105 protein-coding genes, 5 tRNA genes, 1 other RNA gene, 5 pseudogenes and 1 other annotated feature (1 of these 117 running past the window's edge) are annotated in these 115,343 nt (G+C 52.6%); of the genes and pseudogenes, 62 read left to right on the top strand and 54 right to left on the bottom strand.

Annotated elements, in window-relative coordinates; translation table 11 throughout:
- The 13 genes from recX to HMPREF3143_RS22675 all read left to right on the top strand — a co-directional run.
- Positions 1-28, top strand: partial view of a recombination regulator RecX gene (gene recX / locus HMPREF3143_RS22735; protein WP_021241953.1) — the 3' end only. Its footprint begins 473 nt before the window's first position; the window shows 28 of its 501 coding nt (coding positions 474-501); its start codon lies off the left edge, out of view; it ends in the stop codon at positions 26-28.
- Between the two features lie 131 nt (positions 29-159).
- Positions 160-2,787, top strand: coding sequence for an alanine--tRNA ligase (alaS, locus tag HMPREF3143_RS22730; protein WP_070534328.1), 2,628 nt, complete (start codon positions 160-162; stop codon positions 2,785-2,787).
- A 241-nt stretch (positions 2,788-3,028) separates the two neighbouring features.
- On the top strand, positions 3,029-3,214 hold the full coding sequence (gene csrA / locus HMPREF3143_RS22725) for a carbon storage regulator CsrA (RefSeq protein ID WP_000906486.1): 186 nt from the start codon (positions 3,029-3,031) through the stop codon (positions 3,212-3,214).
- A gap of 342 nt (positions 3,215-3,556) precedes the next feature.
- Positions 3,557-3,649 (top strand) — tRNA-Ser (locus HMPREF3143_RS22720).
- 4 nt (positions 3,650-3,653) lie between these two features.
- A tRNA-Arg gene (locus HMPREF3143_RS22715) sits at positions 3,654-3,730 on the top strand.
- A gap of 64 nt (positions 3,731-3,794) precedes the next feature.
- Positions 3,795-3,871 (top strand) — tRNA-Arg (locus HMPREF3143_RS22710).
- Positions 3,872-3,900: 29 nt separating this feature from the next.
- Positions 3,901-3,977, top strand: a tRNA-Arg gene (locus HMPREF3143_RS22705).
- A 64-nt stretch (positions 3,978-4,041) separates the two neighbouring features.
- Positions 4,042-4,118, top strand: a tRNA-Arg gene (locus HMPREF3143_RS22700).
- Positions 4,119-4,243: 125 nt separating this feature from the next.
- On the top strand, positions 4,244-4,810 hold the full coding sequence (yqaB, locus tag HMPREF3143_RS22695) for a fructose-1-phosphate/6-phosphogluconate phosphatase (RefSeq protein WP_059359425.1): 567 nt from the start codon (positions 4,244-4,246) through the stop codon (positions 4,808-4,810).
- Positions 4,807-5,235, top strand: a complete 429-nt coding sequence (locus HMPREF3143_RS22690; RefSeq protein ID WP_021241956.1) for a YqaA family protein — start codon at positions 4,807-4,809, stop codon at positions 5,233-5,235. The genes yqaB and HMPREF3143_RS22690 overlap by 4 nt, the downstream gene beginning before the upstream one ends.
- Before the next feature lie 83 nt (positions 5,236-5,318).
- Positions 5,319-6,863, top strand: a complete 1,545-nt coding sequence (gshA, locus tag HMPREF3143_RS22685) for a glutamate--cysteine ligase (RefSeq protein ID WP_008499540.1) — start codon at positions 5,319-5,321, stop codon at positions 6,861-6,863.
- Between the two features lie 153 nt (positions 6,864-7,016).
- Positions 7,017-7,532, top strand: coding sequence for an S-ribosylhomocysteine lyase (gene luxS / locus HMPREF3143_RS22680; RefSeq protein ID WP_008499539.1), 516 nt, complete (start codon positions 7,017-7,019; stop codon positions 7,530-7,532).
- 64 nt (positions 7,533-7,596) lie between these two features.
- The gene (locus HMPREF3143_RS22675; protein WP_039025240.1) at positions 7,597-8,361 is read left to right on the top strand and encodes an AraC family transcriptional regulator; all 765 of its coding nucleotides are present in this window, start codon (positions 7,597-7,599) and stop codon (positions 8,359-8,361) included.
- On the opposite strand, the gene leuA is transcribed toward HMPREF3143_RS22675, so the two are convergent.
- The 13 genes from leuA to HMPREF3143_RS22610 all read right to left on the bottom strand — a co-directional run bounded on the left by leuA (position 8,348) and on the right by HMPREF3143_RS22610 (position 23,173).
- Positions 8,348-10,003, bottom strand: a complete 1,656-nt coding sequence (gene leuA / locus HMPREF3143_RS22670) for a 2-isopropylmalate synthase (RefSeq protein ID WP_070534327.1) — start codon at positions 10,001-10,003, stop codon at positions 8,348-8,350. The two genes, HMPREF3143_RS22675 and leuA, sit on opposite strands and share 14 nt — an antisense overlap.
- 195 nt (positions 10,004-10,198) lie before the next feature.
- On the bottom strand, positions 10,199-11,746 hold the full coding sequence (gene emrB, locus HMPREF3143_RS22665; RefSeq protein ID WP_008502580.1) for a multidrug efflux MFS transporter permease subunit EmrB: 1,548 nt from the start codon (positions 11,744-11,746) through the stop codon (positions 10,199-10,201).
- A gap of 16 nt (positions 11,747-11,762) precedes the next feature.
- Positions 11,763-12,935 carry a multidrug efflux MFS transporter periplasmic adaptor subunit EmrA gene (emrA, locus tag HMPREF3143_RS22660; protein WP_021241959.1) on the bottom strand — a complete coding sequence of 391 codons (1,173 nt, stop codon included), beginning with the start codon at positions 12,933-12,935 and terminating at the stop codon, positions 11,763-11,765.
- Between the two features lie 126 nt (positions 12,936-13,061).
- Entirely contained in the window at positions 13,062-13,592 is a 531-nt protein-coding gene (gene mprA, locus HMPREF3143_RS22655; protein WP_008502578.1) for a transcriptional repressor MprA, read from the bottom strand.
- A 314-nt stretch (positions 13,593-13,906) separates the two neighbouring features.
- A complete protein-coding gene (locus HMPREF3143_RS22650; RefSeq protein ID WP_008502577.1) occupies positions 13,907-15,091 on the bottom strand; it encodes an MFS transporter in 1,185 nt (394 codons plus the stop codon).
- 184 nt (positions 15,092-15,275) lie between these two features.
- On the bottom strand, positions 15,276-16,271 hold the full coding sequence (gene proX / locus HMPREF3143_RS22645; protein ID WP_045417596.1) for a glycine betaine/L-proline ABC transporter substrate-binding protein ProX: 996 nt from the start codon (positions 16,269-16,271) through the stop codon (positions 15,276-15,278).
- 9 nt (positions 16,272-16,280) lie between these two features.
- Entirely contained in the window at positions 16,281-17,345 is a 1,065-nt protein-coding gene (proW, locus tag HMPREF3143_RS22640) for a glycine betaine/L-proline ABC transporter permease ProW (protein ID WP_070534326.1), read from the bottom strand.
- Positions 17,338-18,540 (bottom strand): glycine betaine/L-proline ABC transporter ATP-binding protein ProV, encoded by a 1,203-nt coding sequence (gene proV / locus HMPREF3143_RS22635; RefSeq protein ID WP_008502574.1) that lies wholly within the window; start codon positions 18,538-18,540, stop codon positions 17,338-17,340. Before proV ends, proW begins: the two co-directional genes overlap by 8 nt.
- A gap of 330 nt (positions 18,541-18,870) precedes the next feature.
- Positions 18,871-19,830: a class 1b ribonucleoside-diphosphate reductase subunit beta gene (nrdF, locus tag HMPREF3143_RS22630; RefSeq protein WP_070534325.1), complete on the bottom strand. Its 960-nt coding sequence runs from the start codon at positions 19,828-19,830 to the stop codon at positions 18,871-18,873.
- Between the two features lie 9 nt (positions 19,831-19,839).
- A complete protein-coding gene (nrdE, locus tag HMPREF3143_RS22625) occupies positions 19,840-21,984 on the bottom strand; it encodes a class 1b ribonucleoside-diphosphate reductase subunit alpha (protein ID WP_070534324.1) in 2,145 nt (714 codons plus the stop codon).
- Positions 21,957-22,367, bottom strand: a complete 411-nt coding sequence (gene nrdI / locus HMPREF3143_RS22620) for a class Ib ribonucleoside-diphosphate reductase assembly flavoprotein NrdI (protein ID WP_045353541.1) — start codon at positions 22,365-22,367, stop codon at positions 21,957-21,959. Before nrdI ends, nrdE begins: the two co-directional genes overlap by 28 nt.
- On the bottom strand, positions 22,364-22,603 hold the full coding sequence (gene nrdH / locus HMPREF3143_RS22615) for a glutaredoxin-like protein NrdH (protein ID WP_008502570.1): 240 nt from the start codon (positions 22,601-22,603) through the stop codon (positions 22,364-22,366). Before nrdH ends, nrdI begins: the two co-directional genes overlap by 4 nt.
- Before the next feature lie 243 nt (positions 22,604-22,846).
- The gene (locus HMPREF3143_RS22610) at positions 22,847-23,173 is read right to left on the bottom strand and encodes an ElaB/YgaM/YqjD family protein (protein ID WP_008502569.1); all 327 of its coding nucleotides are present in this window, start codon (positions 23,171-23,173) and stop codon (positions 22,847-22,849) included.
- A 160-nt stretch (positions 23,174-23,333) separates the two neighbouring features.
- Here HMPREF3143_RS22610 and HMPREF3143_RS22605 point away from each other — a divergent pair, with 160 nt between their 5' ends.
- Positions 23,334-23,678 carry a DUF2002 family protein gene (locus tag HMPREF3143_RS22605; RefSeq protein ID WP_008502568.1) on the top strand — a complete coding sequence of 115 codons (345 nt, stop codon included), beginning with the start codon at positions 23,334-23,336 and terminating at the stop codon, positions 23,676-23,678.
- A gap of 32 nt (positions 23,679-23,710) precedes the next feature.
- Here the strand turns inward: HMPREF3143_RS22605 and alaE are convergent, their stop codons facing one another.
- Positions 23,711-24,160, bottom strand: coding sequence for an L-alanine exporter AlaE (alaE, locus tag HMPREF3143_RS22600; RefSeq protein ID WP_008502567.1), 450 nt, complete (start codon positions 24,158-24,160; stop codon positions 23,711-23,713).
- Between the two features lie 493 nt (positions 24,161-24,653).
- Here alaE and stpA point away from each other — a divergent pair, with 493 nt between their 5' ends.
- On the top strand, positions 24,654-25,058 hold the full coding sequence (gene stpA / locus HMPREF3143_RS22595) for a DNA-binding protein StpA (protein WP_008502566.1): 405 nt from the start codon (positions 24,654-24,656) through the stop codon (positions 25,056-25,058).
- Between the two features lie 38 nt (positions 25,059-25,096).
- Here stpA and HMPREF3143_RS22590 read toward each other — a convergent pair whose 3' ends face one another.
- From HMPREF3143_RS22590 to HMPREF3143_RS22580, 3 genes are all read right to left on the bottom strand, one after another.
- On the bottom strand, positions 25,097-25,276 hold the full coding sequence (locus HMPREF3143_RS22590; protein WP_008502565.1) for a hypothetical protein: 180 nt from the start codon (positions 25,274-25,276) through the stop codon (positions 25,097-25,099).
- Between the two features lie 79 nt (positions 25,277-25,355).
- Positions 25,356-25,877, bottom strand: a complete 522-nt coding sequence (locus HMPREF3143_RS22585) for a rhodanese family protein (RefSeq protein ID WP_070534323.1) — start codon at positions 25,875-25,877, stop codon at positions 25,356-25,358.
- Positions 25,878-25,886: 9 nt separating this feature from the next.
- Positions 25,887-26,186 (bottom strand): ArsR/SmtB family transcription factor, encoded by a 300-nt coding sequence (locus HMPREF3143_RS22580; RefSeq protein ID WP_070534322.1) that lies wholly within the window; start codon positions 26,184-26,186, stop codon positions 25,887-25,889.
- A 181-nt stretch (positions 26,187-26,367) separates the two neighbouring features.
- On the opposite strand from HMPREF3143_RS22580, the gene HMPREF3143_RS22575 reads away from it, so the two are divergent.
- Positions 26,368-26,526: a YqaE/Pmp3 family membrane protein gene (locus tag HMPREF3143_RS22575; RefSeq protein WP_008502562.1), complete on the top strand. Its 159-nt coding sequence runs from the start codon at positions 26,368-26,370 to the stop codon at positions 26,524-26,526.
- Here the strand turns inward: HMPREF3143_RS22575 and HMPREF3143_RS22570 are convergent.
- A complete protein-coding gene (locus tag HMPREF3143_RS22570; RefSeq protein ID WP_008502561.1) occupies positions 26,523-27,452 on the bottom strand; it encodes a LysR substrate-binding domain-containing protein in 930 nt (309 codons plus the stop codon). The genes HMPREF3143_RS22575 and HMPREF3143_RS22570 overlap by 4 nt on opposite strands.
- 319 nt (positions 27,453-27,771) lie before the next feature.
- On the opposite strand from HMPREF3143_RS22570, the gene HMPREF3143_RS22565 reads away from it, so the two are divergent.
- The 7 genes and pseudogenes from HMPREF3143_RS22565 to HMPREF3143_RS22535 all read left to right on the top strand — a co-directional run bounded on the left by HMPREF3143_RS22565 (position 27,772) and on the right by HMPREF3143_RS22535 (position 36,201).
- Complete coding sequence (locus HMPREF3143_RS22565) at positions 27,772-28,377, top strand: ankyrin repeat domain-containing protein (protein ID WP_008502560.1); 606 nt, start codon at positions 27,772-27,774, stop codon at positions 28,375-28,377.
- A 108-nt stretch (positions 28,378-28,485) separates the two neighbouring features.
- On the top strand, positions 28,486-30,027 hold the full coding sequence (gene fdrA, locus HMPREF3143_RS22560) for an acyl-CoA synthetase FdrA (RefSeq protein ID WP_070534321.1): 1,542 nt from the start codon (positions 28,486-28,488) through the stop codon (positions 30,025-30,027).
- Positions 30,027-31,442 (top strand): YlbE family protein, encoded by a 1,416-nt coding sequence (locus tag HMPREF3143_RS22555; protein ID WP_070534320.1) that lies wholly within the window; start codon positions 30,027-30,029, stop codon positions 31,440-31,442. Before fdrA ends, HMPREF3143_RS22555 begins: the two co-directional genes overlap by 1 nt.
- Positions 31,443-31,453: 11 nt before the next feature.
- Positions 31,454-33,006 (top strand): annotated as a pseudogene (locus HMPREF3143_RS22550) (xanthine permease).
- Positions 33,003-33,959, top strand: coding sequence for a carbamate kinase family protein (locus HMPREF3143_RS22545; protein ID WP_032675377.1), 957 nt, complete (start codon positions 33,003-33,005; stop codon positions 33,957-33,959). The pseudogene HMPREF3143_RS22550 and the gene HMPREF3143_RS22545 overlap by 4 nt, the downstream one beginning before the upstream one ends.
- 1 nt (position 33,960) lies before the next feature.
- Entirely contained in the window at positions 33,961-35,340 is a 1,380-nt protein-coding gene (locus tag HMPREF3143_RS22540; RefSeq protein ID WP_070534319.1) for an amidohydrolase family protein, read from the top strand.
- Positions 35,341-35,466: 126 nt separating this feature from the next.
- Positions 35,467-36,201, top strand: coding sequence for a class I SAM-dependent methyltransferase (locus tag HMPREF3143_RS22535; protein WP_044597758.1), 735 nt, complete (start codon positions 35,467-35,469; stop codon positions 36,199-36,201).
- Here the strand turns inward: HMPREF3143_RS22535 and HMPREF3143_RS22530 are convergent.
- Positions 36,195-36,797 (bottom strand): short chain dehydrogenase, encoded by a 603-nt coding sequence (locus tag HMPREF3143_RS22530; protein WP_008502553.1) that lies wholly within the window; start codon positions 36,795-36,797, stop codon positions 36,195-36,197. The genes HMPREF3143_RS22535 and HMPREF3143_RS22530 overlap by 7 nt on opposite strands.
- Before the next feature lie 97 nt (positions 36,798-36,894).
- Here HMPREF3143_RS22530 and HMPREF3143_RS22525 point away from each other — a divergent pair, with 97 nt between their 5' ends.
- The 3 genes from HMPREF3143_RS22525 to HMPREF3143_RS22515 all read left to right on the top strand — a co-directional run bounded on the left by HMPREF3143_RS22525 (position 36,895) and on the right by HMPREF3143_RS22515 (position 39,579).
- Entirely contained in the window at positions 36,895-37,782 is an 888-nt protein-coding gene (locus HMPREF3143_RS22525) for a LysR family transcriptional regulator (protein WP_070534318.1), read from the top strand.
- 20 nt (positions 37,783-37,802) lie between these two features.
- Positions 37,803-38,984, top strand: a complete 1,182-nt coding sequence (locus tag HMPREF3143_RS22520) for an aminotransferase-like domain-containing protein (RefSeq protein WP_032653109.1) — start codon at positions 37,803-37,805, stop codon at positions 38,982-38,984.
- 85 nt (positions 38,985-39,069) lie between these two features.
- Positions 39,070-39,579, top strand: a complete 510-nt coding sequence (locus HMPREF3143_RS22515) for a DUF6622 family protein (protein ID WP_023294387.1) — start codon at positions 39,070-39,072, stop codon at positions 39,577-39,579.
- Between the two features lie 83 nt (positions 39,580-39,662).
- On the opposite strand, the gene HMPREF3143_RS22510 is transcribed toward HMPREF3143_RS22515, so the two are convergent.
- The 4 genes and pseudogenes from HMPREF3143_RS22510 to HMPREF3143_RS22495 form a co-directional block, all read right to left on the bottom strand.
- Positions 39,663-40,832 (bottom strand): beta-barrel domain-containing protein, encoded by a 1,170-nt coding sequence (locus HMPREF3143_RS22510; protein WP_085930317.1) that lies wholly within the window; start codon positions 40,830-40,832, stop codon positions 39,663-39,665.
- A 10-nt stretch (positions 40,833-40,842) separates the two neighbouring features.
- Positions 40,843-43,041: pseudogene (locus HMPREF3143_RS22505) on the bottom strand (type I secretion system permease/ATPase).
- Positions 43,038-44,441: a TolC family outer membrane protein gene (locus HMPREF3143_RS22500; protein ID WP_070534317.1), complete on the bottom strand. Its 1,404-nt coding sequence runs from the start codon at positions 44,439-44,441 to the stop codon at positions 43,038-43,040. Before HMPREF3143_RS22500 ends, HMPREF3143_RS22505 begins: the two are co-directional and overlap by 4 nt.
- Before the next feature lie 80 nt (positions 44,442-44,521).
- Entirely contained in the window at positions 44,522-54,586 is a 10,065-nt protein-coding gene (locus tag HMPREF3143_RS22495; protein WP_070534316.1) for a BapA/Bap/LapF family large adhesin, read from the bottom strand.
- A gap of 761 nt (positions 54,587-55,347) precedes the next feature.
- Here HMPREF3143_RS22495 and HMPREF3143_RS22490 point away from each other — a divergent pair.
- From HMPREF3143_RS22490 to HMPREF3143_RS22480, 3 genes are read left to right on the top strand one after another with little or no spacing between them, the layout of a single operon-like run.
- Positions 55,348-55,875, top strand: coding sequence for a tetratricopeptide repeat protein (locus HMPREF3143_RS22490; protein ID WP_032675369.1), 528 nt, complete (start codon positions 55,348-55,350; stop codon positions 55,873-55,875).
- Positions 55,856-56,413, top strand: a complete 558-nt coding sequence (locus HMPREF3143_RS22485) for an RNA polymerase sigma factor (RefSeq protein ID WP_039024819.1) — start codon at positions 55,856-55,858, stop codon at positions 56,411-56,413. Before HMPREF3143_RS22490 ends, HMPREF3143_RS22485 begins: the two co-directional genes overlap by 20 nt.
- Positions 56,410-57,201 (top strand): anti-sigma factor family protein, encoded by a 792-nt coding sequence (locus HMPREF3143_RS22480; RefSeq protein WP_070534315.1) that lies wholly within the window; start codon positions 56,410-56,412, stop codon positions 57,199-57,201. Before HMPREF3143_RS22485 ends, HMPREF3143_RS22480 begins: the two co-directional genes overlap by 4 nt.
- Here the strand turns inward: HMPREF3143_RS22480 and HMPREF3143_RS22475 are convergent.
- Together HMPREF3143_RS22475 and HMPREF3143_RS22470 are read right to left on the bottom strand one after the other, a co-directional pair.
- Positions 57,193-57,753, bottom strand: a complete 561-nt coding sequence (locus HMPREF3143_RS22475; protein WP_070534314.1) for a YceI family protein — start codon at positions 57,751-57,753, stop codon at positions 57,193-57,195. The two genes, HMPREF3143_RS22480 and HMPREF3143_RS22475, sit on opposite strands and share 9 nt — an antisense overlap.
- A 105-nt stretch (positions 57,754-57,858) precedes the next feature.
- Positions 57,859-58,215, bottom strand: a complete 357-nt coding sequence (locus HMPREF3143_RS22470) for a hypothetical protein (RefSeq protein ID WP_008502540.1) — start codon at positions 58,213-58,215, stop codon at positions 57,859-57,861.
- Positions 58,216-58,601: 386 nt separating this feature from the next.
- Here HMPREF3143_RS22470 and HMPREF3143_RS25330 point away from each other — a divergent pair.
- The 6 genes and pseudogenes from HMPREF3143_RS25330 to HMPREF3143_RS22445 form a co-directional block, all read left to right on the top strand.
- Positions 58,602-58,799: pseudogene (locus HMPREF3143_RS25330) on the top strand (nucleotidyltransferase domain-containing protein); the annotation flags it as partial.
- A 158-nt stretch (positions 58,800-58,957) separates the two neighbouring features.
- Positions 58,958-59,734, top strand: coding sequence for an isocitrate lyase/PEP mutase family protein (locus tag HMPREF3143_RS22460; protein WP_070534313.1), 777 nt, complete (start codon positions 58,958-58,960; stop codon positions 59,732-59,734).
- Entirely contained in the window at positions 59,718-60,764 is a 1,047-nt protein-coding gene (locus HMPREF3143_RS22455) for a bifunctional transcriptional activator/DNA repair enzyme AdaA (RefSeq protein WP_070534312.1), read from the top strand. Before HMPREF3143_RS22460 ends, HMPREF3143_RS22455 begins: the two co-directional genes overlap by 17 nt.
- A gap of 524 nt (positions 60,765-61,288) precedes the next feature.
- Positions 61,289-61,516 carry a DUF1272 domain-containing protein gene (locus HMPREF3143_RS25325; protein ID WP_072050366.1) on the top strand — a complete coding sequence of 76 codons (228 nt, stop codon included), beginning with the start codon at positions 61,289-61,291 and terminating at the stop codon, positions 61,514-61,516.
- 299 nt (positions 61,517-61,815) lie between these two features.
- Positions 61,816-62,901 carry an AAA family ATPase gene (locus HMPREF3143_RS22450; RefSeq protein WP_070534311.1) on the top strand — a complete coding sequence of 362 codons (1,086 nt, stop codon included), beginning with the start codon at positions 61,816-61,818 and terminating at the stop codon, positions 62,899-62,901.
- Positions 62,894-63,577 carry an HNH endonuclease gene (locus tag HMPREF3143_RS22445; RefSeq protein WP_070534310.1) on the top strand — a complete coding sequence of 228 codons (684 nt, stop codon included), beginning with the start codon at positions 62,894-62,896 and terminating at the stop codon, positions 63,575-63,577. Before HMPREF3143_RS22450 ends, HMPREF3143_RS22445 begins: the two co-directional genes overlap by 8 nt.
- 150 nt (positions 63,578-63,727) lie before the next feature.
- Here the strand turns inward: HMPREF3143_RS22445 and HMPREF3143_RS22440 are convergent.
- Both HMPREF3143_RS22440 and HMPREF3143_RS22435 read right to left on the bottom strand, forming a co-directional pair.
- Positions 63,728-64,129 (bottom strand): annotated as a pseudogene (locus HMPREF3143_RS22440) (hypothetical protein); the annotation flags it as partial.
- A gap of 35 nt (positions 64,130-64,164) precedes the next feature.
- On the bottom strand, positions 64,165-64,380 hold the full coding sequence (locus HMPREF3143_RS22435; RefSeq protein WP_070534308.1) for an AlpA family phage regulatory protein: 216 nt from the start codon (positions 64,378-64,380) through the stop codon (positions 64,165-64,167).
- Positions 64,381-64,910: 530 nt separating this feature from the next.
- On the opposite strand from HMPREF3143_RS22435, the gene HMPREF3143_RS22430 reads away from it, so the two are divergent.
- From HMPREF3143_RS22430 to HMPREF3143_RS22420, 3 genes are read left to right on the top strand one after another with little or no spacing between them, the layout of a single operon-like run.
- Positions 64,911-65,585, top strand: coding sequence for an AAA family ATPase (locus HMPREF3143_RS22430; RefSeq protein WP_070534307.1), 675 nt, complete (start codon positions 64,911-64,913; stop codon positions 65,583-65,585).
- Between the two features lie 26 nt (positions 65,586-65,611).
- Entirely contained in the window at positions 65,612-67,072 is a 1,461-nt protein-coding gene (locus HMPREF3143_RS22425) for an ATP-dependent nuclease (protein WP_175441133.1), read from the top strand.
- The gene (locus tag HMPREF3143_RS22420) at positions 67,062-69,098 is read left to right on the top strand and encodes a UvrD-helicase domain-containing protein (RefSeq protein WP_070534305.1); all 2,037 of its coding nucleotides are present in this window, start codon (positions 67,062-67,064) and stop codon (positions 69,096-69,098) included. The genes HMPREF3143_RS22425 and HMPREF3143_RS22420 overlap by 11 nt, the downstream gene beginning before the upstream one ends.
- 236 nt (positions 69,099-69,334) lie before the next feature.
- Here HMPREF3143_RS22420 and HMPREF3143_RS22415 read toward each other — a convergent pair whose 3' ends face one another.
- A complete protein-coding gene (locus HMPREF3143_RS22415) occupies positions 69,335-69,973 on the bottom strand; it encodes a hypothetical protein (RefSeq protein ID WP_049133507.1) in 639 nt (212 codons plus the stop codon).
- A gap of 1 nt (position 69,974) precedes the next feature.
- A pseudogene (locus tag HMPREF3143_RS22410) lies at positions 69,975-71,223 on the bottom strand (integrase domain-containing protein).
- 461 nt (positions 71,224-71,684) lie between these two features.
- On the opposite strand from HMPREF3143_RS22410, the gene HMPREF3143_RS22405 reads away from it, so the two are divergent.
- The 8 genes from HMPREF3143_RS22405 (at position 71,685) to HMPREF3143_RS22380 (ending at position 78,929) form a co-directional block, all read left to right on the top strand.
- Positions 71,685-72,530, top strand: coding sequence for a DUF6387 family protein (locus tag HMPREF3143_RS22405; protein ID WP_042193606.1), 846 nt, complete (start codon positions 71,685-71,687; stop codon positions 72,528-72,530).
- A 277-nt stretch (positions 72,531-72,807) separates the two neighbouring features.
- Complete coding sequence (locus HMPREF3143_RS25320; protein WP_042193603.1) at positions 72,808-73,014, top strand: helix-turn-helix transcriptional regulator; 207 nt, start codon at positions 72,808-72,810, stop codon at positions 73,012-73,014.
- A 20-nt stretch (positions 73,015-73,034) separates the two neighbouring features.
- On the top strand, positions 73,035-73,334 hold the full coding sequence (locus HMPREF3143_RS22400) for a hypothetical protein (RefSeq protein WP_042193601.1): 300 nt from the start codon (positions 73,035-73,037) through the stop codon (positions 73,332-73,334).
- A 295-nt stretch (positions 73,335-73,629) separates the two neighbouring features.
- Entirely contained in the window at positions 73,630-74,832 is a 1,203-nt protein-coding gene (locus tag HMPREF3143_RS22395; RefSeq protein ID WP_070534304.1) for a tyrosine-type recombinase/integrase, read from the top strand.
- A complete protein-coding gene (locus tag HMPREF3143_RS25315; RefSeq protein WP_042193595.1) occupies positions 74,825-76,135 on the top strand; it encodes a tyrosine-type recombinase/integrase in 1,311 nt (436 codons plus the stop codon). Before HMPREF3143_RS22395 ends, HMPREF3143_RS25315 begins: the two co-directional genes overlap by 8 nt.
- The gene (locus HMPREF3143_RS22390) at positions 76,132-78,006 is read left to right on the top strand and encodes a DNA-binding protein (protein ID WP_042193592.1); all 1,875 of its coding nucleotides are present in this window, start codon (positions 76,132-76,134) and stop codon (positions 78,004-78,006) included. Before HMPREF3143_RS25315 ends, HMPREF3143_RS22390 begins: the two co-directional genes overlap by 4 nt.
- Before the next feature lie 14 nt (positions 78,007-78,020).
- Entirely contained in the window at positions 78,021-78,407 is a 387-nt protein-coding gene (locus HMPREF3143_RS22385; RefSeq protein ID WP_042193589.1) for a hypothetical protein, read from the top strand.
- 96 nt (positions 78,408-78,503) lie between these two features.
- On the top strand, positions 78,504-78,929 hold the full coding sequence (locus tag HMPREF3143_RS22380) for a hypothetical protein (protein WP_042193586.1): 426 nt from the start codon (positions 78,504-78,506) through the stop codon (positions 78,927-78,929).
- A 52-nt stretch (positions 78,930-78,981) separates the two neighbouring features.
- Here the strand turns inward: HMPREF3143_RS22380 and HMPREF3143_RS25310 are convergent, their stop codons facing one another.
- The 12 genes from HMPREF3143_RS25310 to smpB all read right to left on the bottom strand — a co-directional run bounded on the left by HMPREF3143_RS25310 (position 78,982) and on the right by smpB (position 89,205).
- Positions 78,982-79,296, bottom strand: a complete 315-nt coding sequence (locus HMPREF3143_RS25310) for a hypothetical protein (protein ID WP_042193583.1) — start codon at positions 79,294-79,296, stop codon at positions 78,982-78,984.
- Positions 79,297-79,315: 19 nt separating this feature from the next.
- Positions 79,316-79,702, bottom strand: a complete 387-nt coding sequence (locus tag HMPREF3143_RS22375) for a hypothetical protein (protein ID WP_023339480.1) — start codon at positions 79,700-79,702, stop codon at positions 79,316-79,318.
- A 531-nt stretch (positions 79,703-80,233) separates the two neighbouring features.
- Positions 80,234-81,385, bottom strand: a complete 1,152-nt coding sequence (locus HMPREF3143_RS22370; protein ID WP_042193578.1) for a relaxase/mobilization nuclease domain-containing protein — start codon at positions 81,383-81,385, stop codon at positions 80,234-80,236.
- An 8-nt stretch (positions 81,386-81,393) separates the two neighbouring features.
- Positions 81,394-81,777, bottom strand: coding sequence for a hypothetical protein (locus tag HMPREF3143_RS25300; protein WP_000516220.1), 384 nt, complete (start codon positions 81,775-81,777; stop codon positions 81,394-81,396).
- Between the two features lie 431 nt (positions 81,778-82,208).
- Positions 82,209-82,625, bottom strand: a complete 417-nt coding sequence (locus tag HMPREF3143_RS22365) for a hypothetical protein (protein WP_126546651.1) — start codon at positions 82,623-82,625, stop codon at positions 82,209-82,211.
- 150 nt (positions 82,626-82,775) lie between these two features.
- Entirely contained in the window at positions 82,776-83,273 is a 498-nt protein-coding gene (locus HMPREF3143_RS22360) for a Mov34/MPN/PAD-1 family protein (RefSeq protein WP_042193573.1), read from the bottom strand.
- Entirely contained in the window at positions 83,266-85,140 is a 1,875-nt protein-coding gene (locus tag HMPREF3143_RS22355) for a ThiF family adenylyltransferase (RefSeq protein WP_042193569.1), read from the bottom strand. The genes HMPREF3143_RS22360 and HMPREF3143_RS22355 overlap by 8 nt, the downstream gene beginning before the upstream one ends.
- A complete protein-coding gene (locus HMPREF3143_RS22350) occupies positions 85,133-86,287 on the bottom strand; it encodes a ComEC/Rec2 family competence protein (RefSeq protein ID WP_057057019.1) in 1,155 nt (384 codons plus the stop codon). Before HMPREF3143_RS22350 ends, HMPREF3143_RS22355 begins: the two co-directional genes overlap by 8 nt.
- 16 nt (positions 86,288-86,303) lie before the next feature.
- Positions 86,304-86,774, bottom strand: a complete 471-nt coding sequence (locus tag HMPREF3143_RS22345; protein ID WP_042193563.1) for a hypothetical protein — start codon at positions 86,772-86,774, stop codon at positions 86,304-86,306.
- Between the two features lie 100 nt (positions 86,775-86,874).
- On the bottom strand, positions 86,875-88,104 hold the full coding sequence (locus tag HMPREF3143_RS22340; RefSeq protein WP_042193617.1) for an integrase domain-containing protein: 1,230 nt from the start codon (positions 88,102-88,104) through the stop codon (positions 86,875-86,877).
- A 165-nt stretch (positions 88,105-88,269) separates the two neighbouring features.
- Positions 88,270-88,633, bottom strand: a transfer-messenger RNA (tmRNA) gene (ssrA, locus tag HMPREF3143_RS22335).
- 89 nt (positions 88,634-88,722) lie between these two features.
- Entirely contained in the window at positions 88,723-89,205 is a 483-nt protein-coding gene (smpB, locus tag HMPREF3143_RS22330; RefSeq protein ID WP_008502505.1) for an SsrA-binding protein SmpB, read from the bottom strand.
- A gap of 156 nt (positions 89,206-89,361) precedes the next feature.
- On the opposite strand from smpB, the gene HMPREF3143_RS22325 reads away from it, so the two are divergent.
- Together HMPREF3143_RS22325 and HMPREF3143_RS22320 are read left to right on the top strand one after the other, a co-directional pair.
- A complete protein-coding gene (locus HMPREF3143_RS22325; RefSeq protein ID WP_014832955.1) occupies positions 89,362-89,799 on the top strand; it encodes a type II toxin-antitoxin system RatA family toxin in 438 nt (145 codons plus the stop codon).
- Positions 89,789-90,076, top strand: coding sequence for an RnfH family protein (locus HMPREF3143_RS22320; protein ID WP_070534303.1), 288 nt, complete (start codon positions 89,789-89,791; stop codon positions 90,074-90,076). The genes HMPREF3143_RS22325 and HMPREF3143_RS22320 overlap by 11 nt, the downstream gene beginning before the upstream one ends.
- 108 nt (positions 90,077-90,184) lie before the next feature.
- On the opposite strand, the gene bamE is transcribed toward HMPREF3143_RS22320, so the two are convergent.
- The 3 genes from bamE to nadK form a co-directional block, all read right to left on the bottom strand.
- Complete coding sequence (bamE, locus tag HMPREF3143_RS22315; protein ID WP_008502502.1) at positions 90,185-90,523, bottom strand: outer membrane protein assembly factor BamE; 339 nt, start codon at positions 90,521-90,523, stop codon at positions 90,185-90,187.
- Between the two features lie 138 nt (positions 90,524-90,661).
- Positions 90,662-92,323, bottom strand: coding sequence for a DNA repair protein RecN (gene recN / locus HMPREF3143_RS22310; protein WP_044597776.1), 1,662 nt, complete (start codon positions 92,321-92,323; stop codon positions 90,662-90,664).
- 85 nt (positions 92,324-92,408) lie between these two features.
- On the bottom strand, positions 92,409-93,287 hold the full coding sequence (gene nadK / locus HMPREF3143_RS22305; protein WP_008502500.1) for an NAD(+) kinase: 879 nt from the start codon (positions 93,285-93,287) through the stop codon (positions 92,409-92,411).
- Positions 93,288-93,409: 122 nt separating this feature from the next.
- Between nadK and grpE the strand changes: the two genes are divergently transcribed.
- Positions 93,410-94,003 carry a nucleotide exchange factor GrpE gene (gene grpE, locus HMPREF3143_RS22295; RefSeq protein WP_008502499.1) on the top strand — a complete coding sequence of 198 codons (594 nt, stop codon included), beginning with the start codon at positions 93,410-93,412 and terminating at the stop codon, positions 94,001-94,003.
- Positions 94,004-94,055: 52 nt separating this feature from the next.
- Here the strand turns inward: grpE and HMPREF3143_RS22290 are convergent, their stop codons facing one another.
- Together HMPREF3143_RS22290 and HMPREF3143_RS22285 are read right to left on the bottom strand one after the other, a co-directional pair.
- Positions 94,056-95,342, bottom strand: coding sequence for an HlyC/CorC family transporter (locus HMPREF3143_RS22290; protein ID WP_025759264.1), 1,287 nt, complete (start codon positions 95,340-95,342; stop codon positions 94,056-94,058).
- An 18-nt stretch (positions 95,343-95,360) separates the two neighbouring features.
- Positions 95,361-96,152 (bottom strand): cytochrome C assembly family protein, encoded by a 792-nt coding sequence (locus HMPREF3143_RS22285; RefSeq protein ID WP_032623031.1) that lies wholly within the window; start codon positions 96,150-96,152, stop codon positions 95,361-95,363.
- Between the two features lie 166 nt (positions 96,153-96,318).
- On the opposite strand from HMPREF3143_RS22285, the gene ffh reads away from it, so the two are divergent.
- The 7 genes from ffh to HMPREF3143_RS22250 all read left to right on the top strand — a co-directional run bounded on the left by ffh (position 96,319) and on the right by HMPREF3143_RS22250 (position 101,735).
- Positions 96,319-97,680, top strand: coding sequence for a signal recognition particle protein (ffh, locus tag HMPREF3143_RS22280; RefSeq protein WP_014884878.1), 1,362 nt, complete (start codon positions 96,319-96,321; stop codon positions 97,678-97,680).
- Between the two features lie 116 nt (positions 97,681-97,796).
- Entirely contained in the window at positions 97,797-98,045 is a 249-nt protein-coding gene (rpsP, locus tag HMPREF3143_RS22275; RefSeq protein ID WP_003863133.1) for a 30S ribosomal protein S16, read from the top strand.
- A gap of 15 nt (positions 98,046-98,060) precedes the next feature.
- Positions 98,061-98,600: a ribosome maturation factor RimM gene (gene rimM / locus HMPREF3143_RS22270; RefSeq protein ID WP_021241995.1), complete on the top strand. Its 540-nt coding sequence runs from the start codon at positions 98,061-98,063 to the stop codon at positions 98,598-98,600.
- A gap of 31 nt (positions 98,601-98,631) precedes the next feature.
- Positions 98,632-99,399 carry a tRNA (guanosine(37)-N1)-methyltransferase TrmD gene (gene trmD, locus HMPREF3143_RS22265; RefSeq protein ID WP_008502493.1) on the top strand — a complete coding sequence of 256 codons (768 nt, stop codon included), beginning with the start codon at positions 98,632-98,634 and terminating at the stop codon, positions 99,397-99,399.
- Between the two features lie 43 nt (positions 99,400-99,442).
- Complete coding sequence (gene rplS / locus HMPREF3143_RS22260; RefSeq protein WP_002914145.1) at positions 99,443-99,790, top strand: 50S ribosomal protein L19; 348 nt, start codon at positions 99,443-99,445, stop codon at positions 99,788-99,790.
- A gap of 132 nt (positions 99,791-99,922) precedes the next feature.
- Positions 99,923-100,327, top strand: coding sequence for a DUF2946 domain-containing protein (locus HMPREF3143_RS22255; RefSeq protein ID WP_008502480.1), 405 nt, complete (start codon positions 99,923-99,925; stop codon positions 100,325-100,327).
- Positions 100,328-100,364: 37 nt separating this feature from the next.
- A complete protein-coding gene (locus HMPREF3143_RS22250) occupies positions 100,365-101,735 on the top strand; it encodes a PepSY-associated TM helix domain-containing protein (protein ID WP_070534302.1) in 1,371 nt (456 codons plus the stop codon).
- A 2-nt stretch (positions 101,736-101,737) separates the two neighbouring features.
- Here the strand turns inward: HMPREF3143_RS22250 and HMPREF3143_RS22245 are convergent, their stop codons facing one another.
- From HMPREF3143_RS22245 to HMPREF3143_RS22230, 4 genes are all read right to left on the bottom strand, one after another.
- Positions 101,738-102,223, bottom strand: coding sequence for an OmpA family protein (locus HMPREF3143_RS22245; RefSeq protein WP_044597778.1), 486 nt, complete (start codon positions 102,221-102,223; stop codon positions 101,738-101,740).
- Positions 102,224-102,235: 12 nt separating this feature from the next.
- A complete protein-coding gene (gene dgcN / locus HMPREF3143_RS22240; protein ID WP_021241998.1) occupies positions 102,236-103,456 on the bottom strand; it encodes a diguanylate cyclase DgcN/YfiN in 1,221 nt (406 codons plus the stop codon).
- Complete coding sequence (locus HMPREF3143_RS22235; protein WP_023294343.1) at positions 103,449-103,937, bottom strand: regulatory sequestration protein YfiR; 489 nt, start codon at positions 103,935-103,937, stop codon at positions 103,449-103,451. The genes dgcN and HMPREF3143_RS22235 overlap by 8 nt, the downstream gene beginning before the upstream one ends.
- Positions 103,938-104,138: 201 nt before the next feature.
- Complete coding sequence (locus tag HMPREF3143_RS22230) at positions 104,139-104,513, bottom strand: DUF2799 domain-containing protein (RefSeq protein ID WP_008502475.1); 375 nt, start codon at positions 104,511-104,513, stop codon at positions 104,139-104,141.
- 214 nt (positions 104,514-104,727) lie between these two features.
- Here HMPREF3143_RS22230 and aroF point away from each other — a divergent pair, with 214 nt between their 5' ends.
- Genes aroF through HMPREF3143_RS22215 form a run of 3 tightly spaced genes read left to right on the top strand, consistent with a single transcriptional unit; the run spans position 104,728 to position 107,863 of the window.
- Complete coding sequence (aroF, locus tag HMPREF3143_RS22225; RefSeq protein WP_070534301.1) at positions 104,728-105,798, top strand: 3-deoxy-7-phosphoheptulonate synthase AroF; 1,071 nt, start codon at positions 104,728-104,730, stop codon at positions 105,796-105,798.
- A 10-nt stretch (positions 105,799-105,808) separates the two neighbouring features.
- Positions 105,809-106,930, top strand: coding sequence for a bifunctional chorismate mutase/prephenate dehydrogenase (tyrA, locus tag HMPREF3143_RS22220; protein WP_070534300.1), 1,122 nt, complete (start codon positions 105,809-105,811; stop codon positions 106,928-106,930).
- A gap of 60 nt (positions 106,931-106,990) precedes the next feature.
- The gene (locus HMPREF3143_RS22215) at positions 106,991-107,863 is read left to right on the top strand and encodes an SMP-30/gluconolactonase/LRE family protein (RefSeq protein ID WP_008502472.1); all 873 of its coding nucleotides are present in this window, start codon (positions 106,991-106,993) and stop codon (positions 107,861-107,863) included.
- Here HMPREF3143_RS22215 and pheA read toward each other — a convergent pair.
- From pheA to bamD, 4 genes are all read right to left on the bottom strand, one after another.
- Positions 107,860-109,020 (bottom strand): bifunctional chorismate mutase/prephenate dehydratase, encoded by a 1,161-nt coding sequence (gene pheA / locus HMPREF3143_RS22210; RefSeq protein WP_021242003.1) that lies wholly within the window; start codon positions 109,018-109,020, stop codon positions 107,860-107,862. The two genes, HMPREF3143_RS22215 and pheA, sit on opposite strands and share 4 nt — an antisense overlap.
- Positions 109,021-109,050: 30 nt before the next feature.
- Positions 109,051-109,176: a sequence feature (Phe leader region), on the bottom strand.
- Positions 109,128-109,175 carry a pheA operon leader peptide PheL gene (gene pheL, locus HMPREF3143_RS25845; RefSeq protein ID WP_100249759.1) on the bottom strand — a complete coding sequence of 16 codons (48 nt, stop codon included), beginning with the start codon at positions 109,173-109,175 and terminating at the stop codon, positions 109,128-109,130. Its footprint overlaps the feature before it by 48 nt.
- Positions 109,177-109,279: 103 nt before the next feature.
- A complete protein-coding gene (gene raiA, locus HMPREF3143_RS22205; RefSeq protein WP_003863162.1) occupies positions 109,280-109,621 on the bottom strand; it encodes a ribosome-associated translation inhibitor RaiA in 342 nt (113 codons plus the stop codon).
- Positions 109,622-109,889: 268 nt separating this feature from the next.
- Positions 109,890-110,627 (bottom strand): outer membrane protein assembly factor BamD, encoded by a 738-nt coding sequence (gene bamD, locus HMPREF3143_RS22200; RefSeq protein WP_008502469.1) that lies wholly within the window; start codon positions 110,625-110,627, stop codon positions 109,890-109,892.
- A 131-nt stretch (positions 110,628-110,758) separates the two neighbouring features.
- Here bamD and rluD point away from each other — a divergent pair, with 131 nt between their 5' ends.
- The 3 genes from rluD (at position 110,759) to clpB (ending at position 115,170) form a co-directional block, all read left to right on the top strand.
- A complete protein-coding gene (rluD, locus tag HMPREF3143_RS22195) occupies positions 110,759-111,739 on the top strand; it encodes a 23S rRNA pseudouridine(1911/1915/1917) synthase RluD (RefSeq protein ID WP_008502468.1) in 981 nt (326 codons plus the stop codon).
- On the top strand, positions 111,736-112,467 hold the full coding sequence (gene yfiH / locus HMPREF3143_RS22190) for a purine nucleoside phosphorylase YfiH (RefSeq protein ID WP_063418439.1): 732 nt from the start codon (positions 111,736-111,738) through the stop codon (positions 112,465-112,467). Before rluD ends, yfiH begins: the two co-directional genes overlap by 4 nt.
- Before the next feature lie 129 nt (positions 112,468-112,596).
- The gene (gene clpB / locus HMPREF3143_RS22185) at positions 112,597-115,170 is read left to right on the top strand and encodes an ATP-dependent chaperone ClpB (protein ID WP_008502466.1); all 2,574 of its coding nucleotides are present in this window, start codon (positions 112,597-112,599) and stop codon (positions 115,168-115,170) included.
- Positions 115,171-115,343 lie beyond the last annotated feature (173 nt).

Below are 115,343 nucleotides of genomic sequence, written 5' to 3'. Positions count from 1 at the left end.
GGATATCTGGCGTAATTTTGCCGATTGAACGCATGCGGGATTTTACTTCCCACTAAAGAAAACTTATCTTATTCCCACTTTTTCCAGTAGCTGGTCTGTCCAACGGTTTACCGATACAGGCTGGCTACGACATTTCGTTAGCTTGATTTCAGGATAATTATGAGCAAGAGCACCGCTGAGATCCGTCAGGCGTTTCTCGATTTTTTCCATAGTAAGGGACACCAGGTTGTTGCCAGCAGCTCCCTGGTACCGAACAACGATCCGACTCTGCTGTTTACCAACGCCGGGATGAACCAGTTCAAGGATGTGTTCCTTGGTCTCGACAAGCGTAATTATTCCCGCGCCACAACCTCACAGCGTTGCGTGCGTGCGGGCGGTAAACACAACGACCTGGAAAACGTCGGTTACACCGCGCGTCACCACACCTTCTTCGAAATGCTGGGTAACTTCAGCTTCGGCGACTACTTCAAACACGATGCCATCCAGTATGCGTGGGAACTGCTGACCGGTGAAAACTGGTTCAACCTGCCGAAAGAGCGTCTGTGGGTTACCGTCTATGAAACCGATGACGAAGCCTACGAAATCTGGGAAAAAGAGGTCGGTATCCCGCGCGAGCGTATTATTCGCATCGGTGATAACAAAGGCGCGCCATACGCGTCTGACAACTTCTGGCAGATGGGTGACACCGGTCCTTGCGGTCCGTGCACCGAGATCTTCTACGATCACGGCGACCACATCTGGGGTGGCCCTCCAGGCAGCCCGGAAGAAGACGGCGATCGCTACATTGAGATCTGGAATATCGTCTTCATGCAGTTCAACCGTCAGGCCGACGGTACCATGGAGCCGCTGCCGAAGCCGTCCGTTGATACCGGTATGGGTCTGGAGCGTATTGCCGCGGTACTGCAGCACGTTAACTCCAACTATGAGATTGACCTGTTCAGCACTCTGATCAAAGCCGTTGCGGAAGTGACCGGCGCGACCGACCTGAACAACAAATCGCTGCGCGTTATCGCAGACCACATTCGTTCCTGCGCGTTCCTGATTGCCGACGGCGTTATCCCGTCGAATGAAAACCGTGGCTACGTGCTGCGTCGTATCATTCGTCGTGCTATTCGTCACGGCAACATGCTGGGCGCGAAGGACACCTTCTTCTATAAACTCGTTGGGCCACTGATTGGCGTGATGGGGTCAGCGGGTGACGAGCTGAAACGCCAGCAGGCGCAGGTTGAGCAAGTTCTGAAAACCGAAGAAGAGCAGTTTGCCCGTACGCTGGAGCGCGGTCTGGCGCTGCTGGACGAAGAGCTGGCGAAGCTTAAGGGCGACACCCTGGACGGCGAAACCGCTTTCCGCCTGTACGACACCTACGGCTTCCCGGTTGACCTGACGGCGGACGTTTGCCGCGAGCGTAACATTAAAGTTGACGAAGCGGGCTTCGAAGCCGCGATGGAAGAGCAGCGCCGTCGTGCGCGCGAGTCCAGCGGTTTCGGTGCAGACTATAACGCGATGATCCGCGTTGATAGCGCGTCTGAATTCAAAGGTTATGAGGCGCTGGAACTGACCGGCAAAGTGACCGCCCTGTTTGTTGACGGCAAAGCCGTGGACAGCATCAGCGCAGGTCAGGAAGCCGTAGTCATTCTGGACAAAACGCCGTTCTACGCCGAATCCGGCGGCCAGGTTGGCGATAAAGGCGAACTGAAGGGCAATGGTTTCAGCTTCAGCGTGACCGACACCCAGAAATACGGTCAGGCGATTGGTCACCAGGGCAAACTGGTTTCCGGTTCTCTGAAAGTGGGCGAGGGCGTCCAGGCTAACGTTGATGAAGCTCGCCGCGCGCGCATTCGTCTGAACCACTCTGCAACCCACCTGATGCACGCTGCCCTGCGCGACGTACTCGGTACCCACGTTGCACAGAAAGGTTCTCTGGTTAACGACAAAGTGCTGCGCTTCGACTTCTCGCATTTTGAAGCGATGAAGCCGTCTGAAATCCGCGCGGTGGAAGATCTGGTGAACGCGCAGATCCGTCGTAACCTGCCAATCGAGACCCACATCATGGATCTCGAAGACGCGAAGAAAAAAGGTGCGATGGCGCTGTTTGGCGAGAAATATGACGAACGTGTTCGCGTGCTGAGCATGGGCGACTTCTCTACCGAACTGTGCGGCGGTACACACGCCTCGCGCACCGGTGACATCGGCCTGTTCCGCATCGTTTCCGAGTCGGGAACGGCGGCAGGCGTGCGTCGTATTGAAGCGGTGACCGGTGAAGGCGCGATTGCCAGCCTGCATGCGCAGAGCGATCAGCTGCACGACATCGCGCAGCTGCTGAAAGGCGATAGCCAGAACCTGGGCGAGAAAGTGCGCGTTGCGCTGGATCGCACGCGTCAGCTGGAAAAAGAGCTGCAGCAGCTGAAAGAGCAGGCTGCGGCGCAGGAGAGTGCAAACCTCTCCAGCAAGGCTGTAGACATTAAGGGCGTCAAACTGCTGGTCAGCGATCTGGCGGGCGTTGAGCCTAAGATGCTGCGTACTATGGTCGACGATCTCAAGAACCAGCTTGGTTCTACCGTTATCGTGCTGGCGACAGTGGCAGATGGTAAGGTTTCTCTGATTGCGGGCGTCTCTAAGGATGTGACTGACCGCGTAAAAGCAGGGGAACTGATTGGCATGGTCGCTCAGCAGGTGGGCGGCAAGGGTGGCGGTCGTCCGGACATGGCGCAAGCCGGTGGTACGGATGCGGCGGCACTTCCTGCGGCATTAGCCAGCGTTGAAAGCTGGGTAAGCGCGAAACTGTAATAACTACAAAGCACAAGCAGACGCCATAGCGGTAACGTTATGGCGTCTTGTTCACTGTGCTATCGATAACGATAAAGTCAGGTTGAGTTTGTGTATATCGGCTAAACTTACGTTTAACAGAATGTGATGCCGTGACTGCTTACACTTTACGTGTTTGTCATCGCTTACTTTTTGGCGTTATATGATGGATAATGCCGGGATACAAGAGACCCGACTCTTTTAATCTTTCAAGGAGCAAAGAATGCTGATTCTGACTCGTCGAGTTGGTGAGACCCTCATGATTGGGGATGAGGTCACCGTGACAGTTTTAGGGGTAAAGGGTAACCAGGTACGTATTGGTGTTAACGCTCCTAAAGAAGTATCTGTCCACCGTGAAGAGATCTACCAGCGTATCCAGGCTGAAAAATCCCAGCAGTCCAGTTACTGATATTGTCGCGTCTCGCTGTCGGGCGAGACGCAACCCTCCCGCTATTTTTCCTGCTCAAAGTTACCGTTTAATTTCAATCGCTCTCTTTTTGACCACTCCGCTACCCTTATCTCGTCCCAACACTGTCCTTTCCGCATCAGTTTTCTGTGAAGATGCCTGCAAAATCCGCTTATAAAACACCCTCTTTGCGGCTTTTACATGCGAATTGCGTGTGATTTGTGCAAACGATAAAAGCTTTTGGAAAATTGTTTGACTTATAAGTCCCAGAAAGTAATATATGCGCCACGCAGCGACGAGAAGCTCTTAACGAGTTGTTCGAAGCACTCGAAAGAGGCGTTGTGTGGTGAGGTGGCCGAGAGGCTGAAGGCGCTCCCCTGCTAAGGGAGTATGCGGTCAAAAGCTGCATCCGGGGTTCGAATCCCCGCCTCACCGCCATTTTGCATCCGTAGCTCAGCTGGATAGAGTACTCGGCTACGAACCGAGCGGTCGGAGGTTCGAATCCTCCCGGATGCACCATCTATTACTTCATATTGCTTTAGAAGTGATATGAACATCGAGCAGTACAGTAGTAAATCCCGATGCATCCGTAGCTCAGCTGGATAGAGTACTCGGCTACGAACCGAGCGGTCGGAGGTTCGAATCCTCCCGGATGCACCATTTACTATTTCTGAAAGCAGTACCCTGATGCATCCGTAGCTCAGCTGGATAGAGTACTCGGCTACGAACCGAGCGGTCGGAGGTTCGAATCCTCCCGGATGCACCATCTATTACTTCATATTGCTTTAGAAGTGATATGAACATCGAGCAGTACAGTAGTAAATCCCGATGCATCCGTAGCTCAGCTGGATAGAGTACTCGGCTACGAACCGAGCGGTCGGAGGTTCGAATCCTCCCGGATGCACCATCTCTTCTGCCTTTCCCTTCGATGTTTAGTTCTTAATCACTCTCGTTGTTATCATTTCGCAATCAGCGACAAAAACCACCATTTACGATAAAGTAATGCTTTGTTAATCGGTTAGCGAGAGCACGATGTACGCACAGTATGACGGTTTGATCTTCGATATGGATGGTACCCTCCTGGACACCGAACCCACGCATCGTCAAGCCTGGACCGACGTCCTGGGCCGCTACGGCATGCGTTTCGACCTTCAGGCGATGATCGCCCTCAACGGCTCCCCCACCTGGCGTATTGCGCAGGCCGTGATTGAACTGAATCAGGCCGATCTCGACCCGCACCTGCTCGCGCGCGAAAAAACCGATGCGGTAAAAGCCATGCTTTTAGATACCGTACATCCTCTGCCGCTGATTGATGTGGTAAAAGAGTGGCACGGGCGTCGCCCGATGTCGGTGGGGACGGGCAGCGAAAGCGCGATTGCAGAAGCCTTGCTCAATCATCTTGGCCTGCGCCACTATTTTTCTGCCGTGGTCGCCGCCGATCATGTTAAACGTCACAAGCCCGCACCGGACACCTTCCTGCTTTGCGCAGAATTAATGGGCGTCCCGGCGGCAAAGTGCGTCGTGTTTGAAGATGCCGATTTTGGGATCCAGGCCGCGCGTGATGCCGGAATGGATGCGGTGGATGTACGCTTACTGTGAGTGACGCGCTGTCACTTGCCTCATTATTCGCCAGCAGTTTTCTCAGCGCCACGCTGTTACCGGGCAATTCGGAAGTGGTGCTGGTGGCGATGCTGTTGTCCGGCGTGAGTCAGCCCTGGCTGCTTGTAGTAATAGCAACAATGGGTAATAGCCTTGGAGGGCTGACTAACGTTATTCTTGGGCGTTTCTTTCCGCTGCGTGAAAAATCGCGCTGGCAGGAAAAGGCAGTCGGCTGGCTAAAACGCTATGGCGCTGCCACGCTGTTATTAAGCTGGATGCCTGTAATAGGCGATTTACTGTGTCTGCTGGCGGGATGGATGCGCATCTCCTGGGGACCGGTGCTCTTTTTTTTGTGCCTTGGCAAGGCGTTGCGCTATGTTCTCGTGGCGTGGGCAACACTACAGGGTATGACGTGGTGGCACTAATTGGTGGAATGAATACGCGACCTTCAATCGTCAACCATTACAATTATGCTGAGTAACATTACTTTGACAGGCGGGAGGTCAATTTGATCCCGGACGTATCTCAGGCGCTGGCCTGGCTGGAAAACCACCCTCAGGCATTGAAGGGTATTCAGCGTGGTCTTGAGCGTGAAACGCTGCGCGTTAACGCGGACGGCAGTTTAGCGACGACGGGTCACCCGAAGGCGTTAGGCTCGGCGCTGACACATAAATGGATCACAACCGATTTCGCTGAAGCGCTGCTGGAGTTCATCACCCCAGTAGAGGGTGATATTGATCATATGCTGACGATTATGCGCGATATCCATCGCTACACCGCGCGCAATCTCGGCGATGAGCGTATGTGGCCCCTCAGCATGCCGTGCTATATCGAGCAGGGGCAGGAGATTGAGCTGGCGCAGTACGGCACGTCAAATATCGGCAGGCTGAAAACGCTCTACCGTGAGGGGCTGAAGAACCGCTACGGCGCGTTGATGCAGACCATCTCTGGCGTGCACTACAACTTCTCGCTGCCAATGGCGTTCTGGCAGGCGAAATGCGGTGAAACGGATAAAGACGCCATCTCTGCAGGCTACTTCCGCCTGATCCGCAACTACTACCGTTTCGGCTGGGTGATCCCGTATCTGTTTGGTGCCTCCCCGGCGATCTGTTCTTCGTTCCTGCAGGGGAAACCGACCACGCTGCCGTTCGAGAAGACCGACTGCGGAATGTACTATCTCCCGTACGCCACCTCTCTGCGTCTGAGCGATCTCGGCTATACCAATAAATCGCAAAGCAATCTCGGTATTACGTTTAACGAATTGCACGAATATGTGGCAGGATTGAAGCGGGCGATCAAAACCCCGTCGGAAGAGTACGAAAAAATCGGCCTCGAAAAAGACGGTAAGCGTCTGCAGATCAACAGCAATGTCCTGCAGATTGAAAACGAGCTGTATGCGCCAATTCGTCCTAAGCGCGTGACGCGCAGCGGCGAAACCCCGTCGGATGCGCTGCAGCGCGGCGGGATCGAATACATTGAAGTGCGCTCGCTGGATATCAACCCGTTCTCACCGATTGGCGTTGATGAACAGCAGATTCGCTTCCTGGATCTGTTTATGGTCTGGTGCGTGCTGGCGGATGCGCCGGAAATGAGTTCAGACGAACTGCTCTGCACCCGTACAAACTGGAACCGCGTGATTCTGGAAGGGCGTAAACCGGGCCTGACGCTGGGTATCGGCTGCGAAACGGCACAGTTCCCGCTGACGAAAGTCGGCAAAGATCTGTTCCGTGACCTGAAGCGTGTTGCCCGGACGATGGACAGCATCGACGGCGGCGACGCGTATCAACAGATTTGCGACCAGCTGGTGGCGTGCTTTGATAACCCGGAACTGACGTTCTCAGCGCGCATTCTGCGTTCTATGATTGATCAGGGCATTGGTGGTACGGGGCGCTCACTCTCGGCGGAGTACCGTGAAATGCTGATCCAGGAGCCGTTAGAAATCCTGAGCGAATCAGATTTTGTCGCGGAACGCGAAGCGTCCGTTGTGCGTCAGAAAGAGGTTGAAGCGGCGGATACCGAGTCGTTTGAGGCGTTTCTGGCGAAGCAGGCTTAAGCAGAAAAGAAAAAGGCCACATCGCTGTGGCCAAAATATACATCTCTGAATTCAGGGATGATGATAACAAATGCGCGTCTTTCATATACTCAGACGCGCATTCTGTAGAAGAGTTCAGTTTATTTTAAAAAAAATCACTATCGGAGGTGACGTATGCCGTTATTAGATAGCTTTACTGTCGACCATACCCGTATGGAAGCACCTGCAGTCCGCGTGGCGAAGACCATGCACACCCCGCACGGCGACACGATCACCGTCTTCGATCTGCGTTTCTGCGTGCCAAACAAAGAAGTGATGCCGGAGAAAGGCATTCATACGCTGGAACACCTGTTCGCTGGCTTCATGCGTGACCACCTGAACGGCAACGGCGTTGAGATCATCGATATCTCTCCGATGGGCTGCCGTACCGGTTTCTACATGAGCCTGATTGGTCAGCCTGAAGAGAAACGTGTTGCAGATGCCTGGAAAGCGGCCATGGAAGACGTGCTGAAGGTGAAAGAGCAGAACCAGATCCCTGAGCTGAACGTTTACCAGTGCGGCACCTACCAGATGCACTCTCTGGAAGAAGCGCAGGAGATCGCGCGCCACATCATCGAACGCGACGTTCGCGTGAACAGCAACGAAGAGCTGGCCCTGCCGAAAGAAAAACTGCAGGAACTGCACATCTAGTATTGTGCCTGTGGATGCCCGGTGGCGCTTCGCTGACCGGGCCTACATTGTGCTGGTGCCTCCTTTGACCACAACCTTAACCTTCTCTTTTACCCACCGTCCTCTCGTTCCGTTTGCCCATGATTACGTTCATGGTGACAGCGAACCCTGGCACAAGCACGACTGCGCGCAGCTGCTGCACACCCTGAGCGGCGTGGTAAGGGTGGATACCGCATCGGGCTGTTGGGTTGTGCCTCCCGGTCGCGGCGTCTGGCTGCCTGCGGGCACGCAGCATTCCCTGCGCATTACCGGCAACGTGGCGGCGCGAACGCTGTTTATCGATCCGCTGGCGCGGGCCGATCTTCCCGCCACCTGCCAGATCGTGCAGATCGCGCCGCTGCTGCGCGAGCTGATCCTCGTCTCCCTTGCGTTGCCTGAATCGTACTCACCCGGAAGCCGGGATGAACGCGTCTATGAACTGATTCTCGATGAAATCCGCACTATGCCGGTGCTGCCGTTTCACCTGCCGGAGCCGGAAAGCGAGGCGCTACGTCGCCTGTGCCTGCAAATCCGGCAAAACCCGGGGGAAAGCTGGAGCAGCGCGCAGGCTGCGAGCCTGATGAACATGAGCGAGCGCACCCTGAACCGCCATTTTCAGCAGCAGACGGGTTTAAGCTACGGCGAGTGGTTGAGAAGGGCGCGTCTGCTGGAAGCCTTAGTGCGGCTGGCGCAGGGCCAGCCGGTATTGCGCGTGGCGCTGGATCTGGGCTACGGCAGCCACAGCGCCTTTACGGCAATGTTCCGTCGGGTGATGGGCGTCTCCCCCAGCGATTACTTTAAGAACGACTGACGGCGTTAAAGAGCGCCTGAAGCGACGTGCGCGCCACGTCGCTATCAATGCCCACGCCCCAGCGGCTGCTGCCGTCCTGGAACAGGCAGCGGATGTAGGCCACCGAGCGGCTGTCGCTGCGTTCGCCTAACGTATGCTCGTGATAATCCTTAATCACGAACGGGGCGTTGACCCAGCGGCTCAGGCCGTGAGCGGCGGCAGAGAGCAGACCGTTGCCGTGACCTTCCAGCTGGCGCGTACCCCCCTGTGTGGCGACGCTGGCCGTCAAACGCAGCTGGCCGTCCTGCTGGCTGTCGCTGCGGTAGGATTGCAGCGCATAGTGCGGCGTGGCCACCAGGCCGTAGCGGGTGCGAAACAGCTGCCACAGCGCATTTTGCGTCATCTCTTTTCCGTGACGGTCGGTTTCCTGCTGCACGTGCTGGCTGAAATCCTGCTGCAGGGCGCGGGGCAGTTTCAGACCATGATTCTGTTCGATCAGCCACGCGCTGCCGCTTTTCCCTGACTGGCTGTTCACGCGGATCACCGCTTCGTAGGTGCAGCCGATATCCTGGGGATCGACGGGCAGGTAAGGCATCTCCCAGCGATCGCCAGGCCTGCGGGCATCAAAGCCTTTTTTGATTGCGTCCTGGTGCGAGCCGGAGAAGGCGGTATAGGCCAGCCGTCCTGCCCACGGATGGCGTGGGTGCACCGGCAGCTGATTGCAGGTTTCCACCACGTCCACCACCCGGTTCATATCGCTAAAGTCCAGAGTCGGGCTGATACCCTGGCTGTAGAGGTTCATCGCCAGCGTCACCAGGCAGACGTTGCCCGTGCGCTCGCCGTTACCGAACAGACAGCCCTCCACGCGGTCAGCCCCCGCCATTACGGCCAGCTCCGCGCAGGCGACGCCGGTACCGCGGTCGTTATGCGGATGCACGCTGATGCAGACATCGCGGCGGCGGCTGAAGTGGCGACAGAAGTACTCGATCTGGTCGGCATAGACGTTCGGCGTGCTCACTTCAACGGTGGCGGGTAAGTTGATCACCATCGGGCGTTCGTCGCAAGGCTGCCAGATCTCCGCCACGGCTTCACAAATCTCCAGCGCAAATTCCGGCTCGGTAAAGCAGAAGGTTTCCGGAGAGTATTCGTACTGCCAGCGGGTGTCGGGATTTTCTTCACACAGCTGGCGGATAAGGCGCGTGGCGCGGGTGGCCAGCTCAACGATTTGTGCTTTATCCATGCCGAATACCAGGCGGCGGAACAGCGGAGCGGTGGCGTTATACAGATGCACGGTCGCCTGCTTCGCGCCGCGCAGGGATTCAAAAGTGCGATGGATGAGATCTTCCCGTGCCTGAGTGAGCACCTGAATCGTCACGTCATCCGGGATGCGGTTCTCTTCAATCAGCTGGCGAACAAAGTTGAAATCCGTCTGCGAGGCGGAAGGAAAGGCAACTTCAATCTCTTTAAACCCGCAGCTTAACAGCAGGTCCCAGAACTGCAGCTTGCGCGTGCTGTCCATCGGTTCGGCCAGAGCCTGGTTGCCGTCGCGCAGGTCGGTCGAGAGCCAGCGCGGCGCGCGGGTGATGCGTTGTTCCGGCCAGCGACGGTCGGGCAGGGAAAGGGGGGGAAAGGGTTGGTACTTGTCGGCGGGTGTGTTCAGCATGATGCGCTCCTGTTGTCTTTTCACTATCGTGAATCGATTTCAGGCGCGCTGCTTTATCGGCACTGACAATGGCTGTCGCGTTCTGGACACGGTGGCAATGGTTGCCCGGTGGCGCTGCGCTTACCGGGCCTACGGAAGTGTCAGTTATCGTAGGCCGGGTAAGGCGTAGCCGCCACCCGGCAACCCGCGCACAAACTAGTGCGCGCCGCCACCGCCGCCACCGGCACCAAACGGCGGTCTGGCAAACCACACCAGCCCCAGCAGGACGATAAAGATCCCTGCCGATATCCAGAAAATCTCGTTGGCCGAGATAATCAGCCCCTGGTTGGTGATCTGCTGGGCGATCCAGCCGGACGCCTGCTGCTCCGTCATCCCCATTCCCTGCAGCTGACTGTACATCTGCTGTGCGTTAGGGTTGAACGGGTTCACCGCTTCGGTCAGCTGCGCGTGGTGCATTGATTCGCGGTTTGTCCACAGGGTAGTGGTGATCGACGTCCCGATAGAGCCCGCCAGCGTACGGGTGAAGTTCGACAGGCTCGACGCGGCCGCCAGACGCTCGGGCGGCAGGCCAGAGAGCGTGATGGTGGTCAGCGGCATAAAGAAGCACGCCACCGCAAAGCCCTGAATGAACTGCGGCCACGCCGAGGCGCCAAAGTCCATTCCCGGCTCAAAGGTATACGCACGCCAGTAGAAGCACACCGCATACATGATGAAGCTGAACGTCACCAGCCGACGCATGTCGAGCTTATGGGCGAAGCGGCCAATAATCGGCGACAGCAGGACCGGGATCACCCCGACAGGTGCCGACGCCAGACCCGCCCAGGTGGCGGTATAGCCATACACCTCCTGCAACAGCTGCGGCAGCAGAACAATCGCGCCGAAGTAGAGCATATAGGCGAGGCTGATACACAGGCAGCCGATGGTGAAGTTTCGCGACTTAAACAGCGAGAGATCGACTATCGGGTTGTCGTCCGTCAGCTCCCAGACGATCAGGAAGCTGATCGACACCACCGCGACAATGGTCAGGATGATGATCTCCTGCGAGTTGAACCAGTCGAGCTCTTTACCGCGGTCGAGCATGATCTGCAGACTGCCGATACCCAGGATCAGCAGCGCCAGCCCGATGCTGTCGATACGCCGTTGTTCGGTGCGCGTCTCTCGTCCCCGCAGCGACTGCAGCGTCATCAATACCACGACGGCGCCAATCGGTACGTTGATGAAGAAGATCCAGCCCCAGTGGTAGTTATCGCTGATGTACCCGCCCAGAATCGGTCCGCAGATAGGCGCGACGATAACGGTCATCGACCAGAGCGCCAGCGCGACGGAACGTTTTGCGGGAGGGTAGTTGCTCAGCAGCAAACTCTGGGAGAGCGGGATCAGCGGCCCCGCGACAATCCCCTGAATGACGCGGAAGAAAATCAGCATCGTCAGGCTGCTGGACATGCCGCACGCCCACGAGGCCAGAACAAACGCCACCGTGGACCAGAGGAACAGCTTCACCTCACCGACGCGCTTTGCCAGCCAGCCGGTGATCGGAATGGAGATGGCGTTTGCCACCCCAAACGAGGTAATGACCCAGGTCCCCTGGCTCAGCGACGAGCCAAGGTTACCGGCGATGGTCGGGATCGCCACGTTTGCGATGGTGGAGTCCAGCACCTGCATGAATGTCGCCAGCGACAGCGCGATGGTCATAATGACCAGCTGCGCGCCTTCCAGCGGTTTTTGCGGCTTTTGCTGTTGCATAACGCTCACCTTCGGATTAACCGGCGTTTGCCTTCACGATGTCATCGATCAGCTTGTTGACCGGATCGAGGCTAATTTCACGGGCGTTACTTTCATAAACCGGGCTGCTACGCACCTGGCTTGCCAGGATCTGACCGTCGCGGTTGGCGGTGTCAACCGTCACCAGCGTGGAGAGGCCGATACGCAGCGGGTGATCCGCCAGCTGTTTGGCATCCAGTTCGATACGCACGGGCAGACGCTGTACGACTTTGATCCAGTTACCGGTGGCGTTCTGCGCAGGCAGCAGGGAGAAGGCACTGCCGGTCCCCATATCCAGACCCACCACTTTGCCGGTGTACTTCACGTCATCGCCGTAGATGTCGCTGACAACCGTTGCGGTCTGGCCGATACGCATATGCGCAAGCTGCGTCTCTTTAAAGTTGGCGTCGACCCACAGGTTGTCCGCCGGCACAACCGCCATCAGCGGCGTGGTTGGGCTGATCTGCGCCCCTGGCTGGACGGAACGACGGGAGACATAGCCGGTCATTGGGCTGACGATTTTAGTACGCTGCAGGGCAAGCCACGCGTTGCGGACTTCGGTCGCCGCCTGCTGAACGGCAGGCTGGTTTTCCAGGCTGGTGCCCAGCACCATCGCCTGGTTGGCGTTGTACTGCTGAATGGCCACGTCCAGCTGTGCCTGAGCGCTGGCGACGGCGTCGCGGGCGTGCTGCAGCTCTTCACGGCCAATCAGGTTGGCGGTGCCGAGCGGCACGCGGCGGTTCAGATCGCTCTGCGCCTGCGCGAGTGCGGTTTTCTGCACGTCGATGTTGGCCTGCAGCTGCTTGCTGTTGATCATCAGCTGGCGGGTCTGACGGACGCTGGAGGCCAGCGCGGTCTGTGCTTTTTCAAACGCCTGCTGGGCGTCGGTTGGATCGAGCGTCACCAGCACATCGCCTTTTTGCACAAAGTCGGTATTGTCAGCCCAGACTTTCGTCACGCTGCCCGACACCTGCGCCATAATTTGTACCTGGTTCCCTGCCACGTACGCGTCGTCAGTCTCTTCAGCATGACGCAGTACTAAAAACCAATAGATCCCATATGCCACGGCAATAATGATAAAGAGCAAGGTCAACAGAAGAAGGGCGCTCTTACGTTTGCCTTTCTTGTTGGCCGGTTGCTGCGGGGTAGTGCTCTCCGCATTTGCGCTCATTGTTGTTCTCCACGATCTTCTTATTTTCACATCGGCTGAGCCGACCTGTTGTCAGAAAGGCCAGCAGTGTGACGTGCTGGCCTGTCGGTTTTCTTATAAATCTGGATTGTTGAGCGTGTCGTCGCGTTAGCGCAGCGCCTCAAGAACGGCGCCTTCTTCATCCATCTGGTCAAGACGGGTGAGCAGCTTGCGAGTGATGTGCTCAAGCTGGTCGCGCTCGGCGGTGCTGAGAGCGGACCAGAGTTTGTGCAGGCAATTGTGCTGAGGTGGCAGCACTTCGCGCAGGAATTCGTGACCTTTATCGGTCAGTTGCAGATGCAGGCAGCGGCGATCGTTATCGCTTTCACGGCGCTCAATCCAGCCGCGCTTTTCCAGCTCATCGGCAATTCGGGTGGCGTTGGTGCGGGAGGAGCCCAGCGCGCAGCTCAGCTCAGAAGGCTGAATGCTGTGGTTTTCCTGAGACTCCAGCGTGATCAACGCCATAAACAATGTCTCGTTAATCCCTTGAGCTTTCAGCATTTTATTGCGGTTTTCCAGTAGCTTACCCTGCATGTGCATGCACAGGCGAGTCAGCAGGATTTCCTGATACGGGAAGTCCTCATGGCGACTGGCGCGGAATTTAAGCATTTGTTCAATGGGCGTAAACGAACTATCCATTTGGGCATAACCTCATTAATTACAGCCGATATAGTAACGATAGTGACAAATAATGTAAATGAATTATTTGTGCGGTTATATCCGCCAAATTAATGTCACCATCAGAAAGCGCCGGGTAAGTCCGTGACCCGGTGAGCACAGAAAGCGTAGGGGATGAACCCGCTGAAGAGAGGATGTGAGGACGGGGGTCTGAACTATTCATGCCGATTGTAAATATGTCACCCACATTAAAATTTCTGGGATAAATGATTACGTTTACATTAACAGAGTGAGGGGCCCCTTTACACCCTAAGAGGCCCAAAGCAATGTAAAACTTAGTGAATTGCCTCCTGGCGATGGTAGCCGCGCCACCATACAAGCAGGTTAATCGTGGCGACGATGGCGCCAATTGCACATACCCCTGACCAGCCAGCATGCTGCCACGCCGAGGCGGAAATGAGCGAGCCCGCCGCGCCGCCAATAAAGTAGCTGGTCATGTACCCGGCCGTCAGGCGGTTACGCGCCTCCGGCTTCACGCGATAGATGACGGTCTGATTGGTAATGTGAACGCCCTGCACGGTGAGATCGAGTACCAGGATACCGACGATCAGCGCCAGCACCGAGACGTGCCCATACCAGATTGCCGCCCAGGAGAGCAGAAGTAACACCAGCCCCGCGGAGGTGGTCAGGTGGGATTTGCCCTTGTCGGCCAGCCCGCCTGCGGGACGCGCGCCCAGTGCGCCTGCGGCACCGGCCAGGCCGAACAGGCCAATCACCCCTTCGGAATAATTAAACGGCGGCGCGGCCAGCAGAAACGCCATCGACGTCCAGAGAATGCTGAAGTTGGCGAAGGTGAAGCAGCCCAGCAGGGCGCGGGTGCGCAGAAGTTTATCCTGGGTGAACAGGCTGAAAACGGAGGCCAGCAGCTGCGGGTAATTCAGGTGATTTTCCTGCTTCACTTTTGGCAGCCCGCGCCACAGCGCCAGCGCCATGACGACCATCAATACGCTCGCCACCCAGTATACGGTGCGCCAGCCGCCGAGGCTTGCCAGCAGCCCGGCGACGGTACGCGCCAGCAAAATCCCCAGCAGCAGGCCGCTCATGATGGTGCCCACCACCTTGCCACGTTTTTCCGGTGAGGCGAGGGTCGCGGCGAGCGGCACCAGGATTTGCGCCACCACGGAGAACAGCCCCGTCAGCGCGGTACCGATAATCATCATCGTCAGCGACTGGCTGCTGGCGGTGATCAGCATCCCGCCGGCGGCCAGAAGCGTCATGGAGACGATCAGCATCCGGCGTTCAAACATATCGCCAAGCGGCACCAGGAACAGCAGCCCGGCGGCATAGCCGAGCTGGGCGGCGGTGACGATAAAGCCTGCGGAACTGGCGGAGAGATTGAACGCGCGGGCGATGGTGTCGAGAAGAGGCTGCGCGTAATAGTTGCTGGCGACGGCCAGACCCGTTGCCACGGACATTAAAAGGATGAGTGCGGGGCTAAGCCCTTGAGTGGTTTTTGTCATTAGTTTCAGGAATCGTTAGTGAAGTGATTATTTTTCCGGAAACCATAATAGCCAATGATTGTGAATGTGGGGGGATTGTTACGTGCTGGATTGTGCGGTTTAGGTTGGGTGCGGTCTGATCCCCTCACCCCGGTCCTCTCCCTGTGTACGTTCCGGGGAGAGGGTTAGGGTGAGGGAAAAGGTTTTACTTCTGCGCCGCCAGCGCCGCTTTCACCCAGCCGTCAAACTGCTGCTGGTGGGCCTTGATCCAGCCGTCGACGTGGCCTTTAACATCCGCCTCAGACGATTTGCCCGCGTGCATCATCGCGTTCTGGGCGTTGATGTCCGCCAGCGGCAGTTTCATCACCGAGAACAGCTTCGCCGCGGCCGGGTTTTTCTCCGCCCAGGCTTTGTTCGCCACGATATGCATGGTGTTCACCGGGAAGCCGTAGTTCATGCCGTTCGGCAGTGTGGTGTCGATATCTTTCTGCTCGCCCGGCAGGGAGGAGAACGGCACCTGCAGCCACACCACGTCTTTACCCGGCTTCAGCACGTCGCTCACCCAGTACGGCGTCCAGGTGTAGTAGATCACCGGTTTACCCTCTTTGAAGCGGGCAATGGTGTCGGCCATCATCGCTGAATAGTTGCCGTGGCTCACGTCGACCGTTTTCGCCAGATCGAACGCCTTGTTCTGGTGGTTAATCACCGCTTCGCAGCCCCAGCCCGGCGAGCAGCCCATCATGTCGGCCTTGCCGTCACCGTTGGTGTCAAACAGTTTGGCGATCTTCGGATCCTTCAGCTGTTCGATGTTGGTGATGTGGTACTGGTCGGCGGTTTTCTTGTCGATCAGGTACCCCTGCGCCGCGCCGGTGACAAAGGTGCCTTCACGGTAGAATTTCTTATCGCCACCGGCGGCGGCATACATATCGTCATGCAGCGGCTGCCAGTTTACGGCGGTAAAGGTGGCGTCACCGGAGGCAATCGAGGTGTAGCCCACGTTGTAATCCACTTCGCTCGGCGTGTTAACCGTGTAGCCGAGCTTCTCCAGCGCGCGGCTGACCAGCAGGGTCTGGAAGCTCTCTTCCGAAATAGTGCTCTGCACCGGCTGCACGGTAATGCCTTTGCCCGGCAGGTCAGCTGCGAACGTGCTGGTGGAGACAAGGGTGGCAAACGCTGTGGCAAAAAGGACGTTATGTCGCATCGTTGTTCCTTATTTTCTAAAGGGGCGGGTGAGTAACCCAACAGGGCCGGTGGAATACCAGCGACGGTTGCCGCGACTGCGTGAATCGCGACCGACGGCCTGGGTCAGGCGGTCAAGAATAATGGCGAGGATCACAATCCCGACGCCGCCGACGGTAGCCAGCCCCATGTCGAGACGGCCAATGCCGCGCAGCACCATCTGACCGAGACCGCCAACGGCGATCATCGAGGCAATCACCACCATCGAAAGGGCCAGCATCAGCGTCTGGTTAACGCCCGCCATGATGGTCGGCATCGCCAGCGGGAGCTGAACCTTAAACAGCATCTGGCGCGGGCTGGCGCCGAACGAGCGTGACGCTTCGATCAGGTCCGCAGGCAACTGATTGATCCCGAGAATGGTCAGACGAATAATCGGCGGCAGGGCAAAGATAATGGTGACCACCACGCCCGGCACGTTGCCGATGCCGAACAGCATCACAATCGGCACCAGATAGACGAACGCCGGAGTGGTCTGCATCGCATCCAGCAGCGGGCGAATTATCTTCGCGGCCCGCGGGCTGCGCGCCAGCCAGATCCCCATCGGCAGGCCGATGACGATGCAGAAGAGCAGGGCGGTCAGCACCAGCGCCAGGGTGATCATCGCCTGCGACCAGGCTCCAATCGCGCCGATGGCAATCAGCGAAATCAGCGTGGCGACACCCATCCCGGCGCTGCCAAACTGCCAGGCGATCAGGGAGAACAGGATAATCGCCACCGGTGCCGGCATGCCCAGCATCAGCTGCTGGAAGCCGTTCAGGATGTAATCCACCGGGATGCGGATCCCCTGGAAAACCGGGCGGAAGTGCGTGACCACCCAGTCGATCCCCTCCGTGACCCAGTTGTCCAGCGGGATCAGCGTTTTATGGAACGGGTCCATAATATTGAAGTGCTCTGGCGCAGGCGCGGGTGCGCTGTTCAGCCAGTCTGCCGCGCCGCCACCGTCGGCGGGTGCTGGCGTGGAACCCCACGCGTCGGCGGATTGCGCAGCGTTGTCCGCCGCTTCAGTGGTGCCCCACGGGTTAGTTTGATCAGCCATTATTTGCCCCCTCGCGATCTAAAGCCTGCAGCAGCATCCGTTTGGAGATGATGCCGACGTACTGTTGTTCCTCACCCACGACCGGTACGGCGCAAGGCGCCTGCCCCACGTGAGAGAGCAACTCGCTGAGAGGCGTTTCGGCGTCCACGGCAAGCGGAGCGTCAATTAACGCCGCATCGATGCCCTGGTTTTCGCTGAGCGCGGTTTTCAGAGAATCGATGGAGACAACGCCGACAAATTTATTGCCGCGTTCAACCAGATAACCATATTCACGGTCTTCGTCCTGCAGCAGCTTCAGCGCGGAGCGCGGGCCGAAGCCAGGCGTTTTACGGATAATGCCGTTTGGCGTTCGACGGGCAATATCTTTGGCGCTAAAGACCTGGCTAATATCCACGCCGCGGAAGAAGGTGCGCACATAATCATTTGCCGGATTATTGAGAATTTCATCCGGCGTGCCGACCTGCACCACTTCACCATTTTGCATAATGGCAATACGGTCGCCAATACGCATGGCTTCATCCAAATCGTGGGAAATAAAGACAATGGTCCGCTGATGTTTCGCCTGTAATTTTACCAGCTCATCCTGCATCTCGGTGCGAATTAACGGATCGAGGGCAGAGAAGGCTTCGTCCATTAATAAAATGTCTGGATTAATGGCTAATGCGCGGGCTAATCCCACGCGCTGACGCATACCGCCGGAAAGTTCATCCGGGTACGCATGCGCATAATTTTCCAGCCCAACCTGACGCAGGGCATCAAGGGCTTTTTCCTGACGTTCCTGCGCGGGTGTACCGGCTAATTCCATGCCGAAAGCGGTATTATCCAGCACCGTCATGTGCGGCATCAGCGCGAATGACTGGAATACCATCGCAATTTTCTTTCTGCGCACCTCGCGAAGCTCGGCGTCTGATATTCTGGCGATATCCACGCCGTCAATCAGCACCTGTCCGCGGGTGGGTTCAATCAGGCGATTGAGAAGGCGAACCATAGTGGATTTACCCGAACCGGATAATCCCATGATGACAAAAATCTCGCCTTCTTCAATGGCCAGACTGGCGTCTTTAACGCCAAGCGATAGCCCGGTTTTTTCCAGAATTTGCTCTTTCGAAAGGCCTTTCTCAATATATTTGAATGCGCGCTGAGGATGCTCGCCAAATACTTTATAAAGATTTTTCACTTCTAATTTAATTGCCATGCAATAGAGAGTGTCCTGTTATTTGTTTATGTCGATATGATTACCATGGTAAATTGTTAACGGGCATAACCCTAACATACTGAGAATCTGAGACAACCCTGGGTTTGCTTATGACGTAAATTTTCAGGGAGGCGAAACGGCTGAATTTCCCATGAGTAAAGGGCTGAGCGGGATTTGAATTTTTCTCAATTTTTTGCTGCGGCATCGGGGAATTTCGCCTGAATCGGGTGATTCAGGCGAATAGGGCACGGAAATGACAGTGTAGTTGTTTTGTAAATATTGGAGAGGAAATTGTTGGGTTTATATTAAATTAACGAACGTTAACGTTCATTAAAAATCCCAGTCCTCATCCTCGGTTTCCACCGCTTTGCCCATCACGTACGACGAACCCGAGCCGGAGAAGAAATCGTGGTTTTCGTCGGCGTTGGGCGACAGCGCGGAGAGAATCGCCGGGTTAACCTCCGCCATCTCCGGCGGGAACAGCGCCTCGTAACCCAGGTTCATCAGCGCCTTGTTGGCGTTGTAGCAAAGGAAAGCGTTGACGTCTTCCTCCCAGCCGGTGCCGGCATAGAGTTCCTCGGTATAGCTCAGTTCGTTGTCGTACAGATCCATCAGCAAATTGAGCGCAAACCCTTTAAGCTCTTCACGCTTCGCCTCGCTGATTTTCTCGAGCCCTTTCTGATATTTATAGCCAATGTAATACCCGTGCACCGCTTCATCCCGAATGATGAGGCGAATCAAATCGGCGGTGTTGGTGAGCTTGCCGCGGCTCGACCAGTACATGGGCAGCCAGAAGCCAGAATAGAAGAGGAATGATTCCAGAAACACGCTGGCGATCTTCTTCTTCAGCGGCTCGTCGGCCCGATAATACGCCAGTACCAGCTCCGCCTTTCTTTGTAACGACTCGCTCGCTTCGCTCCAGGCGTAGGCCGCGTCCACGTCTTTGGTCTGGCACAGCGTGGAGAAAATCGAGCTGTAGGAGCGGGCGTGCACCGCCTCCATAAAGCTGATGTTCGACATCACCGCCTCTTCGTGCGGCGTCAGCGCGTCACCCATTAGAGCCGGTGCGCCAACGGTATTCTGAATGGTGTCCAGCAGCGTCAGGCCGGTAAAGACGCGGATCGTTAGCTGCTGCTCGGTGTGGCTCAGGGTTTGCCAGGCCGGAATATCGTTGGAGAGCGGGACCTTTTCCGGCAGCCAGAAGTTGCTGGTCAGGCGGTTCCACACTTCCAGATCTTTCTCGTCCTGGATCTTGTTCCAGTTAACGGCGCTCACGCGTGACAGTTTCATCCTTTCTCCTTACAGCGCGCAGGACACGCAGCCTTCAATTTCGGTGCCTTCCAGCGCAAGCTGGCGCAGGCGAATGTAGTAGAGCGTCTTGATACCTTTCTTCCAGGCGTAGATCTGCGCTTTGTTGATGTCCCGCGTGGTGGCGGTATCCGGGAAGAACAGCGTCAGCGACAGCCCCTGATCCACGTGTTTCGTCGCCTCGGCGTAGGTATCGATGATTTTTTCCGGGCCAATCTCGTATGCGTCCTGATACAGCGCCAGGTTCTCGTTGGTCATAAACGGGGCAGGGTAGTAAACGCGTCCGGTTTTGCCTTCTTTGCGAATTTCAATCTTCGACACGATCGGGTGAATGCTCGACGTGGCGTGGTTGATGTAGGAGATAGAGCCGGTTGGCGGCACCGCCTGCAGGTTCTGGTTGTAGATGCCGTAGCGCATCACGTCATCACGCAGCCGCTGCCACATCTCGCGCGTCGGCAGAACGATCCCGGCGCGGGCAAACAGCTCCCTTACTCGCGCCGTTTTCGGCTGCCAGTCGCCTTCCAGATACTGGCTGAAATACTCTCCGCTGGCGTAGCGCGACTGTTCAAAGCCCGCGAAACGCTGGTTGCGCTCGCGCGCCAGCATCATCGAGGTATGCAGCGCGTGCCAGGTGACGGTGTAAAAATAGAGGTTGGTGAAGTCCAGCCCTTCCGGGCTGCCGTAGGCGATGCCTTCCCGCGCCAGGTAGCCGTGCAGGTTCATCTGCCCGAGGCCAATGGCGTGCGACGCGGCGTTGCCCGCCTCGATGGACGGCACGCTGCGGATGTGGCTCATGTCCGACACCGCCGTCAGCCCGCGAATGGCGGTTTCTATCGTGCGGCCAAAGTCGGGGGAATCCATGGTGTGGGCGATATTCAGCGACCCGAGGTTGCAGGAGATGTCTTTGCCGATCTCCGCGTAGTCCAGATTCTCGTCATAGCGGGAGGCGCTGTTGACCTGCAAAATCTCCGAGCACAGGTTGCTCATGTTGATGCGTCCGGCAATCGGGTTTGCGCGGTTCACCGTGTCCTCGTACATGATGTACGGATAGCCTGACTCAAACTGAATTTCGGCAAGCGTCTGGAAGAAATCGCGGGCGTTGATGGTTTTTTTGCGGATGCGATCGTCGGCCAGCAGCTCGTCGTACAGCTCGCTGATGGCTACGTCGCCAAACGCTTTGCCGTAAATTCGCTCAACGTCATACGGCGAGAAGAGCGCCATGTCGGCATTCTCTTTAGCCAGTTTAAAGGTGATATCCGGGATCACCACGCCCAGCGACAGGGTTTTGATGCGGATTTTTTCGTCGGCGTTTTCGCGCTTGGTATCGAGGAAACGCAGAATGTCGGGGTGGTGCGCGTGCAGATAAACCGCGCCCGCGCCCTGACGCGCGCCAAGCTGGTTGGCGTAGGAGAAGGCATCTTCCAGCATCTTCATTACCGGGATCACGCCGGAGGACTGGTTTTCGATGCGCTTAATCGGCGCGCCTGCTTCACGCAGGTTCGAGAGCAGAAACGCCACGCCGCCGCCGCGTTTGGAGAGCTGCAGCGCCGAGTTCACCGCGCGGCCTATCGACTCCATATTATCTTCAATGCGCAGCAGGAAGCAGGAGACCAGCTCGCCGCGCTGGGCTTTGCCGCAGTTGAGAAAGGTCGGCGTGGCAGGCTGGAAGCGGCCGGAGAGGATCTCGTCGGTGAGCTGTTGCGCCAGCGCTTCATCGCCCTGCGCCAGGGTCAACGCGACCATCACCACGCGATCTTCAAAGCTTTCTAAGTAGCGCTTACCGTCGAAGGTCTTCAGGGTGTAGCTGGTGTAGAACTTCCACGCGCCAAGGAACGTCTGGAAACGAAAGCCGCTGGCGTGGGCGCGTTCAAACAGCTTCACGACGAAGGCGCGTGCGTAGCGGGTGAGGACGCGGGCGTCGTAGTAACCTTCGTTAACCAGGTGGTCGAGACGTTCATCCTGGCTCGCGAAGGTCACGCTGTTGGGCCGCACGTGGGCGGCAAAAAAGGCGTCCACCGCCTCACGGTCTTTATCAAACTGAATGCGTCCCTCCCGGTCATAGAGGTTAAGCATCGCGTTTAATGCGTGGTAATCCGGCGTCGCCTGTATTACCCGTTCTGCGGTTGTCGTTGCCAAAATTCGTTCACTCCTTTACGCACGTTTTCGACGTCCTGCTGCGTCCCCATCAGCTCAAAGCGATAGAGATACGGCACGCCGCATTTTTGAGAGATGACATCTCCGGCGCGGCCAAAGGCATCGCCGAAATTGCGATTACCCGCCGCGATCACGCCTCGGATTAGCCCGCGGTTATGCGGATCGTTCAGAAAGCGGATCACCTGGCGAGGCACTGCGCCCGCCGTACCGCCGCCGCCGTAGCTGGGCACCACCAGAATGTACGGTTCTTCTACCCGGATGCGCTCCCGCTCGTTGAGGGGAATGCGCACCGCAGGCAGCCCGACGCGCTCCATAAAACGGAGCGTGTTTTCCGAGCTGCTGGAGAAGAAGACCAGCCGACTCATGCCCGTGCGGCCTGCGCGGCGATGCGGTTGATCATGTCCGGGCGAAAGCCAGACCAGCTGGTCTCCCCGGCCACCACCACCGGAAGCTGACGGAAACCCTGCGCGCGAAGGGTATCGGCGGCCTCGGGCTGCTGGTCAATATTCACCATCTCAAACGCCACGCCGCGGCTTTCCATCGCCCGTTTGGTCGCGTGGCACTGAACACAATCGTTACGAGTGTAAATAATAATGCTCATGATTCGTATTTCCATTTAAAATGAGAGAGCGGCGCGAATCATCGCGTCAGGTTGTGTGTATCTTGCTAAAAGGAATACTAGATGTAGTTGTCTTAAGTTTCAACCATACAAGATATGGGAAATTTAGATTGATGATGCCCTGATGATGAGCACAGCGGGGCAGGGGGTGTTGTACGGGTTTTTCAGGCTTGCGGGCATTAAAAAGCCCCGGCGCCAGCGGCGACCGGGGCTGATGGCTCGGGCTTACTTACGCAGGCTAAGCAGAGCGCCGACGAAGATCCCGACTGCCGCTACCGTGCCGAGCGTGCAGAGCGGTTTTTCGCGTACGAAGGTCGTTGCGCAGCTGACCGCATCGCAGGCAGCCTGTGTGGTACGCGTGCGGCCATTTAGGCGTGCGCGGGTTTCACGGAGCAGAGACTGAGCCTTACGTTTTGCGGCATCCGCTTCGTCCTTCGCGTCACTTCCCCAGGATTTCAGCACCTCTTCCAGCGTGTCTGCTAATTGGCTGACATCATTACGAATATCCTGAGCGTCGTCGTTAATATCGTTTCGGTTCGGTCTGTTAAACATACGATCCTCCGTAATTTTGTGTTCCCGTTCAGTTTAGTTCAGAAATTTAATATCTGAAGCGCATCACGCGATATCCGCCAGTTTATGGACTATTCTGAAAGCCCTGCTAATGCTGAATACTGTAAGGTTGCCGGGCAGGAAAAGATAACGAGGAAAAGATATGTATTTACGACCTGACGAGGTGGCACGCGTTCTTGAAAAAGAGGGATTCACCATGGATGAGGTGACGCCAAAAGCGTATGGATATCGCCGTGGCGAGAATTATGTTTACGTTAATCGTGAAGCAAGAATGGGACGTACCGCTCTCATTATTCACCCGACATTGAAAGACAGAAGTCTGTCATTTGCTGAGCCTGCCTCGGATATTAAAACCTGCGATCATTATCAGCAATTTCCGCTCTATTTAGGCGGAGAGACGCATGAGCATTATGGTATTCCGCATGGCTTCAGCTCGCGTATGGCGCTGGAACGGTTTTTGAAGGGACTGTTTGGCGACGTACAGTAAATTTGCGACTGGCCTGCGCCAGTCGCTTCACATCACGCTTTAGCCTGGCTGTACTGGCTGACCTTAAACAGGCGGCGACAGTAGTCGAGGAAATAGCCATACACCGCCCCCATCAGCATTGAAATCACAATATTCGAACTGACCGCCGCCGCGATCTGGTGCCAGTCCGCGCCCACCGTCAGCAGAATGGCCACGTAAACCGGCGACTGGAACGTCACATAAGCCAGAACGTCTGCCAGGTTTTTCACCCAGCCTGCGGGGCTGATACGCCGCGCGAAGCGCATGACGGCATCGCGGTATAAACCGTAAGGCCAGGCAATAATAATATTGACCGGAATCGCCACCAGACGAGAAGAAAGTGACTGCTCGAAGGACATTCCGGAGAGGAATATTTCGATCAACATGTTCACAACGGAACAGTAGACAACCATCGCGAAAGTATCCGCCACAGCATGGCGAAGGCGTGATTGCGGTGAGAACATGTCTGAACTCCTTGAGAAGAACACAAAAGAAACGATTTTCCCGAAGCGGTTAGTGCTTTAGGTTGGTTTGTTTGACGTGTATAGCGTATATCTCTACGTTTGAACTAACAACTAGTGATTAATTTTTATTTAATCGCGTTTTGTCCACAAAATTCTCTAAAGTTGATGGTTTTTTGTTCGCTTCGTTATAATCTGTCTTGTGCGAGGGTTTTTGGTTTTAAATCATGTATTTAACTATCTTGATGTTGAAAGATGAGTCAGTGCATTTGTGGGTAGCGCAGAATGCTGAAATTTGGATTAAGGTTGACCCTTTATATTGCAGTGATGATTGAATCCCTGCGTATCGCTCAGACGTTATAAGATAATATTAACGGCGACAGTTAAACATATTTACGCTATTGACTGGCCAGCCTGCGGGTAGATATTTCAGCGCAAATGAATTATTCTGTCGGTGATTTATCTATTTACCCTAACTAAAAGGTTTTCAAATAATATGTCTTTGACGTTACAGAATCTTAATAATATCCGAACTCTGCGCGCCATGGCACGCGAATTATCCCTGGACGTTCTTGAGGAAATGCTGGAAAAAGTCAGGGTCGTTGCTGAAGAGAAACGTAGTGAGCTGGCGGAATTAGAGCAGCAGAGAGCCGAGCAGCAGGAGAAAATTAATGCTCTGCTGGAGCGGATGAAAGCCGATGGTATTTCACCGACCGATCTGCTGGGCTCTGAACTGGCGCAGACGGGTAAATCCACGAAAAAGCGTAAGCCGCGTGAAGCGAAATACCGCTTTATTGACCAGAACGGTGAAGAGAAAACGTGGACCGGCCAGGGCCGTACGCCAAAGCCTATTGCCAGCGCGCTGGCAGAGGGGAAATCACTGGATGATTTTCTGATCTAATGCGTGAACCGGGCGGAACATACCGCCCGGCACTCTTTTCAGCAGACGCCGAAATCACCGTCTTCGGTATACGGCGCAAGCTCGGCGGCTTTCAGGGTATATTTCTCGCCTTGTTCATTGCTGGCCTGTACCGCCACCACGCTTTCACCGTTCACTTCGAGCACTTTCAGCTTCGGGCCGCCTTTACGCGGTTGTACATAATCACCGACAGAAAACATATTACCTCCTCATCGTTTTAGCGATCTTCACCTTAGCCCACGTATGACACCGGGTACAGCGTATTTCACCGATTACTGCTTATGAGGTACGCCGGTTCCAGGGCATCACCTTCAGCAGCCGCGCCATGCCGCAAAAACCGGTCACACCGGCGAACAGCAGCCCGGCCCCCACGAAGCCGCTGAGCAGGAAAAAGCCGTCTGAGACGCTATAGCCCAGCACTACGCCGCAGAGAATGAGCAGCCCGGCAGCAATTTGCACCTGACGCATCAGCGGCAGCGGCTGGGTTTTGTCTTCGACTGTCTGCAGACCCGCCTGCTTCCAGCCCTGAATGCCTCCTTCGACCACAAATGCCTGAGCGGGGGCGGCAGCCTGCGCAAGGCGATCGGCATTGCCTGAGGTGCGGGCGCCAGACTGGCAGTGAAAAATCACCGTTTCACCCGCCTGCGTTTTAAGTCCGCTGGGTAAGGTATCCAGCGGCACGGACCGCGCGGCGGGAATATGCTCGCGGGCGTACTCGTCGGCATCACGAATATCAATCAGTTTTGCGCCATCGGCGATGCGGGCATTGGCCTCGCGCGGCGAAAGAAGGGGAAGTGACATGGCGGCTCCTTACGGGCAATAAAGGGTTTTCAGGGTGCTGATAATCTGATGCACCGCGTCGTTTTTAATGAAATAGAGAATGCGCTGCGCCTCGCGGGTGCTGGCGATCAGGCCTTCCTCACGCATGCGCGCCAGATGCTGCGACGTGGCGGAAGGACTCAGGCCCGTCGCGCGGGCCAGCTCCCCCGCGCTGGTGCCGGGGGCGCCGCACAGCGTGCAGAGGATCAGAAGCCGACGCGGGTTGCTCATTGCTTTTAAAAGCGTTGCGGCCTGCTCTGCGCTGGCCTGAAGCTGTTCAAGTTCAGTCATAGTACTTTAGCATTTACTTAATTAAGGTAATGCTAAAGTAATTGTGCGTATTACGCCAGCGTCAAAAGCGTAAAAGAGGGTAAACGCGGAGCAGGGAACTGGCGCAGACAGGTAAACTGGCTATGCTTAGAAATGGTTCTCTCTATTATTTTCAATGGATTAGCTTGCACGGAGTGTTAATATGGGTTTTTGGCGTATTGTTTTTACCATCCTGCTGCCGCCGCTGGGCGTGCTGTTGGGCAAAGGGCTTGGCTGGGCGTTTATCATCAACATTCTTCTGACGCTGCTGGGCTACTTCCCCGGCCTCATTCACGCGTTTTGGGTACAGAGCAAAAGCTAAGCGCGCCACAGTAAATCGCTATAGATATCGGTCAGCACCCCCGCTGGACCAAACTGCTGTTTGATCCAGCGCGTGACCTGGCCTGTCGCGGCATGCTGCGTGGCGAGCAGCATGCGCGAATCCTGACGCGGGTTATTGATACGTCGCGTCACCAGCAGCCCGTCTTCCACCGCGTCCCGCGCCATATACTCCGGTAAAAAACCTATCCCTTCGCCCAGGATCTGACACTGGCATTTGGTATTAAAGTCCGGCACCAGAATCGCCTCCTGACCGTGCAGCAGCCAGCCCACCTTCTTGTTAATGGTGTGTGCGGTATCTTCCACCATGATGTTGGGATACAGGCGCAGCTGGCTCTCCGCTATCGGTTCCGGAACGAACGCCAGCGGATGCGCCGGCGCAATGGCAAACACCCAGCGGATGGCGCCGATCTCGGTGTAGTCAATTCCGCCGCCGTCGAGCAGCGTGTCCGGCGCGCCAATGGCGATATTGGCCTGGTTGTTGATGATCGAATCCCACACGCCGTTATAGACCTCCGTGGTGACGGTGATCTGGCAGGTAGGAAACTGCTTTTTCAGCACCTGGAGCAGCCGCGCGGTATGGCGCGGCGTATATAACAGCTGGTTGATACAGATGCGCACCCGCGCCTCGATGCCCTGTGAAATGGTATCAATCCCGCGCTTGATGGCGTGGAAGTCGTTAAGCAGGTCGGTGGCTTTGCGGTAAAAGTAGAACCCGGACTCGGTCAGCTCAATGCTGCGCGTGTTACGCACAAACAGCACCACGTCCAGCCCGGTTTCCATCCGCTTGATGGTGTAACTGATGGCCGAGGTGGTGACCCCCAGCTCGGCAGCCGCCTTGCTGAAGCTGCCGAAGCGTGCGGCGGTGGTAAAGGCCAGCAGGTTCTCTTCGGTAAAGATGGAATTCATATCACAGCTTCCTCAGTCATCAGTTTTGAACATATTTTAACAACGCCTTTACAACACATTTGAAGCCGATCACAGTTCTGACTCTTTACGCAGAGCCCCGTCATGCAAGGCTTTTTCAACCATAAGAATAATGCAGCCTGAGGCGCTAAAAAGCGGTTAAACATAAGAAAAAGGTTGCACGGACGCACGTTTTATCCCGACTGTTGAATTTATCTCAACAATGAATTCACTGTCGATGAATCATTTTTAAGCGGATTCTTTTATGACCAGGCTGTTGCTATTCTCGGGTCAAGAGCAATAAAACATCGGGAGTCTGAATATGTCTGCAACTGAACTGGTTACGGAATTTCTGCTGGCGGCAGAAGAGGGAAATAGCGATGCGCTAAAAGCCTGTCTGGAAAAAGGCGTGGATATTAACGCCACTAACCGCCAGAAAAGAACCGCCGTTACGATTGCCAGCCTGAAAAAACACTATTCCTGCGTGGCGTTATTAATTGCCGCCGGGGCAGATATTGATAAACAGGACCAGACCTGTTTTAACCCCTTCCTGATCAGCTGCCTGACGAACGATTTAACCCTCCTGCGGCTGGTATTACCCGCGAATCCGGATCTCGACCGCCTTACCCGCTTCGGCGGCGTGGGCATTACCCCTGCCAGTGAAAAAGGGCACGTGGAGATCGTGCGCGAGCTGCTGGAAAAAACCGACATTAACGTTAACCACACCAACTTTGTCGGCTGGACGCCGCTGCTGGAAGCCATTGTGTTAAACGACGGCGGTGCGAAACAGCAAGAGATTGTGAAGCTGCTGCTGGATCACGGCGCGAACCCGCACATGACCGACAAATACGGCAAAACCCCGCTCGAACTGGCGCGGGAGAAAGGCTTCACTGAGATTGCCGACCTGCTGCTGGCCGCGGGCGCGTAAAACGACCGGTCAGCCCGTTCCGGCTGGCCGCTAATTTAAAAAAGCATTTTTACCGACGTGCATTTTGCACGACGGCGGCCCCCTTTTATCCGCAAACAGGTGCAAATAATGCCAACGAAAATCGTGATTAAAAAGAATACGTATTTTGACTCCGTGTCATTAATGTCCGTTTCCACCAAAGCCAATAAATTGCCGGGCGTCGAGCAGGCCTTTGTCGCCATGGCGACGGAAATGAATAAGGGCGTATTAAAAAACCTCGGGCTGTTAACGCCGGAATTAAATGAGGCGAAAAACGGCGACCTGATGATCGTCATTAAAGGCGACGCGGCAAATGATGAAACCCTGGCGGCCATCGAAGCGCTGTTCACGCGTAAAGAGCCCGCGGGTTCCCATGAAGCGCGCTACGCGACGATTGCCAGCGCCAAAAAACATCGCCCGGAGAGCAACCTCGCGGTGATTTCCGTCAACGGCACCTTCGCTGCCCGCGAAGCGCGCCAGGCGCTGGAACACGATCTCAACGTGATGCTCTTCTCCGATAACGTGTCGCTCGACGACGAGCTGGCGCTGAAGCAGCTCGCGCATAAGAAAGGGCTGCTGATGATGGGGCCGGACTGCGGCACCGCCATTATCAACGGCGCGGGATTGTGCTTCGCCAACGCGGTGCGTCGCGGGCCGATTGGCATCGTCGGCGCGTCCGGCACCGGCAGCCAGGAGCTAAGCGTGCGCATCCATGAATTCGGCGGTGGCGTGTCGCAGCTGATTGGCACCGGCGGGCGCGATCTTAGCGAGAAGATCGGCGGCCTGATGATGCTCGACGCCATCGACATGCTGGAAGCCGACGAGGGCACAGAGGTGATTGCGCTGATCTCCAAGCCGCCTGCGCCAGCCGTGGCAGAGAAGGTGCTGGCTCGCGCCAAAGCCTGCCGCAAGCCGGTGGTTGTTTGCTTCCTCGGGCGCAATGAACCGCCCGCCGATGAGGACGGACTGCAGTTTGCGCGCGGCACCAAAGAGGCGGCGCTGAAGGCCGTTCTGCTTACCGGCATCAAAAAAGAGTCCCTCGATCTGCACCCGCTCAACTGGCCATTGATTGAAGAAGTGCGCGCCCGCCTGACCCCGCAGCAGAAGTACATTCGCGGCCTGTTCTGCGGCGGCACCCTGTGCGACGAGGCGATGTTTGCGGCGCTTGCGAAATTCGACGACGTCTACAGCAACATCCAGCCGGATCCGGCTAAGCGCCTGAGCGACATAAGCGTCAGTAAAGCCCATACCTTCCTCGACTTTGGCGACGATGAGTTCACCAACGGCAAGCCGCACCCGATGATCGACCCGACCAACCGCATCAGCCGCCTGCTGCAGGAGGCGCGCGATCCGGAAGTGGGCGTCATCGTGATGGACTTCGTGCTGGGCTTCGGCGCGCATGAGGATCCGGTAGGGGTGATGATCGACGCGATCAAAGAGGCGCAGGCTATCGCGAAGGCCGATAACCGTCCGCTTGAGATCCTCGGCTACGTGCTCGGCACCGACCAGGATCCGCAGTCGCTGGCGCAGCAGTGCCAGATGCTGACCGACGCAGGCGTCATCTGGGCCAGCAGCAGCACCAATACCGGATTACTCGCACGCGAATTTGTCTGCAAAGGGGAGAACGCATAATGACCACCTTATTCAACCAGCCGCTGAACGTCATTAACGTCGGCATTGCGATGTTCAGCGACGATCTTAAAAAGCAGCACGTACCCGTGACCCCGCTCGACTGGACGCCGCCGGGGCAGGGCAATATGCAGGTGGTGGAAGCGCTCGACCAGCTGGCGAAAAAACCGCTGGCGGAGAAGATCGCCGCCGCTAACCAAATCGCCCTTGAGCGCATTATTCAGTCCCATCCGGTGCTTGTGGGCTATGACCAGGCGATTAACGTTGTGCCGGGGATGACCCGCACCACCATTCTGCACGCCGGTCCGCCAGTCTCCTGGGAAAACATGTGCGGCGCGATGAAGGGCGCGGTCACCGGTGCGCTGGTGTTTGAAGGTCTGGCGACGGATCTGGAGGATGCGGCCAGGCTTGCCGCCTCCGGGGAGATCGCCTTCTCGCCGTGCCACGAGCACGACTGCGTGGGCTCGATGGCGGGCGTCACCTCTGCGTCGATGTTTATGCACATTGTTGAGAACAAAACCTACGGCAACCGCGCCTTCACCAACCTCAGCGAGCAGATGGCGAAGATCCTGCGCATGGGGGCCAACGACCAGAGCGTGATCGATCGTCTGAACTGGATGCGCGATGTGCTCGGCCCGATGCTGCGCGACGCGATGAAGATTATCGGCGAAATCGACCTGCGCCTGATGCTGGCCCAGGCGCTGCACATGGGCGACGAGTGCCACAACCGCAACAATGCGGGCACCACGCTGCTGATCCAGGCGCTGACCCCGGGGCTGATCCAGGCGGGCTACCCGGTAGCGCAGCAGCGCGAGGTATTCGAGTTTGTCGCCAGCAGCGACTACTTCTCCGGCCCGACGTGGATGGCGATGTGTAAAGCCGCGCTGGACGCCGCCCACGGCATTGAATACAGCACCGTGGTTACCACCATGGCGCGCAACGGCTACGAGTTCGGCCTGCGCGTCTCCGGCCTGCCGGGGCAGTGGTTCACCGGCCCGGCGCAGCAGGTGATTGGCCCGATGTTCGCGGGCTATAAGCCGGAGGATTCCGGGCTGGACATCGGCGACAGCGCGATCACCGAAACCTACGGCATCGGCGGCTTTGCGATGGCGACGGCCCCGGCGATTGTCGCCCTGGTGGGCGGGACGGTGGAGGAAGCCATCGACTTCTCCCGTCAGATGCGCGAAATCACCCTCGGCGAAAACCCGAACGTCACCATTCCGCTGCTCTCCTTTATGGGGATCCCGACCGCCATCGACATCACGAAGGTCGCGGGCAGCGGCATTCTGCCGGTCATCAATACCGCCATTGCCCACAAAGACGCGGGCATCGGCATGATAGGGGCGGGCATCGTTCACCCGCCGTTTAGCTGTTTTGAAAAGGCGCTGTTGACCTTCCGCGATCGCTACTTTTTATAAGGCATGCATCCATGAAAAACATGAAACTGGAGTGGAAAAGAGGTGACTGGGCGGCGTATTTCGGGTTGATGACCAACAACCTGACCAATCTGCTGACCATGATGGGGTTGCTCATTTTTGTCGTCGGCATCCCGAAGGAGATTGTTTATGGACGCATTGCGCCAGCCTTCGGGCTGGCGGTATTGGCCGCGAGTATTTGCTATGCGTGGTTCGGCATGCAGATGGCGCGCCAGACCGGGCGTACGGACGTCCCGCGCTGCCGTCCGGCCCCAGCGCGCCGTCAATTTTTACCGTGACCTTCCTGGTGCTGATGCCGGTCTATCAGCAAACGGGCGATGCGGAGTTCGCGATTCAGATTGGCCTGGTGTGGTGCTTCGTGGAGGCGATGATCCTGGCGGGCGGTTCGTTCCTCGGTGAAACCATCCGCAAGATGATCCCGCGCACCGTGCTGCTGTCGTGCCTCTCCGGCCTGGGCCTGCTGCTGCTGGCGATGAACCCGATGCTGCAGGCGTTCGAAGCGCCGACCGTGTCGTTCATCGTCCTGCTGCTGATCTTCATCAACTGGTTCGGTAAAAAGCCGATTTTCGCCAAAATCCCGACCGGTCTGCTGTTGCTGATTGCCGGTACGGCCCTGGCGTGGATCTCCGGTCTGCAAAGCCCGGAAGCGATCAAAGCGTCCATGTCATCGTTCGGCTTTAACCCGCCGCAGGTGCATGTGGAGGGCTTCCTGCAGGGCTTGCCGCACGCGCTGCCGTATCTGGCCTCTGCCGTGCCGCTGGGTCTGGCGAACTACATCTTTGACCTGGAGAACATCGAAAGCGCCCACGCGGCGGGGGATGAATACCCGACGCGCAAGGTGATGCTGGCGAACGGTCTGGCGTCGATGCTCGGCTGCCTGATGGGCAACCCGTTCCCGGTGACGGTTTACGTCGGCCACCCGGGCTGGAAAGCGATGGGGGCAAGCATTGGCTACACGCTGGCCTCTGGCGTGACCATGTTCATCGTGCCGCTGTTCGGGCTGGGAGCCTTTATGCTCGCCATCATCCCGATGACCGCCATCGTACCGATTCTGGTGTTTATCGGCGTGGTCACCGCCAACCAGGTGGTGAGGGAGACGCCGAAGGTGGAAGTGCCCGTGATCTTCATCTGCCTGTTCCCGTGGATCGCCAACTGGGCGCTGACCATGATGAACAGCGTGATGGGGGCGGCGGGCACCAATGCCGCCAAAATCGGTACCGACGTGCTGCACAGCAAAGGGATCTACTACGAAGGACTCGTCCATCTGGGGAACGGGGCACCGCTCGCCAGTATGCTCTGGGGCTGTATCGCCATTTTCGCCATCATCAATAAACCGCTGCGCGGCGCCGTGGCTGCCGCGGGCGGGGCACTGCTGGCGCTGTTCGGGGTGATCCACGCTCCGGTGGTGGGCTTTGCCGAAGGCAGTTCGCTGATGTTCGTCACCGCGTATCTGATGATGGGCGGCATGTTTGTGGTGAAGCATTTTCTCGACAGCCGGGAAGTGACGAGCGCTGCGTCGGGTACTGTTGCGAAGGAGCACGTATGAAAGAGCTTATGGTCGTTGCCATCGGCGGCAACAGCATTATCAAAGACAACGCCAGCCAGTCGATTGAACATCAGGCGCAGGCGGTTAAAGCGGTGGCAGAGTCGGTGCTCGAAATGCTGGCCTCCGACTATGACATCGTGCTCACCCACGGCAACGGTCCGCAGGTGGGGCTGGATCTGCGCCGCGCCGAAATCGCCCACGAGCGGGAAGGGCTCCCGCTGACCCCGCTGGCAAACTGCGTGGCGGACACCCAGGGCGGCATCGGCTACCTCATCCAGCAGGCGCTGAACAACCGTCTGGCCGCACGCGGGGAGCAAAAAGCGGTCACGGTCGTCACGCAGGTGGAGGTGGATAAAAACGATCCCGGCTTTACGCACCCGACGAAGCCGATCGGCGCGTTCTTCAGCGAGGCGCAGCGCGACGAGCTGCAGCGCGCGCATCCGGACTGGCACTTTGTTGAGGATTCGGGCCGGGGCTACCGTCGCGTGGTGGCCTCCCCGCAGCCGCTGCGCATTGTCGAGGCCGATGCGATCAAGACCCTGACGCAAAAAGGCTTTGTGGTGATTGGCGCGGGCGGCGGCGGGATTCCGGTGGTGCGCACTGAGCAGGGCGATTACCAGAGCGTCGACGCGGTGATCGATAAAGATCTCTCCACCGCGCTGCTGGCGCGCGAGATCCGCGCCGACGTGCTGGTGATTACCACCGGCGTGGAGAAGGTGTGCGTCAACTTCGGCAAGCCAAACCAGCAGGCGCTGGACACGGTGAGCGTGGCGCAGATGACGCGTTACAAAGACGAGGGCCATTTCCCGGCGGGCAGCATGCTGCCCAAAATCGTCGCCTCGCTGGCGTTTTTACACCACGGCGGCAAGCGCGTGATTATCACCTCGCCGGACTGCCTGCCCGCCGCGCTGCGCGGGGAAACCGGTACCCATATTGTGAATGAAGGAAGATAAGATGAGTGAAAATAAAAGCCGCCGTGAATTCATCAGCCAGAGCGGCAAAATGGTGACCGCCTGCGCGCTGTTTGGCGCGACCGGCTCCGTCGCGTATGCTGCCGACACTGCAAAGGCAACCTGCGAGACGGGGAAACCGATGACCATCACCGCGAAACATTACTATCTGGACAACGTGCTGCTCGAAGCCGGGTTTAATTTTGACGGAAACGTGGCGACGAGCACCCGCACCGAGCTGAAAACGCTGGAGATTCAAGACGGGAAGATCGTCGCCCTGCGGGACAACAAGCGCCACGCCGACGCCACGCTGCCGCACTACGACGCGGGCAACACGCTGATGCTCCCGGCAATGCGCGACATGCACATCCACCTGGATAAAACCTTTTACGGCGGCCCGTGGCGTTCCCTCAACCGCCCGGCGGGCACCACCATTCAGGACATGATCCGTCTTGAGCAGAAGCTGCTGCCTGAGCTCCAGCCCTACACCCAGGAGCGTGCGGAAAAGCTGATCGACCTGATCCAGTCCAAAGGCTCCACCCTCGCCCGCAGCCACTGCAATATTGAGCCGACCTCCGGCCTGAAGAATCTCGAAAACCTGCAGGCGGTGCTGGCGCGCCGCAAGCCCGGATTTGACTGCGAGATCGTGGCGTTTCCGCAGCACGGCCTGCTGCTGTCGAATTCCGAAAAGCTGATGCGCGAAGCGATGCAGGCCGGGGCGCACTACGTGGGCGGGCTGGACCCGACCAACGTCGACGGGGCGATGGAGAAATCCCTCGATCTGATGTTCCAGATTGCGCTGGACTATGACAAAGGGGTGGACATTCACCTGCACGAAACCAGCCCGGCGGGCGTGGCGGCGGTGAACTACATGGTCGAAACCGTGGAGAAAACCCCGCAACTGAAGGGCAAGCTGACCATCAGCCACGCCTTCGCGCTGGCCACGCTCAACGAGCAGCAGGTGGATGAGATTGCTACCCGCATGGCGGCGCAGCAGGTGACTATCGCCTCCACCGTGCCGATTGGCACCCTGCATATGCCGCTGAAGCAGCTGCGGGACAAGGGCGTGTTTGTGATGACCGGCACCGACAGCGTAATCGACCACTGGTCGCCGTACGGTCTGGGGGACATGCTGGAAAAAGCGAATCTCTACGCCCAGCTCTACATCCGCCCGAACGAGCAGACGCTCTCCCGCGCGCTGGGAATTGCGACCGGCGACGTGCTGCCGCTGAACGACAAAGGCGAACGCGTGTGGCCGAAAGCGCAGGACGACGCCAGCTTTGTGCTGGTGGACGCCTCCTGTTCCGCCGAAGCCGTGGCGCGCATCTCCCCGCGCACCGCGACGTTCCATAAGGGAAATTTGGTCTGGGGTACGGTGGGCTAAAAGCGAGCCGGGTGGCGGCTTCGCCTTACCCGGCCTACTGAAACCCTCAAAGCGTAGGCCGGGTAAGCGCAGCGCCACCCGGCAATGTTTTATACTGGGAGTCACATTATTAAAGAGGGATCTGCCATGGCACAAAACATCTACGACAACCCGGCGTTTTTCGAAGGCTACGCCCAGCTTCCGCGCTCGGTGCAGGGGCTGGACGGTGCGCCGGAGTGGCCCGCGCTTAAGGCCATGCTGCCGGATTTAACCGGTAAATCGGTTGTCGATCTCGGCTGCGGCTACGGCTGGTTCTGCCGCGCCGCGCGCGAACTGGGCGCCTCTGAGGTCACGGGCGTTGATATCTCCGAAAAGATGCTCGCCCGCGCAGCGGAGCTTACGGCGGACCCACAGATTCACTATCAGCGCAGCGATCTGGACACTCTCAAGCTCGACGAAAGCAGCCTCGACCTCGTCTACAGCTCGCTGGCGCTGCACTACCTTCCGGAACTGGACACGTTATTCGCCAGGGTTCAGCGCGCGCTCAAGCCCGGCGGCAGCCTGGTCTTTTCCATGGAGCACCCGATTTACACCTGCGCCTCGCGTCAGGGCTGGCTGACCGACGATAACGGCGAGCGGTTCTGGGGCGTGAATCATTATCAGGACGAAGGCCAGCGCGTCAGCAACTGGCTGGCGGACGGGGTGATCAAATACCACCGCACGCTGGGCACCACGCTTAACGCGCTGATTAAGGCCGGATTAACGATAAGCAACGTCAACGAATGGGGACCAGCGCAGGCGCAGATTGACGCCTGGCCCGCGCTGGCCGAAGAGGCGGAGCGCCCGATGCTGGTGCTGATCGCCGCCCGCAAGGCTCAGTAGCCGACCTTGTACACCCGCCCGGTCTGCACGCCTTCCACGCTGCGACGATAGGCTTGCGCCACCGTGGCGGCAGGCACGCTTTCGAAGCCCGGGAAGAAGCCATCGTACGTGTCGACCGATTCGGTGAGCACCGTTGGGCTAATCAGGTTGATGCGGATCCCGCGCGGCAGTTCGCAGGCTGCGGCGCGAACAAACCCTTCCAGCGCCGCGTTCACCGTGGTGGCATTTACCCCCTGCGCAATCGGCTCGTGCGCCACGATCCCGCTTATCAACGTAATCGAGCCGCCTTCGTTCAGGTAGTGCTGGCCGGTCAGCGCCAGACGCACCTGCCCGAGCAGCTTATCCTGCAGGCCCTGGTTGAAGTCACTGTCCTTCATGGTCGCGAGCGGGCCGAAGTAGAGGCCGCCGCTGGCGGACACAATGGCATCCACCGGGCCGATTTTCTCAAACAGCGCCTGAACGCTCGCCTGCGAGGTGATATCCACCTGCTCGTCGCCCTGCGTGCGGCCCACGCGGATGACCTCGTGGCGACGACTCAGCTCATCCGTTACCGCACGACCGACCGTACCGCTGGCACCAATAATGACGATTTTCATAGCCGACTCCTTATGTTGTGAGCCTTCATTCTTTAATAAATTAAAAGTCGGATAAACTGGGCTAAAGTTAGAAGATTGCTAACCATAGGTTTGGAATATGGATAAGCTTCGCAGCATGGAGACGTTTATTGCCGTGGTGGAAAGCGGCAGCTTCACCGGCGCGGCGGCACGGCTGGAGATGTCGGCGGTGATGGTGGGCAAATACGTTGCGCTGCTGGAAGCACAGCTGGGCACCCGCCTGCTGGAGCGTAACACGCGCCGTCAGAGCCTGACGGATGCCGGACGCGTCTATTTTGAAGAGTCCCGACGGGTTCTGGAGCAGGTGTCGATTGCCGAAAGCGCGGTTGAACGGCTGCGTGCCACCCCCGCAGGAACCCTGCGCGTCACGGCGCCTACGTCGTTTGGCGGCTGCGCGATCGCCCCGCTGACGGCAACCTTTTTGCAGCGCTACCCGGAGGTACGCATCGAGCTGGATCTGACTAACCGGATGGTCGATCTGGTGGAAGAGGGCGTCGATCTGGCCATTCGCATTGGCGACATTCGTAATGACGATCTGGTGGCGAAATACCTGTGCCCCTACAACATGGTGATCTGTGCCGCGCCGGACTATTTAGCGCAACACGGCACGCCGCAAACGCCAGACGATCTGGTGGATCACCTCTGTCTTTCGCACACGGTGTGGACCGCGCGCAACGAGTGGCGGCTGCCGGGCGTGGAAGGGGAGGTGCGCTGGAAGCGCGATGCCGTTTTACGATGCAATGACGGCTATGGCTTACGCATGGCGGCGCGCGCGGGGGCGGGGCTGTTGCTGCAGCCGGAGGTGCTGGTGGCGGAAGAGCTGGCAAGCGGCAGGCTGGTTCGGGTGCTGGAACCGTTCACGCCCGCGCCGAGGCCGGTGCATTTACTGTGGCGTCAGGATTTGCGGCCGCTGCCTAAGCTGACGGAATTTATTGCCCATATTCTGCTAAGATTGGGCACAATATAAAAAAAGAAGGTAATCAAAGAATGTCTGCAAACAAACTCGCCCGCAGCGCGCAGGGCCTGCAATCCTCTGCCATCCGTGAATTATTAAAACATAGCAAAATGGCGGGCGTGATTTCGCTGGGTGGGGGTATCCCAAACCCGGACCTGTTCGATCGCGAAGGGCTGAAAATTGCCTCTGATGCCGTCTTATCGCAGCATTTTGGGGAAGCATTCCAGTATGGCCTGACGGAAGGCGTGCCGGGGCTGCGCGAAGAAATTAAACGCATCTGCGAGGGGCGCGGCATCACCTGTAAGGCCGATGATGTCGTCATTACCTCCGGCTCTCAACAATCTCTGGACGTGCTGGCGCGCGCGTTAATGAATCCGGGCGATACGGTTGTCGTTGAGCGTCCAACCTATCTTGCTGCGCTGCAGGTCTTTGGCCTGGCGCAGGCCAACTTTGAATCCGTCGGCACCGACGGTGACGGCATGAAGGTTGATGAACTTGAGGCGTTGGTGGCAAAGAAAACCATCAAAGCGGTCTATATCGTTCCAACCTTTGGTAACCCAGGTGGCGTTACGCTGTCTGAGGCGCGCCGTAAACAGCTGGTGGCACTCTCGAAGCGCTATGACTTCGTGATTATCGAAGACGATCCGTACAGCGAAATTAACTATACCGATGACGTTTTCCGCCCGTTAATTGCCCATGCCAAAGATATCGGCAACGAAGAGAACGTGGTGTATACCTCCACCTTCTCTAAAATCCTCGCGCCGGGTACCCGTGTGGGCTGGGTGGTGGTACCGGAGTGGCTGAAGCGCGCGGTGGTGAACCTTAAGCAAACCACCGATCTGCACACCAGCACGCTGTCGCAGCTGATGACATACGAGTACCTGAAGACCGGCCGTCTGGCCGATCAGATTAAAACGATCCGCGAGGCCTATCGCGAGAAATACCGGACGTTCGCCACGGAGCTGGAAGCCGAGCTGGGCGACGTGATGTCGTTCCACAAGCCGAAGGGCGGCATGTTCCTGTGGGCGAAAATGAACAACGGCATGAACACTACCCGCTGGCTGGAAAAAACCTTAAGTAACGGCGTGGTCTTTGTGCCGGGCGAATTTTTCTACTGCAACGAGCCGGACCAGACAACGCTGCGCATGTCATTCGTCACCCCAACGGATGAGCAGCTGATAGAAGCGGTTCGACGCCTGAAAAAATCGCTGTAAAAGACCTGCGCATAACGGTGGTTTTGCCGTTATGCGCAATACGCGTTCAGGGCGGCACGGGCCGCAATCGTCCATGGAGATCTCCATGTTTGAATTTCTGATCGGTGTTGTGACGCACACGCCCGTCTGGGTGTGGGTGCTGTTTATCTTCCTTATCTCCCGCGGCCTTAAAGCCCGACGGCCCGCCACCGTGACGCTGGAGCGGCTTGCCATTATTCCGGGCATCTTTCTTATCTGGGATATTTACGATCTGATAGTCTATCGCACGCTGACTCCCGGGACTGTTGCATTGTGGACGGCGGGGATCCTTGCCGGTGCCGCGCTGGGGTATGTCCTGATTAAGCAGGCTGTGATTACCCGCGCAGAGGCGCCGCGCAGCCTTTACCGCCAGGCCGACTACACCGCGCTGCCGTTTATGATGCTGGCGTTCGGGGTGAAGTATGTGCTGGGCGTGATGAGCGCGGTCTCTCCCCAGACGATGCAGCAGCCCGCCATGAGCGCGCTGGCGATCGTCTCCGGCGGCGTGTTTGCCGGCGTCTTTATCGGGAAATTTGCGCGCTATGTTGGAGTCTATGTCGCCCGGGTTCCGGTCTGATGCCCTCACCCCAACCCTCTCCCGCAGGGAGAGGGAGAAAACCATGTAGGCCGGGTAAGGCGCAGCCGCCACCCGGCGATTGACTACCGCTCCCTCAGCGCCTCTTTCGCCCGGTTGAACGGTTTAATCATGTAATCCAGCACCGTTTTCTCGCCGGTTTTAATATCCACTGTCGCAATCATCCCCGGCACAATCGAGAAATGCCTGCCTGCCTTATTGACCAGGTAATCCTGGCTGGTGCGGATAAACACCCGGTAGTAAAACACCTCCGGCTTGGCCTCGTCCTGAATGGTGTCCGGGGAAATGGTCTCGACCACGCCGTGCAGCCCGCCGTAAATGGCGTAATCGTAGGCGGTGATTTTGACCAGCGCCTCCTGGTTCGGATGGATAAAAGCGATATCACGCGGCGAGAGGCGGGTTTCGATCAGCAGGTGATCGTCCACTGGCACAATCTCCATTAGCTCGCCGTTGGGCGGGATCACCCCGCCGATGGTGGTGACCTTGATGTTTTTCACGATCCCGCGCACCGGAGATTTAACCGTCAGGCGGGTGACGGAATCCTGGCGGCCCTTGAGGATCGCCGACACCATATCCACCTCCGCGTTGGCCTTGGAGAGCGCCTCGCGGGCCTGGACGTAATACTGCGAACGCACGTCGGTGAGCTTCAGCTCCAGATCGCTTTTCTGCCGCTGCAGGCGCAGCACCTCCACGTGGCTGGCGGCCCCGGTCTTTACCAGCCGCTGGGTAATGGCCAGCTCTTTATTCGCCAGATCTAACGCGGCGCGAAGCTCCCGCTGGGTATCCTCCAGCTGCGCGCGGCGCGAGTTGTACAGCCGGGTTTCGTCGGCAATCAGATCCGGCCATTTCGCCAGCGAAGGCGGGAATTTCAGCGGCAGATCGTTTACCTCGGCGTACAGGCGGGCGCTGGAGGCCAGCGAGGCGCGGTAGCGCGCCGCGCTTTCGCCGACGTTTGACTCGGAACGGGTCGGATCAAGCCGCGCCAGCACCTGTCCGGCCTGCACCTGATCGCCCTCGTGGACGTTCAGCTCGGTGAGGATCCCCCCGTCCAGCGACTGTAAAACCTGCTCGCGCGAGCTGGGGATCACTTTCCCCGATCCGGTTGACACCTCATCCAGCACGCCAAACCACGCCCAGACGCCCAGCACCACAAACATCAGCAGCGAGAAGATCACAATCCGACGCGCGCCGGTGTAGCCGCTTTCGGAGTCGAGGGCGTTATCCAGATCGTCCATTGCCGCCACGTCACGCTGACTGATTTTCATTTTTCCACTCCCGTCCGGTTGCTGCCTGTTGCTGTTGCTGCTGCATGCGGCTGTTGCTCAGCGCCTGGGCTTTTGGCGCATCCATCACCAGCATGCCCTCTTTCAACACGACCACGCGCTCCACCAGCTCCAGCACCGGTACGCGATGGGTGGCGACGATCAGGGTGCGGTGCCCGAGCCAGTCGCCCAGACGCTGGATGAATTCCCGCTCGGTGTGCTCGTCCAGCGAGGCGGTGGGTTCATCCATCAGCACGATATTCGGATCGCGCAGGAGCATGCGCGCCAGCAGAATCGACTGGCGCTGCCCGCCGGAGAGCCCCACGCCGTTTTCCATGATCGGGTAGTCCAGCCCCTTGGGCAGCTTCTGCACGAAACTTGCCGCGCCGGTCAGTTCCAGCGCTTCAAAGATCTCTTCGTCGGTGGCGCGCGGCATGCCGAGGGTGATGTTCTCGCGCAAGGTGCCGTAAAACAGCCGCGCGTTCTGGGTCATAAAGCCGACGTTGCGCCGCACGTCCGCCACGTCGAGATGCGGCAGGCTGAAGCCGTCGAGCCGCAGCTCGCCCGCCGCCAGATCCATCCCGCCCGCCATCGCCTGCAGCAGGGTCGATTTGCCCGCGCCGTTGCGCCCGAGGATCGCCACTTTCTCACCCGGCACGATCTCCAGGCGGTTAATGCGCAGCGCCATGCGCGGATCGTCCGGCTGATAGCGGAACTGCGCCTGCTCAAAGAGGTAGTGGCCGCGCAGCACGTCCTGGCGGATCGGCGTCTCCTCGCGCTGGTTTTCGGTAGGGAGCTGCATGATGCTGTCCAGCCCCTCTTTTGCCGCTTTGACCTGCTGCCAGCGGGCCAGCACGCCGCACAGCGTCGCCATCGGGGCGATCATGCGGGAGGCCAGCATCGAGGCGGCGACCACCGAGCCGGTGGTCAGGGTACCGTCGATCACCATCGGCGCGCCGACCACAATCACGGCGGCGTAAACCAGGCTCTGAATGGTCATCCCCCAGCTGATCAGGTTCTGCGTCAGCTCGCGGGTGCGCAGGCCGGATTCGGCGGTGATCTGGATATAGCTGTTCCACTGCTGCAAAAAGCGGTTTTCCGCCTGCATCAGCTTGATGTCCTCCAGCCCCTGCACGCTCTCCACCAGCACCGCGTTGCGCAGGGTCGATTCATGGGCCGACTGCTTTGCCAGCTCCGCCAGCTTCTTCTGCAGCAGCAGGCCGGGCAGGACCATGATCACCGCCGCGACCGGAGCGATCCACGCCAGCTGCGGGGCGATGATCGCCAGCACCACCACGAACAGTAAAAAGAAGGGCAGGTCGACAATCGTCGAGATGGTGGACGAGGTGACCATCTCGCGGATCTGCTCCAGCTCGCGCAGCTGTGAGATAAAGCTCCCGGTGGATCGGGGAATCGCGCTGTTGCGCAGCCGCAGCGCGTGGCCGAAGACGCGATCCGAGACGCGCATATCCGAGCGCTTGCCCAGCAGATCCATAATGTGGCCGCGCGCCACGCGCAGCACGAAGCCAAACAGGGTGGCGATCAGCACCCCGATGGTCAGGACGTACAGCGTCGGGTAGGACTGGGCGGGGATCACCCGGTCATAGACCTGCATGGAAAAGACGATCCCGGAAAGCGACAGCACGTTGATAAACAGCGCGGCGAGCATCACCTAGCTGTAGGGGCGGAGATCGCGCATCACCAGCCGGTAGAGCCAGTCCGGACGGTATTTTGAGATATAAGCATCCACGCGGCTGTCCTTCAGCGCGGCGAGAGGACGCAGGGCAATGACGTGGCGGATGGCGGGCAGCATGGCCGTCATCGACAGCCGGTTGGTGTAGGTCTGATCGTCGAAGAAGCTGACTTCCAGCGTATCGTCGCCGTCGAAGTGCTCGATCGCCCCGACCCGGCCGTCATTCAGCGCCACCACCACCGGCAGACGCCAGCTGTTGATTGACTGCTGGTCAGCGGTGAGCAGCTGAAACGACAGCCCCGCTTCACGGGCGAGCTGGGTGAGGGCGGGCACCATCGGTTTGCCTTTCAGCCACGGTGCGCCTGCGATCAGCGCGCCGGGCGAGCAGGCGACGCGGTAGCGGGTGGCGATAAAGCCAAAGGCCTGCGCCCACTGGGCCAGGGCCGCATCCGTCATGTTTTCACCTTGCGGGATATCACGCTGCTTCATGGCTGGATCTCCACGGTCTGGATGGTGCGGTTATCAAGGTCGAACGCATGACGCAATTGTCCGGTGTTATACAGGCAGTTGAGCTGCAGCTGGTGCAGCTGACCAACGGTCTGCTGCTGGGTGAAGCGCGCCTGATAAACCTCCTGTTCGGCGTTGAGCACGTCGAGCAGGGGGCGCGAGCCGAGGTCCAGATACTGCTGCTGGTACAGTTCGCGGGTGCGTGCGCTGAGCGCCTCCTGGCGACCCTGAATTTGCAGCGTGCTTTGCAGGCTCATCACCTGGCTGCGGGCTTCCAGCAGTTTCTGGCGAACGTCAAGGCGCGTGCGCTGAATGGTGGACTGTGCCGCCTCCACCGCATGTCCGGCGGCGTTACGCCGGGCGGTGAGGCCGCCGCCCTGATAGAGCGGCATCTGCACTTTCACCCAGGCGGAATACTGGGTGCGATCCCGCGTGTCGCTGCCCGCGTAGCGATCGTTCAGGTAGTGGCGCACCTCCGGCTCCAGCGAGACGGTGGGCGTCATCTGCGCGTCGGCGTAGTCGAGGTTAGCCCGGGCGACGTTAGCCTGCGCCCAGGCGGCGAGTACCGCGGGAACCAGTCGGTCGTCCGGCTCGGCGACATCGCAGCTGCGGGCCAGCTTTTGCGGAAAATCATTGCTGATCGCGTTCAGGCTGTTCCAGCCGAGAAAGCTCATCAGCGTCGCGCGGGCGCTGTCCAGGCTGGCCTGGTATTGCATCAGCTGGGCGCGCGCGCCTTCGATACGGGCATCGGTCTGTACCACGTCAGAGAGCGACGTAGCCCCCTCGTCGTTACGCTGGCGGGTCAGCGTGCCAATGGAGGAGAGGGCCTCAAGCTGCTCTTTGGCGGTGTCGACCATCTGCTGCCAGGTTTGCACCTGTACCATGGCGATAGCGGTATCGTGGGCGATGGTGTCGATACTCACCAGCACGTTAGCCTGCTGCTGGGCCACGCCGGCGCTTTCGGCGCGTACCTGGCTGGCCACCTTGCCGAAGTCGTAGAGCATTTGTGAGAGGGAAAGCACCAGCGACGGCGTAAAGCCGTTCTGGTCGCCGTCGTGGGAATACCCGTTGTCCACGCCGGCATTAATCTGCGGATAGTATTTTGACTTCGCGACGTCCACCTCTTCGCTCTGCTGGTAGAGTTTGCCCACGGCTTCGCTGATGGCCGGGTGCCACGTGACGGCACGGTTGACGGCCTCGCCAAGCTGTAATGAGCCGGGCGCGGCGTTGCCAGCCACCGGGGCCACGCGACCGTTGAGCGAGGGGAGTTCCTGCGTTTCGCGAAGCTGTCCGGTATTGATGGTTGCCGCCGGATTTGCGCAGAAAGCGGGCACAGATATCAGGCAGCACGAGAGCCACCAGTAAGGCATCTTCATTCCCATGTCATGTCCCTAATAAAAAAGTACAGCTTTATTATTAATGCCCGGGCGCTGTGCGCCCGGGTCATCTCTTGCAGGTGCTATCAGGTAATGATGTGTTGCTGGTTAACGAGCTCGTCGTACGTGGTCTGAACGTTATCAAGCGTAACGAGTGCAGTATTAGTGTAGGTGGACCCTGCACCATCACGGTCGATGGAGATCACAGTGTTGCTACCGCTTTGTGTGACATGGATATAATTCCCCAACGAGGCGGTATTACCGTCCCAGCCCACCAGCAGATCGCCGATGTCGATCTTGTCCCCCTGCGCCAGCGAGAACCCGGTCCAGTGATCGCCTCCGGCGCTGCTGACGTTACCCGCCGTGGCATTCCCCACCGTACTGTTCAGCACCTGGTAAATCAGCGTATCGCCGTAGGCCGTACCGGTGATGGCGTCGTTATGTTCCGAGCTGATGAACTGCGGCGCCATATTGATGGTCAGCGTAGCGGTATCCGTTCTTCCGGCAGAGTCGGTCAGGGTGTAGTTGAAGGTCTCCTTCGAGGTCATGGTTGAGAGCGATACCCCGCTGTTGAGGGTATAGGTGTAATGGCCGTCAGCGCCGATCGCCAGCGTGCCGTAGTGGCCGACAATGTTCACCGTTGCGCTGCCGGTATACGGATCCAGCGTGGTGGTTACGCCGTTGTAGCCGGTCACGCTCAGACGGGTATCCACCGAGTGGAGCTGATCCAGCACGCCGCCAGAGTCGGTGCCGTCAAAGATATTGCCGTTGACGGTGTGGCTGCCGGTGACGTCGAAATTACTCAGCGAGTAGGTGGTGCCGTTTACGCTTGGCGTGATGGTGATGGTCCCGACGCTGAGCCCCGGTACGCTACCGGTAAAGCTCAGCGTATAGGTCCCGGCGTTGAGATCCAGCCCGGTCAGCGGGACGTCGATACTGCCGCCCAGCAGCGAGGCGCCGCTGAAGGAGCCGCTGCGGATCGCGCCGTTGGCATCGCTAATCGTCCAGTTCACCGTCAGCCCGCCCAGCGCCAGCAGCGAGGCCACGCTAAAGTGCAGCGACGCGTTGTGCAGCGCGGTGTTCGGGTCGACCACGAAGGTTCCGCTGCCGCTGCCCTGGGTTGACGAGAGCAGGGCCGTGGTCCAGCTGGCGACGCCCACGGTGGTATCCGAGTAGACCGACGTGTGGTGCACCGAGGTAAGGTCCATCGTGGCGCTGACATCGTTGACCGCATTCATTGCCTGCGCGGTTGGGGTGATGTTGAGCGATGCCGTATCCTTCGAGCCGTCAGGCGCGGTAACGGTGTAGACGAACGTATCCGGCGTGCTGATATGGTCCGCGCCTACGCCGCTCCTCAGGGTATAGGTGTACTGACCGGACGCATTGATGGTCAGCGTGCCGTATTCCCCCTGAATGGTGGTGGTGCCGCTGCTGTTGACCGTCACGCCGTTCACTTCGGTAACCAGCGTGCCCGCTGGAACCGGGTCATTCGCCAGCACGTCGCCGGTGGTCGTTTCGCTAATACTCGCCACGCTGTAGACATGGTCCTGCAGGACGCTCAGCGTGTAGGCCGTCAGGGCGGTGATCCCGGACGCGGTATTCAGCAGGAACAGGTACTCCCCGGCAGGCAGGTTCAGCGTCAGCTGCGGTGACGTGCCCCCCAGCAGCGGCGCGCGCAGCCAGCCCGACTCGACGCGAACCTGCTCGAAGGTCTGGGTCGCATTGTTGAACTTATAGACGTACAGATCGAACACCGATGCCAGCGCCACGCCGCCCACGGAGGCCTGGATGGTCATGGTGCGGGTCGTCCCTTCCTCCACGTTGTAAATAATCGGGTTGGTCAGGTCGTCCAGCAGGTTAAGCCCCAGCGTGCTGCCGAGATTAATGCCCACCAGGGTAAAACCGTTCTGAGACGAGGCGCCGTTATTCACCTCACTCACGGTGGTGTCAAAGGTCAGCGAGGCCGTGTCGTCCACTGCCACAATGCCGTTGATGACCGTACCGGCACCCAGAGACAGCACCAGGTTTGCCGACGCGCTGACGCCGTTATGGGTGATGGTGTAGGTGAAGCTCTCCGTCCGGCCAACGACCGCGGCGCTGGTATCAGTCAGGTTGTAGGTATAGCTGCCGTCGCGGTTGATGGTCAGCGTACCGTATTTGCCCTGGATCACCGTGCCGTCGGCGTTCACGCTGGTGGTCACGCCCTGCGCGTTAGTGACCGTGGAGATAGTGGTGCCGGCCGGCGCGTTGTCGCTGCCGGCGGTCGGGTCCGTATCGAGGATCACGTTGCCGTTGAGGCTGGTATCGCCCGTGACCGTACCCGGACCGGTCTCTTTCACCGCCACGTCGAGGCTGGTGTAGGAGCCTGTCGCCAGCAGGTTGGTGTTGTAGCTCAGCACGCGGTAGTTGCCGTCGGCCAGCCCGGTCAGGTTCAGCGAGACGCCGGTGGCGCCGAGGGTCAGGAGATCGGCAAACTGCGGCTGGCCGGTATCCACCACGGTTGTCCAGACACCGTTAACGTAGTGCTGCACCACCAGCTCAAGGGTATTGAGCAGAGAGAGCACCGCCCCCGTGGCATTGGCGTTTACCACGATGTCCGCGCTGCCGCCGTTGCCCACCGTGAAGTTCACCTGCGCGGTGTCATTACCGATCAGCGTCAGGACGTTGCCCACGGCGCCGACCAGCAGGAAGCCGTAGTCGCTGTACTGGCTGTTGGTGACGGGCGCCGTGGTGCTGAGGTTCAGCTCTTCAACGTTATTGCTGGCGGAGAGCGGCACCACCGGCGCAAGGGCAGAGCCCGGCAGGGAGGTGTTGCCTGCGACGTCGGTCGCGGTGATCTGCAGCGTCTGACCTTCGATCTGTTTGTTAATGAAGGTGTAGCTGTAGGTGCCGTTGCTGCCCGCAATGGCGGTCACCGTTGAACCGTCCGCAAAGCGGATAGTGACGGTGCTGCCCGCCTCCGCGCTCCCGGTCAGGATGCTACCGTCGGCGTTGAAGGTGCCGGTCGGCGCCGTTGGCGCGGTCGTATCGACGATAATCGTCGTCACGGCTGACGCCACGCTGGTGTTGCCCGCCGCATCGGTGGCCGTAGCGGTAAAGTTATGCGTGCCCTGCGTCAACGTGGTGGTGGTTTGTGGCAGGGTCCAGTTGCCGCTGCCATCGGCGGTGACCGTGCCCACCAGCGTGATGCCGTCGTAGATCCGGACCGTGGCATTCGCTTCGGCAGTCCCGTTCAGCGTTGGACGGGTGTCGTTAGTCGGGTTCGTACCGGTCACGGGGCCGGTGACGCTGCCGACATCATCAATGACCGAACTGATGACCGGCGCGGCTGGCGGGAGGGTATCGACGTTAATCACATACCCGGCGGTGGGGGCGCTGGCGTTGCCCACCGCATCGGTGGCGGTGAAGGTCAACGTGTGCGCGCCGTTGCTCAGCGCCGGAGAAGGCGTAAAGCTCCACGCGCCGCCGGTCGCCGTCACGCTGCCGATCTGTACGCCGTTATCAAAGATTTTCACCGTGGCTCCCGCTTCCGCCGTACCGCTGAGGGTCGGCTGCGCGTCGTTGGTGAACCCACCGTTGGCAACCGGCGTCGCCGCATTGCCCACGTCATCCAGAATGCTGGTCAGCACCGGCAGCGCAGGCGGCGTGGTGTCGACGGTGAGGCTGAAGCTGGAGGACGACACGCTGGTATTGCCTGCTGCATCCGTGGCCTGCGCGGTAAAGCTGTGCGGGCCACTCGCCAGCGTGGTGGTGAGCAAGATACTCCAGCTGCCGCTGCCGTCCGCGGTGCCCGTGCCGACCAGAGTGGTGCCCTCATAGATCTTCACGGTGGCAAACGGTTCGCTGGTTCCGACAAGCCGAGGTACGGTGTCGTCGGTTGTCTGCCCGGACGTGAGCGGGCCGGTGATGCTGCCCACGTCGTCTATCGCCTGGCTGATAACCGGCGCGTTCGGTGCCGCGGTATCAACAATCAGGGTAAAGCCCGGCGAGGTCGGGCTGACGTTGCCCGCTGCATCGGTGACCGTGGCGGTCCAGGTATGGCTGCCGTTGCCCAGCGGCGCTGATGGCGTAAAGCTCCATGCGCCGGTGCCGTCCGCCTGCACGGTGCCGACCGGCTGTCCGTTTTCATACACGGTAACCGTGGCGTTGGCGGTCGCGGTGCCGTTCAGCGTCGGCGTGGTGTCGTCGGTGCTCTGCCCGGAAGAGAGCGGGGTTTGAATACTGCCCACGTTGTCACCCGCGGTCGAGATGACCGGCGCTAACGGCACGCCCGTATCGACCGTCAGGTTAAACGGTGCCGTTGTGGCGCCGGTGTTGCCTGCCGCATCGGTCGCGTTAAAGGTGATGGCGTGTGGACCTTCGGCCAGATCGCTGCCCGGGGTGAAGCTCCAGTTGCCCTGGGCATTGACCACCGCCGTGCCAATTTCGTTGCCATCAACGAGCACGTGCACGGTAGAACCCACTTCGCCCGTGCCGCTGAAGGTCGGACGCGCGTCGTTGGTGCTGTTACCCGACGTGAGCGTCCCGGTGACCGGACCGATATCATCAACCACGCTGGTGACTACCGGTACACCAGGGGCTGCGGTATCCACGGTAAAGGCGAAGACCGATGAGTTGGCCGAGGCATTGCCTGCCGCATCCGTTGCATACGCGCGCAGGGCGTAGTTGCCGTCGCCCAGCGGCGTGGTTGGGGTAAAGGACCAGTTCCCGCTTCCGTCAACGGTCGTTGTACCAATCTGCGTGCCGTTATTCATGATGTGGATAGTGCTGCCCGCCAGCCCGGTGCCGCTGATGGTTGGGGTGCTGTCGTTGGTTACCTGGCCGCTGGTGAGGTTACCCAGGACGCCGCCAGGGACGTCGTCGTTCACATTATCCAGCGTCGGAACCGTCGGTGCCGTCAGGTCAACCACCACGCTCCAGGGCGCGGAGACCGCGCTGAGGTTGCCCTGCGGGTCGGTCGCCCGGACGGTGAAGCTGTGCGAGCCTTCGCCGAGGGCGGTATCAGGAGTAAACGTCCAGGTACCCGTGTTGTCAGCCGTGACCACGGCAATCTGGGTGCCGCCGTCGAAAATAGTCACCACGCTGTTTGCGTCCGCTGTCCCTGTAAGGGTTGGCGTGGCGTCGTTGGTGAGCTCGCCGCTGACCACCGTGGTGGCGTCATTGCCCACATTATCCGTGACGTTGGTGATGACCGGCGTGGCGGAAACGGAATCCACCACGACGGTGAAGCCCGCCGAAGGACCGCTCTGGTTCCCCGCCGGATCGGTCTCGCGGATGGTCAGGACGTGATTGCCCTCTGCCAGGACAGGCGTGGTGTAGCTCCAGGTGCCGGTATTGCCGATTACCACACTGTCCAGCAGCACGCCGTTGTTGTAGATGGAGATGGTATCGCCCACCGCGCCGGTGCCGGTGAGGGTCGGCTGGTTGTCGTTGGTGGTCTGGCCGCTGGTCAGCGGGCCGGTGCCCGGGCCGACGTCGTCAATCACGGCGCCGATGGTCGGCGTGCCCGGCGCGGTGAGGTCAACGGTGACGCTGGCCGCCGGAGAGCGGCCGCTGGTCTGGCCGTTGAGGGTCGCGGTCACCTCAAAGGTGTGCAGCCCCTCGCCAAGCGCGGCTGGGGTATAGCTCCAGTTGCCGCTGCCGTCAGCAGTGACCGTCGAGACGGGCGTCACGCCACCGTCCAGGTAGATAGCGATCTGGCTCCCCGCCTGAGCCGTACCGGTGAGGGTTGGGGTGGTGTCGTTGGTCGTTTTGCCTTTCACGTCGCCAATGATTGGGTCGACGTCATCGTTGATGGCCACGATCACGGGCACGTCAGGAAGATTCGGAAGCGTACCGGTGACGTTATAAGTTGCATCAACGCTGGTACGTCCGGAAGCATCGGTCGCGGTCACGGTCAGGGTCGCGCCATCCTGCGGGGCCGGGCTGACCGCAATGGAGAAACTGCCGCCGGTCGCCACCCCGGTACCAATGACGTTACCGCCACTATCCTTAACGGTGATGAGTGCGCCTGCTTCGGCGGTGCCGGTCAGCGGTGTACCTTCTGGAGCAAGGCTAAGATTGCCCGGTGCGGTTGGGTCCTGGGTATCCACCGTCACGCTCAGTGACGCTGAACCGTTTGACGGATTGCCTGCCTGATCGACTGACGAGACAGTAAAGGTATGCGAACCATCCAGGAGCGTTGTGCCTGCGGTCCAGCTCCAGCTGCCGTCCGGCTGGATCGTGATCGGCACACCTGACGCGGTACCGTCGACGGAGACGATAACGGTGGTGCCGGGCTCGCCGGTCCCGGTTAGGGTCGGCGTGCCGTCGCGGGTGTAGAGCACGTTGTTGGTGAGCTGGCTGTCTGAGACGGCATTAATTTGCAGTATCCCGGGCGCAACGGTGTCGAGCGTGACGGTAAAGACTGAACTCGGCGCGCTGAGGTTGCCCGCTGCGTCCACGCCCGCCACGGTAATGTTCAGCGGGCCGTCCGTTTGCGCTGGCAGCGTCAGGCTCCATTCTCCGTTCACCACCACGACACGGCCCAATTCGACGCCGTTGTTGTAGACGATTACCGTCTCACCGTTAACCCCGGTTCCGCCCACTGTCGGCGTGGTATCTTTGATAAAGCCACCATCAGGCGCACCGCCCACTGCACTAATCACCGGTGTATCCGGCGCCAGGGTATCCACGATGATCGTAATCGCTGACGACGGGTCAGAGACGTTGCCCGCTTCATCCGTGGCGGTGGCGGTATAGGCGTGGCTGCCCTCGGCAATGTCGCTGCCGGGACGCCAGCTCCAGTTGCCGTTGCTGTCTACCGTGACGGTGCCCACAACGGTCGGTGTACCGTTAACGGTGTCAGTGATGTTGATAACGTCGTTTGGCGTACCGGTGCCGCTCAGCACCGGGCGCGGATCGTTGGTGGTGCCGCCATTGGGGACGGGGCCGGTGATCTGGGTGACGCTGTCGGTGACGATCGGTGCCGCAGGCGTAGCCGGCGCCTCGGTATCAATGGTAATAGTGACCGGCTGCGACGGGGCGCTTTCGTTGCCCGTGCCGTCCATGTTGGTGACGGTCAGAGTGATGTCATAGGTTCCGTTAGGTAGCGGGGTGGCTGGTGTCCATGTCCAGTTACCGTTACCGTCCACGAGCACATCATCAAGTTTGACGCCGCCGTTGTAGATCGTCACGGTATCACCCGGATTGCCGGTACCGCTCAGGGTTGGCGTGGTGTCGCGGGTGGTTTCGCCCGGATTCAGCGGCGTTGTTGTGCCGTCAGGATTGACGGTAATGGCCGGGATATCCGGCGTGGCAGGCGCAACGGTATCCACCGTCAGTTCAAATGGCGTTGAGATGGTGGTATTGCCCGCGGCGTCCGTGGCGTGCACCGTCAGGGAATGCGGACCGTCGGTGAGCGGGGTCACGGGCGTGAAGCTCCAGCCGCCGCTGCCGTTGAGGATGGCGGTGCCAAGCAGAGTCGTGCCGTCATAGACGGTGATCACCGTGTCTGCCGGGGCGGTGCCCTGCAGCAGGGGGCGAGTGTCATCCGTGGTATCGCCGCTGTTGAGCGAACCCAGTACACCGCCGACGTCGTCGGTTACGGTGGCGATGGTGGCCGCCGCTGGCGCAGTGATATCGACATTCAGGGTGAAGTCGTCTGACGGCTGGCTGGTGTTACCCGCCGCGTCGGTGGCGACGACGCTAAAGGTATGAGGACCTTCGTCAAGCGGCGTGGGAAGGGTATAGGTCCAGGTGCCGCTGCCGTCGATCGGGATCGTAATAAGATTGGTACCATCCAGGCGAATGGTAACGGTTGAGCCCGGGTCAGCCGTGCCGTTGAGCGTTGGCGTGGTGTCGTTGGTGCTGTCGCCAGAATTGAGCGCGCCGAGGCGCTCCGGCACATCATCCAGCACCTGGGTAATGACCGGCGCCGCAGGCGCGACGCTGTCAACCGTCAGGGTCCAGGTGTTGGAGACGGGGCCGGGGTTGCCTGCCGCATCGGTCGCGACGGCGGTCAGAGCGTGGGGGCCTTCACCGATTGAGGAGGAAGGGGTAAAGCTCCATACGCCGAGGCCATTGGCGACGGTTGTACCAATTTCAACACCGTCCACGCGCAGGCTGATCGTCGCGTTTGCTTCAGCGGTACCGCTGAGCGTCGGGGTGGCGTCGTTGGTGGTCCCGTTCACGTCGATCGCGCCGGTCTGCCCTGGAATATCGTTTACAACCTGTAAAATCATCGGGGCGCCAGGTGCCGTCCCGTCAACGTTAATTGTCCACGTGTTTGATATCCCGCTCGGGTTACCGGCGGGATCCGTCGCCTTCGCGGTCAGCACCCAGGTGCCGTCGGTCAGCGGTGTGGGCGGCGTAAAGCTCCACTGGCCGGAGGAGGGAACAACCACCGTACCGAGGGCATCGCTGCCGTTATAAATCGTGATGGTCGAACCTGCCTCGCCCGTGCCGTTCAGGGTCGGTGCCCGGTCGTTGGTCAGCCCATTCTGGGCCACCGGGCCGGTGGTGGCCTGCACGTCATCAATCACCGACAGGATGACCGGGGTCTGCGGCGGGGTAATGTCCGGTGCCGCCGCGGAGGTGGTCGGACTGGTGTTGCCCGCCGTGTCGGTGGCGTCAGCGGTCAGGATTTCGCCGTTGATCCTCGGCGGGCTCAGCGTCAGGCTGAAGTTCCCCTGGCTATCAACAACCACTGTGCCAAGGGTGAAATCGCCTTCACGGATGGTCACCGTGCTGCCTGCTTCTCCAATGCCGCTGATGGTGCCGCCATCATTCGACACCACGAGGTTTCCTGGGGCTGACGGCGGCGTGGTGTCCACGGTAAAGATGATAGGCTCAGAGGCCGTACTCTGGTTTCCGGCGGCATCGGTTTCAGTGACGGTGATCGAGTGCGTTCCGTCCGGGAGCGGGCCCCCAGGGGTAACGCTCCAGGTACCGTTAGGCAGCACCGTCGTTGTGCCAATCGCCACGCCGTTATCGTAAATGGTGATGGTTCCACCGGGTTCGCCCGTTCCCGCCAGGATCGGCTGCGAGGCATCGGTAGGCACGCCCGACGTGATTGTTCCTCGAATAAGGCCCGTATCGTCGAGCAGCACAATCGCGGTGGGCGCTGTCGGAGGGGTGAGATCGACGGTGAGGGTGAATACCGGTGAGGCTGGCCCGGTGTTGCCGGCGGCGTCGGTTGCCCGTACGGTAATCTGGTGGGTGCTTTCATTCAGGTCGATGGACGGGGTGAATGTCCATGTGCCATTGCTGGCGACGACCGCGGTGCCAATGGCTATTCCGCCGTCATAAATCGTCACGGTGGAGCCCGCTTCGGCAGTGCCGGAGAGCTGCGGCCGCCGATCGTTGGTGCTGCCGCCGTTGGTCACCGTCCCCGTCTGAGGGGCGATATCGTCGATTACGCTGCCAATCGTGGGTGCATCGGGTGCGGTGAGATCCGGTGCGGTGATGCTTGAACCCTGGCTGGTATTCCCGGCGCTATCCGTTGCGGTGGCGGTTACCTGCTCGCCGTTGGTCAACGGTGTCCCGAGGGAGACGCTAAAGTTGCCGTCGCTGCCCGTTTTTCCTGTACCAATGACGTTGCCGTTCGCGTCTTTCAGCGCGATGGTACTGCCGGGTTCGGCGGAACCGGTGACGGTTTTACCGTCTGAGGAGAACTTAAGGCCGGAAGGTGCATTTGGTGCAGTCGTATCCGGATCGGCCGAATTGTTACTGCTGCCACCACCGCCGCCACCGCCGCCGCTACTTGCCGCGGCCGCGATGCCCCCTGCAGCGGCAATACCACCCAGGGCCCATGGCCAGATGGCGGCGCCACCGGCGTCACTTCCTGACGCCGCAAGCAGCACGTCCGTGGACGCGATAGATTCGTACGTGGCGGCCCCGGTCGGATCTTCAATCCACCATAACGCGCCGTTGCTGTCCTGCAGAACCAGCTGGCTCACGCCCTGCGCGTCCGTCACATAGAAGTTTTTAAGGGTGATCACCTCGCCGGAGTGCAATGTCACCAGCAGGTCGTTACCGCTTCGCGCGAAGTGGGAGACGCTCGCTCGCTCGACGTGAAGCTCAACGACAGAGGAATGGTTCAGCGTAACCTGTGTGCCTTCCAGGGTCGTTTCTACGCCAGTAAGTTTTGAAATAACAGAGATTTGGCTCATTTTGTTATTACTCCAGCAGAAGTGTCATGAACGGCGAGCAAGACGAGCCATCTCTGCTGAAGGTAAAGGGCGCCCCCGGCGCAGCTGCTGTTATAAAACAGCGCTCACCGTAGATTTCAGCGCGCACGATGCCCGCCATGCGTCAGAGTGGCAACATCAGAGCGAATCTAATGACTTATGAAAAAACCGTTTAATGGGTGTTTTGTATTTTATAAAACCCTGTAATTAATAGAGGAATTGGTTTCTGGAATATAAAAATGATATAGACAGAAAATGAGGCTTGTGCAAATTAAGCTTTGGTAAATAAAGATGGAAACAATGAGTGGGGCATTAATGGATTGCTCTTTTTTATAATTGTTGTTTTTTATATCATTGTTTTTATTGTCTTTTTGTTTTCTTTTGTGGTTCTGTTATTTAACGTTTACGACCCGGTATGATAATTGGTAGGGAGCATTTTAAATATCATGTCAAACGTTATTATTTAAGCGCGCGTAATGTGTGTTTAAGTTAGGGTAACGTTTTTGATGTAAGATATATTATGTCACTTAGGTAATGAAATATATTCTTGTACAGGGTTAAAACTCTGCTATCACGCGTAAGCAATAATAACGGGCAAGCAAAGAGAAAATAAGCTGATTTATTTTCTTTGGGACTGAGGCGCGGGCAGGACTTCAGGACAGAAAAAAATTCACCGAAGAATGAATAAAAATCCTCACCCGGACGTTTACTGACGTCACTCCCCACTCACCCTGGAGTTTTATATGCGCAAAACCTCGTTTCGTTTGATCCCGGTGCTGATTTTTTCTCTGCTATCTCCACTGGCGCTGGCCATGGGCAATAATAGTACCGAGAGCAAAACGCCTGATTGTCCTTCCGGACAGGTGTATGACAGCGCCACGCAGAAATGTGTGCCGGACAAGAGCAGCAGCCTCAGCGACCAGGACAAAACCAACTATGCGTACCATCTCGCGAAGAAAGGCGAGTACCAGGCGGCGCTGAACCTGCTGGATTCGCTGAAAAATGGCAACACGGCTGAAGCGTGGAACTATCGCGGGTTCGCCACGCGCAAACTGGGCCGAACGGACGAAGGGATTGGTTATTACCAGCGTGCGCTGGCTATCGCCCCGGATTACGCCAAAGCCCGGGAGTATCTCGGTGAAGCGTGGATGGTGAAAGGACGTCCCGACCTCGCGAAAGAACAGCTGAAGGTCATTGCCGGAATCTGTGGCCAGTCCTGCGAGGAGTACCGTGACCTGCAGGCCGCCATCAATGGACACCCGGAATCCTGATTTTCTCGTGGAGGGAAAACCCATCGCAACCCGTGAGGTTCGTCAACAGCTCGCCGCACACCTGCCGCGCCTCTGGCGTTATGGGCTGGTGCTGTCGCGAAACAGGGATATCGCCGAAGAGCTGGTTCAGTCCACCTGCGTGCGTGCGCTTGAAAGAAGCGGCCAGTATACGCCTGGCACGCGCATCGACAGATGGCTGTTCGCGATCCTGCACTCCATCTGGATCTCTGAGCTTCGGGCACGACACGTTCGACAGGGGCAGGGATTTGTCCCCAGCGACGAGCTGCTGGCGCCCGACACCCGCGAACAGAATGAGACGCGCCTGCATTACCTGAAGGTGATGCAGCGCGTAAACGCGCTGCCCGAAGCCCAGCGCAACGCGGTATTTTTGGTTTATATCGAAGGCTTTACCTACCAGGAGGCGGCGGAGACCCTGGCGGTGCCGATCGGTACCGTGATGAGCCGGTTGGCGACGGCGCGGGCTCGGCTTGCCAGATCCGCTGACGCACTGCCTCCGGTAAAGGAGAAACGCTCTTGAACGCGCACCGTTTTACACCGCCCTATAACGACGAAGCTATCGTGGCATGGATAGATGGCGAGATGTGTCGCGCCGACGCGCAGCAGTTTGAAGAACAGTTGAAGCGTGACGAACGTCTCTCCGGGCGGACCGCCGAGCTGATGAAAAGCAGCGAGGATTACGCCGGGGCGTTTGCCTCTCTGCTGGACGACGCGCCTTTGGCAGAGATGGAGGCGCGTCTGGCGGCACTTCCCGACCCGCAGGCCTCGACGGCGGCTGGCGTCAGCCGACGGGCGCTGATCGCCGCCTCGGCCAGCTTTTTGCTGGTGGGTTCCGGGCTGGGGTATCTGCTGCGTCCCTCAGCTGCGCCTGCGGATGAGAACGCCCATATCCGCGACCTCGAAGCGCAATATATGTCCCTGTACAGCGTCGAGACGCTGCTGGATATGGACAGCGCAACGCCGGTTCTTCAGCGCGGGCTGGAACGGGCCGCGCAGGACATCGGCATGAGGCTGAACCTGTCGCAGCTTACCCTGCAGGGGGCAGAGCTTAAAATGGTGCGCATGCTGCGCTATGAAACGACGTCTATCGCGCAGATAGCCTGGATCAACGCCGACTACGGCCCGATGGCCCTCTGTATTTCGCCTGTTGATGAGAAGACGACGGTCTCGCTCCAACAGGAGCAGCGGCACAGCATGAACCTGGCGTGGTGGCAGGAGGCGGGCTATCAGTTTGTCCTGATTGGCCGCAACCCGCCGTCTCACCTGCGGGGAAACGCTGAGCGGCTGCAGCGCGTGATCTCAGGATGACGGCACCTTGTTAGTCTGTATCGCAATGGCGATGGCAATACGATCGTCAACGACCAGCGCAAACTTATCCATCCCGTAGGACGCGCGTGATATCGCGGTGGTGGCATCCAGGGTGAGGGCCTGCGCATGCGGGTCTTTCACCACCGCCTCCAGGATCACCGGTCGGGCAATGTTTCGAACGGTCAGCGTGCCGAACACCCTGAACCGTCCGGCGCCCTGGTCGACCACGCGAGAGCTGATGAACTCGATGGTCGGGTAGTGCTCCGCATCAAAAAACATGTCGCTTTTTAATTGCCAGGTGAGCAGCGTGTTTGAGGCCACCAGGGTGGCCACTGGAATGGTGACGTGGATGTGGTCGTCAACGTCGTTATCCGGATTGAGCGTTACGGCACCCGTCACGCCGCTGAACGTCGCCCAGGAGAGGATGCCGCCGAAGGCGTGCCACGAGAGCCGAATGGCGGTGTTTTCGGTGTCGATAAGGTAGCTTTTCGGGGCAGCATGCAGGGAAGGGCATAACAGCAGAACGGTCAGAAAGGCCATAAGGCGATACATAGTGGTTTCTCCGATAAGTGCGCACTGCGTAAACGCCTGAGGTGCTCATTATATTCGAAGAAATAAAAAAGGCCGCAAGCGCGACCTTTTCGTGAGTATAACGACTTACTCAGTGACTTTCTTTTCAAGCTCGCTGGCACCTTCTTTGGTTTTGTTCCAGCCTTTCTCCGCGCCTTCTTTGGTGGCATCCCACCCTTTCTCGGTGCCTTCTTTGGTTTTATGCCAGGCTTTCTGGGAATCTTCGCTGACCTTGCTGCCAAAGCTTTCGCTTTTACCTTCCGCAGCATGCTTCTGTTTCAGCTTCAGCTCTTCACCTTTGTTCTGCTCTTCGTGCAGTTTTTGCTTCGCCTCGTTGGCGTTTGCGTTCGCCGCCGCGACGGTATCGTCAGTTGCATGTGTGGTCGCAGCAAATACTGGGGAAGCCAGCAGAACGGCAGATAATGCGATAATTGTTTTTTTCATAATATCCTCATTTAACGTTATCGGTTATGAGCGTGATTCAGCATGGCACAGGCGAAACGGGATGGCTCTAGGAAAAAACTGTAATGAGATCAACATGTCCTGATGAGAGATATTTAGCCTGAGGATTATCCAAAGGATAAAACGCCTATTTCCGCGAGGGCGGCGAGGGTCAGGAGAATGAATATGATGACGGTTATGGGTCTGTACATGATGGGGTTCCTTCCGGGTTGAGCGGCTATTCCGTAGCGCTGGGTAGGGGTGTTTTTTTATTCTCCATAGGGGGAGGGGCGGTGTCGTTGATGTTGGTCAAAGGGAGAGGATAGCTTCTCAAGCGAGAAGATGAATGAGCTCTGTCAGGGCTGGACGTAGTGATTGTGGTGGAATGATCGCAGATTCACTCCCTTCTCGCTGGCGGCTCGCTTGTTCATGGCGGGTTCGATCAATACTCCGATCTTAATTTTGTCGTTGTGGTAGACCCTCTCTACTATGACGAAATCATGGCTCAGCGTATTGTGTTCGCCGGAACACTGGGTCACCTGCTCCATGCTTTCACCGGGGAACATGTGGGAGAACCTCGTCTGCTTAGCCATGCTGAAAGCCGGAGTCCGGGCCTGAAAGGTTTTGGTCTGTTCCGCACCCCATGTTCAGACGACGTTTGCTAAAAAATGGTCGTCTGAATTTCGGTTGTGAGGTTTTTCCTGAATGCTTAGATTCATTTTCAATCTATCGAGAGGATGTGAATATGAACTTTGCAGAACGCCACTACCAGCACGAACCTCTTCTTATCGCCAACGTCTGGGATGCCGCCAGTGCTGTCGCTGCGCAAAAAGCAGGCTATCAGGTACTGGGAACGTCCAGCGCGGCAATCGCGTCCACACTGGGATATGACGACGGGCAGGGAGTACCGTTTGATGAGCTATTTTATATGGTCACCCGGATCCAGGCTGTGAGCAACCTGCCAGTGAGCGTTGACATGGAAGCAGGGTATGGTGATTCAGCCGAAGAGATAGCAGACAATTTGCGGCGCCTTGCTCAGACAGGCGTCGCAGGGGTTAACCTTGAAGACAGCCGGGTCATAAACGGCGTTCGTCAGCTTGACGATGCCTCTGATTTTTCCCGTAACTTGAAAACAGTGTGCGATACGCTGAGAAGCGAAAATTATAGCCTGTTCCTGAACATCCGGACTGATACTTACCTGCTCGGGCATGAAGACGCGTTGCAGGAGACAATATTACGGGGTCAACGCTATAAAACTGCAGGTGCTGACGGCCTTTTTGTTCCCTGCCTCACGTCAGAGAAAGACATCAGCCTCATTGCAGAGGCAACGGGTTTGCCTTTGAATGTCATGTGTATGCCCGATCTTCCGTCATTTGACAGGCTGAAACGGGCAGGGGTAAGCCGCATTTCAATGGGCAATTTTGTTCATTCAGCGATGCAGTCAACGCTGACTGATGTCATGCATGCGATCCGATCTCGTCAGACGTTTGAAGGGCTTTTTGGTGATGAAAATAACCGATAAGAATTTATGCGATATCTGGTATCAGGCATTACTTGAACGTGCTTCAGACTACACTGGCGTGTTTTTTGTTGGCGTCAAAACCACGGGCGTATTCTGCATTTCGGTATGCCGGGCGCGAAAGCCCAAACGCGAAAATGTCGAATTTTATAAAGATGCCAAATCTGCCCTGGCGGACGGCTTTCGTCCCTATAAGGTCTGCAGACCTGCGGAAAATGCGCACAGCGCGCTATTATTCGTTGAGCAGGCGCTTGCGCTTGTCAGGCGCGATATCAAATCCCGTGTAGCAGACGCGGAGCTTCGTCAGCATGGCATCAGCCCGGAGCGGGTAAGGCGCTGGTTCCTGCAACATCACGGCATCACTTTTCAGGCTTTCCAGCGAATGCAGCGGGTGAACGTTGCCCTGCAGGAGCTGAAAAGTGGACGAGCGGCGACTGACGTTGCGCTGGACAATGGCTATGAATCGCTGAGCGGCTTTGGTTATACCTACAAGCGGCTTACTGGCGCAGCGCCGACTCAGGCAACCCAGGTGATAGTCATTCACCGGTTTACCACGACGCTTGGACCGATGTTTGTCTGCGCGACAGACCGGGGAGTCTGTCTGCTGGAGTTTACCGATCGCCGGATGTTAGAAACAGAATTTCGCGATATCCAGCGTTTATTTAACGCCAGAATCGTCACCGGCGAAAACAGCCATACCCGGCAGACAGTAAAAGAAATCGGCGAGTATTTTGCCGGAACGCGCCGACAGTTTGATCTCGCTTTAGATGCTTTAGGCAGTGATTTTCAACAATCCGTCTGGCATGCGTTGCGTGCTGTTCCCTATGGACTGACCTCACACTATCAGGCCATTTCACTACGGCTTAATAAGCCCAATGCTGTGCGCGCCGTCGCTGCCGCTAACGGTGCCAACCGGATTGCGATTGTGATCCCCTGTCACAGGATAATTGGAAAAGATGGTGCGATGACAGGTTACGGAGGGGGGATTTCACGCAAAGAATGGCTTATTGAGCATGAGAGAAACAATGTTTAATGGCGTGATGTTGCTGTGTCGCCGGGAAATTTTACGGACTTCGCGGGACATGTTGAGGGTACAAAAAAGCCCGCAGGGCTTGCGCCATGCGGGCTTTCAGGACTTCATCAGTCGACTCTGGTGATCGCCGATGGAGAATTTTGGTGCTGGCGTCCTTGTAATTGGTGGGGGAGGTGGTTGAGTTTGTTGGGGATTTTGATTTTTTTGCGCGAAGGGGAAGGCGCAAAAAGAGTGGCGATGGTGTTGATATGGAAGGGATTTTTTTATCTTTTTGATTTTTAAGTTGATTGTTGAGGGCTGGGTTTTGCGTGTTGGTTGAGGCTTTGGTGGACGTTATAGGCTTGTCGTTCGTTTCCTCAAGTGAGCGTTTCTGTCGAATAGTTCACTCTCTTGAATTTTCCAGACTGTAGACCATGCTCATCTAATACACGTGAAAAACAATAGCGTCGTCTATCGCATAAGGAGATACGGGTAGATGGCCTTTGGTATAGCCAATGATGTCCCTTTAACAATAAGAGAGCAACATGCTTGAACTCCGTCCTAATTGCGAATGCTGTGATAAAGATCTGCCACCTGAAACAAAAGAGGCATACATCTGTTCATTCGAATGCACATTTTGCGTCGATTGCGTGACCCAACGGCTTAACGGCCAGTGTCCGAACTGCGGAGGGGAGCTGGTGCGACGTCCAATACGCCCCGAAGCATCCCTCCTGCGACACCCTGCATCCAGTCAGCGTCACTATAAACAGTAGAGATGAAAAAACTATGTTCGCTCCTTGCTCATAACGACCTTCGTGATCCTCCTGGTCGTCCGCTTAGTGCCAGGAGGGGACGTTGGCTGATGTTTTTTTAATTTAAATTCCCGGGGGGAATGTTATATCCATTAAAATATAAAAGACCTTACTTCCTTTATCTTGAAATATCTATTTAGAATCATGCATTCTCGTTGGCGCCATTCTAGAACCATTAAAAATTATTTGCTGAACAGAACTTGAAATATAATTATATTTTTTGTAGGATGATTATTCAACAATAAACTGGAGATGCCTGAATGAACGTCTATTTCGTAGTCGGTCAAAATGGAGTTGGAAAAAGTCAGTTCCTTCTTAAACGAGCGTACGAAGATACCGTATTTAAATCAATAGTTATATGTAATTCTATACACGACAGATTCATCCCTTCCCCTAAAATTAAACGTCTCTCTGCTAAGAATTCAATGTCCTTGCCTAACAATGTGATGAAGAAAGCAATAATGTTATCTTTATCTGAAGGCCCTCACAAGCTTAGCGATATTTCCAGAACACTCATTTATTGTGGCTATCAACCAGTAATTACAGTTACAGTGAAACCTATACGAAACAGAGACGAAATATTTGAATCAAGATTCAATAATGATAATTCAAGCGGTTATATAATAAATGAAATAATGAATCATGGCAGTGAGTCTCTGGAATTCGACTTCGACTTTGGTCGCGCTGATAAAGACTTTAACTTTAGAGAACTATCCATTCTAAACGAAATATTACGTTCTGAAGGAGAACTGCGTGGCAGGAAAATAATTAAACCTATAGAAATATCACTTCACAAGCTAAATGGAGGGAAAATACCATTAGCCGGAGCTAGTTCTGGGGAGTTAAGTTTAATTACTTCATTCATTTATATCTTGTGTGAACTAGATGGTGCAGAACAGTTACTCATTGACGAACCTGAGAATAGCTTACACCCTCAATGGCAAAAAGAGTACGTGAGTAAACTAGTTGGATTAATTGGATATCGAGAGGTAAAAATATTTATTGTTACCCATTCCCCTCTTATTGTGTCTGGAGCTCAGCTTGAGGAATATATCTCCCCATCCTTTTATCATCCAGAAAGTAATGAGTGGAGCAAGTCATCATCAATAAATATCGAAGCTACTTTATGGGAGCAATTTGAAACCATTGGGCCTAAGAGCACATATCTCAGTGAGAAAATAGTTACTATTCTAGATGAATTTCAGTCTAGAAAGCGATCATTTGATGAGACAATTTCTGAAATTACTCTTATGGAAAAAGGTACCTTTGATAAATCTCAAACACTCACTTTTAAAGCCGCTGTAGGTTTGGCTAAAGCAATTGCACAGGAATTAAAAAATGCCTAACGATCCTTTAGAACCTAAGCTAACTACATTTAAGCTTTCAAAAAAAGAAGAAGAGGCCATTGAATTTGCCTTAAGTAAAGAAAATCCTTGGGCTCATGATGATAAGCAATTATCCAGCGTCAAAGATACAATTAAAGATATAAAGAATAGAATACGTGATTTCCATATGCAACGTCAGTCAAACCAATGCTGCTATTGTCGAACAATATTACATGGTACTGGTAGTTTTATGATTGATAGAGAGCATATCTTACCGAAAAGTAAATATAGTAAATTAACTTACAATATCTCAAATCTTTCCGTTGCTTGTAAAAGATGCAATATGGAAATAAAAAAAGACGAGCTTGGCTTTATTCGTTCCATACAGGATATCGAGGCCAATTTTGATGATGAATCTCAATATCTCTTCATTCATCCAAATCATGAGAAATACTCTAACTTCATAATCAGAAGGCAAGAACAAGTAGGTGATCATTGCGCAATAAAGTATATTTATGATGAGGGTTGTGAGAAGTCAAAGTTTACGTATAATTACTTTAAATTAGAAGGGCTTGAAATTGATTCTATTAATGAGACTCAAGGGCTAACTCGTACGGATTCACAAGAAAATTTAAAGCTACGCTTGGAACAAGAAATAGAAAGACTACGTAACCAACTAAATGCACTAAATATATAAAAAGAGACTTATCCTCTAATTCAGGTAGAGGCACATTAAAAAATACATGTTCTTTTTTCGCTCATGAACGATAATTCCACTCAAATCTCACCATTGCAGGAGATTTGAGTGTGAACATGTCACCGTGGAGCAAAAAACATATCATCGGCCTTCATCGAGGCGGAAGTGATCCGGCAGGATGTCGGAAGGCCTTTCCTGTCGCAGGCGTTCAAGCTGACCGCTCCAGTCCTCCAGTACCTCACCATCAGGGGTCATTAGCCGGGCCATCTGCACACCCGCGTGCGCCAGTTTTACGGCGATTTTCAGCAACTCCTCCTCGCGGATATCGCCTGTGCGAAGTACCCGGACGTAGAGCGCGTCAGGTCTGATTATGGTCAGGTTATCCAGATCGGCCAGTTCATCCGGGCCGAGTACCACCGGAGGAACATCATCTTCCCGGTCGGGATCTTTTCGCCACACGCGTGAAGTCTCCCATGCCAGGCTTCCGGCCAGGATCACCACTTCGAGCGTGCGGTCTGGAGACTGCTTGTTGAGGAAAGGGGCGCGTTTCATGATGGGGTATCGGTCGGCTCATCCATGAGCGTAGATTAACGGATGGCGGCGCGACGCTGCTGCCACTGACGGATTTCAGCGGCATCGAAGACCACTAGTCGGGAAGAGAGATGGACGGGGCGGGGAAAGTCGGTGGTTTTAATCAGGCCGTAAACTGACGATTCGCTCATCGCCAGAAACTGAACTACTTGCCGCATACGCACATTGCCGCTTTCGGGAAAAGCATCGCTGCTGTCAGCACGGGTTTTCATGATTGCACCTCACGGGAACAGAGTGTCGAAGCGGTTATAGCGCGGAACGGAGAGCAGGGGGATAGGTCCGGGTGAAAAAGTTAAGTCCGGATAGAAAGTAATGAGTCCGGGAAGAATTTATGGGCTGTTAGAATGAGTATTTTTACAATTAATTTATTGAAAATAAATGGTTTTGCTTCTCTCTTTTTCAATCAAGCCCCTACATGCTGTAGGTTAACGAATGTCAACGCACGACTATAAACACTTCACTATAGCCGACACTATCTCTTAGTCAGTTAAGAACGCAAATCCTGATTTTAAAATAAATGGCTAATAGGGGGATCCTTTAATAATGAAAGTAAGTCTTGATTAATATAAAAAACTAATTGGTTATAGCCATTAGTTATAGAGGGGGGTATTTTTTTAAAGATGATTTCCTAGTGTGAAAGCGTATTGCTATATTTTTATCTGTTGATTTTGTGAGTGTTTTTCGTTAAGTTTTATGTGTTTTTAAATGGGTGAACAAAAAATACATTTCTACAGGAGGTTTTGTGTATATATCTTTTCTAAAAATAAATAACTTCAGAAAGTTTGGAGAGAATGAAAACATTATCGGTTTTGTTCAATCGCATAGTGATTCGCCACAAAAGGATTTAGTCGCGTCATCAACAACACTAGTGATTGGAAAGAATAACTCAGGAAAAACAACTGTAACAAAAGCATTGGAACTTCTGCTCTCTGACTCAGAAAAAATCACAGGGCACGATTTTAATTATAATTATTCAAAAATGATACTTAAGCAAAACTTTGATAACAAACCGCACATTACACCAAAACTATCTTTTGAAATAGAAATTATTTTAGATGACATGACGAATGATCTCATCGGTGATTTTCAACCGTTTATTGATGTAAGAAAATTATTAAATGAAGATGTGCGAAAAGCAAATATCATTATTGAGTATGAAGTTAAAATAAAAGCAGACTATATAGCTAAAATTGAAGCACTCAAAGAAGATTGTTCCAGTGGGAACCATAATCCAGAAGCAATTTTTAGGAAATATCTCGATATATTATCTAAAACACAATTCAGAAGAAGGATAAAAAATTATCAAGATATAAATGTTGATACTTTAACCCCAAAAAACATCATCGATTTACGAGTTATCTCGGCAGCAAAAAATATTCATGATAAAAGATTACTCACAAATCATTCAATAAAATAATAAAATATATGTATGAATGTGATGAGGTGGAATATAAGGGAATACTAAGTTTAGTTGATGGAAATAATGAAAATCTAACCCAAAACATTAAAATAAAACATCAATCAGGTGTTGAGAGAATTTTAGCAAAGATAATATCGGATAAAGATATTGGGATAGAACTCAGATCCGAATTGACATTTGATAAACTAATGTCGGACTTGATAACTTATGAGCATAAAGATGGAGAGTTTCTTGTTCCTGAGAGTCAATTCGGTTTAGGTTATGCGAGCTTAGTTAGTATTATCGGTGAAATAATTGACTATACAAATCAAAGTTTGAAGGAAACAAGTCAAAGCAGGATTAGGCTTTTATGTATTGAAGAACCAGAAGTCTTTATGCACCCACAGATGCAAATCAATTTCATCAGACATATCCAAGAAGCATTGAATGAGATTTTATCATCTCATGTTGAAACATTGACGTCTCTTAAAAGTCAAATACTCATCACTACACATTCATCTCATATTTTAAATAGCGTCATACATAGTAGTAATACTTTTGATGATATTAATTATATTTATCTCAAAGATGGGAATGCTGCGAGTGTTTTACTAAAGGATAGAGATATTGCAAATACAAAAAAGAAATCATTACAATTTGAGTTTATTAAGAAACACATAAAACATCAAACTCCAGATTTATTTTTCTCTGATGCTATAATATTTGTTGAAGGTATTACAGAAGAGCGAGTTTTGAACTCATATATTGAAGATGATCCCGTCCTCAATCGAATGCACATTTCTGTTTTCAGAATTGATGGTGCACATGCAAAAGTTTACGAAAAGCTAATTAATAAAATTCAAATCCCCTCCTTGATCATTACTGATATTGATTTCAAAAAAGATGTTAAGAAAACCGATAAAAGTATAGTTGCACATACTGAAAGTAAAGATAATTTTTGTGACGTTGATGACGTTGATGACGTTGATGACGTTGATGAAAGTGACAAGATTGTTGAACAAATATCTGTTCTTTCTGAAGACTTAATAACTACAAATGCAACTCTACGTCATTTTTATAGAAACAGAAAGATTGCAGCCTTAAAAGATTATTATGTAAAAGATAATTTGATGGTTGTTTTTCAGAAGGATGGCATTGGTATACCAACAGAATGTCCTCAAAAATTTTATTATGCTACTAGTTTCGAAGAGGCACTAATTTTAAAGAATTATAATAATGACTTACTATTAAATGTCCTTCTAAAAGTTATAAAAAAAGAAACAATAAAAACCCTTGGCAGTCCAAGGGATGTTTGTAACATAGCTCATAACTCAAGGCAACTACAAAAGTTACTGGCTCGGAAAAAAAGTGAATTTTCTAATAATCTTATATTCTCTTTAGTTACAACAGAACAACATAAACCTGAGCTTCCTGATTACATTTTGAAGGGATTTGAATGGCTCACGTTAAAATTAAAAAGGGATGGCGTAACCTATGAAATTTGAACTTGATCAACAACAAGTTGAAGTCGAAAGAAATGTCGAGATTGAGCTTTTTAAACTGATAGAAAAATCTGAGTCTTTCTATTTTATTTCTGGGGCTGGGTCCGGAAAAACACATGCTCTCATCACAAGTGTTAATAAATTTATAAATGATAATTACACGCAACTGATATTAAATGGTCAAAAACTTCTATGTATTACATATACAAATAACGCAGCAGATGAAATTAAACATAGATTAGGCGATAATGATTTAGTAATAACCTCTACAATCCATTCTTACATCTGGGATCTTGTTAAATTCCATATGGATTTATTACTTGATGAGCATGTTATTTTCTTGAATGAAGAAATAGAAAGAATTTACAGTGAAATTTATGAACTACGAACAGATAATGCAACTTTATTGAAAGTGAGAAGTTTGAAAGAACCTCAACTAGATGCAATAATAGACTATATTCTTGTAGATAAAAATGATTTTTATGAGTCTCTTAAATCAGCCTCTAAGTTTTGGACGTATTTAAAAGGAATTACTGATGAAGAGGTGTTTAAGCATCTAAAAGGTAATTATCAGCAATTATCAACTGTTTTTAAGAAATTAGTAAAATCTCAAGAATTCAAACGATGTATATGTAATATTGAGAAAAAAGAAGAACAGTACACTACAATAAAATACTTCAATACTAAAAATATTGAAGTTTTATATAAAAACATTATCGGGCATAATACGTTGTTAATATATGCATCCAGATTGATTCAAAAATATACTTTGCTTTCAAAATGCATCATAGATGCTCATCCCCTTATTTTTATTGACGAATATCAGGATACGGATGAAAATGTTATCAATTTATTTTTAAGTGTAGATAATATTGCAAAAGGAGGAAATAAGAAAATGTGCTTAGGTTTCTTTGGGGATCCTATGCAGACAATTTATAAACATAGCATGCATAAAGAATCGCAAAGCTTAAAGAAATTGGTGAAAAACATTAATAGGAGATCGCATCAGAATATTGTTGAGTGCATTAATAAAATTAGAGGTGATAATCAAGATGTTAAACAAAAACCAATAAAAATATACGCAGAACAATGCTGCCCATCGCTGATTATCGAAAGTGAAAAAAATTATACGAATAACTATTTATCTTCCATAATTCAGAGGCATAAAAGCGAATGGAGCATAAATGAAAATTCCAAACTTGCCTGCCTTGTTCTCAAAAATGAAATGCTGTCTCAGCTCCTTGGATTTGAAGGTCTTTTTTCTACTATGCTAGATATCTACCAAACTGAGCATGCAAAAGGATTTGAGATGATTGGTTCGGAATTTTTATTTAGAGAAATAAGGTATGCCGGTTCCTTACCATCTATTCTGCATGATTTATTGATGCCACTTTATCTCTTGAAAAGAAAAGCGAACTTTTCGGTTTCAGATTTTTTCAATGTAAAGCCAATTTCAAATCATAACTTGTCAGATGTTTTAGATTCTATAAAAATAATTGAGTCATTAAAAGTTAAATGCTTAAGTGATTTTGTACATGAAATATCTGAAATATATGTTGGGCAGGAAGCGGAAATTCAAAGTCTGATTAGCTATAACTTTCATCTTGTTATCGATGGCTTAGAAAGTGCGAAAGAGAAAATTATTGATAAATGTAGGTTTAAGGATACGGAAAAGATTCCTCAATTATTGGATGAATTATTTAAGATTGATATGGAACAGTTTTTCCTATGGCTGGATTTTATTTATCAGACTTATCCAGAAAATTTAGTTTCATACTTGACTTGCCATGCCTCAAAAGGTCTGGAGTTTGATAATGTCATAATTTTTCTTTCCGATTCTTTCAATAGAAAAGAAGGGTATTTTTCTAATCTCTTAAACTCTGATATAAATTCCATTTTGGAACCTCAACTTGAGTCAGCAAGAAGATTACTTTATGTTTCAAGTTCAAGGGCTGTAAAGAATTTAAAAATTTATCTTTTTACAAATAAAGAAATTGATAAATCTAAAGTTGATTATTTATTTACCTGATATATGAGTTGACTAATTTATAGCGAATGCCATGGATGGCTCAACAGACGGTTCATTCTCAATGAATATTTTGCTACTCCTACATACTTTGAGATTTTTTAGTTCATATTAGAATCAGCTGGAACTGCAAGTTCCATAGAAAATGCCTAACCTAGTATCTTCAAAGACTGCTCTTGGCACTATGCCGACTATGTGTCTAGAGGAGTCTGCAGCATTTCAGTACTGGTAGCAACTTCCTACGCTTCCTTTCCCATCTTCAACACCTCATAAAATGTCCCTCGCCCAAGCCCGTCTGACGGCAATTCCTGTTCCTGAGCCAGAGCCTTAAGCTTTCGAAGTATCCGATCCGAAGCCGGTTTATCAGACGTACCATAACGCCCGTCAGTCTCCTCTACCAAAAGCTGAACCAGCAACCAGCAGAGTTGGGCAGTATTCTCCCTCGCTTTGTCGCGCTTATGCATTCCTCGTTGGGAAGGTTGTGCTGAAGCAGTTAGATCCGGCAGCGCATCGTCGCCGAGCATCTTTAGCCACTTGCGGCCACGGCTATTACGCGACAGTTTCATCACCGCCTTCAGGCTGCGGGCCTTAATTTCTGGCGGCGTCAGTTCGTCATCAATAAGCCGCCAGGCCAGCGCGAACATCTCATCGGCATAGAACATGCGTTTGTTCGCCGGGGCACTGACCATGCCCGTTGCCTTGATGGTGCGGCTGATGGCGTCGTGCAGGATACGGTAATTTTCCTGATGTTCTTCCGGCAGGGCATTTGCTGGTTGGGATGCATCAAGGCCGAGAAGCAGAAGGGCGAGATGCCGCGCTTCCAGCAGCGGCATATCACATTCCCGTTCAAACAGATTCTGACGAATGGGACTGATCACATTATTCTCCTTCCACGATCTGCAGCGGTTCTTCTGCACCGAGCAGCGCCTGCCGTCTGGCGGCATCGACGTAGTTTCCCCACCACTGCATGAGCGGTCGCCTTTGTTCCAGGTAATCGCTGCGGTTGTAGGCCGCTTCGATCTCGTCTTCTTTCTGGTGCGCCAGTGCAGATTCCAGGACTTCACGGGGGAAATGACCTGCGCCTGCGGTCCTGGCGATGCTGCGCATGCCGTGGGCGACCAGTTCACCGCCAAACCCCATACGGATAAGCGCGGCGTTCGCGGTCTGCTGGTGCATATGCTCCAGTGGTTTGCGGATGCTGGGGAACACCCACGGACGATGGCGGCTGACGGGCTCCATGATCTGAAGAACGCGCAGCGCCTGTTTGCTGAGAGGCACCGTGTGCGAACGATTCATCTTCATAAAGGTGTCAGGGATGCGCCATTCCGCTTTTTTCATATCGATGTCGCACCAGCGAGCGCTGACGGCTTCGCCGGGGCGAACCCAGGTCAGTAGTTCCCATTCGATTAGACAGCGGGTTTCCTTGCGGATAGAAGCGTTCTGTAGCGCCAGCATTAGCCTGCCCAGTTCACTGGGGTGAAGGGCGGGCATGTTCTGCTTTTTCGGTTTCTTGAAACGGGCGACCAGGTTGTCAGCCGGGTTAAACTCGATAAGCTCTTCGGAGATGGCGAAGCGGAAGATTTCATTGAGCCGTGAGATCACCCGCCGCAGCGTTTCGAGGATGCCCTGTTCTTCCAGCGGTGTAAGGTGTTCCTTGAGCATCTTCGGGCGGATCTCAGTGACGGGCGTACTACCCAGAGAGGGGAAGACGTGCATCTCCAGCGAGCGCCAGACATCTTTGGCGTGATCTTCGCTAAGATCGCTGGTCCTTTTTTTCTCTTTGAGCCAGCTGTTCCGCAACTTTTTCCAGCGTGCATTCATTCTGGAGTCGTTGCTCCTCTGCAACCTGCTCCAGATGGGCCTGCGGGTCGATACCCTGCACGAGTAAACGCCGGTATTGCAACCTGAAATCTCGCGCCATGGCGAGGGTGACAACCGGGTAGGGGCCAATGCTGATTTTGGTCCGTTTTTTCAGCGCCGGGGGAGTGTATTCGAAGTACCAGATCTTTCTGCCGGATGGCTTAATCAACAACGCCAGCCCGTCGCCATCGCGCAGCATATACTCAGTCTTCTGCGGTTTGGCGGCAGCGATCTCGGTATTGGTTAGTGATTTCAATACCTTAGGCATGTTTTTGCACCTTGTTTTTTTAGCGTTCAGGCAACGCGGTGCAAAACAAGATACATAATGCTCAAGATTCATACAGAGATCATGACCACACATGCAACAAAAAAGCCTGCAACTCGTTGAAGTTACAGGCTTTTTGAAGGTTCATGATGCATCATGAATGAATGTTTGGTGGGCTGGCGTCTCTATGATTAGTTATTCAACTTATTGATTTTTATATTAATTTTCTATTTCTATTTTATCGGTGGTTCTAAAAAGGAACCATAAATCTTAATGGTATGAGTTCTCACGATTAGCTGACTGGCAAATTGTATCAAAAGATAATAAATCCTCAGTTCAGCTACCAACTGGGAGTTGAACTGCGTAAGCAGGATCTGCTTTCCACCGATTAGTGTATACGGTAGTTTTTCAGCATAACTGAATTGTACCCGTAGGGCAGTACCAGCATAGGTGGAGAATGGATTTTGAACAACTGGTCTCTAGAGCATACAAAAGAAATCAAAGCTTGGCTTAACATAGATAACTATCGCAAGTTTGAAGATCTCTCATTAATACACTTCTATCACGAGTTATGGGCCCGGAATCTGTTCTTTAAGGAGTATCGGGAAGAGTTTGAGAGCAGAACTCTTATGAGTTACTTCTCAAAGATTTTCACCGGCAACCCTTTTTTGATTCCAGAAGGGCAACTTGGATACATGACTCCTGCCAACAAACTTTTTCAGCCTCCCCATTTTTTTCTAACAACTCTTGATCGCCTTGCTGAAACGAGCATTATTGCTATGCAACGCGGAGGTTTTGTTTGGCATGAAGGTGACAATTATTCTATAAACGCAGAGCTTCGAGAGGAATCACTTTCAGACATTATGCCCGATCAGTTTACACGAACAGTCATGTTCGAGATTGATTTGGCAAGTGGCACAGACGAAGAGATTGCAGAGTCGCTTAAAGCTGCATTACCGCAATGGCGTAAAGTTAAGGGTATTGATGAAAACCCATTGGAATCTGTTCGTTTTGGATACGGAACTATCAAGAAACTCATCAGCTATCGTGTAATACCTATGCTGGATATCCTGGTGTGGGCAGCCGTTAAAAAAATCCGTGTCTCTGACGACAGGTTATCCAGACTACTGTATACAGACGATGACGAAGAAAGCGAAATGAGGCAGTCCAGCCAAATCAAAGATACCGACAGGCCTTTGGCTCTTAAATCCTGCACAACTGACTTTATCCGACAATTCCATTACTTCATGAACAAAAATAGCCATTTGAAGCAAATGAAAGTCTCTGATGTAATGAAACTATCGGATTAGTATTTTATCTATAACTGTCTGTTTTTAACATGAAAAACCAAAAGCATCATTGTAAATGATGCTTTTTTTTGCGATTTTTACTTTGAACCGGCCATTTTGCCACTTGCCATAAAACAGGGGAATTTCAGCTACTCTCAAGTTCCCCTGTTTTGTACGGCACCAACTTCGAGAAAACTATCCTGCATAGCAGCGAAGAACCTCCGCTTCAGGAGCTTCACTCCTTTCTTTTCCCAAGTGTTCGTATAGTGACTTCACCGCAACGACAAGGGAAAACAAAATGAAGAATCAAGCAACCCGCCTCATACGCTTACCAGAAGTTCTCGAACGAACTGGCTACGGAAAAGCCTGGATCTATCGTCTGATCAGTGAAAGTCGGTTTCCGGCACCAGTGAAGATCGGTGTTCGTGCCGTTGCTTTTGTCGAGAGTGAAGTTGACGAGTGGATTCAATCAGTTATCGAAACAAGTCGAAATAATGTTGCTTAGTTAATTTGGGGAGACATGTTATGAATATCGAAGAATTTGTGAGTGAAGATAACCATATGTGCAATTTAGGCGATGATCTTTTTTACAAGATCTTCGAGTTGGGGGCAATCTATGATTTACCTGATAATGAATTTAACAGAAAGATTGTTTACTGGTTAAGCCAGTATTTAGTAGGGAATCTAAGGAAACCGTTAGATGAGATCTCTGAGCTTAATGCTTCCAAACAGATATATGTTTACGAGACCTGGCTCTCGTTAATTAAATGCCCTGATGAAATGAAACTTTTGGCGAAGCGGATAATTCTATATCTATTGGATTAATAAATTTTTATGAAAATGTAAAGTTTGGCTGAATATTTTTGCTTAAAACTTTACAGAATAACTTACATTATTTTTATGACCGTTTATTCGCAAGGCAGTGAGATAATTTTCGAGGTATTAGGTGTACATAATTTTAACTAGATCTACCTGATGATAATTTGACAAGAATAATCGTCTATCTCACTGTTTTAATTTAAATAAATATCTTAATCGATTCAAATAAATTTGTAAATCTACGAAATGCTTATTAATAATATATTGGAATTATACTTTTTGTAAAGTTTAGGAGGGAAATATGTGCAGTATTTGTGTGGATTCTTTTATGTTCGAAAATGGTGAGAGATATTGTCATGTCGTAAATAAAGCTACTGGTGAGCCATTGTATTATCCTAACTTGTATATAACAACACAAGTCAGGAATCGGTCAGAGTCTATATCAACAATGAAGGTTATTGCCGGTAGCATTTCATTGTTATATCGATTCTTTATGAGAAAAAATATCAATATTGATGAAAGAATCCAGAAGAAGCTGTTTCTTGCTCCTCATGAAATTGAGGATTTGATTGAATTTACTTCATTAAATTTCCGAGATGGAGGGGATGGTAATTTTAGGATTTCAAATGTCAAAAAACCAACTAAGTATTTTCGCATTACAACAGTAGCTAACTATCTTGAATGGTTGTGCAAAATACTTCTTTCACATGCAGGTCAGAAAAACACTCTCAAGGAGGTAATGGCGTTCATTAACCACATAAAAAGAAAGAAACCAAGAAATAATGATAAATATAATATGGAAATCGAAAAGAGCTTAGACAAAGCACAACTGGATTCTTTGTTTAGCATACTTTCGCCAGGGAGTAACTTGAACCCGTTTACGGAAAAAGTGCAAAAAAGAAACAATCTAATATTTCTTCTATTACATTGCTTTGGCCTGAGGGCAGGTGAACTTTTGAATCTGCGAATTGGCGATATAGATTTTTTAGAATCGACAATAGCAATAAGGAGGAGAGCAAATGATAAAACAGATCCGCGAGTTTATCAGCCATTAGTGAAGACTTGTGAGAGGAAGTTAATTGCTGATGCGAACCTTATATATGAAATTTCAGATTATATCTTGAATGATCGTAGGAAAGTCCAAAATGCTAATAAGCATGACTTTCTATTTATTACCTATAAGGAAGGGAAGACTCAAGGGCAACCGCTGTCATTTTCTTCTTACCATAAGATAGTGAGTGTTGTTCGTCAATCATCCTCGCTTCTAAGTGGATTAACAGGCCATAAATTACGACACACATGGAATTATGAGTTTTCGAAAGCAATAGACAAGAATCAGGACATATCCGATGAAAAAGAGCAACAAATCCGTTCTTATCTCATGGGATGGCGACCGGGATCAGAAACTTCAATAATTTATAATCGCAGGCATATTTTTGAGCTATCGAAAAAAACTGCACTTGAACAACAAGAGCAACTATTCAAAGGAGGATTTGATGAATAATTTAATTAAATATAACCCTGATAAAATGTCTATTCATGAACATAAAATCGTCAGTTCGATTGAAAACAACGGAATCAATCTTACAAACTTAATATATTCTATGAACGAAAATTTGATTTGTGGATTTGTATATACAGTACAATATTATTTTAATAGTAACAGCTATTTGTATGTGAAAAATATTGTTAGAAATATGGAGAGTCTTATCCGTAAACTATCTCCTACTCATATTGATGATAAAGTTCTAATTGAATATCAAAATAAGAAATTATCAAAAGCCCCAGCATCATTTCGTGTTTTACGACCATTTTTGATTAAATGGTTTGAGTTAGGATATCCTGGAATAGATGAAAGTGCGGTAGAACTGTTAAAGCATTTGGACCTAAAAATAAAGAAATCTGGTCAGTCTGTGCTTCAAGATGATCCAACAGAGGGACCATTAACTAAAGAAGAACATACTTCTTTGATTAAGGCTATGAATCATTCATATAGAAAAGGTGAACTGTCACTGCCACATTATGCAATATCACTATTGATCAGCCTTACAGGTAGAAGACCTCAGCAGTTAGTTATGTTGAAATATAAAAACCTTCTTCAAAAGAACTTAGATAATGGAAAAGTAGAATATGTAATTTCAGTGCCACGAGTTAAACAACGGGGTAAAGAACTACGATATCGAGAACTTGCAATAATATCAGAGGTTGCATCAATTGTTCAATTGCAAGCCAATCAATCAGTGAAACTTGTTGAGCAAGCTCTTGGAAAAACTCTTGATGATTATTCTAAACGAGAAGTTCCTATTTTTTTAAATGAGGAAAAACTCTCAGATTTATCCATAAAAGGTTCAATTCTTCTGGGATATAATAAATTATATGCGAAGCCTACAATTGCTAATGTAGCTTTGAAAAGTATTGTTAATAATGGGGGAATAATATCCAACCGTACCGGTTCGATACTAAATGTTACTCCTCGTAGGCTTCGTTATACAATAGCAACTTTGCTGGCTAAGGATGGGCATAATGTTAATACTATAGCTGAATTATTGGATCATTCCTCTACTTCAAGTGCGGGGATTTATATTAAAAATCATGCTGACAGTGTTGAAAGAATTGATTCCGCAGTTTCAGAACAGTTGTCATTTATCGCTGATATTTTTATGAATGGAATCACTTCGAAAGAGAATTATCATATTAAGTTTTGCTCTTCAAAAAAATGCATAAGTCGGAATTTAAATAAAAATTTCCCTTGTGATAAATGTGCTTTCTTTATGCCGGTTGATATTGATGAGGTAAATGTCAAATGAATAATATTATTTTATTTAAATCTAAAAAACAACTTACGGCAGAAAGCAACTATAATGAATTTATAAAGTTTTGTCGCTATCAACTGATCGGACTAACCCAAACTCAGGATTGGAACCAGTATGCCTGGAAAGGATATGTCACATTTAGAAAAATAGGGGTTGGAAATAAAGTCTTTGATTCCAATGATGCAATGCACGAAGATTATATCAATTTTGCGAAAGCATATATTAGATATCAACACTCATTGAAACCATTGAAAAATTATGGGGCTATTATGATGGCCTTGCGATGTCTCGAACAGGCTCTTTTGCAGGTTCAGAACACGGGTCTCATTTATAATGTTACAGCCGTTGTTTTCGATGAGGCAATGCAGATCGGAAGTAAATATTTTGAAGGTAACGTTTTGGCTAAATGTGGAATACAGCTTGAAAAAATATCAAAGTTTCTATGTGAACATAATCTTGTTAAGTCAGGATATATCTCATGGAAAAACCACGTGAAACAGAAAGTCAAAAATAATTACCTTCCTGAGATCGAGGATTATCACCGACGCGATAAGTTACCAGATGAAGAGGCATTACTCGCTATTGCTGATATTTTTTCTAAAAATGATGAGTTACTGAGCCCAAGGGATAAGTTCACCAGTTCAGTATTTGCACTTCTACTTTGTTGTCCGAGCAGAATCTCTGAGATTTTAGCCTTACCTGCTGATTGTGAGATTACACAAATAGATGGCAAGGGTATCGAAAGATATGGGTTGAGATTTTATTCGGTTAAGGGGTATGGCCCTAATATCAAATGGATTCCACGGGTTATGATACCAGTTGCAAAGAAAGCGATTAGAAGATTACTTTCCTTATCACAAAATGCAAGAGCACTTGCTCACTGGTGCGAAAAGCACCCTGATAAATTTTACCGACATGAGCTTTGCCCAACAGTTGATGAAAAAACTAAATTGACCGTTGTACAAGTTTGCCATGCACTGGGGTATCATTTATTTGATCATAAATCATGTGTTTTAAAAATTAAAAGAACGAGTTTGGATGGTGGAAAAAGTTTCTTAAACTCCAATGATTATAATTATTCATTGTGCGAACTATGGGAAATGATTAGTTCTGGTTTTAGCAGAGACTTTCCATGGTACGATAAAGAGAAATCTATAAGATTTAGTAATGCTTTATGCTTGCTCAATGCTGATCAATTTTCTTTATCACGAATGGCTTCAATTTTCATATTTTACAAACCGACTAAAAGTTTCTTCTTTAGCGATATACAAAGTAAAAGAAGCTTTGAGGTGGGGTATAAAAATATATTTGCACGATATGGGTATTATGATGATGAGGGTAAACCACTACTTATTCGCTCACACCAACCACGGCATCTATTAAATACAATAGCTCACTATGGTGAAATGTCTGAACTTGATATAGCTAAATGGTCTGGTCGTATTAATGCTAATCAGAACAGAGTTTATAACCATGTGTCGGAAGAAGATATGTTAGATAAAATCAAAGCTATTAAATTGATCAAGAGTAATTATTGTAAGAGAGAGTCAATTCCCTCAATTGAATCGCCAGTTGACTTCGATAACCTTTATCAAGGGGCAATTCACTTAACAGAATTTGGTTACTGTGTGCATAACTATTTGGTTCAACCTTGTAATAAAATTAATCAGTTTTTGGAATGTGACAATGAGGCACTGGACATGGAATCAATTGATAGAATGAAGCTTGAATCTATCCAAGAAAAAGTAACAAAACTGAAGAGTATAACGCAGACCGCTTGTGAAAATGGTGATTATGGTGCAGACAAATGGCTGCAACACCATGAGAAAAATTTGGAAAGAATTAATAAATTATTGAATAATTGAAACAGGAGATACATATGGCAAAACATTTAAACAGGAGTGAAATAAAAACAATTACAAATATTATATTGGCTTGGGACGGCAAAATCACATGGGATGATTTATGTGAATCAGTATATAAAAATCTTAACAGAACAATCACAAGGCAATCTTTAAGTGCTCATAATGAAGTTGTTGAAGCATATAAAACAAAGAAAAGTTTGTCCAATTTGAAAAAATCAGGCTTAAAGAAACCAGCCAATTTAACAATTGCGGCACAACAAATATTAAATCTTAAAGCCGAAAATGAAATGTTGAAAAAACAGAACAATAGATACAAAGAGCAATTTAGCTATTGGCAGTACAATGCTTACAGACACGGTCTTACTATGGAACAGTTGAATAGGCCATTTAATAAAAAATAGCAATTGATAGGTTACATCTATTGACAAGTTAAATAAATGCGATAAATATAAATATATTGTCAGGAAGACTATTTCAATTATGCAAGGATGCATTTTATGGACAAAAAAAATATCAATTCAGAATTTACTCTGGAAGAACAGCTTATCGTTATCGTAGACAAATATATCTCTAAGCGATATCAGCCACATGATAAAAGTTTCTCATGCCAGCTTTACTTAATTTTTGTGGGATACCATTTGAAGTATTTCTACCCTGAAAGGATTTATTCTAAATCCAATCGTAATATTGATAACATAATGGCTATGTTTAGCTCGGTATACAAAAGTCTGACAAGCAATCTTCTACAACGATTAAATAACAAAGAAGGAGTGATTAGGGAGCTAAACTCGCTTGTTAATTACATAGATAACAATCAAGAAAAAGCAGAGGAAATCTATGCTACTGTCAGAGCACAATATGAAATGAAAGTAATTGAGACAGAGTTAACCCATGAAGTTCGAGTAAGAACCGTCAGGTTATAGGTAATAAAAAGCCCCTAAGCAGGGGCTAAAAAAGACTTATTGATACAGGCTACTACTGAACTTCTTTCCAGACACCATCAGCTTTCACAAGCTTAACAGGCTTTGTTTGTTTCATGTTGCTGATAGAAGCATCGACAATGCAGTTGTAAACATTGTTTGCTTCTTCTGTGCAACTTAGTTTCTTAACATAATCTATTCTTAAAAGATCTTTTTCGGGAATACTTGAGTTCAGAGCTTTCATACTTGCATTTGATCTATCTACAACACTTTTGAAAGCATTGTATATGTCTTTTTCAGAAGGTTCGGAATTACAGGCTGTTAATAGAAAAGTAGAAAGGATAACTGCGAGAATTGAGTATGTATTCATTTTCTTGTCCAGGAAACGATTAATTAAGAATGCCAGATTTTGTATTGTTATTATCAGTAGAGAATGTCCACTTGCTTACGGTTTCTCCATTGAAGTCGATTTCGAGAGTTTTAGACTGAGTCTGGGAGCCGCCAGTTAGCAAACCGACAACAGGGATAAAAGTTGAGGCATTGAACTGATTGTTATACATGAAATATCTCCATTGCTCGTTGCCATCGTCAAGAGTCGTTCTGGTGTCAGGCTCACCAAGTTGAACAAGTAGCTCTGCCTTAGTTGTTTTGTTTTTAATTATTTTCGATTGAAGGCTTTGAGCCGTTTCATTTTTGATTTTTTGGTTCCCTGATGTTGAACAGCCAGAAATTAAAAATATTGCAATGAAAAAGGAGGTTACAATAAATTTATTCATTTTATCTTCCTTATTATATTTGATTAGGGTTAGCTTTTATGTGTGAAAACGGCTCTGTGTGCAAATTTCTTACGTAAATAGAATCTCAAAGAAATTGCTGATGCAAAATAGATAACGACAGCAAATATAAAACTTTGACTGACAGCGAATATGAAGAAAGCTATCGCCAACAGCACAATTCCTATTAGTAAAGCTAACCAAGATGAAACGGCTCCATATTTGATGGTTGAATGACAGCCAGTGCAGACGCTAACTCCAAACTGGCTCTCTTTGAAGCAGAACGGGCACTTTATTGTTTCGTTTTTCATATCAACCTCAAGGTTGCAGATTAAATGGTGCGTTTACAGAGATTCTCGATGACCGACTCTCTTTAGTAAAATTGCTTGTACCGATCGATGATTAGCTCTTGATAGGTCCAGGCTATCACAACCAGATTATCGATCTGTAATAACGATCAATATTTTCTTGACTAAACGAAAATTTGTTACTACAGATAGAGTGCGGTTACGAAAAGTATTTGTAATTGACTGTCTATAAACGAATTTTTCTTGCAGGTTTTAGATGCTGAGTTGCATAGACTTTTGAGAATCTTGCAGGGTTGTTGTGAAGAATGCTCTTACCGTAGCTTCGGAGAAGCTCTATGAGCCGTTGTAAAAAGGGAAACCAGCTACTGAGCCTGAGATGCTTTTGCTGTTTGACTGTATTCTTTAGAAGAATCTTTTCTACGATTGCGGTCCGTTTGTCTTCTCTGAGCCGTAATTCCAGTTCTGCAATTTTTCCACCGATACTTTCCCTTCTCTCAGTTGTCCTTAAGATCGTTGCAGGAGCAGGAGCAGGAGCAGGAGCAGGAGCAGGGGGTTCTTCTGGTGGTATGCCGGTTCGCAGAGCTTCTAGATGGTCTGGGTTGTAGTTGAGCCTGTTACTAAGATTTGCCCAACTGTAGCTCTTGCCCAATTGCGAAGCTTTGAAAGCTATATCGCGGTAGGAAAAAGAGAACCCGTTCATTTTCCCGGTAGAAGCGACATTCGCCGTCCAGCCGACTTCTGCTTCTTCCAGCCTCTTGATAAAAGTTAAAAGGTCAGGTGTATCTGCCAAACTTTTATCAAGTATCTGTTGGAGAGCTTCCTTAGGGGCGGGAAGACCAGTCCGTTCTGATAGCATTTGTTCGTTGCGAGAGATTCTTTTCCGCTTCGGTTGCTTTGGTGCAATGGCTGAGGCTGTTTTGGTCACTGTTAGATTATGAGTGATTTCAAGCTCACTGATTATGCGGGTACTTATAAGGTTCTCATTCCTGCCAAGGTAGAGTTTCCCACCGGCTATGTCGATTCTGCTGGCAATAATGTGTATATGCTGGCCTTCGTCGTTATGAAGCACATAGCAACGGAGGTGAGTATCACTGAACCCCATCCTCTTCATGTAGTCATCAGCTATGGTTACCCACTGGTCATTCGACAAGGATTCATTCGTAGGTAATCGAAGTGAGTTGTGCCACACCGGTTTCTGGACATCTAGCCGAAGCTGTTTTGTGCCATTGAATTCGGAAATCAGTTCAAGAACAGAGCTACTTAACATGTTCCCGCCAATTACGACTGGATCGCTTTTATGATGTGCTCCCGGTTGCAATGCATAACGAACAACACCAGCGAAGCTCTTACCCCTTTTGATCTTCTGCATTCCTTTCATGCGAAAAACTACCTTACGGACGGATCAGAACCTGTAAGACATGAGCGAAGCTCTTTAATCTGCTTTTTAACAGCGAAGATCTCTGTTTTCGTCAGTTCACTATTACTGCTTTTAGTATCAAGGTGGATTATTAGACGATTTAGCTTTTGAGATATATCAGACAATGATTGCCAAACTTCTAAATTGATTGCAGGAATGGTCGGAGGAAGCTTTTGAAGTGATGCCATGCGAAGCCATTCACCTTTGCGTTTATCACCACGGCTTGCATTGAGAAGCTCTAACTCTTCTTTATTTAATCGTACACTTACACAGTGTATTCGCAATGATTGAGATTTATTATCGCTAATAGGCTTGAAATTATTTGTATACGACAATGTTATTATTTTACCCATATAAACTCCTTTTTATATATTTATTCGCTTTAAAGTGAGCAATTCCTTTGCAACACATTATATATTTATAGTGGAAATGCAATTCATGTCAATGAGTTAGGTTAGACTTTGACTTTCTTTTTCAACCGAAGGGCGAAAAACAAGGGAACTCAAAGAAGCGGAGCTTCGATGAGTTAGCCCTTGCTTTATATTTATGCGTAGCGATGGTTGACATGTAAAAAAATAATGGTATTTATTTATTAAATTGCATGCCGGAAAATTTATGTTATGAATAGAAAATGGTGGTTCCTTTTTATTTTAATTATCTTAAATATCGTAGCTGTGTATATTGGCCTATATCTTGATAATGATATTTTCATGCGGAGATTCAAGGAGTTTGTGTATGTTGTCGATATTATATCCATACCATTCATTGTCGTTTTTTTTATCATTTAATCTTCTTGATCTGGTTTTGATGGCTTTCCTTTAATATCGGTCGCACTCATGAAAGCTTTTGTAAAAGAACAAACAATCAAAATAAATCTCAATGCAAAAGGAATGAAATTCTTTTCAAGAGATGATACACTTATATCTTCAATTGGACTTATAATGTAAAGCATTTTCATAGAAGCAAAAGCCGCAGCAAGAAAAAGAATTGTATCGTTTATTATTTTTATTATTTCCCCTCTTCTTCGGTATTGCTTTGTTATTGCTATAGCAGATGAAATACAAATCAAATAAAATCCTACATATGCTGGAATTGGTATTCCTTTGCAATCATTAACGATCACAATCAAGTAAGTAAAATATATTGTGTAGAGTGATATCTTTAAAAATGAAAGTGAGTCTTCATCTAATTTATCAGACATGAAATTTATTATAAAATGTTTTATTTTTATCATTCTCTATAACCCTGTTATGTTCTACTTATGGTGTAACTCAATGAAAATAACCGAGTACACCTTGAAAATTCAAACACCATTATTTCTAACTAAAATTTTATTTAGCTTTGAGATAATTCATTGTTCATTAAAAAACCCCTTATCTGAAATATACTTGAAAGTATATATTTTTTTCCCATCTGCTGCTGATAAATAACAGTTGGAAATATTTTCTTTGTTTGGGATTATTAGCATGAGAAAAAAAGGTCTTGTATGACCTGATTTGATAAATAAGTCTTGGATACTGCGGATATCCGTTCCTGATGGGCTTGCCACGCCTTCATTATGTGTATGCCAATCACCTAAGTAGTGAAAACCTTGCTTGAATAATGATATGATATCTTCTTTGGCTTTTTTCTCATCTAACTTGAAATAATTTCTTTTCCTCAAATCAGTAGAGCCTGGTGTGGTTATTTTATTGATTTCAATCTCAGAATCAGTGAGATTATTGGAAAATAGCATACCTCCAGATTCTTTACTAAAACAGTGAGTTTGACGGTGAGAAAATAACTCATCTACTATGCTTTGGCTGATGCATATTTTAAAATCTAATTCGGTACAATGAAATTTATGCATCACATTTTTCCCAATTAGAATTTTCAAAAACAAGAGGTATGATACAATCACCCTTTTCTGGATTTCCGAATTGTGCTATCCATTTATTATTCCATTTTCCACCCAATTCCAAAAGTTCTGTTTCTCTTCCTAAATAACTATAAGCAAAAGATTTATTTGAAAAACGATCCATAATAAGATCTATTACCGTTCTTGCAGTTAGAGCATGTAAATTAGTCAATGGGATAGCTCCGTATGGCTGGAACTCTCCGGCACATGCAGCTATCCTTTTGCGAGTATTTTCTTTCCAGTAAGTAGCCGGATATTTTAATGCACCTATATATTTACCTTCTGTAATATGCCAGCTATTAAAAGCATTAGAATCCACTTGGTTGACTATTACATGCCCAGCCATCGCATGAGCTTCAACAAATGCAAAGACAATAGCACCAAGAATGTCTTCCGACTGTCTTTTAATTAACTGCTGTTCAGTATTCCAATGTGCAGTGCAGCTTACTATAATATCGGCTTCTGCAATTTTCTGGTTATTCTTGGAATCTTCTGTCCAATCTTCATTAAAAGCTTCTATATACGCATTTGGAAACTCTTCCCGTAGCCTTGAGGCAAGAGCTAATGCTTTATTTTTATAAACAGAATCAAATCCTAATAGATGACGAGAGGAGTTTTCACTCTTCATTAAATCATCATCCCAAAGCATCATTTTTCTAATACCTGATTGAAGTAACAGTCTTGATACCGAAGAACCTACTGAACCACATCCGACGATAGCTACTTTATGTTCAGAGATTTTCTTGTAAGTTTTGTTATGCTCACGGCCTGTTAACCAAGAATCGTCAGAACGGTCTACTATGAGATTTTCTGTTTTTGTTTGACTTATTCTATTTTTTAAAATCTTTCCATCGATGTAATTTCTATAACCATCTAATAAAGCTGTATTCCTGAATCGACCCCGACTAATACCTCTGGTATCGAAACGGTCTGAGGCAAGATCACTAACTCCCTTAGGAATCTGTATTCCTATAATATTCATCCCAGAAGGAGTTGGGAATGAAATTAGAATTATTGGCTTGACATTGAACATATTAGCACAAGATCTTAAGATCAATTCAATAGTGCTTTCTGAATCTTCCTGTTGCTGATTTATGAGTTCAAATAAATCCCTTGCAGTTTTGGGATACTGACTCGGATACCAGGCTTCATTGAAGAATATCAATGGAATTGAAATTATTTTAGAGAGTTGCTGTTGCCTTATTCTCTTATCTTTTGAATTACTTTCATCCGATTCTAATGGCAATATTTTTTGGTTTTCCAACCAGTTAATTAATTCTTTTTGTGTGTCAGAGTATATTACTCCAAATTTTCGAGTCCGATAACCGAAAACCGACCTTGTGTTTTTATTTGTTAGATCACACAGGCTTATAAGTCGATCTATTTTATTACATTGATAAATCCAATAGTTCTGGAACTCATCAATGAAATCCTCACTTAAATCTCCATTTATTCCTTTTCTTAGCATTAGTATAGCATCGTTTAGTAAATCGACTGCATAGGTCATATCATTATGATCGATGATATAACTGTCAGGCCAAACACATAACTTGCCATTTTTTTCTAAGTGCGGGAGTTGGCAAACATCAATTTTAGGTGAGGAAATAAACACATCTGGAATGTCAAATTGACTAAGAGTTTTGTATCTTAGTTGCAATACAATTGGTTCATTACTAAATTCTAAATCAGTTACTAATTCCCAAGCACAAACATATTTATCGTTGAATTTTGATAATTCATTCGTAGAAAGCTTCCTTGCACCATAAGGTGCAAGGATTGTGCTCAACTGATCTATCTTTTTACTAAGACAATCAGGCATAACCACCACCACCTTGTCTATTTACAGCAGCACTTGATGATTCAGCCATACCTAATGCAGATGCAGCAATTTTCTTAATACCGTTATCGGAAATTTCAATCTCTAACGGAATATTCTCTCCATTCTTTTTATGGTCCGATACACATAAAAATTGACCTTGCACATTATCAACAATTTTTTCGTATTCTTCTTTTGCTCGATAGGCCGGAGGGTCTTTCTCATCATCTTCAATTACTTTTGAACTGGAAATAATGAAAGCATTTTGTTTAGCCCGGTTGAACACTTCCATTGCTTTCTCTGATGTTTCTGCTTCATCACCCATATCACTTAAACTATGATGGGAAAGGCTATGCCATGAACAATGGTGTGGTGCTTGTAAGATATCATAATCTAACCAAGACATTGAATATTTATCAGTTAGACGATCTCTTACACATTCCCAACAAACAACTTCGGCATCTCCACCACTTAAAAAATAAGCAGTTTTATTACCACCTTTTATTGCAAAATTCATTATTACACTGGAATGGTTTTTACCCAATTTATCTTCTAATTCATCAAGGTCTTTCTTCGGTGAAGGACCCAGTAAATGAGCTTCAAAACATGAGGAATAGCTTTGGTTAATCCAGCGAGTTTTTTGATCTAATTCTAATAGAATATTTGGTATGTCATCCGTTTTATCACCATCGTCCTTGCCTAAAACCAAAACTTGATTTCCGACTCCATCCAAATAGCCCTTTTCTTTATAAAGATTGACTCTTCTCTTGACTTCTGCGTTCAAAGCTTTTGCGTCATCACATAAAGGATGATTCTGTGCATGATGTCGTCTAAATACAATTGGGCTTGACCAGATCTCATTGATGAAAATTTTATCACTCCTTTCACTCCAATTTTCAGGTTTTCCCAAATGGAAGTGATCAGATACTCCATCGCAATGATCTGAATCAGGGTGCGACCAAATAAAGAGATGAACAAAGAGACGGCCTTCGTCATTACGAGAAAGTTTTTCTCTAAGTTGTGAGCGAACATCGGGATGTTCTTTACCATCTCTGATACGACAATCGATTAATATATTCTTTCCATCTTCGGTTTGAATAAGTGTCATATCCCCATTACCTACGGGGAAAAAAGATATCTTTGCAGTCATATCATATCCTTTTTAATTATTTCTGATCGGAATTATCACCCGACCTTGCTGTGCGAGATTTTTCAATCCCAAAAATAGCCATACCTACATCTTCGATTTTGCCCACGAATTTATCTACATTCAAGCCAGCAAAGAAGGCAAATGCCATATATCCATAGTCTCCACCACTACCGTTTTGTGATGCATCTAACACTATCAAACCTGCTTTTAGAAACAGGTAGGCCACAACACCACAGATACCGCTGACAACAGGCCTTAATACATACCAGACATACCAACGGTCATCCCAGCAGTTTCTGACACACTTGTTTAGATATACACCACGGAGGCAGTAAAGAGTCCCACCAAGCACTCCGATCAGTCCACAACGGATCATTAGCTTCTTGCTCATGATCCATTCAGGGAACACATCACCCTTTACTAATCCTGCATACACAAGGATAACAAGTAAGAGTAAGGTGAAGAGATAACAGATTATTCTTTTCATATGTAGCCTATATGTAACCTTTGATGAGGGTTTTTATTTTTATTCATTTTAGATCATTAACTTAGATTTTCTAGAAAAGTACTGCTGCATCATTGGAGGGTTATGCTGCGTCAGCCTTGTATTTTTGAGATGAAACATAATCACTCCACCATTGCATGAGAACTACCCGTTCTGCGAGATACTCAGCACGATTGTAAGCTGCAATTATTTCATCTTTCTTCGAATGGGCAAGGGCCGCTTCTAAGACATCTATCCTGAACTTACCCGACTCCTCTGCGGCCGTTCGGGCAATAGATCTCATTCCATGGGCTACAAGCTCACCTCCGAAGCCCATGCGGATTATGGCCGCATTAGCTGTTTGTTCATGCATATGGTTAAGAGGAGCCTTTATGCTTGGAAACACCCATTCACGATGCCCACTTATGGCTTTCATTGAGTCCAGGACTCTCAAAGCTTCTTTGCTTAGTGGAACTTTGTGAGGCTTCTTCATTTTCATAAACTCAGCCGGAATGTTCCACATGCCGGTTTCTATATCAATATCTGACCATCTTGTGCGAACCGCTTCACCGGGGCGGACCCAAGTTAGTAACTGCCATTCAATAAGTAACCTTGTTTCTAAACGGATAGAAGCATTGGTTAGAGCAATCAGGAAGCGGGGAAGTTCGGAAGGAGGTAATGCAGGCATATTCTGTTTTTTAGGCTTACTGAACCGTTGTCCAAGGTTGTCAGCCGGATTGAACTCTATGAGTTCTTCTGTTGCTGCATAGCGGAAAATTTCATTCAGGCGGGAAATGATTCGCCGTAAAGTTTCGAGGACTCCTCGTTGCTCAATAGGGTCAAGATGTTGCTTTAAGAGTTTGGGTCGGATCTCATTGACAGGAACATTACCCAAGCCAGGAAAGATATTTCTCTCCAGGCTTCGCCAGATGTCTTCTGCATGGTCTTGTGAGATACCTGAGGTCTTTACCTTCTCATCTAACCATTTCCTTGCCACGGTTTGGAGAGTGTGTTCAGTAGCATTCTTTAAGGCATTTGCTTTATCGTTGTTATGGACTTGAGGATCAATGCCATTGGCAAGCAAGGAAAGGTATTCATCTCGCAATGCTCTTGCTCTTGCCAGTGTAAGGTGAGGATAGGTCCCAAGGCTCATTTTGGTTCTTTTTTTACTCACTGGCACTGCATACCTGAAATACCAATTCTTCTTTCCTCCTTTCGAGAGGGGAGCGATTCGTAGTATCAAACCATCTCCGTCAAACAAGTTGATTTCTTTGTCGGCTGGCTTGGTGCTTTTGATTTCAGTGTCAGTGAGCTTCTTAGCGATTTTTGCCATTTTGGGACCCTCGGTTTTTGGACCCTTCTTAGTGGGTCCCATTCAGGGTGCCATATGTGATAGTTCTCAGCAATTCTCACTGGACGACAATAGACGTAAAAAAGCCCGCAAGGCTGATTCCATGCGGGCTTAGTAGACTTCATTGTACTTCAAACAACTAAAAAGTGGTGGAGCTGGCGGGAGTTGAACCCGCGTCCGAAATTTCTACATCCTCGGTACTACATGCTTAGTTTGTCTTTACATTCGCACGCCAGCTGCGGACAGACACGCCACTAACGAACTAGCCTGATTAGTTTTAACGCTTCAACCCCAGGCAGGGCTTCCACGCGATCTCTTTTGGGTTTGACCTCTCTTTGATCCCCGTCTTAAGAGCGGAAGCTAGGGAGAGAGGGCTCAGAGCAGGTTATTAAGCTGCTAAAGCGTAGTTTTCGTCGTTTGCGACTATTTTTTTGCGGCTTTTAACGAGGCAAACCGCCCCTCGGCATGCACCTTGGGTTTCGCAAATCCCGTCGAATCCAGAATCAGCCCCAATAGTGTTGAACTGAGTATACCAGATTTCACTTCCTGGATACCAGCCCGGAACGCTAACTTATTGAATAGTACAATAAGTGTGCAGAATCAACGTCCTGCGTTTTTCATAATGCGCGCTTTGTCCAGCTGCCACTCGCGCTCTTTCAGGTCAGTACGTTTGTCGTGCTGTTTTTTACCCTTCGCGACGCCAACTTTCACTTTGCACCAGGCGTTTTTCCAGTACAGCGACAGGGCGACCACGGTGAAACCTTCGCGGTTGATGCGTCCGTAGAGGGATTCCAGCTCACGCTTGTTCAGCAGCAACTTACGCGTGCGCGTTGGGTCACACACATAGTGTGAAGATGCGACGGTCAGCGGCGTAAAGTTCGCGCCGAACAGGAAGGCTTCGCCATCTTTCAGGATCACGTAGCTATCGCCGATGTTGGCTTTCCCGGCGCGCAGCGATTTTACTTCCCAGCCCTGCAACGCAAGGCCAGCTTCGAATTCTTCTTCAATGAAATACTCGTGGCGAGCACGCTTGTTGAGCGCAATGGTCGCCGAGCCTGGTTTATGTGCTTTTTTCTTCGTCATAAGTGTCGTAAAGCCGTCGGTAATCTGATTTCAAAAAGTCACCTCATTGCGTCCTGTGAGGTCTAACGCGCTATCTTAGCACGAGATGAGCCTTAGCGTTTTTTTAACAGGTGATAAATGTTATTATTTGTCCGTTGTGTGACCATGGAAAATGCTATGCCTCAGATTAGCCGTACTGCGCTTGTGCCTTACAGCGCGGAACAAATGTATCAGTTAGTGAACGATGTTCAGTCATATCCAGAGTTTATCCCGGGATGTACCGGGAGCCGCGTTCTGGAATCCGGCCCGACGCAGATGACCGCGGCGGTGGATGTCTCCAAAGCGGGGATCAGCAAGACGTTCACCACCCGCAATACGCTGACGAGCAATCAGAGCATTTTGATGCATCTGGTGGATGGTCCGTTCAAGACCCTGATGGGAGGCTGGAAGTTTACGCCGCTGAGCGCTGACGCCTGCCGCATTGAGTTCCATCTGGACTTCGAGTTTACCAATAAGCTGATTGAGCTGGCGTTTGGCCGCATCTTTAAAGAGCTGGCATCGAATATGGTTCAGGCGTTCACCACCCGCGCCAAAGAGGTTTACAGTGTCGCATAAGATTGCTGTAGAAGTGGTGTACGCGCTGCCGGAGAAGCAGTATCTGCAGCGCGTGACGCTGGAGGAGGGGGCGACCGTTGAGGAGGCCATCCGTGTTTCCGGCATCCTCGAGCTTCGCAGCGATATCGACCTGGCGAAGAACAAGGTCGGGATTTATAGCCGTCCGGTGAAGCTGGGCGATGTGCTGAAAGAGGGCGACCGGGTGGAGATTTATCGTCCGCTGATTGCCGACCCGAAAGAGCTGCGTCGCCAACGCGCGGAGAAGGCCAGTAAGTAGCGCTTTCTTCCCCGGTGGCGCAGCGCTTAGCGGGGCTACGATTCTTCGTAAGAACTCAGATACAAAAAAGGTGCTCAATGAGCACCTTTTTGCATTTCTGACATCGGATTATTTAGTCAGGGCTGGCTTGTTGTCGATGTTGGTCAACACACCGGCGCTGCTGAAGGTCAGCGTCAGGGTCTGCTGGGTCGCATCTTCATGGCCCGGCTTCTGACGGAATACATAGAACCAGGTGTTAGTGCCGAACGGATCGGACATCATCGGGGTTCCCAGTGCATAAGCGACCTGCTGTTGTGTCATCCCCACGCGGATTTTGGACACATCGTTAGGGGTAAGGTAGTTCCCCTGGTTGATGTCAGGACGGTAAACCACTTTCTCCAGAGTGGAACAGCCTGCGGTCAACATCAGAAGAACCGCTGCGGCAGCGGTCAGCATTTTACAACGCATAGTGATTTGATTCCTTTTCGGGCCCGAGCAGAACGCGGCTCATATGTAATATGCCGATGATAATAGACCTTGCCCCACTTTGAAACCGGTCTGGCGGCGTTTTTGTTGTTCTGTATGACCCTGAGATCCCGAAAAAGTTTATGCCGCCAGCAGTTCTTTCGCGTTCGCGAGTGTGTTACGCGTGACTTCGCTGCCGCCGAGCAGGCGTGCCAGCTCCTGCAGACGCGCACGTTTATCCAGCGGCTTCATGTGCGTTTCGGTCATTTCTCCGTCGGTTTCTTTGCTGACAATAAAGTGATGATGACCGCAGCCCGCGACCTGCGGCAGGTGGGTGACACACATCACCTGCGTGGATTCGCCGAGCTGGCGCAGCAGTTTACCCACCACCGCCGCCGTCGGGCCGCTGATGCCGACATCCACTTCATCGAAAATCAGCGCCGGGGTGTCCATTTTACGCGCGGTGATCACCTGAATCGCCAGCGCAATACGCGACAGTTCACCGCCTGAGGCCACTTTGGAGATCGCCTGCAGCGGCTGCCCCGGGTTGGTGGTGACGCGGAATTCGATACGATCTGCACCTTCCGCCGTCAGGTGGTTCTCTTCAAAGCGAACGTCAATGGTGAAGACGCCGTGCGGCATCGCCAGCGTGTGCATGCTGTCGGTAATGTGCTGGCTTAACTCCTGAGCATAGTGCTGACGAATTTCATGCAGCTTTTGCGCTGTCGCCAGCGCCTGTTCATGGTGCAGATTCACCGCCAGAGAGAGGGTCTCCTGCGAGTCAGCCTGATCGTCAAGCTGCTGCTGCTCGTCCAGCAGAGACTGATAGTAGCCCGGCAGCTCTTCCGGCGTAACGTGGTGCTTGCGCGCCAGCGAGATCTGACGGGAGATACGCTGCTCCAGCTCAAAAAGACGGTTCGGGTCGAGATCCAGACGCTCACAGTAGTGGCGAAGTTCGTCACCGGCTTCAGAAATCTGAATGGCCGCCTCTTCCAGCATATCCAGGACGCCAGACAGTTTGCTGTCCATGCCGACCAGTTCGGTAAGCAGCTGACGGACGTTATACAGCTGGCTCTGCAGGTTCACGTCTTCGCCATCCGCCAGCAGGTTGAGCGCATTCTGGCTGGTTGAGAGCAAGTGACCGCTGTTCGCCAGGCGCTTGTACTCTTCGTCGATTTGCTCAAACTCACCCGGCTGCGGGTTGAATTCGTTCAGCTCTTTGAGCTGGTATTCCAGCAGCTCCGCACGGGCGGCGCGCTCCTGGCTTTGCTGCTGGTGTTGAGCGAGCTCGCGGCAGCTCTGATGCCACTGGCGATAGTGCTCTGCCATAAGCTGAGTAAGCGCGTACTCACCCGCATAACCATCCAGCAGCGCTTTCTGCTGTTCGGGTTTAACGAGTTGCTGATGCGCGTGCTGACCGTGGATCTGGATAAGCAGCTGGCCGAGTTCACGGAGCTGGGAGAGCGGGACCGCCGTGCCGTTGATAAAGCCGCGTGAGCGACCGTCGCTGCTAATAACGCGGCGAAGTAAACACTCACGTCCATCTTCAAGCTGGTTCTGTTCCAGCCAGCGCTGGGCGGCAGGGGTGTCTTTCAGGGAGAAACGGGCGCACAGGTCGGCACGGTTTGCGCCCATGCGCACCATGTCGCCCTCGGCGCGGCCGCCAAGGCACAAGCCGAGGGCATCAATGGCAATGGATTTACCCGCACCGGTTTCCCCGGTGATCGCCGTCATGCCGCTGTGGAAATCGATCTCAAGCTCACGAACAATGGCAAAGTTGCTGATGGTCAGTTGTGCCAGCATAATTGTTTTCCTGTATGAAAAACCATAACTGTGTTTTCATACAGTATAAACTGGTTTTATATACAGTAAAGTCCTGGATGCAAAATCAGAACAATTTTTTTGACCAGCCAAGCTTCGAGCTTAATGTGTTGAAATAGCTGTAATCTTTTGGATGTATCAAATTCAGGTGGTAATCACACCGGCGAATAAGCACATCTTCACCTTCCTGGATAGGCAGCGCTATCTGGCTGTCGCAGCTGATCTCCAGGTCGTTACGGCGGTGCGAGAAGCGCAGACGGATCGTGCTGTCGCCGTTGATCACCAGCGGGCGGGCGGAGAGCGTGTGCGGGAACATCGGCACCAGGGTAATGGCATCCAATGAGGGCGTCAGGATCGGGCCGCCGGCAGAAAGCGAGTAGGCGGTTGAGCCGGTCGGGGTGGAGATAATCAGCCCGTCAGAACGCTGGGAGAAGGCAAAGATCTCGTCGATATAGACTTCGAACTCGATCATGTGCGCCACTTTGCCAGGGTGAAGGACAACCTCGTTAATGGCGGTGCTGATGCGTTTCTGGCAGTCCTGCTGGCACACCTGCGCTTCCAGTAAAAAGCGTTTTTCACTGATATAGTGGCCTTCCAGCACGTCGGCCAGCTGCTGCTGCGCATTGTCCGGGTCGAGGTCGGTTAAAAAACCGAGATTGCCACGGTTGATGCCGATGACCTTGATGTCATAACGCGCCAGCGTGCGGGCCGCGCCGAGCATGTTGCCGTCGCCGCCCACCACCACGGCGAGATCGGCCTGTTGGCCAATTTCCGCCAGCGTGCCGGTTTTGACGCTCTTCAGCTGCAGTTCCTGGGCAATCTGCTGCTCGACCATCACTTCATAGCCTTTGCTACACAACCAGCGATACAACATTTCATGTGTCGTTAGTGCGGTAGGGTGACGCGGATGCCCGACGATCCCAATACACCTGAAATGATTATTCATTTTCTGGAGGTCCTTGTGCCTGATGAATGATGACAATCTGTCTTGTTCCCTTGAATCCCGGAAACTGATCCCCATAATAAGCGAAGTTAGCGAGATGAATGCAGAAAAACGCGGAGAAATTCATGAGTAGTAAAGAACAGAAAACGCCTGAGGGGCAAGCCCCTGAAGAAATTATCACGGAACAGCACGATGAAGTTGAGGCTGTAGAGCCAGACGCATCTGCTGAGCAGGTGGACCCGCGCGATGAAAAAATTGCGAATCTGGAAGCCCAGCTGGTAGAAGCACAGAATCGCGAACGCGACAGTGTTCTGCGCATCAAGGCGGAAATGGAAAACCTGCGTCGTCGTACCGAGCAGGACGTTGAGAAGGCGCATAAATTTGCGCTGGAGAAATTCGTCAACGAACTGCTGCCGGTGATCGATAGCCTCGATCGTGCGCTGGAAGTGGCTGACAAAGCGAATCCGGACAACGCCGCAATGATCGAAGGTATCGAACTGACGCTGAAATCCATGCTCGACGTAGTGCGTAAGTTTGGCGTGGAAGTGATTGCCGATACCGACGTTCCGCTGGATCCAAACGTTCACCAGGCGATTGCGATGGTTGAATCTGAAGAGATTGAAGCCGGTAAAGTGCTGGGCGTGATGCAGAAAGGCTATACCCTGAACGGCCGTACCATCCGCGCTGCGATGGTGACCGTGGCGAAAGCGAAAGCGTAATTCGCTATCCGTAGTGCCGGGTAGCGGCGTTCGCCATACCCGGCCTACAACCTTACTCCGCGATACTTTCGCGCAGGGGTTTAACGGGCAGGACTTTCACCTGCTTGATCATATTGTCCTGCACGTCCAGGATATCAATATCGTACTGCTCGATGCGCACCCGCGTGCCCGCCGCCGGGATCTCTTCCAGCGCTTCCAGAATCATCCCGTTAATGGTGCGAGCCTCATCTTCCGGCAAATGCCAGTTAAAGGCTTTGTTGAGTTCACGAATGTTCGCGCTTCCGTCAATCAGCACCGAGCCGTCGTTTTGCGGGGTGACCTCTTCCGCGAGGGAAGGCGACATTGAGGTGGTAAAGTCCCCGACAATCTCTTCCAGAATATCTTCGACCGTTACCAGGCCCTGGATATCGCCGTACTCGTTGACCACCAGGCCGACCTTCTTCTTGTTGCGCTGGAATTTCACCAGCTGCGTGCTGAGCGGCGTTCCTTCCGGCACGTAATAAATTTCGTCGGCGGCGCGCAGCATCACCTCTTTGGTGAACTCTTTTTTCTCGGTCATCAGACGGTAGGCTTCGCGCACGCGCAGCATGCTGATGGCGTCATCCAGCGAGTCGCGGTACAGCACAATGCGCCCGTGCGGGGAGTGCGTCAGCTGGCGGACGATGGCTTTCCAGTCGTCATTGATGTCGATACCGACGATTTCGTTACGCGGCACCATGATGTCGTTCACGCTCACCTTTTCCAGATCGAGCACCGACAGGAGCATGTCCTGATTGCGCCGGGAGATCTGCGAGCGTGATTCATTCACGATAGTGCGCAGCTCCTCTTTGCTGAGCGCGCTGCTGATGGTGACGTCGGCTTTGATTCCCACCATCCGCATCAGGACGCGCGTCACCATGTTCAGCAGCCAGACCAGCGGCATCATCAGGATCTGCAGCGGTGCCAGCAGGAAGCTGCTCGGATAGGCGACCTTTTCAGGGTAAAGCGCGGCGATGGTTTTTGGCAGCACTTCGGCAAACACCAGCACCACGAACGTCAGCACGCCGGTGGCAATTGCGACCCCGGCGTTGCCGTACAGGCGCATCCCGACGATGGTGCCGAGCGCAGAGGCCAGAATGTTGACGAGGTTGTTGCCGATGAGCACCAGGCTAATCAGGCGATCCGGCTTGCGGAGCAGTTTTTCAACGCGACGGGCGGCGCGGTTACCCTGTTTAGCACGATGACGTAACCGGTAGCGGTTCAGGGTCATCATGCCGGTTTCCGAGCCGGAGAAATAGGCGGAGATGACCACCATGACGATCAGGATAACGATCAGCGTGGTGGTTGAGATGTGTTCCAGGGGGAACTCCTTTGTTTCTTAGCCAGCAAATTGCTGTATGAAGCGGCTGCCAAAATAGGCAAGGGTGAGAATGCCCGCACCCGCGACGTTGAACCAGACCACGCGACGACCGCGCCAGCCTTCATGATAATGGCCCCATAACAGGACAATATAGACAAACCACGCGATGATGGAGAGCACCGCTTTATCGATATTCTCCACGCTGAACAGGTTCTTCATGTAAAACAGCCCCGTGCAGAGCGTGAGCGTCAGCAGCACCACGCCCACCTGGGTGATGTGGAACATCTTACGCTCAATGACCATCAGTGGCGGCATTTCATGGTTAAACGCCAGCTTTTTGTTTTTCAGCTGGTAGTCAATCCAGGCGAGCTGCATGGCGTAAAGCGCGGCGATGATCAGCGTCGCGTAGGCAAAGAGCGACAGGCCGATATGCACCAGCATCCCCGGCGTCGCCTCCAGATGCGTAATGAACTCATTAGGCATAAAGGTGGCGAGGGCCAGATTGATCAGCGCGAAGGTGTAGACAATCGGCAGCAGCAGCCAGCCGCGATTTTTAGACGCGACGATGGTCATTACCGTACAGATCATCAGGCTGACCAGCGAGCCGACGTTCAGCACGCTCAGGTTTTGCACGCTGCCGTCGCCGGGGATAATGCGTGATTCCAGCGCAAAGGCGTGGCTAATCAGTGCGATCACCGCCGAAAGAATAGCCATGCGCCGCCAGCCGCTGTTTTTTTGCAGCAGTCCGGGAATAATCAGCGCGAGGCTGACAGAGTAGGCAACAAGGGCGATCAGTGCGAAAACAGGCATATAGGCATCGACAGTTGTCTTAATAAGAAAGAGAAGCAGTATAACGTTACGTGACGCCTGCTCCAACCGTTGCATAACAACAAAGGCGCCTTCATGTTATACTCCGGCAAAATTCTGTGTATGTGTCGCTCATGGCGGCCCAACGTTTCTACTCAGGCGAGAGACAATGTTTGATAATTTAACCGATCGTTTGTCGCGCACGCTGCGCAACATCAGCGGCCGCGGACGCCTTACTGAAGAGAACATCAAGGAAACGCTGCGCGAAGTGCGCATGGCGCTGCTGGAAGCAGACGTCGCGTTGCCGGTTGTTCGTGATTTTATCAACCGCGTGAAAGAGAAGGCGGTTGGTCATGAAGTTAACAAGAGCCTGACCCCGGGTCAGGAGTTCGTCAAAATCGTTCGTAACGAACTGGTTTCGGCGATGGGCGAAGAGAACCAGGTGCTTAACCTGGCCGCTCAGCCACCGGCCGTGGTGCTGATGGCGGGCCTGCAGGGTGCGGGTAAAACCACCAGCGTCGGTAAGCTGGGTAAGTTCCTGCGCGAAAAGCACAAGAAGAAAGTGCTTGTGGTCTCTGCGGACGTCTATCGCCCGGCGGCGATCAAGCAGCTGGAAACCCTGGCAGAGCAGGTTGGCGTGGATTTCTTCCCGTCCGACGTGGCGCAGAAGCCTGTCGACATCGTTAACGCCGCGCTGAAAGAGGCGAAGCTGAAATTCTACGACGTGCTGCTGGTGGATACCGCCGGTCGTCTGCATGTTGACGAAGCGATGATGGACGAGATCAAGCAGGTGCATGCCTCTATCAACCCGGTAGAGACCCTGTTTGTCGTCGACGCCATGACCGGTCAGGATGCGGCGAATACCGCGAAAGCGTTTAACGAAGCGCTGCCGTTAACCGGCGTGGTGCTGACCAAAGTGGACGGTGACGCCCGCGGCGGTGCGGCCCTCTCCATTCGTCACATCACCGGTAAGCCGATCAAATTCCTCGGCGTGGGCGAGAAAACTGAAGCGCTGGAGCCGTTCCACCCGGATCGTATTGCCTCCCGTATCCTCGGCATGGGCGACGTGCTGTCGCTGATCGAAGATATCGAGAGCAAGGTTGACCGCGCGCAGGCCGAGAAGCTGGCCAGCAAGCTGAAAAAAGGGGACGGTTTCGATCTCACCGACTTCCTTGAGCAGCTGCGTCAGATGAAAAACATGGGCGGCATGGCCAGCCTGATGGGCAAACTGCCGGGCATGGGCCAGATCCCAGACAACGTGAAAGCGCAGATGGATGACAAGGTGCTGGTGCGTATGGAGGCGATCATCAACTCGATGACGCTGAAAGAGCGCGCTAACCCGGACATCATCAAAGGTTCCCGTAAACGCCGTATCGCAGCCGGTTGCGGCATGCAGGTGCAGGACGTTAACCGCCTTCTGAAACAGTTCGACGACATGCAGCGCATGATGAAGAAAATGAAGAAAGGCGGCATGGCGAAGATGATGCGCGGCATGAAAGGGATGATGCCTCCCGGTTTTCCAGGGCGTTAATCGCTTTTGAGATTGCTTTTTGCCCGAAAATGAGTAAAATTTTCGGGCTTTTAATATGACACCCGGGCTCCGTTCCTCGATGGGGCCCGGTTGTTTTATTCACACAAGAGGATGTTATGGTAACTATTCGTTTAGCACGTCACGGCGCTAAAAAGCGTCCGTTCTACCAGGTTGTTGTGACTGACAGCCGTAATGCACGCAACGGTCGCTTCATTGAGCGCGTTGGTTTCTTCAACCCACTGGCCGCTGGCGCAGAAGAAGAAACTCGTCTGGATCTGGATCGTATCGCTCACTGGGTTGGCCAGGGCGCTACTGTTTCCGATCGCGTTGCTACGCTGATCAAAGCAGCAAACAAAGCAGCTTAATCTGTCACGGTGGTCATGATGAGCAATAAAGCACCTGTTGAACCGATCGTATTGGGAAAAATGGGTTCTTGCTACGGTATCCGTGGTTGGCTCAGAGTGTTTTCCTCCACTGAAGACGCTGATAGCATTTTTAATTACCAGCCCTGGTTTATCCAGAAAGGCGGTAAGTGGGAAGAGGTCGAGCTGGAAAGCTGGCGTCACCACAATCAGGACATCATCATCAAGCTGAAAGGCGTTGACGATCGTGATGCCGCGAATGCGCTGACTAATTGTGAAATTGTCGTGGATTCGTCGCAGTTGCCACAGCTGGAAGAGGGCGACTACTACTGGAAAGACCTTATGGGTTGCCAGGTAGTCACTACTGAAGGCTACAGCCTGGGGAAAGTCATCGATATGATGGAAACCGGGTCAAATGACGTTCTCGTCATTAAGGCAAACCTGAAAGATGCATTTGGCATCAAGGAGCGGTTGGTCCCGTTCCTCGATGGACAGGTTATCAAGAAAGTCGATCTCACTACTCAAACCATTGAAGTAGATTGGGATCCTGGTTTTTAAATTCTCCGGATAAACGGTAAAAGACGGCGCTATGTGGATTGGCATAATTAGCCTGTTTCCTGAAATGTTCCGCGCGATTACCGATTACGGGGTAACTGGCCGGGCAGTAAAGAATGGCCTGCTGAGCATCCAGAGCTGGAGTCCGCGTGACTTTACTCATGACCGGCACCGTACCGTGGACGATCGTCCTTACGGCGGCGGACCGGGGATGCTAATGATGGTGCAACCCTTACGGGACGCCATTCACACAGCAAAAGCCGCGGCAGGTGAAGGCGCAAAGGTGATTTATCTGTCACCTCAGGGACGCAAGCTTGATCAAGCGGGCGTCAGCGAACTGGCGACGAATCAAAAGCTGATTCTGGTCTGTGGTCGCTACGAAGGGATAGATGAGCGCGTAATTCAAACCGAGATTGACGAAGAATGGTCTATCGGCGATTACGTTCTCAGCGGTGGTGAGTTACCCGCAATGACGCTGATTGACTCCGTCGCCCGGTTCATTCCGGGAGTACTGGGCCATGAAGCTTCGGCAACGGAAGATTCCTTTGCCGATGGGTTGCTGGACTGTCCACACTATACCCGTCCTGAAGTGTTAGAAGGGATGGAGGTCCCGGCAGTGTTACTGTCAGGAAACCATGCCGAGATACGTCGCTGGCGTTTGAAGCAGTCGCTGGGCCGAACCTGGCTTAGAAGACCTGAACTTCTGGAAAACCTGGCTCTGACTGAAGAGCAAGCAAAGTTGCTGGCCGAGTTCAAAACTGAACACGCGCAACAGCAGCATGAACATGATGGGAATGCGTAATACGCTCCCGAATATCAGTTTACCCAGGATAAGAGATTAAATTATGAGCAACATTATTAAGCAACTTGAACAAGAGCAGATGAAGCAGGACGTACCTTCCTTCCGTCCAGGTGACACCGTGGAAGTGAAAGTATGGGTTGTTGAAGGTTCCAAAAAACGTCTGCAGGCATTCGAGGGCGTGGTTATCGCTATTCGTAACCGCGGTCTGCACTCTGCATTCACTGTTCGTAAAATTTCCAACGGCGAAGGCGTTGAGCGTGTCTTCCAGACTCACTCTCCGGTAGTTGACAGCATTGCTGTTAAACGTCGTGGTGCTGTACGTAAAGCTAAACTGTACTACCTGCGTGAGCGTACTGGTAAGTCTGCTCGTATTAAAGAGCGTCTGAACTAAGATTCGCTTAAGCGACATCCTGTTAGAAAGGGCTGGCCGAAAGGCCGGCCCTTTTTTTATTCCATCGCACCTCTCGCGTTAACCCTTTCGTCATAAATCATTTACAATGCTTGCCTCTTGAATGGAGGGGAAGTGGATAACGTACTGCATCAGCATAGTTGGAAACGCGCAGCGGCATTGACCGCGCTGTTCGCGATCCTGCTGATCGTGGTAGCACCCCTTATCTCCGTCTCATTGCAGAAAGATCCCATGAGCGCCATGCCGGGCATGCATCATGACATGAGCATGATGTCGATGGACGAGCATCACGGCGATATGCCGCACACGATGCCCGTCGACCATGCGGAAGCGTGCGGCTACTGCGTGCTGTTAGCGCATGTCCCTGGCGTGATGCTGGCGCTCATCGTCCTGCTCAGCGTGGTGCTGCAGAGGCTTCGCGTTAAGCCGCCGCGTCAGGCGGTCAAGCACTGGCACTTTTTCCCCTGGCTTTACCCTGATACCCGCGCGCCGCCGCGGCAGTCTGCTTTTTCCCTTTAAAAAATATCGATAACTTTTTGCCTTAAAAAGGAAAAGTATGACTACCTGCACCTCGCGCGCGGCATGGGGAAACCTGCTGCGTCACCTTCATTTCTACGTTGGGCTGTTTGTCGGCCCGTTTATCTTCTTCGCCGCGCTAACCGGGACGCTGTATGTGGCGACCCCACAGCTGGAAAACGCACTCTACCGGCACGCGCTCCACACGGATTCTATAGGCGAGCCACTGCCTCTGGCGGAACAAATCGCCGTGGCGGAAAAAACCGCTGGATCAGATTTACGTTTGCACGCCGTTCGTCCGGGGCTGGTTGAGGGCGAAACCACCCGCGTGATGTTCGCTGACCCGAAACTTGGGCCATCGGAGAACCGGGCTATCTTTATCGATCCGGTAAGCCTGACGGTGCTGGGAGATCTGACGGTATACGGCACCAGCGGGATTTTACCCCTGCGTCAGACCATTGATTACCTGCATACTTCCCTGATGCTGGGCGACATTGGGCGCCTTTACAGCGAGCTTGCGGCCTCGTGGATGTGGGTCGCTGCGCTGGGCGGTATTGCCCTGTGGTGTTATACCCGGCCCAAACGGCGGATCAACAATCGCTTCCAGAACCGGCGTCGGGTGCACGTGACGCTGGGCTGGAGCCTGCTGGGTGGAATGCTGCTGTTCTCCGCAACCGGCCTGACCTGGTCCCAGTGGGCTGGCGGGAACGTGGATAAGCTGCGTGCAGAGATGAACTGGCTCACCCCGCAGGTGAACACGACGCTATCCGGCCAACATGAGGTCGTGGATGAACATGCCGAACACCGCGGTCATCACGGTGGAATGGTGATGCCGGAAATGGCGATGGATTTGACGCAGTTTGACGGCGTGTTAAGCGCGGCGCGTAACGCGGGTATTGATGCCGGCAAGCTGGAGATCCGCCCGGCGAAAACGAGGGATCGCGCCTGGACCGTGACGGAAATCGATCGCAGCTGGCCGACCCAGGTGGACGCCGTGGCGGTTGATCCTCATACGATGCAGGTTCTGGACAGAACCCGATTCGAGGATTTTCCGCTAATGGCAAAACTGACCCGCTGGGGCGTGGATTTCCATATGGGGATCTTATTCGGCCTCGCAAATCAGCTGCTGCTGGTTGCGTTCGGCCTCGCCCTTTGCGTGCTCATTATCTGGGGATACCGGATGTGGTGGATGCGTCGTCCGGCGCAATCGGCTGTGAGTCCGGTACAGACGCTTTGCCAGAGCTGGCTTGCCTTGTCAGTGTGGGGAAGAGGCGTTACGGTGTTAATCAGCGTACTGTTGGGGCTGGCATTGCCAGTCATGGGCGTGAGTCTGGCGCTGTTTGTTCTGGTGGACTGGCTGCGCTGGCGAGCGGCAACCAGGGTGACGCTCGCCGAATCCTCCGCTAAATAGCCTTATGGCGTGCTGATCACCACTGCGACGCGGCGGTTTTCAGCGCGCCCTTGTGAGGTACTGTTGCTCGCAACCGGATATTTTTGACCTAATCCCCGCGTGGTGAGATTGCTGCGCGGGATATTTGCCCCCTTCGCCCAGGCATCGGCCACGGCGTTGGCGCGTTTTAACGAGAGCGCTTCGTTGTAGCTCTCTTCCCCGTAGTTATCTGTGTGACCGTCCATTCGCGCGTGGGTCAGGCCGGTTTCCGCCAGGCGAGAGGCCATGGACTGGATCTGCGTTTCACTCTCCGATCGCAGCCTGGCGTCATTTTTATCAAACAGGATGGTGTCCGACATCCCAAGCGACCAGTCACCGTTCAGTTCGTTAAAACCGTAAGACTTCATCACCGCAATTTGCTCAGGAGTGAATTTGCCTTCCGGCGGCGACTGGCAGCCTGCCAGAACCAGTGAGGCCAGTACTAAGGGCGCGAAGTAACGTTTTAACATAGTGTATCCTTTCTAACTTATTGTTTTCGTACGCTGGTTTTTAACCTGGTACATGTTGCGGTCAGCCCTCTCCAGTAATGCTTCCACGGAAGTATTTTCCCACGCCAGAGCAAAGCCAATGCTGAGTGACATCGATGCTTTTTGTCCGTTATGAAGATCAAACGGACGAATAAACTGCTGCGAAAGTGCAGCACAAATATGTTGAACCTCAAGCTCAGAGTGCACGCCGTACAGCACCATGGCAAATTCGTCACCGCCAAGACGGTAGGACTGATGACGTTTGTCGCCAAACTCCATCATCCTGCTGGCGACTTCGATCAGCACGCAGTCTCCTGCCGCGTGTCCCCAGGTGTCGTTAATAAACTTAAAATTATCACCGTCGAGGAAGAGCAGGGCCGAGTTTGTTCTGGCTGAAGGGTCATTCATTAATGCCGCAATGCTGTTACGAAACGCCGCGCGGTTGGCAAGACCGGTAAGCGGGTCGTGCATGGCGGTCCGCAACAGCTGGGCATTTTTCGCCTGAAGCTTCAGCTGCCACTCTTCCATTTCATCCAGAAGACTATTGAAGTCTTCGCCAAACTGGTGAAATTCTTCGATACGGCCGTCTTTCACCCGGCGGGAGAAATTTCGGTTCGTGCGCACGTCATGAACGACGTCGGTAATGTTCTGCAGCGCCGTGACCATTCCACGATGCAAAGACTGGGTAATGACGAGCGCGACCACGGCGGCAAAGAGAATGCAGCCGGTCAGTACGGCAAACGACGTCCAGATGAAATGGCTGATCAAACTGTCACGCGCGGTAAGGCGAATTTCGCCGATCGTTAAGCCGTTATGCATGATGGGCTGCGCAACCGGTACGGGGAAAAGCCAGCGGCTGACCAGCGCGCCCAGCGTGTCGTTGTTATCTTCCGGGTTCCAGGACCAGTAGGCGAACCGCTTTTTATGCGCATTAATCACCTCCGCCGCGGCAAACTGCCCCTGTTTGCCCAGGGCGGCAAGCGTTTCGTTGGCCGCCAGCGAGTCGTTGAAAACCAGCGAGGCTTCCAGGCTGTGGCTCATTGTTGCGCCGGTTAATTCGAGATTCTTTTGCGCGTATTGTTTTAACGTCACAACGGAAGCAAAACAGAGCAACAGCCATATTAACGTCATCGTGATAATGACGCTTATCATGCTGTTTCGCCTCAACGTTCTTTTAAACGTCGGACGTGGCGTTGAAGTGAAATCTTTATCCATGCTGCTTATTCCGTGCCAGCATTAATACATCCGGATTGACTCTTACGCCACTGCGCGTCAATGCATCCAGGTTGACGGAGAACCGGACCTGGCCACGATCGATCATCAGGCAAAAGGCACTGCCAATTACACATTCCGGATTTTGCTCTGAGATTAATAGCAATGCTCTGCCCTGATATTGGCTTATTAATTCAAGTTGTTTTGCCGGTGATTCAGACCCGAAATAAATCGCATCGCACGTCGCGGCCAGGGCTTCCCGATCGTTATGTACAATAGCGGGAGTATAGGGTAACTCGTTGTGCCCTTCGTCGCCGCTAAGCGCGTGCGTATAGTGAGAAGTGGCATAGATGCAGAGTTTAGGTTGCCCGGATAGTGACGGCCATCGCGTATAGCTCACAATGCCTGAGACTATCGAGCGTACCGATTTATCCGTTTCCGTGAGCGTGCCTGCCGTCGCTGGGCCCACCATAATGAACAGCATTAACACCAGAGTGAGTCGGAAAAAAGAGATCAAGAATAAATTTCTCACCAGAATCCGCCACATCGCTCTGGAAATAGATGTCCTTAAGAGTTGCGGGCAGAATACCATTGTTTATCAGAGCCGTCATTATGTCAGAAATAGCCTCAGGTCAACCTAAGCTAAATCCTACTGTTGTTTATTTTCCGGTGATTAAAAACAGACTTAATTGAGTCTGCTGGAGCGCATACTTTCATCCATCCCTTTTTGCCATGACGCACGCAGTTTTGCCGCGTTTTCAGCAGTATCGCAACTGGCAGGGAAAGATTTGCCCGCTAATCCCCAGGCGTGAATAAACCCTTCTTCGCAGACTCTCTTCTGACCATCGGCATAGCCGCGAAGATATTCACTACGATCCACGTGGGTGTCGTTAAAACTATCGGCCAGGGTCTGGTTATCTTTAACCGGCAGGCCATTCATGGCGTCTTCTTTACCGGCATCAAACCAGGATGGACTGGTCCAGTCGGGCTGGAAGGTATAAGGATTGATCTGGCAGCCCGTTAAAAACAGCGACAACAGCGTGAGAGCAATTGAACGCATAGCCATTCTCCTTTTTACTTCAGCATAGCCTGGCTTAAGAAAGTATGTCTGTAATTTAAACTTTACGTTTTTGACGGCTGATTTTTGCAATAAATTGGCTACTGTAAAGTAATGTGTACGTATTTTGGATTGAAATGTTTACTTTTTATGGTATCGTGGTTTCACCTCATTGAGGAAAACAACTATCGCAAACGAGCTTTACAGGATCGCCATCATGCAAAAAGACGCGCTGAACAACGTACATATCACTGACGAACAGGTTTTAATTACTCCGGATCAGCTGAAAGCAGAATTTCCGCTGAGCGTCGCGCAGGAGGCTCAGATTGAGCACTCGCGCCAGACCATTTCTGACATCATCGCCGGCCGCGATCCGCGCCTGCTGGTGGTGTGTGGTCCTTGCTCTATTCACGATCCTGAAACCGCCATTGAGTACGCTCGTCGATTTAAAGCATTAGCGGAGGAGGTCAGCGATAGCCTCTACCTGGTGATGCGCGTCTATTTTGAGAAGCCACGTACTACCGTTGGCTGGAAAGGGTTGATTAACGATCCGCACATGGATGGCTCGTTTGATGTGGAAGCAGGCCTGAAGATTGCGCGTCGCCTGCTGGTGGAGCTGGTCAGCATGGGGCTGCCGCTGGCAACCGAAGCGCTGGATCCGAACAGCCCGCAATACCTTGGCGATCTGTTCAGCTGGTCCGCGATTGGCGCGCGTACCACGGAATCGCAAACCCACCGCGAGATGGCGTCTGGCCTGTCGATGCCGGTTGGTTTTAAAAACGGTACCGATGGCAGCCTGGCGACGGCGATCAACGCCATGCGCGCGGCCGCCATGCCGCACCGTTTCGTCGGTATCAACCAGGCGGGCCAGGTCTGCCTTCTGCAAACTCAGGGTAACCCGGACGGGCACGTGATCCTGCGCGGCGGGAAAGCCCCGAACTACAGTCCGGCGGACGTGGCGCAGTGTGAAAAAGAGATGGAGCAGGCGGGACTGCGCCCGGCACTGATGGTAGATTGCAGTCATGGTAATTCGAATAAAGATTACCGTCGTCAGCCTGCGGTTGCGGAATCCGTGGTCGCCCAGATCAAAGATGGCAACCGTTCGATTATCGGTCTAATGATTGAGAGCAATATTCATGAAGGCAATCAATCATCTGAACAACCGCGCAGTGCCATGAAGCACGGCGTCTCCGTGACGGATGCCTGCATCAGCTGGGAAACCACCGATACACTGCTGCGTGAGATCCATAAAGATTTAAGCGGCCAGCTGGCGACGCGTCTGGCTTAAGAGGGTAGTTATGGTTGCTGAATTGACCGCACTGCGCGATCAAATTGATGAAGTGGATAAGGCGCTGCTGGATCTGCTGGCGCGCCGCATGGCGCTGGTTGCCGAAGTCGGTGAGGTGAAAAGCAAATACGGCCTGCCGATTTACGTCCCGGAGCGCGAAGCTTCTATGCTCGCCTCCCGTCGCAAAGAGGCGCAGGCGCTGGGCGTTTCGCCGGACTTGATTGAAGACGTCCTGCGTCGCGTGATGCGGGAATCCTATTCCAGCGAAAACGACAAGGGGTTCAAAACCCTTTGCCCGACCCTGCGGCCGGTGGTGATTGTCGGCGGGGCAGGACAGATGGGGCGTCTGTTTGAAAAAATGCTGACGCTTTCTGGCTATCAGGTGCGCATTCTGGAAAAAGAGGACTGGGCCCAGGCGCCGGAACTCATGGAAGATGCCGGAATGGTTATCGTCAGCGTGCCGATCCACGTGACGGAGCAGATCGTCGGGAAGCTGCCTCCTTTACCGAAAGATTGCATCCTAGTGGATCTGGCCTCCGTCAAAAATGGTCCGCTGCAGGCCATGCTGGCTGCGCATACCGGGCCGGTGCTGGGTCTGCACCCGATGTTTGGTCCGGACAGCGGCAGCCTGGCTAAGCAGGTGGTGGTTTACTGCGACGGTCGTCAGCCTGAAGCCTATCAGTGGTTCCTGGAACAGATTCAGGTATGGGGCGCGCGACTGCACCGCATCAGCGCGGTTGAGCACGACCAGAACATGGCGTTCATTCAGGCGCTGCGCCACTTTGCCACGTTTGCCTACGGCCTGCATCTGGCGGAAGAGAACGTGCAGCTTGAACAGCTGCTGGCGCTCTCTTCACCTATCTATCGTCTGGAACTGGCGATGGTCGGGCGTCTGTTCGCGCAGGATCCGCAGCTGTACGCGGACATTATTATGTCTTCCGAAAACAACCTGGCACTGATCAAGCGCTACTATCAGCGCTTTGGAGAAGCCATTACGCTGCTTGAGCACGGAGACAAGCAGGCGTTTATCGATAGCTTCCGCAAGGTCGAGCACTGGTTTGGCGATTATGCGCAGCGTTTCCAGAATGAGAGCCGGACGTTGTTGCGCCAGGCAAATGACAGTCGCCAGTAATGCGATGATGTATATACTGAAAGCCAGCAATGCTGGCTTTTTTCATTTTGGGGAACTGTCATGGCTGAACCGCAGCTGCTGTTGAATTACACCGGGCATTTGCCTGAATGCCCGACGTGGAGCGCCGAAGAGCAGGCGCTCTACTGGGCCGATATTCTGGAAGGCGAGATCCACCGCTACCATCTGCCGACGGCGGAACACACCGTACTCTCTTTCCACGAGGAGGTGGGGTGTTTCGCGCTGCGTGAGCAGGGTGGTTTTATCGTTGCGATGCGAACGGGTATCTGGCTGACCGATAAACACGGCCTGCTGCGCCGCAAGGTGTGTGATAACCCCTCTAACCCGCAGCTGGCGCGTTTTAACGATGGAGGCACCGACCATCTGGGCCGGTTCTATGCGGGCACGTTCTGGGGGCCGGGAGATTACAACGGCGCCCTGCTGATGCGCATCGACAACGACCTGACGCCGAAGGTGATCCAGTGCGATATCCACGGGCATAACGGCCTGGCGTTTAGCCCGGATAAGCAGTGGATGTTTACCTCAGATACGCCAAACGGTGTGATCTACCGTACCCCGCTTGATGAGCAGGGCGAACCGGGTAAGCGAGAGGTGTTTCGTCAGTTTAAAGAGGGCGAGGGGATACCGGACGGCGCGGCGATGGATGTGGAAGGCTGCTACTGGAGCGCGCTGTTTGACGGCTGGCGCATCGCGCGTTTTTCACCGCAAGGGGAGCAGCTGGAAGAGTACCGCATGCCGGTGCGTTGCCCGACGATGGTTTGCTTTGGCGGCGATGATATGAAAACGCTGTTTATTACCACCACGCGGGAAAATATGGATGCGGAGGAAGTGGCGAAATATCCGCTCTCCGGCGCCATCTTCACCCTGCCGGTGAGCGTGGCAGGGATGAAGAAAAGCCGTTTTATCGAACGTTAGATTGGATCGACCGGGACGACGTTTTCGCTCGGGTAGCAGCCCAGCACCTTCATGGAACGCGTGATCTCGCCCAGCTCGCGCAGGGCTTTCTGCATGGAAGCAGACTCCAGGTTGGCCTGGATATCGAGGTAGAACATCTCTTCCCACGGGTTACCGTGGATTGGGCGTGATTCCAGCCGGGTCATGATCAGATTGTGATTACGCAGCACCAGAAGGGCTTCAACCAGCGCACCGGCCTGTTGGCCGGTGGCCATCAGCAGCGTAGTCTTGGCCGGTACCTGGTCAGACACATTGATTGCCTTGCGGGCCAGCACCACGAAGCGGGTAATATTTTGCGTCTGGTTCGCCAGGTTGCGTTCCAGCACCTGTAAACCATACAGCGCGCCGCCCGCTTCGCTGCCGAGCGCCGCGACGGTGGGAGAGTTCGCCTGGGCGACTTTTTCCATCGCCGCCGAGGTGCTTTCGGTGTACTCAATTTTCCAGTTCGGATAGCGGTTCAGGAACTGGCTGCACTGCTGGAACGGCTGCGGGTGGCTGTAGACCGTTTCGATCGTGTTCAGGTCCGTTGAACCGGAGACCAGCACGCAGTGATCGATAGGGATCGTCAGCTCGCCGACCAGCGACAGGCTGGTGTGCTGCAGCAAGTCGTAGACGTCGTTGATGGCGCCGGAGCTGGTGTTTTCAATCGGCACCACGGCGTAATCCGCCTGGCCGGTCTCGACCTGGTTAAAAATGTCGGCAAACTTCGCGCAGCCGCTTTCAATAAATTCTTCGAAATGGCGAGCGGCATACTGACGTGCGGCCAGGTGAGAATAGGAGCCCTTTGGCCCGAGGAAAGCGATACGCGCAGAGTGCGGATTGGTTTTATTGAGGTGCTGCTGGAGTAGCGCTTGCTGGGTCAGAACGGAGTCTTCGATGATGAGCTGGAACAGCCGGGTAATGTAGTGGGCATCGAGATGATGCGCTTTGCCGAGCTGAATGAGACGTTCCAGCAGATCCCGCTCGCGGTCGATATCACGGACCGGACGATGGGAGTCCAGCTTGGCTTTACCCACTTCAACGGCAAGGGCGCGGCGTTCGGCCAGCAGCGCCAGCAGTTTCTCATCCAGCGCGCTGATTTTTACGCGCAGATCCAGTAACGGGTTTTCCGGTGTCATAGTGTTGCCTGTCTCATCTTATCGTTATCAATAAAAAAGGCCCCCCGGTGTGGGAGGCCTTGTTGTTCGTCTTCGCATTCTTTATCACACGACGAAACGCCTCCCGTTCAGGGGAAGGTAAAAAAGAATGCGAAGAAGAACGGCGTAAGTTTCATAAAGTCATCCTGTGATTGATACCGTTAAAGTACCTGTACTGTTTTCACCCTGTCAATAAAAAACGCGCCCGAAGGCGCGTTGGCGGTACACTCAATTTAAAGGATTACTCTTCTTCAACTTCTTCCGCGAAGCTGGCGTCTTTGACCGACGTTGCGGCGCGACGGGCTTCACCTTTGTGTTGCACTTTATTGAGCTGCCGTTCCAGCTTGTTGATCAAATCGTTAATAGCGGTATACATATCCTCGTGTTTTGCGCTGGCGACCAGATGGCCGTTTGGAGTATTGATAGTTGCGTCAGCGATGAAACCCTGCGGCTCCTTGGACAGGATGATATGTGGATTAATCAAATGTGTTTGCCATTTATCCAGTTTGGCGAGACGGTCTGCGACGTGCTGGCGAATTGCCGGAGTAATTTCCATTTGTTTACTGGTAATGTTCATTGTCATAAATTTTACCTCTTGTCTTTCCGTCTTGGTGATTCCAGCATACCCGACCTAATGTCAAAATGTGTGATTTAGATCACGTTATTTTGTCGGTTTTTGTCAGGGAATCTTTTTTGTGAGGCAGGGCAGGAAGAGGTGAGATTTACCTTGTAGAAGGCAAAAATTGAGGCCATAGTTGACTGGATGTGTTGAGGCTAACGCGCTTCAGCGACGCTCAGAAACGAATAAAAAAACGGCAGCCTTCGGGCTGCCGTTTTGCATTGAGGCAAAATCAGGTGTTGCTGCTGTTCGCGGCGATGATTTTCGCCACTTTTTCAGCCTGAGCGGTCATCTGCATCTGACGGTAAGCATTTTCCATCAGCTTCAGGCCGTCGCGCGTTGCCTGAGTATCCGGGTAATCACGCAGCATACCTTCTACGCGGTTAACCACGGCAACCCATGCGCCACGGCGGGTATAGTAGTCCGCCACGGAGTATTCATATTTCGCCAGACGATCTTTCAGGAACACCAGACGCTTGGTGGCGTCGGTCACGTACTGGCTGTTCGGATAGCCGCGCACCAGTTTAGAGAAGTCATTGAAGGCATCACGCGCATGCTGCGGGTCACGGTCGGAACGATCCACGCCGAAGAAGCCCTGCAGCGCACTGTCATCCAGCGCCATGTTGGTGAGCCCGCGCATGTACATCACATAGTCGATGTTAGGATGAGTCGGGTTCAGACGCATGAAACGATCGATGGTTGCCTGAGCCAGCGGCAGATCGGCATTTTTATAGTATGCGTAGATGAGATCTAACTGTACCTGCTGCGAATACGGACCAAATGGATAGCGATTATCCAACGCTTCCAGTTGCGTTATCGCCTGTTTCCAGTTACCGTCCTGCAACTTTTGTTGTGCAGTCGCATAGATTTCATTCGGCGGATTGTCAGGGACCTGTTCATTTGAACCGGAGCAGCCCACCAAAGCCAGGCTCAACGTGGCCGCTGCCACCAGATATTTCATGCGCGTCATGACGTTTTGACTTTCCTCAAATGTTTGTCCGGGAGAAACTCTGTTCCTGCTCCCGATTAAGACCAGCTACAATAGCACACTATATTAAACGGCAAAGCCGTAAAACCCAACGTTAAACGAAGAAGCAGTTTATGGCACAACGAGTAGAACTCACCGCAACAGTCTCCGAAAATCAGCTCGGTCAACGCTTAGATCAGGCTTTGGCCGAATTGTTCCCTGATTATTCGCGTTCACGCATAAAAGAATGGATCCTTGACCAGCGCGTGATGGTAAACGGCAAGATCTGGGACAAACCAAAAGAGAAGGTGTTAGGTGGGGAAGCTGTCGCCATCAATGCTGAAATCGAAGAGGAAATCCGCTTCGAGCCGCAGGATATCCCACTGGACATCGTCTATGAAGATGATGACATTCTGGTGATCAACAAGCCGCGCGACCTGGTTGTTCATCCGGGCGCGGGAAACCCTGACGGTACGGTACTTAACGCACTTCTCCATTACTATCCGCCGATCGCGGATGTTCCGCGCGCGGGCATCGTGCACCGTCTGGATAAAGACACTACCGGTCTGATGGTGGTGGCGAAGACCGTTCCTGCTCAGACCCGTCTGGTGGAGTCGCTGCAGCTGCGCGAAATCACCCGTGAATATGAAGCGGTAGCCATTGGACATATGACTTCTGGCGGGACGGTGGAAGAGCCCATTAGCCGTCACCCGACCAAGCGTACCCATATGTCGGTGCATCCGATGGGTAAACCGGCGGTGACGCATTACCGCATTATGGAGCACTTCCGTATTCATACGCGCCTGCGTCTGCGTCTGGAGACCGGACGTACCCACCAGATCCGCGTGCATATGGCCCACATTACCCATCCGCTGGTGGGGGATCAGGTCTACGGTGGTCGTCCGCGTCCGCCTAAAGGCGCGTCGGATGAGTTCATCAGCGTATTGCGTAAATTCGATCGTCAGGCGCTGCACGCGACCATGCTGCGTCTTTATCACCCTATCACCGGTATTCAGATGGAGTGGCATGCGCCTATCCCGCAGGATATGGTGGACCTTATTGACGCCATGCGTGCTGATTTCGAAGAACATAAGGATCAAGTGGACTGGTTATGACCAAACTGATTGTCCCGGAGTGGCCATTGCCTGCCGGCGTGGCTGCCTGCAGTTCAACCCGCACTGGCGGTGTGAGCCAGGGCGCGTGGGCGTCGTTGAACCTCGGCGCACACTGTGGCGATAACCTGGAACACGTGGAAGAGAACCGCAGGCGTCTGTTTGCAGCGGGGAACCTGCCGTCGAAACCGGTCTGGCTGGAACAGGTTCATGGCAAGGCGGTGCTGAAGTTGACGGGAGAGCCCTATGCTTCCAAACGCGCTGATGCCTCTTACAGCAATACGCCGGGAACCGTTTGTGCCGTAATGACCGCCGATTGTCTGCCAGTGCTGTTCTGCAACCGTGCAGGCACCGAGGTGGCTGCAGCGCACGCGGGCTGGCGTGGACTGTGTGAAGGCGTGCTGGAAGAAACCGTCGCCTGCTTTAAGGATGAGCCCGCCAATATTATGGCCTGGCTTGGCCCGGCCATTGGTCCTCGCGCTTTTGAAGTGGGGCCGGAGGTTCGCGAAGCCTTTATGGATAAAGATCCGCAAGCGGTGGACGCCTTCCTGCCTTCTGGAGATAAATATCTGGCCGATATTTATCTGCTTGCTCGTCAGCGCCTGAACAGCGTCGGCATAACGCAGATCTTCGGCGGCGATCGCTGTACATTCACCGAAAAGGGTGATTTTTTCTCTTATCGCCGCGACAAGACGACGGGGCGTATGGCAAGTTTCATTTGGCTGATATAACCTAAAGAATCAAGACGATCCGGCACGTGCCGTTTTCTTTTCACATAATTCAGGTCATTAACCTTGAATAATTGAGGGATGACCTCATTTAATCTCCAGTAGCAAATTTGACCTGTTATGGGAGGAGTTATGCGTCTGGATCGTCTTACTAATAAATTCCAGCTTGCTCTCGCCGATGCCCAGTCCCTCGCACTGGGGCACGACAACCAATTTATCGAACCTCTTCATCTAATGAGCGCCTTGCTGAATCAGGAGGGGGGATCGGTACGTCCGTTATTAACGTCCGCTGGCATTAATGCTGGCCAGTTACGCACCGCTATCGATCAGGCGCTGAGCCGTTTACCGCAGGTCGAAGGGACCGGCGGCGACGTTCAGCCGTCGCAGGATCTGGTGCGCGTCCTGAACCTTTGCGACAAGCTGGCGCAAAAACGTGGGGACAATTTTATTTCGTCAGAGCTGTTTGTTCTGGCGGCGCTTGAATCACGCGGTACCTTGACCGACCTGCTGAAATCTGCCGGTGCGACCACCGCCAATGTGACTCAGGCGATTGAGAATATGCGCGGAGGTGAAAGCGTGAACGATCAGGGAGCCGAAGACCAACGTCAGGCTTTGAAGAAATTTACGGTCGATCTGACCGAGCGTGCTGAACAGGGCAAACTTGACCCGGTGATCGGCCGTGATGAAGAAATCCGCCGTACCATTCAGGTACTGCAACGTCGTACCAAGAACAACCCGGTACTGATAGGTGAACCGGGTGTCGGTAAAACAGCCATCGTTGAAGGGCTGGCGCAGCGTATTGTGAACGGTGAAGTGCCGGAAGGCCTGAAAGGCCGCCGCGTACTGGCGCTGGACATGGGCGCGCTGGTGGCCGGTGCGAAATACCGCGGTGAGTTTGAAGAGCGTCTGAAAGGCGTGCTGAACGATCTGGCGAAACAGGAAGGTAACGTCATCCTGTTTATCGACGAGTTGCACACCATGGTCGGTGCCGGTAAGGCAGACGGCGCAATGGATGCCGGGAACATGCTGAAACCTGCACTGGCGCGCGGTGAACTTCACTGCGTCGGTGCCACCACGCTGGATGAGTACCGTCAGTACATTGAGAAAGATGCTGCGCTGGAACGTCGTTTCCAGAAAGTGTTTGTTGCCGAGCCAAGCGTTGAAGATACCATCGCGATCCTGCGTGGTCTGAAAGAGCGCTATGAACTGCACCACCATGTGCAGATCACCGACCCGGCCATCGTTGCGGCGGCGACGCTTTCGCATCGTTATATTGCTGACCGTCAGCTGCCGGATAAAGCCATCGACCTGATTGATGAAGCGGCGTCGAGCATTCGTATGCAGATTGACTCGAAGCCGGAAGAGCTGGATCGACTCGACCGACGCATCATTCAGCTCAAGCTGGAACAGCAGGCGCTGAAAAAAGAGTCTGATGAAGCCAGTAAGAAACGCCTCGATATGCTCAATGAAGAGCTGGACGATAAAGAGCGCCAGTATTCTGAGCTTGAGGAAGAGTGGAAAGCCGAGAAAGCCTCCCTTTCCGGTACGCAGACCATTAAAGCTGAACTCGAACAGGCAAAAATTGCCATTGAGCAGGCGCGACGTGTGGGTGACCTGGCGCGGATGTCAGAGCTGCAGTATGGCAAAATCCCTGAGCTGGAAAAACAGCTTGAGATTGCGACGCAGTCAGAAGGGAAAACGATGCGTCTGTTACGTAATAAAGTGACGGATGCCGAGATTGCGGAAGTGCTTGCCCGCTGGACCGGTATTCCCGTGGCGCGCATGCTGGAAGGTGAGCGTGAAAAACTGCTGCGCATGGAGAACGATCTCCACAATCGTGTGATTGGTCAAAATGAAGCGGTTGAAGCGGTATCGAATGCTATTCGTCGTAGCCGTGCAGGGCTGTCCGATCCGAACCGCCCGATTGGTTCGTTCCTGTTCCTGGGGCCGACCGGTGTCGGTAAAACCGAGCTGTGCAAAGCGCTGGCTAACTTTATGTTCGACAGCGATGATGCGATGGTGCGTATCGACATGTCCGAGTTTATGGAGAAACACTCCGTCTCGCGTCTGGTCGGGGCGCCTCCAGGATATGTGGGTTATGAAGAAGGTGGGTACCTGACAGAAGCGGTGCGTCGTCGTCCTTATTCCGTCATCCTGCTGGATGAGGTGGAAAAAGCGCATCCGGATGTGTTCAACATCCTGCTTCAGGTGCTGGACGATGGTCGTCTGACCGACGGGCAGGGGAGAACGGTCGACTTCCGTAATACGGTTGTCATTATGACGTCGAACCTGGGTTCCGATTTGATTCAGGAACGTTTCGGTGAACTGGACTACAGCCACATGAAGGATCTGGTGCTGGGTGTGGTAAGCCATAACTTCCGTCCGGAGTTCATCAACCGTATTGATGAAGTGGTGGTATTCCATCCTCTGGGTGAGAAACACATCGCGTCGATTGCGCAGATTCAGCTGCAGCGTCTGTACAAACGTCTGGAAGAGCGTGGATACGAAATTCACATCTCCGACGATGCGCTGAAACTGCTGAGTAAGAATGGTTACGATCCGGTGTACGGTGCGCGTCCATTGAAACGTGCTATCCAGCAGCAGATCGAAAACCCGCTGGCGCAGCAGATCCTCTCCGGGGAACTGGTTCCTGGTAAAATTATCCGTCTTGAAGCCAACGACGATCGCATTGTGGCAGTGCAGTAAGTCACAAAACGCAAAAACGAGCCGCGTGCGGCTCGTTTTTGTTTAAAAACCAGGCGAAAATTGAGATCTGGAGTGAGGTTTGCCTGGAAAGTGAGCAGTCAGTAAATAATTTTCACTTTATCCTTGCAGGTTCGGAATTACTCCCTATAATGCGCCTCCACTGACACGGAACA

Source organism: Enterobacter sp. HMSC16D10 (assembly GCF_001807145.1).
Classification (GTDB): Bacteria; Pseudomonadota; Gammaproteobacteria; order Enterobacterales; family Enterobacteriaceae; genus Enterobacter; species Enterobacter roggenkampii.
This window is presented reverse-complemented; position numbering and strand designations above follow the sequence as displayed.

Coding starts and splice junctions, on each gene's coding strand:
- HMPREF3143_RS22510 (WP_085930317.1), bottom strand. CDS start 40,832: ATGGACGATCTGGATAACGCCCTCGACTCCGAAAGCGGCTACACCGGC.
- HMPREF3143_RS22555 (WP_070534320.1), top strand. CDS start 30,027: ATGACCACCTTATTCAACCAGCCGCTGAACGTCATTAACGTCGGCATT.
- HMPREF3143_RS22340 (WP_042193617.1), bottom strand. CDS start 88,104: ATGGCAAAAATCGCTAAGAAGCTCACTGACACTGAAATCAAAAGCACC.
- HMPREF3143_RS22435 (WP_070534308.1), bottom strand. CDS start 64,380: ATGAAAACCCGTGCTGACAGCAGCGATGCTTTTCCCGAAAGCGGCAAT.
- HMPREF3143_RS22530 (WP_008502553.1), bottom strand. CDS start 36,797: ATGAAAATCGTCATTATTGGTGCCAGCGGTACGGTCGGTCGTGCGGTA.
- HMPREF3143_RS22285 (WP_032623031.1), bottom strand. CDS start 96,152: ATGCCTGTTTTCGCACTGATCGCCCTTGTTGCCTACTCTGTCAGCCTC.
- tyrA (WP_070534300.1), top strand. CDS start 105,809: ATGGTTGCTGAATTGACCGCACTGCGCGATCAAATTGATGAAGTGGAT.
- HMPREF3143_RS22365 (WP_126546651.1), bottom strand. CDS start 82,625: ATGTCTGATAAATTAGATGAAGACTCACTTTCATTTTTAAAGATATCA.
- HMPREF3143_RS25300 (WP_000516220.1), bottom strand. CDS start 81,777: ATGGGTAAAATAATAACATTGTCGTATACAAATAATTTCAAGCCTATT.
- HMPREF3143_RS22345 (WP_042193563.1), bottom strand. CDS start 86,774: ATGAAAAGAATAATCTGTTATCTCTTCACCTTACTCTTACTTGTTATC.
- HMPREF3143_RS22470 (WP_008502540.1), bottom strand. CDS start 58,215: ATGAAAAAAACAATTATCGCATTATCTGCCGTTCTGCTGGCTTCCCCA.
- HMPREF3143_RS22370 (WP_042193578.1), bottom strand. CDS start 81,385: ATGAAAGGAATGCAGAAGATCAAAAGGGGTAAGAGCTTCGCTGGTGTT.
- HMPREF3143_RS22380 (WP_042193586.1), top strand. CDS start 78,504: ATGGACAAAAAAAATATCAATTCAGAATTTACTCTGGAAGAACAGCTT.
- HMPREF3143_RS22585 (WP_070534323.1), bottom strand. CDS start 25,877: ATGTCACTTCCCCTTCTTTCGCCGCGCGAGGCCAATGCCCGCATCGCC.
- HMPREF3143_RS22610 (WP_008502569.1), bottom strand. CDS start 23,173: ATGTTTAACAGACCGAACCGAAACGATATTAACGACGACGCTCAGGAT.
- HMPREF3143_RS22590 (WP_008502565.1), bottom strand. CDS start 25,276: ATGTTTTCTGTCGGTGATTATGTACAACCGCGTAAAGGCGGCCCGAAG.
- leuA (WP_070534327.1), bottom strand. CDS start 10,003: ATGCTGAACACACCCGCCGACAAGTACCAACCCTTTCCCCCCCTTTCC.
- stpA (WP_008502566.1), top strand. CDS start 24,654: ATGTCTTTGACGTTACAGAATCTTAATAATATCCGAACTCTGCGCGCC.
- yqaB (WP_059359425.1), top strand. CDS start 4,244: ATGTACGCACAGTATGACGGTTTGATCTTCGATATGGATGGTACCCTC.
- HMPREF3143_RS22235 (WP_023294343.1), bottom strand. CDS start 103,937: ATGCTGTTCATTATGGTGGGCCCAGCGACGGCAGGCACGCTCACGGAA.
- HMPREF3143_RS22450 (WP_070534311.1), top strand. CDS start 61,816: ATGAACGTCTATTTCGTAGTCGGTCAAAATGGAGTTGGAAAAAGTCAG.
- HMPREF3143_RS22250 (WP_070534302.1), top strand. CDS start 100,365: ATGACTACCTGCACCTCGCGCGCGGCATGGGGAAACCTGCTGCGTCAC.
- clpB (WP_008502466.1), top strand. CDS start 112,597: ATGCGTCTGGATCGTCTTACTAATAAATTCCAGCTTGCTCTCGCCGAT.
- HMPREF3143_RS22485 (WP_039024819.1), top strand. CDS start 55,856: ATGGACACCCGGAATCCTGATTTTCTCGTGGAGGGAAAACCCATCGCA.
- HMPREF3143_RS22570 (WP_008502561.1), bottom strand. CDS start 27,452: ATGAATTCCATCTTTACCGAAGAGAACCTGCTGGCCTTTACCACCGCC.
- HMPREF3143_RS22650 (WP_008502577.1), bottom strand. CDS start 15,091: ATGACAAAAACCACTCAAGGGCTTAGCCCCGCACTCATCCTTTTAATG.
- nrdF (WP_070534325.1), bottom strand. CDS start 19,830: ATGAAACTGTCACGCGTGAGCGCCGTTAACTGGAACAAGATCCAGGAC.
- ffh (WP_014884878.1), top strand. CDS start 96,319: ATGTTTGATAATTTAACCGATCGTTTGTCGCGCACGCTGCGCAACATC.
- HMPREF3143_RS22455 (WP_070534312.1), top strand. CDS start 59,718: ATGAAAATAACCGATAAGAATTTATGCGATATCTGGTATCAGGCATTA.
- proW (WP_070534326.1), bottom strand. CDS start 17,345: ATGGCTGATCAAACTAACCCGTGGGGCACCACTGAAGCGGCGGACAAC.
- trmD (WP_008502493.1), top strand. CDS start 98,632: ATGTGGATTGGCATAATTAGCCTGTTTCCTGAAATGTTCCGCGCGATT.
- nrdI (WP_045353541.1), bottom strand. CDS start 22,367: ATGAGTCGGCTGGTCTTCTTCTCCAGCAGCTCGGAAAACACGCTCCGT.
- HMPREF3143_RS22360 (WP_042193573.1), bottom strand. CDS start 83,273: ATGCATAAATTTCATTGTACCGAATTAGATTTTAAAATATGCATCAGC.
- HMPREF3143_RS22445 (WP_070534310.1), top strand. CDS start 62,894: ATGCCTAACGATCCTTTAGAACCTAAGCTAACTACATTTAAGCTTTCA.
- alaE (WP_008502567.1), bottom strand. CDS start 24,160: ATGTTCTCACCGCAATCACGCCTTCGCCATGCTGTGGCGGATACTTTC.
- HMPREF3143_RS22245 (WP_044597778.1), bottom strand. CDS start 102,223: ATGTTAAAACGTTACTTCGCGCCCTTAGTACTGGCCTCACTGGTTCTG.
- bamE (WP_008502502.1), bottom strand. CDS start 90,523: ATGCGTTGTAAAATGCTGACCGCTGCCGCAGCGGTTCTTCTGATGTTG.
- grpE (WP_008502499.1), top strand. CDS start 93,410: ATGAGTAGTAAAGAACAGAAAACGCCTGAGGGGCAAGCCCCTGAAGAA.
- HMPREF3143_RS22605 (WP_008502568.1), top strand. CDS start 23,334: ATGTATTTACGACCTGACGAGGTGGCACGCGTTCTTGAAAAAGAGGGA.
- HMPREF3143_RS22420 (WP_070534305.1), top strand. CDS start 67,062: ATGAAATTTGAACTTGATCAACAACAAGTTGAAGTCGAAAGAAATGTC.
- HMPREF3143_RS25315 (WP_042193595.1), top strand. CDS start 74,825: ATGAATAATTTAATTAAATATAACCCTGATAAAATGTCTATTCATGAA.
- bamD (WP_008502469.1), bottom strand. CDS start 110,627: ATGACGCGCATGAAATATCTGGTGGCAGCGGCCACGTTGAGCCTGGCT.
- HMPREF3143_RS22475 (WP_070534314.1), bottom strand. CDS start 57,753: ATGTATCGCCTTATGGCCTTTCTGACCGTTCTGCTGTTATGCCCTTCC.
- emrA (WP_021241959.1), bottom strand. CDS start 12,935: ATGAGCGCAAATGCGGAGAGCACTACCCCGCAGCAACCGGCCAACAAG.
- HMPREF3143_RS22215 (WP_008502472.1), top strand. CDS start 106,991: ATGGCTGAACCGCAGCTGCTGTTGAATTACACCGGGCATTTGCCTGAA.
- HMPREF3143_RS22515 (WP_023294387.1), top strand. CDS start 39,070: ATGTTTGAATTTCTGATCGGTGTTGTGACGCACACGCCCGTCTGGGTG.
- HMPREF3143_RS22350 (WP_057057019.1), bottom strand. CDS start 86,287: ATGACTGCAAAGATATCTTTTTTCCCCGTAGGTAATGGGGATATGACA.
- HMPREF3143_RS22565 (WP_008502560.1), top strand. CDS start 27,772: ATGTCTGCAACTGAACTGGTTACGGAATTTCTGCTGGCGGCAGAAGAG.
- HMPREF3143_RS22495 (WP_070534316.1), bottom strand. CDS start 54,586: ATGAGCCAAATCTCTGTTATTTCAAAACTTACTGGCGTAGAAACGACC.
- HMPREF3143_RS22525 (WP_070534318.1), top strand. CDS start 36,895: ATGGATAAGCTTCGCAGCATGGAGACGTTTATTGCCGTGGTGGAAAGC.
- rimM (WP_021241995.1), top strand. CDS start 98,061: ATGATGAGCAATAAAGCACCTGTTGAACCGATCGTATTGGGAAAAATG.
- HMPREF3143_RS22545 (WP_032675377.1), top strand. CDS start 33,003: ATGAAAGAGCTTATGGTCGTTGCCATCGGCGGCAACAGCATTATCAAA.
- smpB (WP_008502505.1), bottom strand. CDS start 89,205: ATGACGAAGAAAAAAGCACATAAACCAGGCTCGGCGACCATTGCGCTC.
- HMPREF3143_RS25320 (WP_042193603.1), top strand. CDS start 72,808: ATGAAGAATCAAGCAACCCGCCTCATACGCTTACCAGAAGTTCTCGAA.
- rplS (WP_002914145.1), top strand. CDS start 99,443: ATGAGCAACATTATTAAGCAACTTGAACAAGAGCAGATGAAGCAGGAC.
- HMPREF3143_RS22540 (WP_070534319.1), top strand. CDS start 33,961: ATGAGTGAAAATAAAAGCCGCCGTGAATTCATCAGCCAGAGCGGCAAA.
- HMPREF3143_RS22535 (WP_044597758.1), top strand. CDS start 35,467: ATGGCACAAAACATCTACGACAACCCGGCGTTTTTCGAAGGCTACGCC.
- HMPREF3143_RS25325 (WP_072050366.1), top strand. CDS start 61,289: ATGCTTGAACTCCGTCCTAATTGCGAATGCTGTGATAAAGATCTGCCA.
- alaS (WP_070534328.1), top strand. CDS start 160: ATGAGCAAGAGCACCGCTGAGATCCGTCAGGCGTTTCTCGATTTTTTC.
- proX (WP_045417596.1), bottom strand. CDS start 16,271: ATGCGACATAACGTCCTTTTTGCCACAGCGTTTGCCACCCTTGTCTCC.
- nrdH (WP_008502570.1), bottom strand. CDS start 22,603: ATGAGCATTATTATTTACACTCGTAACGATTGTGTTCAGTGCCACGCG.
- raiA (WP_003863162.1), bottom strand. CDS start 109,621: ATGACAATGAACATTACCAGTAAACAAATGGAAATTACTCCGGCAATT.
- HMPREF3143_RS22575 (WP_008502562.1), top strand. CDS start 26,368: ATGGGTTTTTGGCGTATTGTTTTTACCATCCTGCTGCCGCCGCTGGGC.
- HMPREF3143_RS22355 (WP_042193569.1), bottom strand. CDS start 85,140: ATGCCTGATTGTCTTAGTAAAAAGATAGATCAGTTGAGCACAATCCTT.
- dgcN (WP_021241998.1), bottom strand. CDS start 103,456: ATGGATAAAGATTTCACTTCAACGCCACGTCCGACGTTTAAAAGAACG.
- recN (WP_044597776.1), bottom strand. CDS start 92,323: ATGCTGGCACAACTGACCATCAGCAACTTTGCCATTGTTCGTGAGCTT.
- HMPREF3143_RS22385 (WP_042193589.1), top strand. CDS start 78,021: ATGGCAAAACATTTAAACAGGAGTGAAATAAAAACAATTACAAATATT.
- nadK (WP_008502500.1), bottom strand. CDS start 93,287: ATGAATAATCATTTCAGGTGTATTGGGATCGTCGGGCATCCGCGTCAC.
- csrA (WP_000906486.1), top strand. CDS start 3,029: ATGCTGATTCTGACTCGTCGAGTTGGTGAGACCCTCATGATTGGGGAT.
- rpsP (WP_003863133.1), top strand. CDS start 97,797: ATGGTAACTATTCGTTTAGCACGTCACGGCGCTAAAAAGCGTCCGTTC.
- aroF (WP_070534301.1), top strand. CDS start 104,728: ATGCAAAAAGACGCGCTGAACAACGTACATATCACTGACGAACAGGTT.
- HMPREF3143_RS25310 (WP_042193583.1), bottom strand. CDS start 79,296: ATGAATACATACTCAATTCTCGCAGTTATCCTTTCTACTTTTCTATTA.
- HMPREF3143_RS22325 (WP_014832955.1), top strand. CDS start 89,362: ATGCCTCAGATTAGCCGTACTGCGCTTGTGCCTTACAGCGCGGAACAA.
- HMPREF3143_RS22580 (WP_070534322.1), bottom strand. CDS start 26,186: ATGACTGAACTTGAACAGCTTCAGGCCAGCGCAGAGCAGGCCGCAACG.
- yfiH (WP_063418439.1), top strand. CDS start 111,736: ATGACCAAACTGATTGTCCCGGAGTGGCCATTGCCTGCCGGCGTGGCT.
- proV (WP_008502574.1), bottom strand. CDS start 18,540: ATGGCAATTAAATTAGAAGTGAAAAATCTTTATAAAGTATTTGGCGAG.
- mprA (WP_008502578.1), bottom strand. CDS start 13,592: ATGGATAGTTCGTTTACGCCCATTGAACAAATGCTTAAATTCCGCGCC.
- HMPREF3143_RS22390 (WP_042193592.1), top strand. CDS start 76,132: ATGAATAATATTATTTTATTTAAATCTAAAAAACAACTTACGGCAGAA.
- HMPREF3143_RS22520 (WP_032653109.1), top strand. CDS start 37,803: ATGTCTGCAAACAAACTCGCCCGCAGCGCGCAGGGCCTGCAATCCTCT.
- HMPREF3143_RS22230 (WP_008502475.1), bottom strand. CDS start 104,513: ATGCGTTCAATTGCTCTCACGCTGTTGTCGCTGTTTTTAACGGGCTGC.
- HMPREF3143_RS22395 (WP_070534304.1), top strand. CDS start 73,630: ATGTGCAGTATTTGTGTGGATTCTTTTATGTTCGAAAATGGTGAGAGA.
- luxS (WP_008499539.1), top strand. CDS start 7,017: ATGCCGTTATTAGATAGCTTTACTGTCGACCATACCCGTATGGAAGCA.
- emrB (WP_008502580.1), bottom strand. CDS start 11,746: ATGCAACAGCAAAAGCCGCAAAAACCGCTGGAAGGCGCGCAGCTGGTC.
- HMPREF3143_RS22375 (WP_023339480.1), bottom strand. CDS start 79,702: ATGAATAAATTTATTGTAACCTCCTTTTTCATTGCAATATTTTTAATT.
- HMPREF3143_RS22500 (WP_070534317.1), bottom strand. CDS start 44,441: ATGGGAATGAAGATGCCTTACTGGTGGCTCTCGTGCTGCCTGATATCT.
- rluD (WP_008502468.1), top strand. CDS start 110,759: ATGGCACAACGAGTAGAACTCACCGCAACAGTCTCCGAAAATCAGCTC.
- HMPREF3143_RS22400 (WP_042193601.1), top strand. CDS start 73,035: ATGAATATCGAAGAATTTGTGAGTGAAGATAACCATATGTGCAATTTA.
- HMPREF3143_RS22490 (WP_032675369.1), top strand. CDS start 55,348: ATGCGCAAAACCTCGTTTCGTTTGATCCCGGTGCTGATTTTTTCTCTG.
- HMPREF3143_RS22460 (WP_070534313.1), top strand. CDS start 58,958: ATGAACTTTGCAGAACGCCACTACCAGCACGAACCTCTTCTTATCGCC.
- pheA (WP_021242003.1), bottom strand. CDS start 109,020: ATGACACCGGAAAACCCGTTACTGGATCTGCGCGTAAAAATCAGCGCG.
- fdrA (WP_070534321.1), top strand. CDS start 28,486: ATGCCAACGAAAATCGTGATTAAAAAGAATACGTATTTTGACTCCGTG.